Genomic DNA, 115,343 nt, shown 5'->3' with positions numbered 1-115,343 from the left:
GCCCCACGGAACGGCGGTTGCATGCCCCTGGGGTACCGGCGAACCGGTCGGGAGCCGATCCGAGTGATTGAACACGTTGTCCTCCATAGTGGGTTTCGCAGTGATGTTCGGGCGAACCCGCCCGGGTCGCGCTCGACCTGTACATCAACCGGGCGCGCCCGGAGCGGGGTGGAACCCCGCCTCCGTGGCAACCAGCCTTTGCCGTGGGGTTGGTGGCGGCCTACGTGCCAGGGAGGTGGGAGATCAGAGGCGGTCCTTCGCTTCCACATAGGCCCAGACCATGTGGTCCAGTTCGGCGATGCACTCACGGCATCCGTAGAACGGCGCCTGTATCCCGGAAGAGGTCACAGGCCCGAGCCAGATCACGGGAATGTGCGAGCGCCGGCAGTACAACCAGCACATGCCTGTAGTCCATACGCGCCTTTCGTCCGCCTGCGCTGGGCACGGACGGCCGCTCGGAGGGTGCGGCGCCGCTCCCGGCAGAGGGCTGAAGGCACTCACTACGCGGTGGGCGGGACGGGGCACAGGCTTCCCCTTCGGCACCGGAGGCACTGGCACGGGGGCCAGCGGTCCGTCTTCGGAGGTTGGTCGACCGGCTTTACCGTGTGCGTACGCTTGACCGTCCGTCGCCTGCCGTCAGCGGACACCCGGTATACCGAGATCGCCATCATGTAGGCCCCCCAGCTTGCCGTTCGTCGCCTGTTGTCGCTTTCCGTAATCAGTCAACGACAGATGCGTGTTGTGAAGGTGCACAAGAAGTGCACAACCCAAGGCACGGGTAGAAGCCCCGGAGAGCATGGAGACCGGAACAACCGACCAGGAAGACATGGCGCATGAGTGCGGAGATCACCACGCCCGGGCCCGGCGCGAACGTCAAGGTTCTGCGTCTGCGGCGGGGTTGGCTGCAAGACCAGCTCGCCGCCAGGGCCGGTATGTCGAAGTCGATGCTCGGGAAGATCGAGCGAGGCGACCGGCCGCTCACCCAGAGCATGGGAGCGGCGCTCGCGAACGCCTTCGGGATCACGCTGGACGAGCTGCTGGGGCAGGCTCCGGTACGGGCCGGCGACGAGGACCGGCTGAAAGAGCTGCGGAGCGTGATGCGGCGCTTCGACCTCCCGACCGGTGAGCCGGTCCAGGGTGACCGGATCGAGCGGGATCTCGCCGAGCTGTTCCGTCTGCGCGGTGACGCCGACCTCTCCGCCGTGACCCGGGCCCTGCCCGGCCTGCTGCGGCGAGTGCAGGACCACGCCCACGGCACAGGACTGCCCGAGGACTGGGCGAAGGTCGCCGACGTGTACAGCGCGGTCTACTGGCTGGCGGCCCGGCACCGCTGGATGACACTCGCGGAGCTGGCGGTCACCAGGCAGGGGCAGGCGGCGGAGCGGGCGAACGCCCTGACCCGCGCCGTGGCGGCCCGTGACGAGGCCGGAACCTTCCTCAACGGCGGCGACTTCGCCGGAGGGTTGGCCCTGGTGGACCAGGCTGTCGTGCTCGCCGAATCCACCATGCGGGGCAGGCCGCGCCACCTGGCTCTGGGGTTGCTGCACCTCAGGGGGATGACGCTGGCGGGCCGGCTGCGGGACGACCGGACCGCCGAGCGGCACATCAAGGCCGCGCTAAAGGCCGCGGAGGCCGTCGGCACCGATGTCGACGTGCAGGGCGTGCACTTCGGTCCGGAGAACACGGTCACCCATGTGGTGGCGACCCGGGTGGACCTGAAGAGGAACGCCGAGGCGCTGGAGGACGCAGAGAGGTACCTCCGCAACGGGTACTCGCTGCCCGCGACCCGCATCGGCCCGCTCCACATGAACATCGCCAGGGCGAAACTGGCCCTGAAGGACCGGGACGGGGCGGTGGACTCCCTCATGGCGGCCTGGAGCGTCGTGCCGCAGATGGCGAAGGTCCACCCCACCAGTCAGGAACTGAGCAGGGTGCTCGTATCCCTGCACCGGCGGAGCAATCCGAGGATCAACACTCTGGCGAAGAGGGCCGGCATCCGCCTCTGACAGCGGATGACGGGCCGCAACGGCGGGAAGGCCCGGCCAGGGGTACCCGCTGGCCGGGGGCGGGGCGCGCTGACACACTGGCCGCATGCCCGAGCTGATCCTCCCCGCCCCGCGCGTCCACGCCTCCTTCCTGGAGGCCATGAAGGAGTTCGAGGCCGAGGGCCGCGGCGGGCCGCAGGACAACTCGATGGTCGGCCGCGACATCCTCCGGTACGGCGGGCGCTGGCACGATCCGGAGGTCTTCGCCGAGTACGCCGCCGCCGTCCGTGCCGACGCGGACGAGGACAGCCCGCGCCCCGAGGGCCACGTCCCGTGCACCACCCTGTGGTGGGTCGAGGGCGACACCTACCTCGGCCGTATCGCCGTCCGCCACCGGCTCAACGGCTTCCTGCTCGACTACGGCGGCCACATCGGCTATGACGTCCGGGCCTCCGCCCGCCGCCGGGGCCACGCCACCGCGATGCTGCGCGCCGCCCTGCCCGTCGTCCACTCCCTCGGCATCGACCCGGTGCTGGTCACCTGCGACGACACCAACACCGCCTCCCGCCGCGTCATCGAGAAGTGCGGGGGTGTCTTCGAGGACCGGCGGGGGAAGAAACTGCGGTACTGGATCGCCACGGGACCGGCCGCGCCGCAGGTGCGCGGGGCCGGTCCGGGAGAGGGCGGAGCCACCGGCGAGTAGGCTGGTGGGTAGGTACGGGCCTACCGGCCCCGCACCGGCGGGGACGGCCCGGCCGCCAGTGTTCGACCGAGGGGCGCTCGTCGCGCCACCCCGCAGCAAGGAGAAGGATCCTGGGCAAGCGACAGCCCGAAGGCCCGCCGCCCGCACCCGCGGTGCAGCGCATCCGCCTGCGTTACACCAAACGCGGCCGCCTCCGGTTCACCAGTCACCGCGACTTCCAGCGCGCTTTCGAGCGGGCACTGCGCCGGGCCGAGGTGCCCATGGCGTACTCCGCGGGCTTCACCCCGCACCCCAAGGTCTCGTACGCGAACGCGGCGCCGACCGGCACGGGCAGCGAGGCCGAGTACCTGGAGATCGCCCTCACCGAGCGGCGCGACCCGGAGATGCTGCGGCGGCTGCTCGACGAGTCGCTGCCCGACGGACTCGACGTCGTCGACGCGGTGGAGGCGCACACCAGCGGCTTCGCCGACCGTCTGACGGCCTCCCGCTGGGAGCTGCGGCTCGACGGGATGGAGCCGGAGGAGGTCCGCAAGGCGGTGGAGGTCTTCCTCGCGGCGGACTCGGTCGAGGTCAGCAGGCAGACCAAGAAGGGCATGCGCACCTTCGACACCCGCGCCGCCGTGGCCTCGCTGGAGGCCGCCCCGGCCGGGTCCGATAGGCCCGGCGAGGGTCCCTGTGCGATACTGCGCCTGGTGGTACGGCACCTGACACCTGCCGTACGACCCGACGACGTCCTGTCCGGCCTCCGAGCTACGGCCGACCTGGCGCCGCCGGTCCCCGCAGCGGTGACCAGGCTGGCGCAGGGGCCGCTCGATGAGGAGACCGGCACGGTGACCGATCCGCTTGCGCCCGACCGCGACGCAACCCCCGCCGCGACGGTGCCGGACGGCACCGCGTAAGGCCGACGCCGCCGCGCCGCCGATGTGCGAGGCACCAGGGAGCCACCCGGGTCCGGCCGTCAGGCAGGCGCATCCACCAGCAGACTTTCGCCGTGTCCGGGCCCGAAGGCACGGAACCGGCGAGCGAGACGACAGCTCCCGTGCGGCGCCCGCGCCCCGGACAGCGGCCCGCGCACATCACGCGGAGCCCGGCCGGATCGAGGCACGGCGCCCGGGAGCGTGAACGGGAGAACCGCCCGCATGCGCGAGCCCATGGAATCCGCGGAGTCCACACCCGCGGAGAACACCGACACCACGCCCGCAGCACCCGCCGTGACCGGAACGGAGGCGGAGGCCGGACAGGCCGGACAGGCCGGACAGGGCAGTCCCAGCGACACGCTGCCGCCGCGCCGGCGCCGCCGCGCCGTGTCCCGTCCGGCGGGACCGCCCGCGGCGGCCTCGGCCGAGCCGGAGGTCGTCACCGCGGTGGCCGCCGCCGCACCGGCCGGGGACGCGCCGGCGCAGGCCGACGAGCCCGAGCCCGCCGCCGAGCCCGCCGCCGAGCCCGCCGCCGAGACGCAGACCGCGCCCGCGCGGCCCCGGCGCCGCGCCGTCCGCCGGGCCTCCGCCCCGGCGGGCCCGCCGCAGGCGGCCGAGACGGTGGTGCCCGCCGAGCCGGCCGGCGCAGAGTCCGAGCCCGCCGCTGAGACGCCCGAGACGCCCGAGACGGCCGGTGCCCCCGAGTCCGCGGCGGCCGAGGAGCAGCCGGCCCCGGCGCGTACGCGCCGCCGTGCCACTCGCCGGGCCTCCGCTCCGGCGGGCCCGCCGCAGGCGGCCGCGCAGAGCGCGGAGCCCGAGCCCGCCGCCGAAGCGGCGGAACCGGCCGGTTCCGCCGCTCCCGCCGAATCCGCCGTACCGGCCGCCGAGGAGCAGCAGGCACCCGCCCGTACCCGGCGGCGCACCCGCAGGACCGCCGAGAAGACCGACCGGCAGGAGACCGCGCAGGAGAAGCCCGCCGCCGAGGAGCCGGCCCGGGCGTCGGCCGAGGTCTCGGCCGGGTCCCCGGCCGAGGCGGAGAAGCCCGCGCGGACCCGGAAGTCCGCGAAGGTGCGGGCAGCCGAGGCCGCCGAGTCCGCCGAGTCCGCCGAGGCGGAGAAGCCCGTACAGGCCGCCGAGGCCGGGCCCGCCACTTCCCGGCGTTCCCGCAGGAAGCCGCCGATGGCACCGGTGGCGGTGTTCCAGGCGCCCGTGTTCGCCGAGCCGGTCTTCCAGACCCCGGAGACCGCGGCGGCCGCCGCCACGGAGTCCGCCGAGGAGGAGCCGGAGACCTCCGAGGAGACCTCCGAGGAGTACGGGGCCGAGACCGGCGGCACCGCGGAGGCCGAGCGCGAGGAGCGCGCCGCGGCCCGTCGCCGTCGCCGCCGCCGCAGGAACGGCGAGCCCGCCGAGCAGGAGGACCGGGACGAGCAGCCCGCCGCCGGGGGCGCCGGGAGCGGCACCGGGGCCGGGGAGGCCGCGGAGACCCGGGCCGGGTCCGGAGCCGCCGGGGAGGGCGGCGAGGAGGACGAGGAGACCTACGGCCGGGGCGAGGCCGGTGAGGGCGAGGAGCGTCCCTCGCGCCGCCGCCGACGCGGCGGACGCCGCCGCCGTCGCGGCTCCGACGCCGAGACCTCCGAGGACACCGCTGAGGGCGAGGAAGGCGACGAGGCCCGGGAGAGCGCCGGGGAGACCGGGGAAGCGGCTGCAGAGAGCGGCCGGGAGGACGGGGAGCGGGGCGAGGACGCCGAGGAGCACCAGGGCGCCTCCAGCAGCACCTCGCGCCGTCGTCGCCGGCGCCGGCGCCGCGGCGGCGAGGCCGAGCCCCAGGCCGCCGAGGTGGCCCCGGACGACCCGGAACGCACGGTCGTCAAGGTGCGCGAGCCGCGGAAGAAGAAGGACGAGTCCTCCGAGAGTGCCGACGGCGTGCAGTCCATCAAGGGCTCCACCCGTCTGGAGGCCAAGAAGCAGCGCCGCCGCGAGGGCCGCGAGCAGGGCCGCCGCCGCGTCCCGATCATCACCGAGGCCGAGTTCCTGGCCCGCCGTGAGGCCGTCGAGCGCGTCATGGTCGTCCGCCAGAGCGGCGAGCGCACCCAGATCGGGGTGCTGGAGGACGGCGTCCTCGTCGAGCACTTCGTCAACAAGGAGCAGGCCACCAGCTACGTCGGCAACGTCTACCTGGGCAAGGTCCAGAACGTCCTGCCGTCGATGGAGGCCGCCTTCGTCGACATCGGCAAGGGGCGCAACGCCGTCCTGTACGCCGGTGAGGTGAACTTCGAGGCGCTGGGCATGTCCGGCGGTCCGCGCCGCATCGAGACCGCGCTCAAGTCCGGCCAGTCCGTCCTGGTCCAGGTGACCAAGGACCCGATCGGCCACAAGGGCGCCCGGCTGACCAGCCAGGTCTCCCTCCCCGGCCGCTACCTGGTCTACGTGCCCGAGGGCTCGATGACCGGCATCAGCCGCAAGCTGCCGGACACCGAGCGGGCCCGGCTCAAGCAGATCCTCAAGCGGGTCGTCCCCGAGGACGCGGGCGTCATCGTCCGCACCGCCGCCGAGGGCGCCAGCGAGGACGAGCTGCGCCGCGACGTCGAGCGGCTCCAGGCGCAGTGGGAGGACATCCAGAAGAAGGCCCGCAAGGGCGGCGCGCCGACGCTGCTCTACGGCGAGCCGGACATGACCGTCCGGGTCGTCCGCGACATCTTCAACGAGGACTTCTCCAAGGTCGTCATCAGCGGCGACCAGGCGTGGGAGACGATCCACGGATACGTCTCGCACGTCGCGCCGGACCTCGCCGACCGGCTCCAGCGCTGGACCTCCGAGGTGGACGTCTTCGCCACCTACCGGATCGACGAGCAGCTGATGAAGGCGCTGGACCGCAAGGTCTGGCTGCCCAGCGGCGGATCGCTGGTCATCGACCGCACCGAGGCGATGGTCGTGATCGACGTCAACACCGGCAAGTTCACCGGCCAGGGCGGCAACCTGGAGGAGACGGTCACCAGGAACAACCTGGAGGCGGCCGAGGAGATCGTGCGCCAGCTCAGGCTGCGCGACCTCGGCGGCATCATCGTGATCGACTTCATCGACATGGTGCTGGAGTCCAACCGCGACCTGGTGATGCGGCGTCTGCTGGAGTGCCTGGGGCGCGACCGCACCAAGCACCAGGTGGCCGAGGTCACCTCGCTGGGGCTGGTCCAGATGACGCGCAAGCGGGTCGGCCAGGGGCTGCTGGAGTCCTTCTCCGAGACCTGTGTGCACTGCAACGGCCGGGGCCTGATCGTCCACATGGACCAGGTGCAGACCCAGGGCGGCGGCGGTGGCGGCAAGCGCGGCAGGAAGAAGGGCAAGGCCGCGGCCCAGCAGCCCGAGGCCCCCGCTGAGCTCCCTGCCGCCGAGGCGCCGGCCGAGGTCTCCGAGCCCTCCGCGGAGGAGCCGGCGGCCGAGACGCCCGCCGAGGTGGCGGCGGAGGCCGCCGCGCCGGCTGCGCTGCCGGAGCCGGAGTTCGTCCCGGACGAGGAGCTGTACAGCAGCGCCGCCGAGGCCGAGGAGGCCGCCCGGCGCGGCCGCAGGCGGCGGCGCACCGGCGGCCGCAAGGTGTCGGCTCCGGCCGGTCCGCCGAGGGCGGCGGCCGAGGTGGAGGCCGCGGTGACGGTGGTTCCGGCGGCCGAGGAGGCGCCGCAGGCGCCCGCGCAGGAGCCGGCCGGGGCGGCGGAGCCCGTGGAGGCTCCGGCCGAGGCCGTCGTGCCCGAGGCCGTTGTGCCCGAGCCGGCCGAGCAGGAGGCGGCGCCGCGTGCCCGGCGCCGTGGCGCGCGCAAGGTGTCGGCTCCGGCCGGTCCGCCGAGGGCGACGGCCGAGGTGGAGGCCGCGGTGACGGTGGTTCCGGCGGCCGAGGAGGCGCCGCAGGCGCCCGCGCAGGAGCCGGCCGGGGCGGCGGAAACCGCCCCCGAGCCCGCTCCGCCGGCCCGTCCCCGCCGCCGTGTGGTGCGCCGTGCCGCGGCTCCGACCGGGTCTCCCGAGACGGCCGAGATCACCGAGCCCGCCGTTCCGTCCGCCGGGCCCGTGGCCGAACCGGAGCCCGCGGCCGAACCGGAGTCCGCCGCCGAGGCGCCGTCCGAGGTCTCCGGGGAGACCCCCGCGGAGCCCGCAGCGGAGGCTCCCGCGGGGGAAGCCGCTCCGGCGAAGAAGGCGGCCCGCAAGACGGCCAAGAAGGCGGCCGCCAAGAAGACCGCGTCCACGGCGAAGAAGGCCACCGCCAAGACGGCGGCCTCCAAGACCGCCGCCAAGAAGACGACGGCCAAGAAGGCGGCCGCCAAGAAGACCTCGGCGTCGGCGGCCAAGAAGACGACGGCCAAGAAGACGACGGCGAAGAAGGCCACCGGCAAGACGGCGGCCTCCAAGACCGCCGCCAAGAAGACGACCGCCCGTAAGACCGCGGCGGCCGAGCAGCAGAACCCGCCGTCCGTCTCGGCCCCGGCCGAGGACTGACGGAGGAAGGACCGGCCCCGGACGCCACCGGCGTCCGGGGCCGGTTTGACCCCCCGCGACAAAGCCCCGTAACCTTGACCGTCGCGGCGTGTCGATTGACACGCCAGGCTCCTGAGCAAATCCCTCCACGCACTCCGCGAGGTGTCGCGTGAGCGCGAGGAGAGGCCGCTCAATCCACTCGGATCCGCACGGGCCCAGCCCGTGGCGAGCGGCTGGCATCAGGGGCCCCACCCACGAGCGAGAGAGAGTTCCGCGTGTACGCGATCGTGCGCACCGGCGGCCGCCAGCAGAAGGTGTCCGTCGGCGACGTCATTGAGGTTGACCGTATCTCCACCAGCAAGGTCGGCGACAGCGTCGAGCTCTCGACCCTGCTCATCGTCGATGGCGACGCGGTCACCAGCGACCCGTGGGTCCTGGCCGGCGTGAAGGTCCACGCCGAGGTCGTGGACCACCACAAGGGTGCCAAGATCGACATCATGAAGTACAAGAACAAGACCGGCTACCGCAAGCGGATCGGTCACCGTCAGCTGCACACCGCGCTGAAGATCACCGGCATCGACGCTCCGGCGACGAAGTAAGGGACTGAGGAGAGATGGCACACAAGAAGGGCGCATCGTCCACTCGGAACGGTCGTGACTCCAACGCCCAGCGGCTCGGCGTGAAGCGCTTCGGCGGTCAGGTCGTCAACGCGGGCGAGATCCTGGTCCGCCAGCGCGGCACCCACTTCCACCCGGGCTCCGGCGTGGGCCGCGGCGGCGACGACACCCTGTTCGCGCTGGCCGCCGGTGCGGTGCAGTTCGGCACCGCTCGTGGCCGCAAGGTCGTGAACGTCGTCCCGGTCGCCGAGTAACCACCGGCTCCGGTACGACCCGCAGCACCCTCCGAGGGCGGACCGCCTCCCGTCCGTACGTGCCCCGCGCGTACGGACGGGGAAGCGGTTCCGCCCTCGGCGCGTTGTACGAAGGCGGCCCGCGCAGGCGCCGTGCCGCCGCACCGGCGCGCGGCGCCGCCCCCGCGGTCCGCCGACCCGCACCCCGCACACCGCACCCCCGCACACCCCTAGAACACCAGCCTGGAGGCACCCGTCATGACCACCTTCGTGGACCGCGTCGAGTTGCACGTCGCCGCGGGTAACGGAGGCCACGGCTGTGCCTCCGTCCACCGTGAGAAGTTCAAGCCGCTGGGCGGCCCGGACGGCGGCAACGGCGGCCGGGGCGGGGACGTGACCCTCGTCGTCGACCAGTCCGTGACCACGCTGCTGGAGTACCACCACACCCCGCACCGCCGGGCGACCAACGGCAAGCCCGGGGAGGGAGGCAACCGCTCGGGCGCGGACGGCAGGGACCTGGTGCTGCCCGTCCCGGACGGCACGGTCGTCCTGGACCGGCAGGGCAACGTGCTGGCCGATCTCGTCGGTCAGGGCACCACCTTCGTCGCCGGACGCGGCGGACGCGGCGGCCTGGGCAACGCCGCGCTGGCCTCGGCCCGCCGCAAGGCGCCCGGTTTCGCGCTGCTGGGCGAGCCGGGGGAGGCCCGCGACATCGTCCTGGAGCTGAAGACGGTGGCGGACGTGGCCCTGGTCGGCTACCCGTCGGCGGGCAAGTCCTCCCTGATCTCGGTCCTCTCCGCGGCCAAGCCGAAGATCGCCGACTACCCCTTCACCACCCTGGTGCCCAACCTGGGCGTGGTCACGGCCGGCGCGACCGTCTACACCATCGCCGACGTACCCGGCCTGATCCCCGGCGCCAGCCGGGGCAAGGGGCTGGGACTGGAGTTCCTGCGCCATGTCGAGCGCTGCGAGGTCCTGGTCCACGTGCTGGACTGCGCGACGCTGGAGTCCGAGCGCGACCCGGTGACCGACCTCGACGTCATCGAGGCCGAGCTGGCCGAGTACGGCGGTCTGGACGGCAGGCCGCGCGTGGTGGTGCTCAACAAGGTGGACATCCCCGACGGCCAGGACCTGGCCGACATCATCCGCCCCGACCTGGAGGCGCGCGGCTACCCGGTCTTCGAGGTCTCGGCCGTCAGCCGCAAGGGGCTCAAGGAGCTGTCCTTCGCCCTGGCGGGGATCGTGGAGGAGGCGCGCGCGGCCAGGCCCGAGGAGGAGGCGACCCGTATCGTCATCCGCCCCCAGGCCGTGGACGACGCCGGCTTCACGGTCACGCGGGAGGGCGACGGCTTCTTCCGGGTGCGCGGTGAGAAGCCGGAGCGCTGGGTGCGCCAGACCGACTTCAGCAACGACGAGGCCGTCGGCTACCTCGCCGACCGGCTCAACCGCCTCGGCGTGGAGGACGAGCTGATGAAGGCGGGCGCCCGTGAGGGCGACGGCGTGGCCATCGGCCCGGAGGAGAACGCGGTCGTCTTCGACTGGGAGCCCTCGGTGGCCGCGGGCGCGGAGATGCTCGGCCGCCGCGGTGAGGACCACCGTATGGACACCGTCCGCCCGGCCGCCCAGCGCCGCCGCGACCGCGATGCGGAGCGCGACGAGGCCGTGCGCGCGTACGAGGGCTTCGACCCCTTCGAGGGGTAGTCGCGGCGCGGCACGGACACCGGAAGCGGCGGTGGCCCGCACCCTCCCGAGACGGGAGGGTGCGGGCCACCGCCGCTTCCGGCTCGACGGCCGGGTGTTCGTCTCAGGTGGTGAGGGAGTTCTCCGAGTCGCTGGGGTCGCTCTCCTGACCGGCCTCGGCCGCTTCCGTCTCGGCCGCCTCCGCCGCCTCCGCCGCCTCCGTCGCCTCGGCGGCCACCTGCGGCGCCGGGGCGTCGTCCGTGCGCAGGGCCATCAGCTCACGGCGCCTGTCCGCCTTGGCGCACAGCGCCGCGACCGCCCGGTCGAAGCGGACGATCGACGGCGGGTCGGCCGGCCCCAGCAGGTGCGTCTTCAGTTCGGCACGGGCCCGCGCCATGGTGTCCCGGGACGGGTCCCGGACGGAGTCCAGCAGGGCGGGCACACCGGCGGCGTCGGGGGTGAGGATCGTGGCCGCCCGCACGGTCGGCAGGCCGGCCCTGAACTCCTCCTCCGTCAGACCGCTGGTGTTGGCGACCGCGTACGGCTTCTCACTGGCCAGCCAGTCCGAGACCACGCTGGAGACGTCGCTGATCAGCAGGTCGGACCGGTTGAAGCAGGCGTACAGGGCGGGCCGCGGCCCGGTGACGACCAGGTGCTCCCAGTCGGGGAAGGACGCCCAGTAGGCCTCCTCCCAGGCGGCCGTCGCGGCCGCCACCGCCGCCTCCCGGTCCCCCTCGGGGGTGGACTGGAGCAGCATCCGCTCCATCTCGTCCGCGCTCGGCCGGAACGCCGTGCTGGTCAGCTCGTCCAGCGCGGCGGTGCGGCGGGCCAGCTCGGCGGCGGCCTCCGGGCCGGGGCGCGGGCCGGAGCGCCGGGCGTTGGCCTCGGCGATCATCTGCTGGATGTGCTCGTCGGCGCGGGCCGCGCGCGGGTCCACCGAACCGGTCATCGGGTGGGGCTTGTACAGCAGCCGCACCTTCGGGTCCGCCAGCAGGGCGCGGACGATGTTCTCGCCGGCCAGGATGACCGAGGTGTTGCCCGGATCGTCGGTCCATCCCTCCCAGGTGGGCGCGTACAGCACGGTGACGGGGCCGTCCGCGGCCGGAGGCCCGGCGTGGGGGCGGATCGGCGCGAGCTGTGGGCGGCCGACCTCCACCACGTCGCGGTCGTCGACGCCGATGTCGGCGAGCCGGTAGCGGTCCCGGGCGGCCCGGCCCGCGACCCACACCTCGTCGTAGGCCTTGGCGTAGGGGTTGCAGCTGGAGAGCTTGTCACTCTCACCGTGGTTGATGAAGGCGTGCTTGATCGACGGGATGCGCAGCACCTGCGAGGTCTTACCGGAGTTCGCCGGGTGCAGCATCGTCTTGAGCGAGGAGTGCTCCAGCCGCATGAGGTGGGCGACCTTGGGGATGCACACGATGGGTACGTCGGTCGCGTCGATCTTCTGCACCATGAACCGCTCGCGCAGCACGATCAGCGGTCTGGCCTCCAGTCCGGAGAGCGTGCCCAGCCACATGTTCGCCTGGTAGGCGGAGGCGGCTCCGCCGGAGAAGTACATCGCCACCGTCGGCCGGTACTCGGCCAGCCATCGGTCCAGCCACTCCAGCGCCTGCTGCTCGTTCACGGGCTGCACGCCCGGCCGCAGCCAGGCGGCGAGCCGCAGGACACCGCCCAGGTGGAGCGCCAGGGTGACGCCGACCCCCAGCAGGCCCCACAGGGCCTCGGCGGTCAGGGCCGAGGCCATCAGACCGGCCGTGGCGGGCAGGGCGAAGTACAGCAGCCGGCGGCTGGGCTGGCGGGCCAGCAGCCGCGGCGGCGCGGAGGACAGGCGCAGGGCGGATGCGTCGATGTTGCGGGTGACGAAGGGGAGGGTGCGCCGGCGTCTGACCAGCAGTGCGGCCGCCTGGCAGCAGAAGTGCAGGAAGTAGCCGGCCAGCAGGGCCAGGGCCAGGGGCTGCTCCTCGAGCGGGTCGATGCCCGGCAGCCGGACCAGGCCGACGACGATCAGCGCGTCACGCAGCAGCTGGCGGGCGGTGACGTCGAAGCGCAGCCTGCCCAGCGCGGCGACCAGATACGGCCGGCGGCGCAGTATGTACAGCTCCAGCAGAAGACCGCCCGCGGAACCCGCGAGGAACAGGACGGGGGCGGGAAACAGAGCGCCCGCCAGTTGTGCGAGGAAGGCCGCACCCATCAGGACCAGCGGGACCAGACCGCGTTTCACCGGGAAGTTGCCGCTGGGGCGCCGGGCGGTGTTCTCCTCGAGCGGCTTCTTGTTGTGGAAGGACCTCACAGCTGTGAACGAGGCGGACATCAGGCAGGTCACGCTCCAGGAGGGGACGTTCAGGTTTGCCGTCTTGCTCTGCCGGCACCTCCGTCATCGGATGCTCTCCGGAACGGTTTTCAAACGGCGGAGCGGCATGCTGCTGAGCACTTGACGACCGTTACCGCATTATGTCCCACATGTCCTTGCTGTCCTTGCTGTCCTTGCTGTCCTCGCTGTCCCCGGTGAGCCCGGATGCCGAGCCCCGGCGAAGTCCGCGCACAACGCCGTGTGGGGCGGCCCCCGGAGAACTCTCCGGGGGCCGCCCCACACGGCGTCGCTGTGCCGGCCTGCGGCCTACTGGCGTCCGGCCGTCGCGCCGTCCTGCGAGGAGAGGCTCTCCTCCGCCGGGCTGCCGGGCTGCGCCGGGAGCCCGGCGGGGACCTCGGGGACCGGGTAGGAGGCCAGCGTGCGCTCGAAGTCCCTGGTGGACAGCAGAAGCTTGTAGATGATCGCGAGCTCGAACGCCATCAGCAGGGCGCCCGCCGCGATGGTCACGGGCATGACCGCGGCGAAGATCGGGCCGACGATGAAGACGGCCATCTGGAACTCGATACCGCTCACCAGGTGGGTGCGGATGCGGTGCCGGAGCAGGAAGGTGCGGAAACGGCCGTACCAGGGGAACCGGCTCTTGAACTCCACGTGGAGGTCGACGACCTTCTTCTCCTTGGGCCGGGCCTGCGCGCCGTCCTCGGCTCCGTTGTTCTGGTCGTCCTGTCCGGGGTCGTTGTCGAGGTCGGCCGTGGGGTTGTCGCGGAGGAGGTCCTCCATGAAGGCGACTCCCTGCTCCTCGTCGCTGTCGTTCTCCCGGTCCTGCTCCCGCCGCTCCCGCTCGCGGTCCCGCTCCAGCTCCTCGGCGGTCATCAGCGCCTGGGCGGCCCGCCGGCTGGCCTTGGCGCGGGCCTTGATCTTCTTGCGCATGCTGTGGCGCACCTTGAAGATCTGGAGTGCGTCCAGGTAGCGCAGGGCGTCCAGGAAGACCACCACGAGAGCCAGCCAGACGTACGCCACCTCCCCGGTGCGGGAGTACTGGCCGCCCATCAGCGCGACGGCGCAGATCAGCACCCGCACCCGGTCGAACACGTAGTCCAGCCAGCCGCCGAACTCCGAGCCCTTCCCAGTGAGCCGGGCGAGCTTGCCGTCCATGCAGTCCAGGATGAAGCTCAGGTGGTAGAGCCCGGCCCCGATCAGCAGCCACTTCCAGTCGCCGCGGGCGAAGCAGGCGGCGGCGGCGAGACCGAGGAAGAGTGCCCCCCAGGTGATCTGGTTCGGTGTCACCCGGGTCCACTTCGCCGTCCACCGGACCAGGGGTGTGGCCACGGGGTCGACGAGCAGCACCGTCCACCAGGCGTCACGCTTCTTCTCGGTGAGACGGCGCACTTCGGAGAGGGGTGGTATGTCCATCAGGTCAGCAATCTTCCGTGAGCTGGGCAGGGGCGGGCAGCGGCCTCGGGAAGCCCACCCGGTGTTCTGCGGGATCTCTGCGCGAGATGCACAGGAGGGATAAACCGAAGATCGGATGATATGAGAGTGCCCCTGGATTGTACAAAAGGTTACATGGCAGGGTAGTTGAGGGATCTCGGAGGGCCTCCGCCCTCTCTTTCAGGCTCTTTTCAGCCCTGGTTCACCGGGGACACGCGCCCGGCGTCGTCGGACCCGACCCTTCTGAACAGCCCTTCCTTCCTGATGTTCAGCACCAGTGCCTCGCCGGGGGCCGGCTCGGCACACCACGTCAGGGCACGCCGCCGCCACCGGGCGGGGCCGAGGCCGCCCGCAGGGGTGAGGGGCAGCCGCCAGGAGAGATCGGCCACATCCAGGTGGACGTCGACGGACCAGGCGCCGGCCGCTGTCAGGCCGGCCCCGTGTGCCGCCGCGAGATCCACCCGGGCCAGGAAGGCATGGCGGCCCGAACCGTGGTCGCGGACCGCGGGAAAGCGGTGAGCGGTGCCGTCGGAGCCGGTCAGGCAGACGCTGAGCGCGTCGGCGGGAAGCCCGGCGACCGTGCAGCGCACACCCACGCGCAACTCCGCGGCGGAGGAGGGGGACCAGGCGAGATCCGTGACGCTCAGATGCCTCAGTACACGGTGCTTGTTCTCTCCGACGTCCAGGGCCAGATGTCCCCGCCCCCTGGAGAAGTAGACGGTCAGCGCGGACGCTTTCGCCGGACCGGTGCGTATCACACGGGTCAGCGGCTTCTCCCGGACGGACGGGGCGCGGGTGCCGCCTATGCGCGTCGTCCTGGTCATGCCCTGGGCGCGCAGCCGCAGGGCGACGTCCCATATCCCGTTGCCCAGCGGCTCACCGTCGGCGGCCCCGGCCAGGTCGACCTCGGCCTCGAAGCCGGACAGGGGGTAGCCGAAGTCGTCCGCTTCCCCCAGCTCGGCCAGCTCGGGAGCGGGGACAGAGGTGACGGCCGTCCGGTACTCGGCCTCCTCCGAACGGCTGCGCAGCACGAGTTCGGTCTCCAGTTCCCGGCAGCTCAGTTTCCGCAGGTGGGCATGGCCGGTGATACGGAGAACGCCGTCCTTGACGGTGACGCTGTCGACGCGGTGGCGGGCTCGCACGTCGTCGGTGACGTCATAGACGTGGTCGGGTACGGCCGCCGCCGGATCGCGGAAGTAGGGGTACCGGGCGTAGACCCTGTCGCCTTCCACGAGAGTGGTGAGGGGTTCGGCCGCCTCGCCGGAAGCGGCCTTGAGCCCGTAGCTGACCGCGCCCCGGGCCCGCTCGTAGCGCAGCAGTTCCAGCAGCTCGTCGAGCATGCCGTGTTCTATGAGGTGGCAGCGCAACCGGGCGATGGCGGACAGCCGCCGGGCCACGCCGTCGCCGTACCAGGTGGCCAGCAGTTCACGGAGCCTGGCGAACGCCTTCTGCTGGTCCTCCCGGTGGGCCTCCCGGGCCAGGTGGTTGAGGGTCTCCCGGAGATCGGCGGAGAAGTGGCGGTGCAGGAGGTGGTCCCTGTCGGGGCCGGGGGCGACGTGCTCGCCGACCAGTTCGAGCATGGCGGACAGAAAGCGCAGCCGCATCTCGGTGCCGCGTACCACGGCGGTGTTGTTCCCGCCGTCCTCGCGGGCGACCCAGTAGACGCAGTCGTAGTCGGCGACCACGGAGATGGCGGCCGCGTTGAGGTAGGCGGTCGCGGTGAAGGGCTGGTCCTGGCCGACCTTCAGCTCCGTGCGGAAGCGCAGCCCCAGCCGTTCGACGAGGTCCCGGCGGAAGAGCTTCATCGGGTTGAGCGTCCAGTACACACGGGAGGAGAAGACGTCCGTGCGGTCCTCGCTGCGTTTGAACATCGCGGTGGGTGCTCTGCGCCCGCCGACCCCGACCATCCTGCCGAGCACGACATCGGAGGAGTTGGCGTCCGCGGCGGCGACCATCCGTTCCAGCGCCTCCGGACCGAGGTAGTCATCGGCGTCCAGGAAGAAGACGTAGCGGCCCCCGGCGTGGTCGAGACCGACGTTGCGGGGGCCGGCCGGCCCTCCGGAGTTCTCCTGGTGGATCACCTCCAGCACGGTGCCGTGCTCGGCGGCCAGCCGGTCGAGTTCCTCGCCGGAGCCGTCCGTGGACCCGTCGTCGACCGCGATGATCTCCATGCGGTGGTGGCCTATGGTCTGCTCCACCGCCGAGGTGACACAACGGGTGAGATAGGGCATCGCGTTGTAGGCGCCGATGATGACGGTGACGTCGGGAACTGACACGGCTGTTGGCTCCACTCGTGCGGTGGTGTGCGCTCCCTCCTCCCGCCGACGAGGATCGCGCTGGACCGGCCGTCGGGTCTTCACCCGGATGGCCGATCGGGGGTCGGAAGATTGTACGAACCCCCCTCCGGGTTGGCCAGGGAGGTTCACTGCCGCGGTGAGGGCGGGCGCGGGACAGGCCTGCGCCCGAAACAGGCGGAAAGTTCCGTTTTGTGGGGCCGGGTCAGGAGCCGGGAGCGGCGCCGCGCGGCGTGTTCCCCGTCTTCGTCTTCTGCGGGGACGCCGGGGTGAGGAACCAGTCCAGTCGCGGTTCCATGACCCAGCGGAAGGCCTTGACCACCGGCGGCGTGGTCAGCGCCACGGCCACCGTGGTCGCGACGGCGGTGATGAGGAGGATGCCCGCCGGGCTGTTCGCGAAGTCGCCCTCGTACCAGTCCCAGTAGTGCGCCCCCTTGGCCAGGAAGCCGTGCAGCAGGTACGCGTACAGCGTTCCGGTGCCGAGCGCCGTGAACCAGGTGCGGCGCGAAGGCGTCAGGCTCAGGAAGGCGGCGCTCAGCAACAGGGAGCAGCCGAGCATCCCCAGCGCCATCAGTACGCCGACCCAGCCGGGAGCGCCGAGCTCCTGGGCCGCGTAGCGGTGGTAGAACCAGTCCGGGTTCATCCGGGGCACGGCCCAGTAGGCCGCCAGGGCCCCCAGGGCGAGGACGGCGGGGGCGAGCGACCGCAGTCGCCGGTCCCGCAGCGTCTCGAAGTGGCGCTGCTCCAGACGCAGGCCCAGCACGAAGAACGGCAGGTACTGAAGCACCCGCTGGAGGGAGAGATCGCCGCCGATGCCCGGTGAGGCCGTGGCGGCCGCGGAGACGATCACCGAGACCGTGAACGGGTGCCGCATCTGACGCCACAGGGGAGTGGTCAGCCGCCAGATGAACAGCGCCATCAGGAACCATGTGAGGTACCAGGGGTAGAGCAGTGTGATCTTCAGTTCCTCGCCGGTGTTCCAGGCGCGGAACAGGTTGAGCGCGGTCTCGAAGACGATGTACGGCACGACCACCCCGCTGAACAGCCGCTGGATCTGGCGCGGCCGGAACGCGAAGCTCCTGGAGAAGTAGCCCGAGATGATGGTGAAGGCGGGCATGTGGAACGCGTACAGCAGCAGGTAGCCCGCCGCCATGACCCGGCTCTCGTCGCGCAGGGCCTCCCACGAGTGCCCGACGACGACCAGCACGATGGCCAGGAACTTCGCGTTGTCGAAGAAGGCGTCGCGTTCCCGGGGGCGGGCCCCTTCCGTTTCCGTCCGGGTCGTGGCGTCCGGGGCGACGGGGGCGACGGGAGAGACCTGGCTCACGCGAATCCTTTCTCCCAAGTGCTGGATACAACCAAGGGGCGGTATGACGATAATGCCGATCAGTCTGTGACGACTCACCGCGAAGCGCAAACGTCCCGGAGTTCTTCACCACACGGTCGCAGGCCGCCCCGGCCTTCGGAGAGTGTTCGCCATGATCCCCGCCGGAACGGGCGGGCGGGGCGGGGTGGGGCTCGCGTAGATTGCACAGCGACCGGACGAGAGATCACACCCAGGGGACGGCGCAGGTGGCAGCGGCAGAGCAGGGCCTTCGGCGGGATGTGCAAGGCGCCCGCAGGATCGTGGTGAAGATCGGGTCGTCCTCGCTGACCACGGCCGCCGGCGGGCTGGACGCCGACCGGGTGGACGCGCTGGTGGACGTGGTGGCCAGACACCTCGGCGCCCCGGAGGACGAGGACAGCAAGGAGATCGTGCTGGTCTCCTCCGGCGCCATCGCCGCCGGACTGGCACCGCTGGGACTGGACAAACGGCCCCGCGACCTCGCCCGCCAGCAGGCCGCCGCCAGCGTCGGCCAGGGCCTGCTGGTGGCCCGCTACACCGCCTCCTTCGCCCGCTACGGCCGGCGCGTGGGCCAGGTGCTGCTGACCTCGGACGACACCAGCCGCCGCGCGCACTACCGCAACGCCTACCGCACCCTCGACCAGCTCCTGGCCATGGGCACGGTGCCGATCGTCAACGAGAACGACACCGTCGCCACCGACGAGATCCGCTTCGGCGACAACGACCGGCTGGCCGCGCTGGTCGCCCACCTCGTCCGCGCCGAGCTGCTGGTCCTGCTCTCCGACGTCGACGGCCTCTACGACGGCAACCCGGCCACCCCCGGCACCTCCCTCATCGAGGAGGTGCGAGGCCCGCACGACCTGGACGGGGTGGAGATCGGCAGCGCCGGGAAGGCCGGGGTCGGCACCGGGGGCATGGTCACCAAGGTCGAGGCGGCCCGGATCGCCGCCGGGGCCGGCGTCCCCGTGGTGCTCACCTCCGCCACCCGCGCCGCCGACGCCCTCGCCGGGCGGCCCGTGGGCACCTACTTCCACCGCACCGGCCGCCGCTCCGCCGGCCGACTGCTGTGGCTGGCCCACGCCTCCGCCCCGCGCGGCGCGCTGGTGCTGGACGACGGCGCGGTACAGGCCGTGGTGGAGCGGCGCACCTCGCTGCTGCCCGCCGGGCTGGCCGGGGTGGAGGGCGAGTTCTCCGCGGGCGACCCGGTCGAGCTGCGGGACGCCGCCGGGCGGGCCGTCGCCCGTGGGCTGGTCAACTTCGACGCGCGCGAGATCCCCCGGCTGATCGGCCGCTCCACCCGTGACCTGGCCCGCGAGCTCGGACCCGCGTACGAGAGGGAGGTCGTCCACCGCGACGATCTGGTCCTGCTGCGCCACTGACGGCACCTTCGACGGCACTTTTGACGGAGCCTTCGGGTCAGCCTTTCAACGGACAGCTTCCCGAAAACCGCCACACGGCGGCTCGAGTACTGGTCCACTTCTGTGGGAGGCCGTGCCGGGACGGTGTTCCGGGGCACGGCCGCACCAGCACAGTCGCACAAGCGCAGTCATATGAGTTCGGCACCACACGGGAGGCCGCCGGTGAGACGACTGACCAGCGTCGACTTGGGGTTCCCCCAGCGAGGCGACGGGGCGGGGAGCCCCCTGCGGGGCCCGGCGCAGCCGGGTGCCCGCCGCGGCGGGGAGGAGGGCCGCTGCGAGGGCGCCTCGCGCCTGTGGCACGTCACCCTCAGCGTCTCCGGGGCCGAGGCGCCGTTGCGGGACGTCAGACGGGCACTGGAACGGCTCGCCCACGACCACCCCTTCCTGCTGGCCGGCCGGTACGCCAACGACCACGCCGAGATCCGCTACTGGGAGGAGGCCCGCGACCTCCACGACGCCGCGGCCGTGGCGCTGCGGCTGTGGGGTGAGCACCGGGCGTCGGCGAAGCTGCCGCCGTGGGAGATCGTCGGGCTGGAGGTCATCGGCCGGGAGACGTACCACCAGCGGGTGGCGGAGGGCTACGGTCCGCACCCCGCCGTACCGGCGGGCGTCCACCCGTTCTGACCCCGGGCACACCACCCGTCTCGCACTGCGGACCTCCGGATGGACGCCGTCCGCCCTGGCTACGCTGGGAGCATGAGCAGCGCATCGCAGACCTCGCCCGTGACCGACACCGCCCGCCGCGCCAAGGAGGCGGCCGCCGCGCTCGCCCCGCTGCCGCGCACCGCGCGTGACGGCGCGCTGCTCGCGATCGCCGACGCCCTGGTGGCCCGCACCGGGGAGATCGTCGAGGCCAACGCCGCCGACGTGGACAGGGCCCGCGCCGCCGGTACGGCCGACTCCATCGTCGACCGGCTCACCCTCACCCCCGAGCGGATCGCCGCCATCGCCTCCGACGTGCGCGATGTGGTGGCCCTGCCCGATCCGGTGGGCGAGGTGGTGCGCGGTTCCACGCTCCCGGGCGGCCTGGAGCTGCGCCAGGTGCGGGTGCCGCTCGGCGTGGTCGGCATCATCTACGAGGCCCGGCCCAACGTCACCGTGGACGCGGCCGTGCTCTGCCTGAAGGCCGGCAACGCGGTGCTGCTGCGCGGCTCGTCCTCCGCGTACTCCTCCAACACCGCCCTGGTCACCGTGTTGCGCGACGCCGTGGCCTCCGCCGGGCTCCCGGCCGACGCCGTCCAGCTCGTGCCCGGCGAGAGCCGCGACAGCGTCAAGGAGCTGATGCGCGCCCGCGGCCTGGTGGACGTGCTGATCCCGCGCGGCGGCGCCTCCCTGATCAAGACGGTCGTGGAGGAGTCCACCGTCCCGGTCATCGAGACCGGTACCGGCAACTGCCACGTCTACGTCGACGAGCACGCCGACCTCGACATGGCCGTGGAGATCCTGGTCAACTCCAAGGCGCAGCGCCCCAGCGTCTGCAACGCCGCCGAGACCGTGCTGGTGCACTCCGGCATCGCCGACGCCTTCCTGCCGCGCGCCCTGGCCGCGCTGGAGAAGGCCGGGGTGACCGTCCACGGCGACGGGGCCTGGGCGAAGGCGGGCGAGGCAGGCGGCGTGGACGTGGTGCCCGCCACGGAGGAGGACTGGGCCACCGAGTACCTCTCCTACGACATCGCCGCCGCCGTGGTGCCCTCCCTGGACGCCGCGGTGGAGCACATCCGCCGCTGGTCCTCCGGCCACACCGAGGCGATCGTCACCTCCGACACCTCGGCGGCCCGCCGCTTCGTGTCGCTGGTGGACTCCACCGCGGTCATGGTCAACGCCTCCACCCGCTTCACCGACGGCGGCCAGTTCGGCTTCGGCGCCGAGATCGGCATCTCCACGCAGAAGCTGCACGCCCGCGGCCCCATGGGCCTGCCGGAGCTGACCTCGACGAAGTACGTGGTCACGGGCGAGGGGCACGTGCGCGACTGAGCCCGCCGCCTCCCCGGCACGTTTCCACGGGGAGCGCGGGGAGCGCGCGAAGCAGACGAATCACCGTTCTCCCTGCCCAAAGTCCTCCGGCCGGTCTACGCTGGTTCCGTGCCGGAGGATGTGGGGGGCCAGCCGCACCAGAGCGGCGAGGAGCCCGACGACCGCGACCGCGCGGCGGCGGACGACGTGTTCGCCTCCGTGGTGTTCGACGAGTCCTTCGTCCGTGCCGCCCTGATCCACGAGCCCACCGCCGCCGAGCGCACGCTGGCCGCCGCCCAGTCCCCCTCCGAGACCGAGGCGGCCCTCGCGCACGACGACCAGTACGGCTACGGACCGTGGCGGGACGATCCCGAGGGCGCCGACCACGACCGTGACGCGGGGGCGGAGGACGCCGGCGGCCGCGACGGAGGGGCGGACGACGGCGACGACCACCACGGCCGGTACCGCTACGGCCGGCTGGAGTTCGCCGACCGCCTCGACCATCTGGAGTACGTGGAGGACACCGAGTACCCGGAGGACGCCGGGTACGCCGCCTACACCGATGAGGCCGAGGGCCGGGGCGGTCTCCACGGACACCCCCCGCGCCCCTACCGCGGCCACGTCCGCTGGCAGCGGCCGGTCGCCTGGGTGCTCGCCGTGGTGATGGGCGTCGGCATCGTCGCGATGGCCTTCGCCGCCGTCCAACGGGGGGCCTCCGGCCAGCGGCAGCAGACCCCGCCGGAACCCCCGCCGGCGACCAGCGGGGTCGACGCCCCGCCGCCGGCCGGCCGGTCCGGCGCGCTGCCCTCCCTGTCCGGCCACTACAGCACGTCCTCGCTCGACGGCCGGGCGTAGCGCGCGCCCGCCGGTCCGGCCGCCCGGCGGGTAGGCCGCCCGGCGGACTCTGTCCGACTTTTCCCGCCATCAGGGGCATCGGACCGGTTTGGCGGCCTTCGCCGGATCTACTCTGGGGATATGGCCGGGCCTGGAGATCCACCGCCCCGGGGCTTCTCCGGAGGCGGCGACGACGAGTACCGCTCCACCGTCTTCGACGAGTCGTTCGTCCGTGCTGCCCGCCTCCAGGAGTTCTCCGCGCGGGAGCGGCTGGCCGACTGCGAGCACCCCGTCCGGCCCCTCCCGCCCCGGCCGCTGCGCGGGAAGCCGTGGCGGGGCCTGGTCCTGGCGGTGCTGATCGTGTTCGCCTTCGGTGCCGTGGTCTACGCGGGGGTCCGCGTCCAGCAGCAGCCCGTGGACCGGCCGGGGCCGCGGGTGATGAGCAGCACGGTCGTCCCGCTCTCGCCGGACGGGGAGAGCAGGGTGCCCGGCGGGCGGCCGGCACGACTGCTCGAACGCAGCCCGGCGGCGGAGTTCTACACCGGGGCCGCCGGAGTGACGCTGCCCCCGGTCCGCTCCACCGCCCACTTCGCCGACACCCAGGTGCTCGCCGCGCTGGCCGTCGCCAAGGAGTACGTGGTCGAGAGCTCCCTCAACCCCGAGGTGCTGAGCGGTGAGACCACGCGGCCGGTGCGGATACTGATCGACCCGGACCAGCACGCGCAGTTCGACCGCAGCATCGAGCGGCCCGCGGCCGACGGTCACCACGCGGCGACCGGCTGGCTGGTGCGCTTCGCCCCCGGGCACACGCAGTTCGCCGGTGAGGGGGTGCGCGTGCGCGGCACGATGGAGATCCGTGAGACGGAGGCCGACGCGCTGGAGATCGTCACCGACCATGTCTTCGTCTACGCCGTCCGCCCCGCCGGGGCGAGCGGCGCCCGGCCGGACGGGGAGGCCGCCTCGCTGTTCACGGTCCGGCGCGAACTGCGGCTGCGCTTCGACCGCGAGGACCTGCGCGACCAGCATCTGACGGTGGAGCGCAGCGAGGTGCGGGCCGGGCCGATGTCCTGCGCGGCCCGGGCCCACGACGCCCTGCGCCCGCTGACGGCCGGGCAGAGCGCCGGCGGCGACCACCCGGCCGGCACCGACCCGTACGTGCGCGGCGGCGGCGACAGCCCGGTGTGCGGGACGCTGGACCCTAGCTCCCTGCCGCGCCCGTAGCGCCCTGGTCGCCCCTGCGGTCCGCGCCGCCGCCCGCTCCGCCGGCTCCGCCCGCGCCGCGCCCGGCGAAGCGGTCGCGCAGCTTCCCGCCCAGGTCCCCGGCGCCGTCGCCCAGGTCCCGCAGCAGGCCCATGAGCGGATCCTTGCTGGTGCGCACGGTGTCGGAGTAGTGGCTCGCGGACTGCCGGAACGACTCGTAGACCGAGGTGTCCTTGTCGTCCTCGCGCCGGTCGTAGTGGCCTTCCATGATCCGCTGGTGGTCGCGGCTCGCGGCCCACTTGCGCAGCTCCGCGGCGCGCACGGTGGTGAAGGGGTGGCTGCGCGGCAGCACGTTGAGGATCTTCAGCACCGAGTCGCGCAGATCGCCGGAGGACTCGTACTCGTCGGCCTGCTTCAGGAAGGCGTCGACGTTCATCTCATGCAGATGGTTGCCGCCGGCGATCTTCATCAGACCGCGCATCGACGCCTGGAGGTCCTGGCCGACCAGCAGTCCGGCCCGGTCCGCCGACAGCTCCGACTTGCGGAACCACTCGCGCAGCGCCGTCACGAGCGCCATGATCGCCACATTGCCCAGCGGGATCCACGCCACCTTGACGGCCAGGCCGGTCAGGAACAGCAGGATCGTCCGGTACACCGCGTGCCCGGACAGGGCGTGGCCGACCTCGTGGCCGATCACCGCCCGCATCTCCTCCTCGTCCAGCAGTTCGACCAGCCCGGTGGTCACCACGATGACCGGCTCGTCCAGGCCGATGCACATGGCGTTGGGCTTCGGGTCCTGCGTGACGTACATCGCCGGGACCTTCTCCAGGTCCAGGATGTAGCAGGCGTCGCGCAGCATGGCGTACAGGTGGGTGAACTGCGCGTCGTCCACCCGGACCGAGTCCGACAGGAACAGCAGACGCAGGCTGCGCTCGGGCAGCAGCCCGCTCAGCGTCTTGAAGACCGTGTCGAACCCGCTCAGCTTGCGCAGGGCCACCAGCGCGGAGCGGTCCGCGGGATGCTCGTACGCCCGCGAGGAGATCCCCGGGAAACGCCGTCTGTCGCGGCCGGGAAGGTGCTCGGTGGTGCCGTTGCCGTCTGTCATGGTCCGCCCCCTGCGGGTCTGGTGTGGGCCCGTCCCCCGTGTCGGACCCCACCCTAGGCGGTGGGTGCCCCACGCCACAGCACCCCGCCCCGCTTACGATGTGGCTCAAGTTTCCGCCCCTACCCGATAGGTCTGCCGACGATGACCCTCCCCGACACCGTGCACACCCTGACCCTCCTGGCCTCCGGTGCCGAGAACGGCGAGCACGGCGGCGCGTCCGCCAACCCGTTCGCCACCGGTCTGGGCGCTCTGGCGGTGCTGCTCCTGCTGCTGTGGATCACCACCCGCTTCAACCGGGACCGCTGAGGCACCGGGCCCGGACGGCGGCGCGATCGGCGCCGGACGGCTAAGGTCGGCACGCATGGGAGAGCACATAGTGTCCGGCGCCGGCAAACGGCGGCTGGGCGTGATGGGCGGCACGTTCGACCCCATCCACCACGGGCACCTGGTCGCGGCGAGCGAGGTGGCGGCCAGGTTCCGCCTGGACGAGGTGGTCTTCGTGCCGACGGGGCAGCCGTGGCAGAAGAGCCACAGGGCTGTGTCGCCGGCCGAGGACCGCTATCTGATGACGGTCATCGCCACGGCCTCCAATCCGCAGTTCTCGGTCAGCCGCATCGACATCGACCGCGGCGGCCGGACGTACACCATCGACACCCTGCGGGACCTCAGGGCGCTGCACGCCGACGCCGACCTGTTCTTCATCACCGGCGCCGACGCGCTCGCCCAGATCCTGACCTGGCGCGACGTCGACGAACTGTTCTCACTCGCCCACTTCATCGGGGTCACCCGCCCGGGACACGCCCTGGCCGACCCGGGCCTGCCGGCCGGCGGGGTGTCCCTGATCGAGGTCCCGGCGCTGGCCATCTCCTCGACGGACTGCCGCGCACGTGTGGCGCAGGGGGACCCCGTCTGGTATCTGGTGCCGGACGGTGTGGTGCGCTACATCAACAAACGCAGGCTGTACCGGGACGGCCGGGCGCCGAAGGGCTAGAGGGGCGGCAGTCGTGAACGACCGACAGGACCCGTACGGGCCGGGGGACCCGTCGCAGGCGAGCGGCCACGTCTACGGTTACGACGAGTACGGGCGGCCGGTCTACGACGAGCAGGGCCCCGGGGCGCCGCACGGGGACGCCTCGTACGACCCCTCGTACGGCTCCGCGTACGGACAGACCCATCAGACGGGGCAGCGGCCCGCGTACGACCAGTACGGCACCGGCGCGTACGGCACGGGGTCCTACGACCCGGGCACGTACGCCCCCGGCTCCTACCCCGCCGATCCCCACGCCGGGGGAGCCCGGACCGAATACGCGCCGGACGCGTACGCCCAGGACCCCTACGCCCAGGACCCCTACGCCCAGGACCCCTACGCCCAGAGCCCCTACACCCAGGGCTCCTACACCCGGGACCCCTACGCTCCCGGCCCCCAAGGCGGCGGGTACGACGGGCAGGACGGCCGGTACGGCGACCGGGACACCTCCGCCACCGGGCGCCAGGAGCCGGTGACGCGGACGTGGATCCCGCAGCAGGCCCAGGAGCCCTGGTACGAGGAGCGGTCCGCCGGGCACGCCGAGCCGGCCGGGGCCGGCGACGCGCCGGAGCCCGGGCCCGGCGCGGGTCGCGGCACCACCGCCCCCACCGGCGCCGATGCCGACGAGTACCGCACCGAGGAGTTCTCCTTCGTCGAGGAGCAGGACGAGGAGTCCGAGGACGTCATCGACTGGCTGAAGTTCTCCGAGAGCCGCACCGAGCGGCGAGAGGAGGCCAAACGCCGGGGCCGCAACCGCACGGTGGCCCTGGTCGTCGCGCTCGCCGTGGTGCTGACCGGCGGCGTCGGCTGGCTGTGGTGGGCGGGCATGCTGCCCGGCACCTCCGGGGACGGCGGGGCCGGCGAGGCTGCCTCGGGCGCCCAGAAGCGCAAGGTGATCGTCGTCCACCTGCGCGACATCGACGACGGGGAGATGTCCACCGCGCTGCTGGTCAACAACGAGACCGCGGGCAGGGGCACCACCGTCCTGCTGCCCAACTCCCTGGTCGTCGCCTCCGGCGGCGCGGGGGAGGGGACGACGCTGGGCAAGTCCTTCGAGGCCGAGGGCGCGGCGGCCACCCGCGACGCGCTGGGCCTGCTGCTGGGCACCGACATCAAGGGAACCTGGCGACTGGACACCCCCTACCTGGAGAACTGGGTCGACCTGGTCGGCGGCATCTCCCTGGACGCCGACGCCACCGTGCCCGGCGCGAAGAAGGGGGACGATCCGCCGGTGCGGCGGGGCAAGGGGCGCGACCTGGACGGAAGGGCCGCCGTCGCCTACGCCACGCACCGGGCCGAGGGCGAACCGCAGACGAAGCAGCTCGCCCGGTTCGGGCAGGTCCTGCGGGCCACGCTGGAGAAGATGTCCGACGATCCGAAGACCGCCACCGGCACGGTCCGGGCACTGACCCAGATCCTCGACCCCTCACTGACCGACGGACAGCTCGGAGCCAGCCTCGCCTCGCTGGCCGGATACGCCAGGAAGGACGCCTACGGCACCGAACTGCTGCCGGTGGAGGCGGACGGCACGCTCAGCGACGCCACCAGCGAGGGCCTGGTGAAGGACGTGCTCGGCGGCACGGTGAAGAACACCGACCCCGACGCCACGCCGCGGGTGAGCCTGAAGGACGCCACCGGTGACGAGAAGGCGGCGAACAACGCCCGGGTGGCGCTGGTCAACGGCGGCTACACGGTGGTCGGCGGAGGCAGCGCGGACTCCGCGCGGGCCACCACCCGCGTGACCTACTCCGATGCCGGGGACAGAGCCAGGGCCGAGGAGGTCGCCAGAACGCTCGGTCTGTCCGGGAAGGCCGTGACCGAGGGCAAGGGCGCGGCGAACGCCGACATCACGGTGGTGCTCGGCCGGGACTACGAGCCCGGGGGGTCGTGAGACCGCGGGCGGGCGCGGCGGGCCGGCGGGGGAGCCCGGTGGTCCGGCGGGGGAGCCTCCGCCGGGCCCGACGGAGCCGGTCCGCGGCGGGTCGTGAGACCCTGGAGGGGTTGTAGACCACCGACCGAAAGCGTTGCCTGTGACCGCCACGGACCGCTCCATCGAGCTGATCAACGCAGCAGCCCAGGCTGCCGCCGACAAGCTCGCCCACGACGTCGTCGCGTACGACGTCAGTGATGTGCTCTCCATCACCGACGCCTTCCTGCTGGCCTCCGCGCCCAACGACCGCCAGGTCAAGTCGATCGTCGACGAGATCGAGGAACGGCTGCAGAAGGAGAAGGGCGTCAAGCCGGTGCGCCGCGAGGGCGAGCGCGACGGCCGCTGGGTCCTGCTGGACTTCGTCGACATCGTCGTGCACGTCCAGCACAGCGAGGAGCGGGTCTTCTACGCGCTGGAGCGCCTGTGGAAGGACTGCCCGGAGATCGACCTGCCCGAGGAGGCCAAGGCCACCCGGGGCAAGGGCGAGGGCGAGGGCGAGGCCGCCGCGGGCGAGGGCGGTGAGCTGAGCTGAACGGACGCGTGGCGGGACGCGGCCGCCGCATCGTGCTGTGGCGGCACGGGCAGACCGCGTGGAACCTCGAACGACGCTTCCAGGGCACCACGGACATCGAGCTGACCGAGGCGGGCCTGGAGCAGGCCCGCCGTGCCGCGAGGCTGCTCGCGGCGCTCAGGCCGGACGCGATCATCGCCTCCGACCTGAAGAGGGCCGTGGACACCGCCGCCGAGCTGGCCTCGGTCACCGGCCTGGAGGTCACCCGCTACGAGAGCCTGCGCGAGACGTACGCGGGCGTGTGGCAGGGGCTGACGCACGAGGAGATCGTCGAGCGCCACGGCGAGGAGTACGCCGCCTGGAAGCGCGGCGAGCCCGTGCGGCGCGGCGGCGGCGAGCTGGAGACCGAGGTGGCCGACCGCGCGGCGCCGGTGGTCGAGCGCAACGCCGACAAGCTGCCCGACGGCGGGGTTCTGGTCGTGGTCAGCCACGGCGGCACGATCCGCACCACCATCGGCCGTCTGCTGGGCCTGGAACCGGGCTCGTGGGAGTCGCTGGGCGGGCTGACCAACTGCTGCTGGTCGGTCCTGGGCGAGGGGGCGCGCGGCTGGCGGCTGCTGGAGCACAACGCCGGAACGCTTCCCCAGCCGGTCCTCGGCGACGACGTCTGACACGCTCCGGAGGCCGGCCCGGGATGGGCCGGCGGCGGACCGGCGGCGGACCGGCGGCGGATTTCGCATTCGGGCAGGCCACCGGTTAAGCTTCTTCCCGTTCACGGCACCGCGGTGAAAGCGGCGGAGCCGGAGCGTTGGGGCTATAGCTCAGTTGGTAGAGCGCTTGCATGGCATGCAAGAGGTCAGGAGTTCGATTCTCCTTAGCTCCACACGAGCGAGAGATCCCGTCCCCCACCGGGGGGCGGGATCTTCGCCTTTCCGGCGGGGGCGTCCCGGAGCGGTGCGGTGAGGGGGAAGCGGAACCTCGTCGCACGCGTTCGCGCCCTCCTGCCCGCGGACGGAACATGGCAGAATCGGAGCGCCGGACGGGCCGCTGCGCGCAGCGGGAGCCCGCCGGGGCGTTCGGAGACATCGAGGACGGCAGAGACAGCGGAGGGGTTCCCCACGTGCGCACGCCTGCGGTCACGGCTGGAGTTGACTGACGGAGATGGGTGCACACAGCAGGAAGTGCGACTGGTGCGGCAGCGGGACCCCGATCGTCCGCGACATGGAACCGGTCAACACGGCGTACCAGTACTGGTGCGCCGAGTGCGCGCGGGCGCTGATCATCAAGGGCGACCCGATCGAGACCTACCGCGAGCTGGAGGGCGAGCCGATCTACGGCCGGCTCCTGGAGGAGCACTGCACCCTCAAGCGCTTCTACTCCTTCGTGGCGGCCTGACCGTCGCCCGCCCGCGCACGGGCTCGTGAGGCCGTACGGGCCCTGGGCGCGGGGAGGGCGCCGGAGAATCCCGGCGGCCCCGGGTACGGCGCGGGCCGCCGCAGCGCGCGTGCCGCCAGGACGGCGGCGAGGGCGAGCAGCACCGCGCCGGCCGCCGGATAGACCGCGGACAGCACCGTCTGCGCACCACTCTGCCGCAGTTCGAACCGCTCCACGGGGGAGCCGTGCGGCACCCACCACAGCGCGTAGGAGCAGAACAGCAGCGTCACCAGCGTCGTACCCGTCCACCACGGCGCACTGCCGCGGCGCAGCGCCTCCGAGCCCAGCAGCAGCACGGCGGGCACGCACCACACCCAGTGGTGCGACCAGGAGACGGGGCTGACCAGCAGCGCGGTGCAGGCGACGCAGACGGCGGCCCAGGCGTGCGCGGAGGGCAGCCGGCGCGGGCCGGCGAGCACGGCGGCCACCGCGACGGCGAGCCCCGCCACGGCCGCCGCGACGGCGAGCACCGTCCAGCCGGCGCCGGGTTCGGCCGTGTGCAGCAGCCGCGCCAGGACGCCGCGCAGCGACTGGTTGGCGGTGTCCTCGACCCGGCCGACGCGCTCGGGGGAGAAGACCGCCCCGGTCCAGAAGTTCCGGGAGTCCCGCGGCAGCACCAGCGCCGCCAGCACGACCGTCCCGGCGAACGCGCCCGAGGCCACGGCGGCCCGGCGCAGCCAGTCGTTCCACAGCCGCACCGGGCCGCCGGAGAGCCGCCTTCGCCGCCGGGCCAGGGTCAGCCCGCACAGGGCCAGGAACACCGCGAACAGCGCGGGGGTCAGTTTGATCCCGGCGGCCACCCCGATGCCGACGCCGGCCCAGCGGTGGCCGGAGCGCCGGGACAGATCCCACAGCACCAGCACCGCCAGCAGCAGGTTGATCTGGCCGTACCGCAGCGTCGTCCACACCGGCTCGCACCAGACGGCGATCGCCGACAGCGCCAGGGCGGCGGCCGGGCGGGGAAGGTTCAGCGGACGTCCGGTCAGCCGCAGCGACAGATGGACCAGGGAGACCAGCAGGGCGAGGTTCGCCCCGGTCGCCAGCAGCCGCATCGCCGGCACATCGACCAGGGTCAGGGGTATGAACAGCAGCGCGGCGAACGGCGGGTAGGTCATGGGCAGTTCGGCGTGCGTGGCGCGCATCGCGTACAGGTCGCCGCCGGTGCGGGCCGTCCAGCCCTCGGCCCGGTAGACCATCAGGTCGATCATGGAGACGTTCGCCGCGCTCTGGGCCGCCAGGAAGGCGGTGAAGGAGAGCAGGCAGAACACGGCGGCGAGCCGTGTGGACCGCTTCAGCAGATACGCCCGTGCCGCGGGGAACCGGCGGTCGGCGGTCAACTGCAGCGTACTCACGGGCGGCTCCGGGTCCTGGGTGTGACGGTCCTGGCGGCGGCGGTCGTCGGGTCGGGCGGGGCGGTCGGGACCTTCCACGGCCGGCCGTGTACATGGACGTGCGCGCGGGCGCGGCCGGTTGCCCGGGCGCGGCGGGCGGGTGCGTACGGGCGTGGGAGTACGACAGTACCCGGACGGCCGTGACCTACCCGTTATGGGATTTGGCGAAGGACGCTCACGGGCGTGTACAGTAGGCATCGCCGCCGCGGGGGACCGCAGCGGAGGCAACAAGGGGCTATAGCTCAGTTGGTAGAGCGCTTGCATGGCATGCAAGAGGTCAGGAGTTCAATTCTCCTTAGCTCCACACTGGGAGAGCGGGTCGTCCGGAAGGGCGGCCCGCTCTCGTCCGTCCGGGCCCCGGACGGTCGCCGGAGCGGGGAAGGCCTTGCGGTACCCTGACGGCATGCGTGCCGTACGCCTTCTGCTTAGCGGGCCGCGCTGAACCAGCGCCGACCCTCCGGTCCCGGTTCCGGTGAGGTCGGAACCAGCGCGGCGTCCCCTCCTGTGCGAGGGGCCTTTTCGTTTACGGGCCGTGAGCCCTCCCGCGGGCAGACGACGACCGATGGAGCTTAGAGGACGATGAGCGAGACCACCGCCGCCGCGGAGACCGCGGCCCCCCATCGCTACACGGCCGCGCTGGCCGCGGAGATCGAGGCGCGCTGGCAGGACTTCTGGGACGAGCGCGGCGTGTACGAGGCCCCCAACCCCACCGGGGATCTGGCCGGTGACCAGGAGACCGCCGCCCTCCCCAAGCGCTTCGTCATGGACATGTTCCCCTACCCCTCGGGCGCGGGCCTGCACGTCGGGCATCCGCTGGGCTACATCGCCACGGACGTCACCGCGCGCTATCTGCGCATGACCGGCCACAACGTGCTGCACACCCTGGGCTTCGACGCCTTCGGCCTGCCCGCCGAGCAGTACGCCGTGCAGACCGGCACCCACCCGCGGGTGTCCACCGAGGCCAACATCAAGAACATGAAGGCCCAGCTGCGGCGACTGGGCCTGGGCCACGACCAGCGCCGGTCCTTCGCCACGATCGACCCGGACTACTACAAGTGGACCCAGTGGATCTTCCTGCAGATCTTCAACTCCTGGTACGACGAGGAGGCCGACCGGGCCCGGCCGATCTCCGAACTGGTCGGGCAGTTCGAGGCCGGTACCCGTCCCACGCCGGACGGCCGGGCCTGGAGTGAGCTGAGCGAGGCCGAGCGGGCCGACGTACTGGGCGGGTACCGCCTGGCGTACGCCTCCGACGCGCCGGTCAACTGGTGCCCCGGCCTGGGCACCGTCCTGGCCAACGAGGAGGTCACCGCCGAAGGCCGCTCCGAGCGCGGCAACTACCCCGTCTTCAAGGCCAAGCTGCGCCAGTGGAACATGCGCATCACCGCCTACGCCGAGCGGCTGCTGCGCGACCTGGACGCGCTGGACTGGCCCGAGGCGATCAAGCTGCAGCAGCGCAACTGGATCGGCCGCAGCGAGGGCGCCCGCATCGAGTTCCCGGTCGAGGGCGCCGGCGAGCGCATCACCGTCTTCACCACCCGTCAGGACACGCTGTTCGGGGCCACGTACATGGTGCTGGCGCCCGAGCACGAACTGGTGGACCGGATCGTCCCCGACGCCTGGCCCGAGGGCACCCACGAGGTGTGGACGGGCGGCCACTCCACGCCGTCCGAGGCGGTCTCGGAGTACCGCAAGCGGGCGGCCGCCAAGTCGGACGTCGAGCGGCAGGCCGAGGCGAAGGAGAAGACCGGTGTCTTCACCGGCGCCTACGCCGTCAACCCGGCCGGCGGCGAGCGGATCCCCGTCTTCATCGCCGACTACGTGCTGATGGGCTACGGCACCGGCGCGATCATGGCCGTCCCCGCGCACGACAGCCGCGACTTCGCCTTCGCCCGCGCCTTCGAACTGCCCATGCGCTGCGTGGTCGAGCCGACCGACGGCCGCGGCACCGACCCGGCCACCTGGGACGACGCCTTCTCCTCCTACGACGCGGCGATCGTCAACTCCACCGGTGTGGAGGTGTCGCTGGACGGTCTGGGCGTGACCGAGGCCAAGGCCCGCACGACCGAGTGGCTGACCGAGCGCGGCATCGGCGAGGGCACCGTCAACTACCGCCTGCGCGACTGGCTGTTCAGCCGCCAGCGCTACTGGGGCGAGCCGTTCCCGATCGTCTACGACGAGGACGGCGTGGCACACGCGCTGCCCGAGTCGATGCTGCCGCTGCAACTGCCCGAGGTCGAGGACTACTCCCCGCGCACCTTCGACCCCGACGACGCCGACACCGAGCCCGAGACCCCGCTGTCGCGGAACGAGGACTGGGTGAACGTCACGCTGGACCTGGGCGACGGGCGCGGCCCGCGCAGGTTCCGCCGCGAGACCAACACCATGCCCAACTGGGCCGGCTCCTGCTGGTACGAGCTGCGCTACCTGGACCCGCACAACAGCGAGAAGCTGGTCGACCCGGAGATCGAGCGCTACTGGATGGGTCCGCGCGAGGGGATGCCCACCGGCGGCGTGGACCTGTACGTCGGCGGCGCCGAACACGCCGTGCTGCACCTGCTGTACGCCCGCTTCTGGTCCAAGGTGCTGCACGACCTGGGGCACGTCTCCTCGGCCGAGCCGTTCCACAAGCTGTTCAACCAGGGCATGATCCAGGCCTACGTCTACCGCGACTCCCGCGGCATCGCGGTGCCCGCCGCCGAGGTCACCGAGCGCGACGGCGCCTACTGGTACAACGGCGAGAAGGTCGGCCGGACGCTGGGCAAGATGGGCAAGTCCCTGAAGAACGCCGTCACTCCGGACGAGATCTGCGCCGAGTACGGCGCGGACACCCTGCGGCTGTACGAGATGGCCATGGGTCCGCTGGACGTCTCCCGCCCGTGGGACACCCGCGCGGTCGTCGGCCAGTACCGGCTGCTGCAGCGGCTGTGGCGCAACGTCGTCGACGAGGCGACGGGCGAGGTCTCGGTCGTCGACGCCGGGCCGGACGAGGGGACCCTGCGCGCGCTGCACAAGGCGGTCGACGGGGTGCGGCAGGACATGGAGGGGCTGCGCTTCAACACCGCCATCGCGAAGATCACCGAGCTGAACAACCACGTCACCCGGCTGCGCGAGGTGCCGCGCGAGGTGGCCGAGAGCCTGGTGCTGCTGATCGCGCCGCTGGCCCCGCACATCGCCGAGGAGCTGTGGCGCAGGCTGGGCCACGACACCAGCGTCGTCCACGAGGACTTCCCCGTGGCAGACCCCCGGTACGTGGTGGACGAGACCGTGACCTGCGTCGTGCAGGTACGGGGCAAGGTCAAGGCCCGTCTGGAGGTCGCCCCGGACATCTCCGAGGCCGACCTGGAGGCACGGGCACTGGCCGAGCCGGCGATCGTCGGCGCGCTGGGCGGGGCGGGCGTCCGCAAGGTGATCGTGCGGGCGCCGAAGCTGGTGAACGTCGTCCCAGCCTGACCCGGGGTACCTGCGTCAGGCGGCGGCGGGCACCGCGGCTCACCGGCCGCGGTGCCCGCCGCCGTGTGCGTTCAGCCCGCCGCCGGCCCGGCGTCCGTTCCCGGGGCGGGCTCGGTTCCCGGCCCGGTTCCCGGCCCGGTTCCCGGCCCGGTTCCCGGCCCGGTTCCCGGCTCCGCCCCCGGCACCGAACGCGCCGCCATGGCGAGCAGTTCGGCCAGGTGCACGGCCTTCGTACGGGAGCGCGTACGGCGCAGTCCCTGCCGCAGTTGGCGCAGACACCCGGGGTTGACCGCCACGACGTAGTCCACGTCCAGCTTCCGCAGCGCCTCCAGCTTCGGGTCCAGCACGGCCCGGCTGTCGTCCGGCCGCAGCATCGCGTACGTGCCGGCGGCGCCGCAGCAGTCGCCCGCGCCGGGCAGCTCGACGTACTCGGCCACCGCGGCGACGAGTTCGCGGGGCGGGCGGGTCACGCCCAGGCCGTTGCGCAGGTGGCAGGAGTCCTGGAGGGCCACCCGCGCCCGGCGCCCGCCGACCGTGACCCGGCCCGAGGGCCGGTGGCCGGTGGCCTCCAGGTACTCGCTCAGCTCCCTGACGCGGTCGCGGCCCAGGTGGTGGGCGAGATGGGCGGCGCAGCCGCCGGAGGTGGTCACGACGGTGCCGGGCAGCCGCTCGCCGAGTGCGCGGGCCATCCCGGCGCCGGCGGCGGAGTCGCCGTTGTGGGCGTGCAGCGCGCCGCAGCAGCCCTGCCCGGAGGGGACGGCGACCTCCGGCCGCAGCTCGCGCACGGCACGCGAGACGGACGGGTACAGCCCGCGCTCGGCGCAGCCCAGCATCAGCGACACCGGCCGCTCCCGCTCCCCGCTCGCCGGACGGCGCTCCCGGGCGTGGCGCCGCACCAGCCCCTGGAGGCGCAGCAGCCACGACCGGGACACCGCGGCCATCAGCAGCCGGGCGATCAGGGGCCGGCCGCGCCCCTGCCACTGGTGGTCGCGCCACTGCTCCAGCAGCTGCCCGTACTCCACGCCCGCCGGACAGACCGGCTCACAGGCCCGGCAGCCCAGGCAGAACGACGACTCCTCGGCCAGGGTGGGGTCGTCCGGGGCGAGGTCGCCGGACTCCAGCGCCCGCATCAGGGTGATACGGCCGCGCGGGGAGGAGGGCTCCTGGCGGGTGAGGGCGTAGGTGGGGCAGGCGGGCAGGCAGAACCCGCAGGAGATGCAGCGGTCGAGCAGCGCCTTGTCGAAGACGCCGAGCCCTTCGTCCTGCCTGGCGAGGGGCTCGGGGGAGGAGGCGGGCTCAGGGAGCTCGGAGGAGGAGGCGGGATCGGAACGGGGTGCGGAGTCGGTCATCGGGGGTCCTCCGTGGACGCCCCCGCCGTCGGGCGGGGAGGAAGTCAGGATCCGAGCTTTCCCGGGTTGAGGATGCCCGCCGGGTCGAAGGCCCGCTTGACGCGGCGCAGCAGGGCGATCTGGTCGTCCCCGATCCGGTCGGCCAGGTAGGGCAGTTTTGCGGCGCCCACACCGTGCTCGCCGGTGATGGTGCCGTCCAGGGCGATGGCGGCCGCGAAGATCTCGGCGAACGCCCGGTGGGCGCGGTCGGCCCCCTCGCCGTCGTCGGGATCGAGTACGCAGGTGGGGTGGAGGTTGCCGTCCCCGGCGTGCCCGAAGGTGGCGATCCGCAGGTCGTGGCGGTCGGCGATCTCGTCGATGCGGTCCACCATCTCGGCGAGCCGGTGGCGGGGCACGGTGGCGTCCTCCAGGATCGTGAGCGAACCCAGCCGGGAGAGCGCCGGAAGCGAGCAGCGGCGGGCGGCGAGCAGGGCGTCGGAGCGGGCGACGTCCTCGGCGAGGGTGACCTCCAGGGCCCCGGAGCCCTCGCACACCTCCCCGATACGGGCGAGGGTGCCCGCCACGGTGCGCCTGGAGCCGTCGTCGCCGAAGATCAGCAGCGCCCCGGCGTCCCGCCGCAGTCCGAGCCCGGCGAACTCCTCGACGGCCGAGACGCACTTGCGGTCGAGGAACTCCAGTGTGGCCGGGACGATTCCGTCGGCGATGACGGCCGCGACGGCCCGGGAGGCGTCGGCGAGCGAGTCGAAGTAGGCGACTCCGGTGCCGGTCTCCTCGGGAGCCGGCAGCAGGGCCACGGTGGCCTCGGTGATCACCGCGAGGGTGCCCTCGGAGCCGGTCAGCAGCCGGGTGAGGTCGTAGCCGGCCACGTCCTTCCACAGCCGGCCGCCGGTGCGGATGACCTCCCCGGTGGGCAGGACGGCCTCCAGGCCGAGCACATGGTTGCGGGTGACGCCGTACTTCAGGCCGCGCAGGCCGCCGGCGCAGGTCGCCACGTTGCCGCCGACGGTGGAGACGGTGCGGCTGCCGGGGTCGGGGGCGTACAGCAGGCCCTCGCGCGCCGCCGCGTCCGCCAGCGCGGCGGTGGTCACCCCGGGCTGGACGCGGGCCAGCAGCTCGGCGGGGCTGACCTCCAGGATCCGGTCGAGCCGGGTGAGCACCATGACGATGCCGCCGCGCAGGGGCACGGTGGCGGCGCACAGGTTGGAGCCCGCGCCGCGCGGTACGACCGGCACGCCCCGCTCGGTGGCGTACCGCAGAACCGCGGCGACCTCGTCGGTGCTGCCGGGCAGCACCACGGCCCGCGGCCGGGCGTGGAAGAGGGGGGTGGCGTCGCGGGCGTAGGCGGTCAGCGCACCGTCATCGGTCCTGACGTGGTCGCGCCCCACGATGGCGGCCAGGTCACCGGCCAGATCCCCGGGCGGCTCCCCGGCCCGGCCCCCGGCCGGGCCCGTCTGCGCGTGTGTGTGCATCGGCGCACCACCATCCAGTCCGACTACGGGCGTGGACCGACGGTAGACCAGCGGGCGGACGGCGGCGAGAAGGCGGGCGGAGAAGGGGAGGCCGGGCCGCGCTCCGGGAGGCGGCCGGGAGACCGCCGGGCCCCTGCGGGACGGAAGAGGGGAGCACTCCGGGCCCGCCGGAACCCGGGACCGGCTCCGCGCGTTTACCCTGGGAGGACGACCGCCCCCTCCGGGCTCCGGAGGGCGGCGGCACACCGGCCGACGAAGGAGCGGAGCTGTGGAGTTCGTCATCGGTCTGCTGGCCTTCCTCTTCGTGCTCTTCGTCGTCCTCGGCGCGGTCGCCACGGTGAAGACCGTGCGGGCGGTCAGGCGCGGCGTGGAGCGGACGGGGCAGCAGGTGCGCCGTACCGTCGAGGAGACCACGCTCAAGGCCCGCAGCGCCCAGCCCGGTCCGGTGGGCGAACTGGCCCGGGTGCGGCTGGAACTGCGCGGTTCCCTGGACAGCACGCGCCGCGCACTGGAGAGCGGGACCCGGCACGACCCCTCGCTGAGCGAGGCGGCCGGCCTGCTCGACCGGCTCGACGAGCACGCCCGTCAGCTGGACGGCGAGCTGCGACTGCTGATGGAGCGCGAGCCGGACCGCTCCAGGATCGCCGCCCGGCTCCCGGACGCGCGAGAGCGCGCCGACCGCATCCGTGCCTCCGCGGACTCGCTGCGCTTCGCCGCACAGGACCGGGCCCGGCGGCACGACGAGGACGGACTGGCCGCGCTGAGCGATCAGATCGAGATCGAGGCGGGTGCGCTGCGGCACTGGACGGCTTCCGCCTCCGAGGCCGCCCCCGGGACCGCCGCGTCCGGGACCGCCGCCCCCGGCGCGCAGAGCCCGGAGGAGCGGCAGGACCCGGGCGCCGCGGACGCCCCCGGCGTGCGGACCCCGCAGGCGCCGGGCATCGAGGGCCCGAAGGGTGATCCGCAGGGCCGCACGGCGGACTTCGGCACCGACTTCACCAAGGAGTTCGGGCCGGACTTCGGCAAGGGCCGTCCCCAGAGCGCGTCGTGAACCCCGCGCGGTGCGCCGCCACCCGAACCGCACCACCGCGAAAGGCCGTTGAGTGAACCACCGGGCAGCGGGCCGCCGTACCGCGGACCGCGGCGCACCGCTCGCTTCACCGCGGCGAGGAAAGGCCCGGTAATCTCCGCCCCATGTCCCGCCATGTCGCGATCGTCACCGATTCCACGGCCTACCTGCCGCAGGCGGCACTGGAACACCACCGCATCGCCTCGGTGCCGCTGACCGTGGTGCTGGGCGACCGGGCGCTGGAGGAGGGCACCGAGCTCTCCGCCCGCTCGCTGGCCGAGGCCCTGCGCAAACGGCGGTCCGTCACCACATCCCGCCCCGGCCCGCAGGTGTTCGCCGAGGTGTACCGCTCCATCGCGCGGGAGCCGGGAGTGGAGGGCATCGTCTCCCTCCATCTGTCGGCCGAACTCTCCGGCACCTACGACGCGGCCGTGACCGCCGCGCGGGAGGCGCCCGTACCGGTGCGGGTGGTGGACACCGGCATGGTGGCGATGGCGCTGGGCTTCTGCGCCCTGGCCGCCGCCGAGACCGCCGAGGCGGGCGGCACGCTGGACGAGACGGTCGCCGCGGCCCGGAGGCGGGCCGAGGGGACTTCCGCGTTCTTCTACGTGGACACCCTGGAGTACCTGCGGCGCGGCGGCCGTATCGGCGCGGCCCAGGCCCTGCTGGGCTCGGCCCTGGCGGTCAAACCGCTGCTGGAGCTGGAGGACGGCCGTATCGGCATGCTGGAGAAGGTCCGCACCGCCTCCCGGGCCATCGCCCGACTGGAGGAGATCGTGGCGGAGCGGGCGGGCGGCGCCGGCGTGGACGTCGCCGTCCACCACCTGTCGGCCGCGGAACGTGCCGAGCAGCTCGCACAGCGGCTGCGCACCCGGCTGCCCGGGCTCGGGGAACTGCACGTCAGCGAGGTGGGGGCGGTCATCGGCGCACACACGGGGCCGGGGCTGCTGGGCGTCGTGGTGTCACTCCGACAGGTGACGGATTTGTCCACAACCGGCCGGTAGTCCACGGAGGAAAGCCGCGACCGGACGGGACGGGCACTCCCGCCTACCGTCGAGCGGCATGAGCACCCCACCACGCCTCCGACCGCGCACCTCCGCATCCCGCACCTCCGCATCCCGCGCCTCCCGCCCCTCGGGACGTCCGCCGCTGCGTCCTCTGGCGGCAGGTCCCGGGCGCCACCGGGGCCCCGGCGGAGCCGTCCCGTACGCGGGGCGGCGCGGACGCCGGCGGGAGATCCGGCGGGCCGCCGAGGCGGCACCCCTGCGGGCCCGCGCGGACGCGCTGCTCGGGAACGCCCCACCGGAGCCGGGGCCGGGGCCGGAGCCGGAGCCGGAAACAGAGCCGGGTGGGCCGGACACCGGCGGGGCGCCCGCCCCGCTGTCGCGGACGGAGGCCATCACGGCCGCGCGCGACGCGGTCCGGCAGGCACGGGCCGGCCGCCTGACGGCGGAGCTCCCGCGGGAGCGGGCGGCGGAGCGTGTGCCGGCGCCGCGCCCGGCCGGTCCCGTCTCCGGTTCCTGTCCCAACGGCGCGCCCGCGCCCGCGTCCACGTCTGCTTCCGCCCCCGCGACCGAGCCGGACGCAGGCCCAGGCCCCGGCCCCGTTGACGCGACCCGGCGCGCACGGCTGGTGGAGGCCGTACGGGACAGGCTGCCGCTGTGGGTGCGCACGCGGTGCGGAGTGGAACCGCGCACGCTGGCCGCACTCGCCCTGGCCCTGGCCCTGGCCCTCGGCTTCGCCGTACACCACTTCTGGGGCGGGCGCCCGCAGGTGGTGCAGGCGCCGCCGGTGGAGTCGGCCTCCCGCTCGAGTCCCGTGCCCTCCCCGCCCTCTTTCCCGGCACCCTCCTCCGCCCCGGCGCCCGCGGCGGCTTCGGGTACGGCTTCCGGCGCGGCCCTTGGAGGAGGACCGCTGCTGGTGGACGTGGCGGGCGAGGTCCGCAGACCCGGTGTCCACCGGCTGCCGGCCGGAGCCCGGGTGGCCGACGCCCTGCGGGCCGCGGGCGGTGTCCGGCCGGGCACCGACCTCCACGGCCTCAACCGCGCCCGGCCGCTGGCCGACGGCGAGCAGATCGTCGTCGGGGAGCCTCCCACCGCGGCAGCCGTACCCGGCCCGCCCGCCGCCGGGTCCGCCGCCGGGGGCGGACCGGCGGCGGGCGGACCGGTCAGCCTCAACTCCGCCACGGCCGAACAGCTCGACACGCTCCCCGGCATCGGGCCCGTGATGGCCCAGCGCATCATCGACCACCGCACCGAGCGCGGCGGCTTCTCCTCCGTCGGGGAACTCCGCGAGGTCAGTGGGATCGGGGAGCGCCGCTTCGCCGAGCTGAAGCCGCTGGTCGGACCGTGACCGCGAACACGCGGACCGGTGCGGAGCCCCGTACGGAGGCTCCTACCGAGCCCCGGTCGGCGGTCCACTCCGCCGCGGGCCGCCGGCTGGGAGCGGCGGAACCGCGCCAGGAGGGCCCGGCCGACCTGCGGCTGGTGCCGCCGGCGCTGGCCGCCTGGGGTGCGGCGGCCCTGGCCCTGGGCGCTCCGGGCGGCGCGGCCGTCGCGGGCGTGGCGCTGTGTCTCCTCGGTGCGGCGGTGTGCCTGGTTCCGGCCCGGGGCCGGGCCGGGGTCCGGGGAGGCGGGCGTACGGCCGTCGCCATGACGCTGGTGTGCGCCGCCGCCGGCGGCGGGGTGGCCGCGGCGCACGCGGCCGATCTGCACCGAGGACCCCTGCCGGCGGCGGCCCGGCAGTACGCGCACGTCACCGCCGAGGTGGCCGTCACCGGCGACCCGCGCGTGGTCCGGCCCCGAGTACGCGGCTCGGAGCAGACGGCGGGCGCGGTGATACTGCGGGCAGAGGCCCTGCGCGTCACCACCGCCGACGGCACGGTGACCGCCACCCGGTCGCCGGTGCTCGTCCTGGTCCGGGGTACGGAATCGGCGGCCGGGCCGCCCGCGGGATGGCTCGAGCTGCTGCCCACCACCCGGCTGCGGCTCCAGGCCCGGCTCCTGCCACCTCAAGACGGTGCCGGGGGCCGTGACATCGCCGCCGTCCTGAGGGTGAGCGCCGGCGGACCGCCCACGGTGACCGCCGGCCCGACGGCCCCCCAGCGCATCGCGGGAGAGCTGCGCGCCGGGCTGCGGGAGGCCAGTGACGGGCTGCCGGGCGACGCGCGGGCGCTGCTGCCCGGACTGGTCGTCGGCGACACCTCGCGCATCCCGGCCGACCTCGACGCCGCCTTCCGGGCCGCCGACATGCTCCATCTGCTGGCGGTCAGCGGTGCGAACCTCGCGATCCTGCTGGTGCTGCTCATCGGGCCGCCGGGCAGGGCCGTACGAGCCGAACGCCGGGGCATGGCACCCCGGCTGGGGATGTCGCTGCGCACCACCGCGGTCGCCGGGGCGCTGCTCACCCTCGCCTTCGTGGTGGTCTGCCGCCCCGAGCCCAGTGTGCTGCGGGCGGCGGCCTGTGGGCTGATCACCATCGTGGCGATCGGCACCGGGCGGCGGCGGTCCCTGCTGCCGGCCCTGGCCGCCGCCGTACTGCTGCTCGTGCTCCACGACCCTTGGCTGGCACGGGACTTCGGCTTCATCCTCTCGGTCCTGGCCACCGGCTCGCTGCTCACCGTCGCACCCCGCTGGAGCGAGGCCCTGCGCCGCCGGGGGATGCCGGGGAGGCTCGCCGAGGCGCTGGCGGCGGCCGCGGCGGCCCAGGCGGTGTGCGCGCCCGTGGTCGCGGTCCTCGCGGCCCACGTCAGCCTGGTGGCGATCCCGTGCAACATGCTGGCCGAGTTCCTGGTCGCGCCCGCCACCGTGCTGGGCTTCGCCGCCCTGGTCACCGCGCCCCTCGCGCCGACGCCGGCCGAGGCGCTGGCCCGGCTGGCGGGCTGGCCCACCGGGGCCGTCGCCGCCATCGCGCGGACGGGAGCCTCCCTGCCCGGCGCCGAGATCGACTGGCCCGGCAGCTGGACCGGCGCACTGCTGCTGGCCGCGCTCACCGCGGCGGCGGTCCTGGCGGCCCGCCGACTGGTGCGGCACCGGTGGCTGTGCGTGGCCTGCGCCGTACTGCTGGCCCTGGCGGTCCTGCGCCCCGCCCCGCTGATCCGCCCGCTCACCGGCTGGCCGCCGCCGGGCTGGCGGCTGGCGGTCTGCGACGTGGGCCAGGGCGACGCGCTGGCACTGGCGGCGGGAGAGGGCGCGGCCGTGGTCGTCGACGCCGGCCCCGAGCCGGAGACGGTGGACCGCTGCCTGCGCGCCCTCGGCGTCACGGTCGTCCCCCTGCTGGTGCTCACCCACTTCCACGCCGACCACGTCGCCGGACTGGCCGGGGTGCTGCGGGGCCGTGCGGTCGGGGCGATCCAGACCACCGCCCGGGGCGAGCCGGCCGGGCAGGCGGCGGCGGTACGCCGTGAGGCGGCCCGCGCGGGGGTGCCGGTGATCGGGGCTGGGCCGGGGGAGCGGCGCCGGATCGGCGACCTGTCCTGGGAGGTGCTCTGGCCCCGCCGGCCGCCGCCGCCCGGACCGCCCTCCGCCTCGGGCGAGGACGCCAACGACGCCAGCGTCACCCTCCTGGTCCGCGCGGCCGGCCTGACCGTCCTCCTCCCCGGCGACCTCGAACCTCCGGCGCAGCGCGGCCTGCTGGCGGCACACCCCGACCTGCCCGCGGTGGACGTCCTCAAGGTGGCCCACCACGGCTCGGCCCACCAGCACCCGGCTCTGCTGGAGCGGCTGCGTCCCCGCGTCGCCCTCGTCTCCTGCGGGGAGGACAACCCCTACGGCCACCCGTCCCCGAAGGTCCTCGCCGGACTGCACGCCCTGGGCTCCGCCGTTGTGCGCACCGACACCCACGGCTCCCTGGCCGTCACCGCGGACGGCACGGTGATCGCGTCGGGCTGAGGGGCCGTCATACGCCGGATGCCGCCCGCCGGTCTCAGTCCCTCTCCAGCCAGCCGTCGTACTCGGCGGCGAGGGCGTCCAGTTCGGCCGGGTCGTACGCGCCGCCCGGGTCGTCGAGCACGACCAGCCACTGGGCGTCCTCGGCGTCGTCCTCGCCGGCCAGCGCCTCGCGGACCGGCCGCGGCTCCTCGGCCAGGCCGAGCCGTTCGGCGACCTCCTCCGCCACCTCCTGCGCGGCGTCGCGGTCGGGGAGCACCAGGATGTGTCGTACGTCGTCCACCGCGCCATTGTGCGACAGCCGCCGGAGCGGTCCGCGGACAGGTCCCGGGCGGTCCCGGGAGCCCCGGAGCCGCCGGGCTGTCGGCGGCTCGTGGGATGCTGGTGCGCGATGGCCGGTAAAACCAGGAAGTCCTCGACCGACGATCCCCTCGCCCCCGTCACGCTCGCGGTGGGCCAGGAGGATCTGCTGCTCGACCGCGCGGTGCGCCAGGTGATCGACGCGGCCAGGGCCGCCGACGCCGACACCGACGTGCGCGAACTCGCCCCCGCCGACCTGCGGCCCGGCACGCTGGCGGAGCTGACCAGCCCTTCCCTGTTCGCCGAGCGCAAGGTCGTGGTCGTCCGGGACGCGCAGGACCTGGCCGCCGACACGGTCAAGGACGTCAAGGCGTATCTGGGCTCCCCGGCCGAGGAGATCACCCTGGTGCTGGTGCACGCGGGCGGCGCCAAGGGCAAGGGGCTGCTGGACGCCGCCCGCAAGGCGGGTGCGCGCGAGGTCGCCTGTCCGAAGATGACCAAGCCCGCCGACCGGCAGGCGTTCGTGCGCGGCGAGTTCCGTGCCGCCGGGCGCTCGGCGACACCGGAGGCATGCCAGGCCCTGGTGGAGATCCTCGGCAGCGATCTGCGTGAACTGGCCAGTGCCTGCTCCCAGCTCACGGCCGATGTCGAGGGCACCGTCGACGAGGCGGTCGTGGCCCGCTACTACAGCGGGCGCGCCGAGGCGTCCAGCTTCACCATCGCCGACCGGGCGGTGGAGGGCAGGCTGCCCGAGGCGCTGGAGGCGCTGCGCTGGTCGCTGTCGACGGGTGTGGCCCCGGTGCTGGTCACCAGCGCCCTGGCCCAGGGGGTGCGGGGCATCGGCAGGCTGATGTCGGCCCCGCGCGGGATGCGCCCCGGGGATCTGGCCCGTGAACTGGGGATGCCGCCGTGGAAGATCGACCGGGTCCGTCAGCAGATGCGCGGCTGGTCGGCGGCCGGGGTGTCGGCGGCGCTGCGCGCGGTGGCCGAGGCCGACGCGGCGGTCAAGGGCGGCGGGGACGACCCGGGGTACGCCCTGGAGAAGGCCGTCGTCATCATCGCCCGCGCGGCCCGCTCCCGCTGAGGCGGAGTGGTGCGGAGTGGTAGCGGTGCGGGGGAGACGGAACGCGCACTGCCCGCCGCGGGGGATCACGGCGGGCAGTGCGCGTCAGACTCTCGGCCTGTGACTTCTCGGTGCGCCGCACCCGCGTGGCGAACGCAGGCCGCGTGCGGCGCGGTGGGCCGGCACGGAGCGGTGAGAGGGTCCGCTGGATTCCGCTTCGGCACCGGGGCGGGCCGCCGGCCGGCGGCCCGGGGGTTCAGCCCTTGAGAGCGGAGACCTTCTGGGCCAGCGCCGCCTTCTTGTTGGCGGCCTGGTTCTTGTGGATCACGCCCTTGCCGGCGGCCTTGTCGAGCTTCTTGCCGGCCACGCGCGCGGCCTCGGCGGCCTTCTCGGCGTCACCGGCGGCGATCGCCTCACGGGTGCGGCGGATGGCGGTCTTCAGCTCGGACTTGACCGCCTTGTTGCGCTGGCGGGCCTTCTCGTTGGTCTTGATCCGCTTGATCTGGGACTTGATGTTCGCCACGAAAGAGCCTTCTCGGGTTTGATGAGGTGTGATTCCGTGCCCGGTCTCCCCGAGCGGTCCCGTCGCACCGTCCGCGCGCCGGGCCCCGCGCGAGGGCATTGAGACACAGTCGGTCAGGGTACCAGCAGGCCTGATCGGCTCCCAAACCGGACCGTAAGCGCCACTCATGGGACGATGGGGGAGACGTACCGATCCGAGCCATGACCCGACAGGACCCTGCGTGCCCGCGACCCCATCGAACGTGCCGGAGCCGAGCCGTACCGACCCGGCGCTGATCCGCAACTTCTGCATCATCGCGCACATCGACCACGGCAAGTCGACGCTCGCCGACCGGATGCTCCAGCTCACCGGTGTCGTCGAGCAGCGCCAGATGCGCGCCCAGTACCTCGACCGCATGGACATCGAGCGCGAGCGCGGCATCACGATCAAGTCCCAGGCGGTCCGCCTGCCGTGGGCCCCCACCGAGGGTGAGGAGAAGGGGACGCCCCACATCCTCAACATGATCGACACCCCCGGGCACGTCGACTTCACCTACGAGGTGTCCCGCTCGCTGGCCGCGTGCGAGGGGTGCATCCTCCTGGTCGACGCCGCCCAGGGCATCGAGGCCCAGACGCTCGCCAACCTCTACCTGGCGATGGAGAACGACCTCACGATCATCCCCGTCCTCAACAAGATCGACCTCCCGGCCGCCCAGCCGGAGAAGTTCGCCGCCGAACTGGCGCACCTCATCGGCTGCGACCCGTCGGAGGTGCTGAAGGTCTCCGCCAAGACCGGCGAGGGCGTCGAGGCGCTGCTGGACGAGGTCGTGCGGCAGGTCCCGGCCCCGGTCGGCGTCGCGGACGCCCCCGCCCGCGCGATGATCTTCGACTCGGTCTACGACGCCTACCGGGGCGTCGTGACGTATGTGAAGGTCGTCGACGGCAAGCTCTCCAGGCGCGAGCGCATCCAGATGATGTCCACCGGCGCCGCCCACGAGCTGCTGGAGATCGGCACCAACAGTCCGGAGATGCTGCCCGCCGACGGCCTGTCCGTCGGCGAGGTGGGTTATCTGATCACCGGTGTGAAGGATGTGCGCCAGTCCAAGGTCGGCGACACCATCACCCAGTTCTCCAAGGGGGCCGCCGAACCGCTGGGCGGCTACAAGGACCCCAAGCCGATGGTGTTCTCCGGCCTGTATCCGCTGGACGGCTCGGACTACCCCGAGCTGCGCGACGCCCTGGACAAGCTCCAGCTCAACGACGCCGCGCTGGTCTACGAGCCGGAGACGTCCGCGGCCCTCGGCTTCGGCTTCCGCGTGGGCTTCCTCGGTCTGCTGCACCTGGAGGTCATCCGCGAGCGCCTGGAGCGCGAGTTCGGGCTCGACCTGATCGCCACCGCGCCCAACGTGGTCTACCGCGTGGACATGGAGGACGGCACCGAGCACATCGTCACCAACCCCAGCGAGTACCCGACGGGCAAGGTCGCCCAGGTGCACGAGCCGGTCGTCCGCGCGACGGTGCTGACCCCGAACGACTTCGTCGGCGCCGTGATGGAGCTGTGCCAGTCGCGGCGCGGCAACCTGCTGGGCATGGACTACCTGTCCGAGGACCGTGTCGAGCTGCGCTACACCCTCCCGCTGGCGGAGATCGTCTTCGACTTCTTCGACGCGCTCAAGTCCAAGACCCGCGGTTACGCCTCGCTCGACTACGAGCCGACCGGCGAGCAGACCGCCGACCTGGTCAAGGTCGACATCCTGCTGCACGGCGACAAGGTGGACGCCTTCTCCGCGATCGTCCACAAGGACAAGGCGTACAGCTACGGGGTCAGGATGGCCTCCAAGTTGCGCGAGCTCATCCCCCGGCAGCAGTTCGAGGTGCCCATCCAGGCCGCCATCGGCTCGCGCGTCATCGCCCGCGAGACCGTCCGCGCCATCCGCAAGGACGTGCTCGCCAAGTGCTACGGCGGTGACATCTCCCGCAAGCGGAAGCTGCTGGAGAAGCAGAAGGAGGGCAAGAAGCGCATGAAGGTGGTGGGCCGGGTGGAGGTCCCGCAGGAGGCCTTCATCGCCGCGCTCTCCTCGGACTCCGACGGCGGCGGCGACGCCAAGGGCAAGAAGTAGGGCCCGCCCGGGACCGGCCGCACGGCCCGCCCGGGCGGAAGCCGCAGGACGGAGCGTCGGTGAGGGCGCGCCCGCCGGCCCGCGCGGGCCGGCGGGCGCGCCCTCACACGTACGGGCCCGTGTGCGGGCGCACGGCCGGCCGGCCGGGGTATGTGGTGTATGTATCGCACAGGTCACGGCTTCACGTAGGCGATGTGCAAGCCCTTTCAAGGCGGGGCCTTCCGTCTTAGGCTGATCGCCCGCTCGGTTGTTACTCGCGAGTCACTCAATACGCACAGAGCAGTACGCACAGCACGGAACCGTTCCACCCCTTCCCACCCCAGCACTCGCGGTGGGCCGAGCCTTGGAGCCACCCCCCTGCACCGTCGCGGGCCCCGGAGGATGTTGTGAGCGACAGCCAGTCCCTGATCCAGAACCGTCCGCCCTCGGTGGCGAACCTCTTCCTGGAGCGCATCGAGGCGACTCCGGACGGTGAGGCGTACCGCTATCCCGTTCCCCCGGCCTCGGGCGAGGGGCCGGACGAGTGGCGTTCCTACACCTGGGGCGAGGCCGCGCGGCGCGTCTTCTCGATCGCCGCGGGCCTGATGGACCTGGGGGTCAGGCCCGAGGAGCGGGTCGCCATCGCTTCCAACACCAGGGCCGACTGGATCCTGTGCGACCTGGGCGTGCTGTGCGCCGGAGCGGCCACCACGACCGTCTACCCCAGCACCAACGCCGAGGAGACCGCCTACATCCTCGCCGACTCCGAGAGCCGTGTGCTGATCGCCGAGGACGCCGGGCAGCTCGCCAAGGCCCGCGAGTGCCGCGCGGAGCTGCCGGACCTCGCCCATGTGGTCGTCATCGAGGCGGAGGGCGCCGTGGCCGCCGAGGGCGACCCGGAGGGCTGGGTGCTGTCGCTGGACGAGCTGCGCAAGCGCGGTGAGGCGTACCTGGAGGAGCACCCCGAGGCGGTCAAGGAGACCGTCGGAGCCTTGCGCTCCGACCAGCTCGCCACCCTGATCTACACCTCCGGCACCACCGGCCGCCCCAAGGGCGTACGGCTGCCGCACGACGCCTGGTCCTACATGGCCAAGGCCATCGCCGCGACGGAGCTGGTCCGCGCCGACGACGTGCAGTACCTGTGGCTGCCGCTGGCTCACGTGTTCGGCAAGGTGCTCACCGCGGCCCAGATCGAGGTAGGCCACGTCACCGCCGTGGACGGCCGGGTCGACAAGATCATCGAGAACCTCCCGGTCGTGCGGCCCACCTACATGGCGGCCGTCCCCCGGATCTTCGAGAAGGTCTACAACGGGGTCGCCGCCAAGGCGCGGGCGGGCGGCGGCGCCAAGTACAAGATCTTCAAGTGGGCCTCCGGGGTCGCGCGCGAGTACGCCAAGGTCACCCAGGACAACTTCCGCCGCACCGGCACGGCCTCCGCGCCCGCCGGCCTGAGGATGAAGCACGCGGTGGCCGACAAGCTCGTCTACGCCAAGCTCCGCGAGGCCTTCGGCGGAAGGCTGCGCGCCTGCGTCTCCGGCTCCGCCGCCCTGGCCCCGGAGATCGGCTACTTCTTCGCCGGCGCCGGCGTCCACATCCTGGAGGGCTACGGGCTCACCGAGTCCAGCGCCGCCAGCTTCGTCAACCCCGGCGAGGCGTACCGCACCGGCACGGTCGGCAAGCCGCTGCCCGGCACCGAGGTGCGCATCGCCGAGGACGGCGAGATCCTGCTGCGCGGCCCCGGCATCATGCAGGGCTACCACAGGCTGCCGGAGAAGACCGCCGAGGTCCTGGAGGAGGACGGCTGGTTCCACACCGGCGACATCGGCGAGCTGTCGGAGGACGGCTACCTGCGGATCACCGACCGCAAGAAGGACCTGATCAAGACCTCCGGCGGCAAGTACATCGCCCCGGCCGAGGTCGAGGGGCAGTTCAAGGCGGTCTGCCCCTACGTCTCCAACATCCTGGTGCACGGCGCCGACCGCAACTACTGCACCGCGCTCATCGCGCTCGACGAGCCCACCATCATGGGCTGGGCCGAGGAGCACGGGATGGGCGGGAAGAGCTACGCGGAGGTCGTCGGCTCCGACGAGGTGCACAAGCTCGTCGACGGCTATGTCCAGCGCCTCAACGAAGGCCTCCAGCGCTGGCAGACGATCAAGAAGTTCCGGATCCTGCCGCGCGACCTGGACATCGAGCACGGTGAGCTCACTCCGAGCCTGAAGCTGAAGCGGCCCGCGGTGGAGAAGGAGTTCGGCCACCTGATCGAGGAGATGTACGCGGGCACCCGCGAGGCGTGAGGCCCGGGGCCCGGAAGGAGCCGGAAGGGGCCGGAGACGCCGCGCCGCGTGCGTCCCCGGCCCTTCCCCTCCGGGCCCCGGGCGGACCGTTCAGGGCTTGCGCCCCACACCGCAGAAGGCGTCGACCTCCTCCTCACCCTCCCCAGGCCCGCCTTCCCGCGCGGGGTCGGGTCGCCAGCGATTGCACGACACCACCCCGGGCTCCACCAGTTCCAGGCCGTCGAAGAAGGCGGCGATCCGCTCGGGACCGCGCAGGACGAGCGGTGCGTTGCCGGAGGAGTTCCACACCTCCACGATCCTGTCCGACCGCTCGCCGTGGATGACGTTGGTGCCGTCGTACAGCACCAGGTGGCTGCCCGGCGGCAGGGCGTCCATCAGCCGGCGCACGATGCCGTACGCCTCGTCGTCGTCGGTGACGAACTCCATGATGCCCATCAGCAGCAGGGCGACGGGCCGGGTGAGGTCCAGCGTCGCCGCGGCGCCCCGAAGGATCGCCTCGGGGTCGCGCAGATCGGCGTGGACGTACTCGGTCGCGCCCTCGGGCGAGCTGGTGAGCAGGGCGCGGGCGTGGGCCAGCACCAGGGGGTCGTTGTCGACGTAGACGACGCGCGACTCGGGGGCCAGCCGCTGCGCGATCTCGTGGGTGTTGTCCACGGTGGGCAGCCCGGTGCCGACGTCCAGGAACTGGCGGACGCCGGCCTCGGCGACCAGGTACCGCACGGTCCGGCCGAGGAGGGCGCGGGAGGCGCGGGCCAGTCGGGGCACGTCGGGCAGGATCGCCGTGATCTGGTCGCCGACCGCGCGGTCGACCTCGTAGTTGTCCTTCCCTCCCAGCCAGTAGTTCCAGATCCGCGCCACGTGCGACACCGTGGTGTCGATCACGGGCGGTGCCTGCGGTTCGGGTGCGGGCGGGGGGTCGCTCACGGGAGGGGGCCTCCTGTCACGGATCACGGCGGTGGTCGTCGCACAACGTAACCCAACTACCGCCGGGAGGAGGCTGGTTGGCGCCGGATCGGCACGTCGGCAGGAGCCCCCCGCGGAGGATCCGGCGCGGTCCGTGCGACCCGGCTCCGCGCGATGGAGCGGGGATCGAGCGGGGATGGAGCGGGGATGCCCGCCCGGGAACCGTCCGGCGGGAGGAAGCCGCGGCCACGAACCGTTGCTTCGGACGCACTGGCCTCGTACGGCGCACACGTGCGGACGGGATTGCGCCCCATCGCCCGATGGAGCCGGGTGCGCGCCACCGGCCGTCGTTCAGGCCCGGGTGTAGCCGCCGTCGGCGAAGAGTTCGGCGCCGGTGACGAACGACGAGGCGTCCGAAGCCAGGAAGAGGGCGGCCCCGGCGATCTCCTCGGCGTCGGCCAGCCGCCCCAGTGGCACGGCGGCCTCGGCGAACCGGTCGGCGTCCGGCCCCGCGACACCGAGCAGGCCAGGGGTCCGCGTGGGTCCCGGGCTGAGCACGTTGACCCGGAACCGGCGCTCCTGTGACTGCCGGGCCCAGTTGTGCACGAGGTTGCTCACCGCCGCCTTCGAGGCGCTGTAGACCTCGAGCTGCTCATTGGGCCGCAGACTGTTGCTCGAGCCGACGACCAGGACGGAGGCGTTCTCCGCCAGCAGCGGAAGCGCCTTCTGAACGGTGAACAGCGGGCCCTTGACGTTGACGGCGAGTGTCAGGTCGACGTTCGCCTCGGTATGGGCGCCGAGCGCAGCGTCCGCGACGATTCCCGCGTTGGCCACCAGCACGTCGATGCGCCCGGCCTCCTCACGGACCCGCGCGTAGAGCGCGTCCAGATCGGCCAGGACCGAGACGTCGGACCGTACGCCGGTGGCCGCGGGGCCCATCTCCTCGACCGCCGCTTCGAGGCGGTCGATGTCCCGGCCGGTCACGAAGACCCGTGCGCCTTCCCGGATGAAGCGGTGGGCGATGGCCAGCCCGATCCCGCTGGTCCCTCCGGTGATCACGGCCACCTTCTCCTGCAGCACACCCGGCATGTCGAACCCCTCATGTTGTGGAATGGATCGTCCATAACGTAGGCGGTAATGGACGATCGAGTCAAGAATTAGTAGGGTGGGACCATGCCGAGACCACGCGCATTCGACGAACGCCAAGTCCTGGAGCGGGCCCGGGAACAGTTCTGGGCGACCGGCTATGCGGGAACCCGGATGGACGACATCGCCCGGGCGACCGGCCTTGGCAAGGGCAGCCTGTACGGTGCGTTCGGCGACAAGGGAAAGCTGTTTCACCGTGTGTTCGGCGACTGGTGCACCGCGGTCGTCGAGGTGGCGGAAGGGCGGCTGTCAGGCGGCCCGGACGCAGAGGCCCTGGCCCGGCTGTCGGGCTATGTGCACCTGATGGCGGAGAACGCCGCCTCCGACACCGAGCGCCGCGGGTGCTTGTTGGCCAAGGGCGCGGCGGAACTGGCCCAGCACGATCCGACGGTCGCCGGACGGTCGGCCGAGACCATGAAGGCGTTGTCGGCCCTGCTGCGGACGGAGATCAGCGCCGCCCAGCGTCACGGCGACATCGACAGCGCCGCGGATCCGGAGCGCTTGGCGGCACTGCTGCTGACGGTGGTCCGAGGCGTCGAAGCGGTGGGCAAGGCCGGCCTGGACCCGGAGACGCTGCGGAACATCGCAGACACCGCACTGGCGGTGCTGCCCGTGCCCGAGGGACGGAAACGCCTCGCAGCCGGGCGCAGTCCGGCCCGTGAGAACTGACTCGACGCCGTCACGGCCATACGGTCCGCCGGCCAGTGCCCAGCGCCGCGTCAGCCAGGGTTCACTCCGCTCGCCGCACTGGCACGCACACCCCCGCCTCCGGCCGGGGGAGCCTCGCTACCGGGCAGACATCGGCTGACGCGGCACCGGCACCCCGGCAGAAGAACCCATGCAAGATCTAACGACGAACTACCGGCGCAGGACACTAGTCCACCAGGTCGCGGACCACCGCGTCGGCCAGCAGCCGGCCGCGCAGGGTCAGCGCCGCGCGCCCGCGCTCGTACGCCTCCGGGCGCAGCAGCCCGTCCGCCAGCGCCCGCACGGCGGCGCGCGCCCCGGCCGGGGCCAGGACGTCCAGCGGTACGCCGTCCACCAGCCGCAGCTCCAGCAGGATCCGCTCCACCCGCCGGTCCTCGTCGTCCAGCACCTCGCGGCCCACGCCCGGTGAACGGCCCTCGGCGAGTGCCTGGGCGTACGCGCCGGGGTGCTTGGCGTTCCACCAGCGCACCCCGCCGACGTGGCTGTGCGCCCCCGGACCGGCGCCCCACCAGTCGGCGCCCGTCCAGTACAGCTCGTTGTGACGGCAGCGGGCGGCCTCCGACACCGCCCAGTTCGACACCTCGTACCAGTGGAGACCGGCCGCCGACAGCATCTCCTCGGCGATCAGGTAGCGGTCGGCGTGCACGTCGTCGTCCGTCATCGGCACCTCGCCGCGCCGGATGCGGGAGGCCAGCCGCGTGCCGTCCTCCACGATCAGCGCGTACGCCGAGACATGGTCGGGCCCGGCGCCGAGGGCGGCCTCCAGCGAGGCCCGCCAGTCGTCGTCGCCCTCGCCCGGGGTGCCGTAGATCAGGTCCAGGTTGACGTGCTCGAAGCCCGCCGCGCGGGCCTCGGCCACGCACGCCTCGGGACGGCCGGGGGTGTGGGCGCGGTCCAGCACGGCCAGCACATGGCGCCGGGCGCTCTGCATGCCGAAGGAGATCCGGTTGAAGCCCGCCTCGCGCAGTCCGGCCAGGTACGCCGGATCGACGGACTCCGGATTGGCCTCCGTGGTGACCTCGGCGCCCTCCGCCAGTCCGAACTCCTCGCGGACCACGGCCAGCATCCGCCCCAGGTCGGCGGCGGGCAGCAGGGTGGGGGTGCCGCCGCCGACGAAGACCGTCTCCACGGGCCGGGGATCGTCGCCGAGCACCTTGCGGGCCAGCCGTACCTCCTCGGCCAGCGTCTCCGAGTAGTTCTCCCGGGAGGCGAGCGCGCCGCCGGAGCCGCGCAGCTCGCTCGCGGTGTAGGTGTTGAAGTCGCAGTAGCCGCAGCGCGTCGCGCAGTACGGCACGTGCAGGTAGAAGCCGAGGGGGCGCCGCGCCGCGCCCGCCAGGGCGTGCGCGGGCAGGGATCCGTCGGCGGGGACGGGCTCGCCGTCGGGCAGTGCGGAAGGCATGGGGTCCATTGTCCCGCACCCGCACCCGCCCCGGACGGGCGGAGCGCTCACCGGCCCCCGGGGCTCACCGGCCGTCCGGCCCGCCCGCCGGCCCGCCCACCGTGACATGGTCGATCAGCCGCTCGACCGGGCCGAGGAGCCCCGGCTCCAGATCCCTGTAGTCGCGCACGCTGCCCAGGATCCGCTTCCACGCCGCGCCGGTGTTCTCCTGCCAGCCCAGCGCCCGGCACACCCCCGTCTTCCAGTCCTGACCGCGCGGCACCCGGGGCCAGGCGCCGATGCCCAGGGCGGACGGCTTCACCGCCTCCCAGACGTCGATGTACGGATGACCGACGACCAGCACGTTCTCACCGGTGACCCCGGCGGCGATCCGGGACTCCTTGGAGCCGGGCACCAGATGGTCCACCAGCACGCCCAGCCGGGCCTCGGGGGTGGGGCCGAAGGCCTCCACGACCGCCGGGAGGTCGTCCACGCCCTCCAGGTACTCCACGACCACGCCCTCGATCCGCAGGTCGTCGCCCCAGACCTTCTCCACCAGCTCCGCGTCGTGGCGCCCCTCGACGTAGATGCGCCCCGCCCGCGCCACCCGTGCGCGGGCGCCCGGCACCGCCACCGACCCCGAGGCCGTGCGCCGGGGCGCCTTGGGGGCGGGCGGTGCCGCCGCCCGCGGCCGGACGAGGGTGACGGTCTTCCCTTCCAGCAGGAAACCGCGCGGCTCCATCGGGAAGACCCGGTGCTTGCCGAAGCGGTCCTCCAGCGTGACGGTGAACCCCTGCGCCGTCCTCTCGCAGCGCACCACGGCCCCGCAGAAACCGGTCGTGACCTCCTCCACCACCAGATCCGGCTCGGCGGGCACCTCGGGCGCGGGCCTGTGGTTCCCCGAGGTCCGCTTCCACGGAGGGGTCAGGTCGGGGCCGTACTGTCTGCTGCGCATGCGGTCATTGTGTTACGGGATCGCCACCGCGAAACCTGCCGTGAGACCTGGGGCGGAGCCCTGCCGCGAAACCCGCCGGGGCATCCGTCACCCGAGGCCGAAGCGCTCCGCCAGCGCGTCGCGCTGGGCGCGGACGAAGGCGGCGTCCACCACCGCCCCGTGGCCCGGCACGTACCGCGCGTCCTCGCCGCCCAGGGCGAGCAGCCGGTCCAGCGCGGCAGGCCAGTGGACGGGGTGGGAGTCCGGGCCCGCCTGCGGCTCGCCGGACTCCTCCACCAGATCGCCGCAGAAGACCACGTCCGGCCCGCCCAGGACGCCGGGGACCACGACGGCCAGGTCGTGGGCGGTGTGCGCCGGGCCGACGTTGGCCAGGAGCGCCTCCCGGCCGCCCAGCCGGACGGTCAGCTCGCCGGCCACCCGGTGGTGCGGGTGGACGAGCACGTCGACCGCCTCGGCCGCTTCCCGCGGGTCCACGCCGTGCCGCACGGCGTCCTGGCGCAACTCGTCCCCCGAGTGGACCAGCAGATCCTCGATCCCCACCGCCCCGTAGACCTCCACCCCGGCGAAGGCCGAGGCGCCCAGGACGTGGTCGAAGTGCGGATGGGTCAGCGCCACATGGGTCACCGGCAGCCCGAAGCGCTCGTGCAGGTACCGCCGGACGCGCGCGCCGTCACCCAGCGTCGCGCCGGTGTCGACCACCAGCACTCCCGTCTCGCCCGCCACGGCCCCGACCGTCTCGTCCCAGCCGGGCATGCGGCGGCGTACGACTCCAGGCGACAGCTCTTCCCAATCCGTCTCCATACCGCGACGCTAGCGCCATCACGCGGGCGGTGCCCGCCGGGATGTGGCGGGGATCGCCCTTCCCGGTCGGCGCCCGCCCTTGCCCCGGCCACGGTCACCGGCCGTACACTGGCACGGGATGACTGGCACTCACCGGCTGAGAGTGCCAGAGAACGCCAGGGAAGAGGACCGGAAAGAGACGGCCGGACGGGAGGTGCGCCCAGATGCTCAGCGAACGCAGACTCGAAGTCCTGCGCGCCATCGTCCAGGACTACGTGGGCACGCAGGAGCCGGTGGGGTCCAAGGCGCTGACCGAGCGGCACAACCTCCAGGTCTCCCCGGCCACCGTGCGCAACGACATGGCGGCCCTGGAGGACGAGGGGTACATCGCCCAGCCGCACACCAGTGCGGGCCGCGTCCCCACCGACAAGGGGTACCGCCTGTTCGTCGACAGGCTGGCCGGCGTCAAGCCGCTGTCCAAGCCGGAGCGCCGGGCGATCCAGAACTTCCTGGAGGACGCCGTCGACCTCGACGACGTCGTCAGCCGCACCGTGCGGCTGCTGGCCCAGCTCACCCGCCAGGTCGCCGTCGTCCAGTACCCCTCGCTGACCCGCTCGACCGTCCGCCACGTCGAGCTGCTGCTCCTGGCCCCCGCGCGTCTGATGCTCGTGCTGATCACGGACACCGGGCGGGTGGAGCAGCGCATGGTGGACTGCCCGGCCCCCATCTCGGAGTCGTCCCTGGCCGATCTGCGCGCCCGGCTCAACAGCCGGGTGGTCGGCGAGCGCTTCTCGGAGGTGCCCAGGCTGGTGCAGGACCTGCCGGAGTCCTTCGACGCCGAGGACCGCGGCACGGTCTCGACGGTGCTCGCCACTTTGCTGGAGACTCTGGTGGAGGAGACCGAGGAGCGGCTGATGATCGGCGGAACCGCCAATCTCACCCGCTTCGTGCACGACTTCCCGCTGACCATCCGGCCGGTGCTGGAAGCTCTGGAGGAGCAGGTCGTCCTGCTCAAGCTGCTGGGGGAGGCGAAGGATCCGGGCATGACGGTGCGAATCGGTCATGAGAATGTTCACGAGGGGCTGACGTCCACGTCGGTCGTCTCGGTCGGTTACGGTTCGGGAGACGAGGCGGTCGCCAAGCTCGGTGTGGTCGGGCCGACCCGCATGGACTACCCCGGAACGATGGGAGCGGTACGCGCAGTGGCACGTTACGTCGGACAGATCCTCGCGGAGTCGTAAGTGGCAACCGACTACTACGCGGTCCTGGGCGTACAGCGCGATGCCTCGCAGGACGAGATCAAGAAGGCCTTCCGCAGGCTCGCGCGCGAACTGCACCCCGACGTCAACCCGGATCCGAAGACGCAGGAGCGGTTCAAGGAGATCAACACCGCCTACGAGGTGCTCTCCGACCCGCAGAAGAAGCAGATGTACGACCTCGGCGGCGACCCCGCGGGCGGCGCGGGCCGAGGCGGCGGCTTCGGCGGGGGCTTCGGGAACTTCTCCGACATCATGGACGCCTTCTTCGGCGCCGCCTCCCAGCGCGGGCCGAGGTCGCGCACCCGGCGCGGCCAGGACGCCATGATCCGGCTCGACATCGAGCTGGACGAGGCGGCCTTCGGCACCACCAAGGACATCCAGGTGGACACGGCGGTCGTCTGCACCACGTGCAGCGGCGAGGGGGCGGCCCCCGGCACCTCCGCGCAGACGTGCGACATGTGCCGCGGCCGCGGAGAGGTCTCGCAGGTCACCCGGTCCTTCCTGGGCCAGGTCATGACCTCGCGCCCCTGCCCGCAGTGCCAGGGCTTCGGCACGGTCGTGCCCACCCCGTGCCCGGAGTGCGCCGGCGACGGCCGGGTGCGCTCGCGGCGCAACCTGACGGTGAAGATCCCGGCCGGCGTCGACAACGGCACCCGCATCCAGCTCGCCGGCGAGGGCGAGGTCGGCCCGGGCGGCGGCCCGGCGGGCGACCTGTACGTCGAGATCCACGAGGTGCCGCACCCGGTCTTCCAGCGGCGCGGCGACGACCTGCACTGCACGGTCACCATCCCCATGACGGCGGCGGCACTGGGCACCAAGGTCCCGCTGGAGACGCTGGACGGCCTGGAGGAGGTCGACATCCGGCCCGGCACCCAGTCCGGCCAGTCGATCCCGCTCCACCAGCGCGGTGTGACGCATCTGCGCGGCGGCGGCCGCGGCGACCTGATCGTCCATGTGGAGGTCCAGACGCCGAACAAGCTGGACCCGGAGCAGGAGGAGCTGCTGCGCCGCCTGGCCAAGCTGCGGGGCGAGGAACGGCCGACGGGCCAGTTCCAGCCGGGGCAGCAGGGGTTGTTCTCGCGGTTGAAGGACGCGTTCAACGGGCGCTGAGGTGCTGGGGCGGGTCGCTCCCGGCGGGCGTGGCAGGATGCCGTCATGCCCACCGAGCTGATCACCCCGGCCGCCAGGCCGGGACACCCCGCCGGGCGGCCGGTGTGACCGCCCCCGTCTTCCTGGCCGAGACCGCCGCCCTGGCCGGTGCCGCTCCCGGCGCCGTGCTGGCGCTGGAGGGGCCCGAGGGCCGGCACGCCGTCGCGGTACGGCGGCTGCGCGCGGGCGAGGAGATCGTCCTCACCGACGGGGCGGGCACCGGGGCCTTCGGCACCGTCGCGGCCGTCGCGGGGAAGGACCGGCTGGAGGTCGCTGTCACCGAGGTGCGCGCCGAACCGGAGCCGCGCCCGCGGATCACCGTCGTCCAGGCCCTGCCCAAGGGCGACCGCGGCGAGCTCGCCGTGGAGACGATGACGGAGACGGGCGTGGACGCGATCGTCCCCTGGTCCGCGTCGCGCTGCGTCACGCAGTGGCGGGGCGAGCGCGGGCAGAAGGCGCTGCGCAAGTGGCGTTCCACCGCGCGCGAGGCCGGCAAGCAGTCGCGCAGGCTGCGCTTCCCGGTGGTCGCCGAGCCGGCGACCACCCGGCAGCTGCTCCCGCTGCTGTCGTCCGCCGCCTTCGCGGCCGTCCTCCACGAGGAGGGGGCGCTCCCGCTGGCGACCGCCGGGCTGCCGGCCGAGGGCGAGCTGGTGCTCGTCGTCGGCCCGGAGGGCGGGGTCGCCCCGGAGGAGCTGGAGGCGTTCGAGCGGGTGGGCGCGCGCCCGTACCGGCTGGGCCCGAGCGTGCTGCGCACCTCCACGGCGGGCACGGCGGCGTCGGCGCTGCTGCTGGGACGCACCGGCCGCTGGTCCTGATCACCGGCGCCGGGGCCGGGGTACGATCGGCGCTGCGTGACCACCGATCGACCCACCTCACAGCGGGAGGCGCCACCGTGGCGGAGGAACCGCAGGCGGACTGCCTGTTCTGCAAGATCGTCGCGGGGGACGTCCCGGCGACGATCGTCCACGAGACCGACACCACGCTCGCCTTCCGGGACATCAACCCGCAGGCGCCCACCCATGTGCTGGTGATCCCCAAGGAGCACCACCCCGACGCCGCCGCGCTGGCCGCCGCCGCCCCGCAACTGGCCGCCGACGTGCTGCGCGCGGCGGGCGAGGTCGCCGCGCAGGAGGACATCGCCCCGCCCGGGGGCGCCACCGTCGGCTACCGGATCGTGTTCAACACCGGCGCGGGCGCCGGGCAGACCGTCTGGCACGCGCACGCCCACGTCCTGGGCGGACGCGGCCTGAACTGGCCTCCCGGGTAAGCCCGTTGTCCGTACGCGAACTGGTCGTGCTGGGCACCGCCAGCCAGGTGCCCACCCGCCGGCGCAACCACAACGGCTACGTGCTGCGCTGGGACGGCGAGGCGCTGCTGTTCGATCCCGGCGAGGGCACCCAGCGCCAGATGCTCCGCGCGGGCGTGGCCGCCCACGACCTCACCCGGCTGTGCGTCACCCACTTCCACGGCGACCACAGCCTGGGGCTGGCCGGGGTCATCCAGCGCATCAACCTCGACCGGGTGCCGCACCCGGTCACGGCGCACTACCCGGCGAGCGGGCGGCGCTTCTTCGACCGCCTGCGGTACGCCACCGCCTACCGTGAGACGGCCGAGCTGCGCGAGGAGCCGGTCGGCGCCGACGGCACGCTGGCCACCACCGCCGCGTACACGCTCCAGGCGCGGCGTCTGTCCCATCCGGTGGAGTCCTACGGCTACCGCCTGGTCGAGCCCGACGGGCGGCGGATGCTGCCCGAGCGGCTCGCCGCCCACGGCATCTCGGGCCCGGACGTCGGCCGTATCCAGCGCGAGGGCGAGCTGCGCGGGGTCACCCTCGACGAGGTGAGCGAGACCCGCCCCGGGCAGCGCTTCGCCTTCGTGATGGACACCCGGCTGTGCGAGGGCGTGCACGCGCTCGCCGAGGGCTGCGACATGCTGGTCATCGAGGCCACCTTCCTCGACGAGGAGGAGGCCCTGGCGCAGGAGTACGGCCATCTCACCGCGGGCCAGGCGGCCTCCGCCGCGGCGCGGGCGGGGGTGCGGCACCTGGTGCTCACGCACTTCTCTCAGCGCTACGACGACCCGGCCCGGTTCGCCGCCCAGGCCCGGCAGGCGGGGTTCGCCGGGGAGCTGACCGTGGCCGAGGACCTGATGCGGGTGCCGTTGCCCCGGCGGCGCTGACCGCCGCCCGCGCCCCCCTTCCGCAGCCGCAGCCGCACCCGCCCCGGCCCGCTTCCGGCCGCGCCGCCGCGCACCCCTTTCCGGAAACGTACGGGCGCCCTTGACGCCCCCCTCCGCCGTATCTAGTCTCCGTCTCCGCACATGGACAGGGTTCACATAGGAGAACAGGCCGGTGGTGGGGCGGCCCCGACCCGGGCGCCCGCCGCAGTCGGCCCCGACCCGACAGGAGTCGCCGATGAAGGACCTGACCGTCGCCGAGGTGCGCCTGACCCCGATCCTCGTCGCCGACCCGCCCCTGCTCAACACCCAGGGCGTCCACCAGCCGTACACCCCCCGACTGATCGTCGAGGTGGTCACGGCCGGCGGTGTCACCGGGGTCGGGGAGACCTACGGCGACACCAAGTACCTGGACCTGGCGCGCTCCCTCGCCCGGCGGCTGCCCGGACATCCGGTCAGCGACCTGAACGGGCTGCTCGCCCTCGCCGGCGAACTCCCCCTGGACGGCCACCGCACGGACGGCTCGGTGGACGTCGGCGGACTGCGCGGCGTCCAGACGGCCGGCAAGCTGCGGCTGTCCGCCGTCTCCGGCTTCGAGGTGGCCTGTCTGGACGCCCTGGGCAAGGCGCTGGGGATGCCCGTGCACGCCCTGCTCGGCGGGAAGGTGCGCGACCGGGTCGAGTACAGCGCCTACCTGTTCTACCGCTGGGCCGAGCACCCCGGCGGCGCGGCGTGCGGGAGCGACGAGCGGGGCGCCGCCGGCGACGACTGGGGCGCCGCACTCGACCCGGCCGGGATCGTCGCCCAGGCCCGCCGCTTCGCGGCCGGCCACGGCTTCGGCTCCTTCAAGCTCAAGGGCGGGGTCTTCCCGCCCGAGGAGGAGACCGCCGCCGTCCGGGCACTCGCCGAGGCCTTCCCCGGCAGCCCCCTGCGCCTGGACCCCAACGGCGCCTGGTCGGTGGAGACCTCGCTGAAGGTCGCGGAAGAACTGCGCGGCGTACTGGAGTACCTGGAGGACCCGGTCACCGGCACGCCCGCGATGGCCGAGGTCGCCGCGCGGGCCGAAGGGCTGCCGCTGGCCACCAACATGTGCGTGACCACCTTCCCGGAGATCGCCGGGGCGTTCACCACCGGCGCCGTCCAGGTGCTGCTCGGCGACCACCACTACTGGGGAGGGCTGCGCAGCACCCAGCAACTGGCCGCGGTCTGCCGCGCCTTCGGCGTCGGGGTGTCCATGCACTCCAACACCCACCTGGGCGTCAGCCTCGCCGCCATGACCCATGTCGCCGCCACCGTCCCCGGCCTGGAGCACGCCTGCGACACCCACTACCCCTGGCAGACCGAGGACGTGCTCACCGAGCGCATCGCCTTCCGCGAGGGCGCCGTCGCCGTCCCCGACGCGCCCGGCCTGGGTGTCGCCCTCGACCGCGACCGCCTCGACGCCCTCCACCGCCGCTGGCTGGCCGACGACGGCTCGATGCGCGACCGGGACGACGCCGCCGCCATGCGCCGGGCCGATCCGGACTGGAAGGCGCCTTCCGTACCGCGCTGGTGACGCCTTACGCAACTCCCGGCCGGCCCACCGCGCCGATCGTGCACACTGGCCGCATGCTCGACCCGCTCGCCCCGCTCCGCACCCCCGACGACCCGCCCCGCGACGTCTATCTGACCGGGACGGTCTTCCTGGACATCATCTTCACCGGCCTGGACTCGGCACCGGTGCGAGGCACCGAGTCCTGGGCCCGGGGCATGGGGTCGAGCCCCGGCGGCGTCGCCAACATGGCCACCGCCCTGGCCCGGCTGGGCCTGCGCACCTCGCTCGCCGCCGCCTTCGGCGACGACATGTACGGCGAGTACTGCTGGGAGGCGCTGGAGAAGGGCGAGGGCATCGACCTGTCGCTGTCGCGCACCGCGCCCGGCTGGCACTCGCCGGTCACCGTCTCGATGGCCTACGAGGGCGAGCGGACGATGGTCTCCCACGGGCACGAGGCCCCCCGGCCCGAGGAGCCCGCCCCCGGCGACCCGCCCGCCGCCCGCGCCTGTGTCGCCTCCCTCCAGCCCGGCAGACGCCAGGAGTGGATCGCGCGGGCGGCCCGGGCCGGCAGCCGGGTCTTCGCCGACGTCGGCTGGGACGAGACCGGCCGCTGGGACCCGGACGACCTCGCCGACCTGGAGCACTGCGAGGCGTTCCTGCCCAACGCCGGGGAGGCGATGCGCTACACCCGCACCGACTGCCCCCGCGCCGCCGCCCGCCGCCTCGCCGAGAGGGTGCCGCTGGCCGTGGTGACCATGGGAGCCGAGGGCGCCGTCGCGGTGGACGGGGCCACGGGCGAGACCGCCGAGGTGCCCGCCATCTCGGTGGAGGCGCTGGACCCCACCGGCGCCGGGGACGTGTTCGTGGCCGGTTTCGTCACCGGCACCCTGGCCGGCTGGCCGCTGGCCGACCGGCTGGCCTTCGCCGGACTGACCGCCGCCCTGTCGGTGCAGGAGTTCGGCGGCTCGCTGTCCGCGCCGGGCTGGGTCGAGGTCGCCGCCTGGTGGCAGCGCGTGCGCGACTTCGACGAGCAGGATCCGGCCGCCCTGAGCCGCTACGGCTTCCTGGACGCCCTGCTGCCCGGCTGCGCCCGGCCGTGGCCGCTGCGCCGCGCGGTGCCGACCATCGGCTTCCGCCGGCCCTGACCCGCTCCGCGGCACCCGCCCGCGGAGCCGGGCATACAAATCGCTACTGACCTGTCAGCGCCACGTCGTACCCTGGAAGCCCAGGCGAGCGGCGGCCACAGACCGGCGACACAGCAGCGACAGAGAGGGACGCGCAGGCCACAGAGCCGGCCCATGACTCAGACACAGACGGACCAGGCACGGTCCACCCAAGCGAGTGCCCGTTTCACCGTCCCGGCCAAGCACCCGATGGTGACGGTGCTGGGTTCCGGCGACTCCCTCCTCCGCGTGATCGAGAAGTCCTTCCCGTCGACGGACATCCACGTGCGCGGTAACGAGATCACCGCGACCGGCGAGGCCGCGGAGGTCGAACTCGTCCAGCGGCTGTTCGACGAGATGATGCTGGTGCTGCGCACCGGCCAGCCGCTGACGGAGGACGCGGTGGAGCGATCGATCGCCATGCTCCGCGACGCGGAGAGCGGCGCCGAGGAGACACCCGCCGAGGTGCTCACGCAGAACATCCTGTCCAACCGCGGCCGCACGATCCGTCCCAAGACGCTCAACCAGAAGCGCTACGTGGACGCGATCGACAAGCACACCGTCGTCTTCGGCATCGGCCCGGCGGGCACCGGCAAGACCTACCTCGCCATGGCCAAGGCGGTGCAGGCCCTGCAGTCCAAGCAGGTCACCCGCATCATCCTGACCCGGCCCGCCGTCGAGGCGGGGGAGCGGCTGGGCTTCCTGCCCGGCACGCTCTACGAGAAGATCGACCCGTATCTGCGGCCGCTGTACGACGCGCTGCACGACATGCTCGACCCCGACTCGATCCCGCGACTGATGGCCGCCGGGACGATCGAGGTCGCGCCGCTGGCGTACATGCGCGGCCGGACGCTCAACGACGCCTTCATCATCCTGGACGAGGCGCAGAACACCAATCCCGAGCAGATGAAGATGTTCCTCACCCGGCTCGGTTTCGACTCCAAGATCGTGATCACCGGCGACGTCACCCAGGTCGACCTGCCCGGCGGCACCAGGAGCGGTCTGCGCCAGGTGCAGGAGATCCTCGAGGGCGTGGAGGACGTCCACTTCTCGCGGCTCACCAGCACCGACGTCGTGCGGCACAAGCTGGTCGGCCGTATCGTCGACGCCTACCAGCGCTACGACGACAGCCACGGCACCACCGACGGCAGTGACCGAAAGTAACGGAAAGCAACAGCCACCCACATGTCGATCGACGTCAACAACGAGTCCGGCCGCGAGATCGACGAGCGGGCGATCCTCGACATCGCCCGCTACGCCCTCGCCCGGATGCGCATCCACCCGCTGTCGGAGCTGTCGGTGATCGCCGTCGACACCGACGCCATGGAGCAGCTCCACAAGCAGTGGATGGACCTCCCCGGCCCGACCGACGTGATGTCCTTCCCCATGGACGAGCTGCGCCCGCCCTCCAAGGACGGCGACGAGCCCCCGCAGGGCCTCCTGGGCGACATCGTGCTCTGCCCCGACGTCGCCGAGAAGCAGGGCGCCGACGCCCCGACGAAGCACTCCATGGACGAGGAGCTGCAGATGCTCACCGTCCACGGGGTGCTCCACCTGCTCGGCTACGACCACGAGACGCCCGGCGAGCGGACCGAGATGTTCGGCCTCCAGGCGGCGATCGTCGACGGCTGGCGCGCCGAGCGCGGCCTGGAGGGGCCCTCACCGGCCCCGACGACGACATGAGCACCCCGCTGATCGCCGCGGCGGTCCTGCTGGTCGGTCTCGCCTGGCTGGCCGCCTGCGCCGAGGCCGGCCTGGCCAGCACCACCAGCTACCGCGCCGAGGAGGCCGTACGCTCCGGGCGGCGCGGCGGCGCCAAGCTCGCCGCCGTCGCCGCCGACCCCACCCGGTACCTCAACCTCGCCCTGCTGCTGCGGGTGACCGCCGAGATGTCGGCCGGAGTCCTGGTCACCTACGGCTTCCTGCACACCTTCGCCAGCACCTGGCAGGCGCTGGCGGCGGCCGGCGGCGCGATGGTGCTCGTCTCCTACGTCGCCGTCGGCGTCTCGCCGCGCACCATCGGCCGCCAGCACCCGCTGAACACCGCCACGGCCGCCGCGTACGTGCTGCTGCCGCTCGCCCGTGTGCTCGGCCCGCTGCCGCAGCTGCTGATCCTCCTGGGCAACGCCCTGACCCCGGGCAAGGGCTTCCGCAAGGGCCCGTTCGCCACCGAGGCCGAACTGCGGGCCATGGTGGACCTGGCCGGGCGGGAGGCGCTGATCGAGGACGAGGAGCGCCGCATGGTGCACTCGGTCTTCGAACTGGGCGACACCCTGGTGCGCGAGGTGATGGTGCCGCGCACCGAGCTGGTCTCCATCGAGCGGTTCAAGACCATCCGCCAGGCGCTCACCCTGGCCCTGCGCTCGGGCTTCTCCCGCATCCCGGTGACCGGCGAGAACGAGGACGACATCGTCGGCATCGTCTACCTCAAGGACCTCTCCCGGAAGGTCCACATCAACCGCGAGACCGAGAGCGACCTGGTCTCCACGGCGATGCGGCCGGCCGTCTTCGTCCCCGACACCAAGAACGCCGGCGACCTGCTGCGCGAGATGCAGAAGGACCGCAACCACGTCGCCGTCGTGATCGACGAGTACGGCGGCACCGCCGGGATCGTCACCATCGAGGACATCCTGGAGGAGATCGTCGGCGAGATCACCGACGAGTACGACCGGGAGCTGCCGCCCGTCGAGGACCTGGGAGAGGGCCGCCACCGGGTCACCGCACGCCTGGACCTGGGCGACCTGGGCGAGCTGTACGGCCTGGACCTGGAGGACGAGGACGTGGAGACGGTCGGCGGGCTGCTGGCCAAGCTCCTGGGCCGCGTCCCCATCGCGGGCGCCACCGCGACGGTGGAGGTGCCCGAGGGGCGCGGCGAGCGCCGCGGCGGCCACCACGCCGACCACCGGGGCGAACCGGCGCCGCGCGGTCTGCGGCTGACCGCCGAGTCCCCGGCCGGCCGCCGCAACCGCATCGTCACCGTCCTGGTCGAGCCGGTCCGCGCCCCCGCGCCGGAGCCGGAGGACGAGGCGGCGGCCGGGACCGGCGGCTGACGGCCGGGGCCAACGGGGCCGAGCCGGGGCCGAAGGGCGTGATGCGCCCTTTCCCGGTCCGGGCCGCCCCTTCGCGCGGGCGAGCGCATATGCTCACCCGCATGAGCGAAGCCGCCGACCTGGACCCCGAAGACCGCAAGATCGTCACCCTCGCGCGCAGCGCGCGGGCCCGCAACGCCGTGCCCGAGGGCGCGGCCGTACGCGACGAGACCGGGCGCACGTACGTGGCCGGAACCGTCGCCCTGAAGTCGCTCCGGCTGAGCGCGCTGCAGACGGCCGTCGCGATGGCGGTGGCCTCCGGGGCCAAGTCCCTGGAGGCCGCGGCCGTGGTCTCCGAGGCGCCCGCCGTGCCCTCCGCCGACCTCGCCGCCGTCCACGAGCTGGGTGGCCCGGCCACCCCGGTGCTGCTCGCAGGCCCCGACGGCGCGGTCCGCTCCACCGTCACCGCGGGCTGAACCACCGGGCGGGGGAGGGGCGGGACGGCCGGTACGGGGGCACCCCGCGGATCGGGGAGAATGGCCACCATGAGCGACCGTTCCCCCTCCCCCCGGCCCGAGCGGCAGGCCGAGTCCGCGCCGCACCGCGCGGGCTTCGCCTGCTTCGTCGGCCGCCCCAACGCGGGCAAGTCGACCCTCACCAACGCCCTGGTGGGAACGAAGGTCGCGATCACCTCCAACCGCCCGCAGACCACCCGCCACACCGTGCGCGGCATCGTCCACCGCCCCGACGCGCAGCTCGTCCTGGTGGACACCCCCGGCCTGCACAAGCCGCGCACCCTGCTGGGCGAGCGACTCAACGACGTGGTGCGCACCACCTGGGCCGAGGTCGACGTGATCGGCTTCTGCCTGCCGGCCGACCAGAGGATCGGCCCCGGCGACCGCTTCATCGCGGGCGAGCTGGCGGCCATGAAGCGCACCCCGAAGGTCGCGATCGTCACCAAGACCGACCTGGTGGACTCCAGGGCGCTGGCCGAGCAGCTCGTCGCCGTCGACCGGCTCGGCAAGGAACTGGGCATCGAGTGGGCCGAGATCGTCCCCGTCTCCGCCACCGCCGGCGACCAGGTGGGCCTGCTGGCCGATCTGCTCGTCCCCCTGCTGCCCGAGGGCCCGCAGCTGTACCCGGACGGCGACCTCACCGACGAGCCCGAGCAGGTCATGGTCGCCGAGCTGATCCGCGAGGCGGCGCTGGAAGGGGTGCGCGACGAGCTGCCGCACTCCATCGCCGTGGTGGTCGAGGAGATGACGCCGCGCGAGGGACGCCCGGCGGACCGGCCGCTGCTGGACGTCCACGCCAACGTCTTCATCGAGCGCCCCAGCCAGAAGGGCATCGTCATCGGGCCCAAGGGCAGCCGGCTCAAGGAGGTCGGCACCAAGTCCCGCAAGCAGATCGAGGCGCTGCTGGGCACCCCCGTCTACCTCGACCTGCACGTCAAGGTCGCCAAGGACTGGCAGCGCGACCCCAAGCAGCTGCGCAGGCTCGGCTTCTAGGACACGGCTTCTCCCGGCTTCCGGGACAAGGCTTCCACGAGCCGCGCCCCTGCCCCCTGCCCCTTGCCCCTTGCCCCTTGCCCCCTGCCCCCTGCCTCCCCGCCCCGGCGGGGAGGCGGGGCCGGTCCGGGGAAGCCGTGCTCACCCATGTGAGTTCTCGCATACTGATACGCGCCGCCACGCACCGTCCGCCTCGGTTACGCTGAATCGCATCATGCGTTTTGGGCTGCTTCTCCTTAGCTGCCGCGGCGAGGGCCTGTAGACATACGGCCGACCCCCTCCCCGCGGAGTTCGGTGATGCCGTCGTCGGCCCCTTCGGAAAGCGTTCGGAGAACGCTTCGAAGCCCATCGCCCTCCACAGGAGCCCAGTCCACATGAGCAGTGATTCCTCCCGCGTAGGCCGCCCCACGCCCGTCACCGCCGCCACGGTGGCCCAGAAGCCGTCGGGCATGCCGATCCACCGCTACCGCGGCTACGAGGCCGTCGAGCTGCCCGACCGCACCTGGCCCGGCAAGCGGATCACCAAGGCCCCCCGCTGGCTGTCCACCGACCTGCGCGACGGCAACCAGGCGCTGATCGACCCGATGTCGCCCGCCCGCAAGCGCGAGATGTTCGACCTGCTGGTCCGCATGGGCTACAAGGAGATCGAGGTCGGCTTCCCCTCCTCCGGCCAGACCGACTTCGACTTCGTGCGCTCCATCATCGAAGAGGGCGCCATCCCCGAGGACGTGACGATCTCGGTGCTGACCCAGGCCCGCGAGGACCTGATCGAGCGCACCGTGCAGTCCCTGGCCGGCGCCCACCGCGCCACGGTCCACCTGTACAACGCCACCGCCCCGGTCTTCCGCCGCGTGGTCTTCCGCGGCTCCAGGGACGACATCCGCCAGATCGCCGTGGACGGCACCCGCCTGGTGGTCGAGTACGCCGAGAAGATCCTGGGCGACGAGACGGTCTTCGGCTACCAGTACAGCCCGGAGATCTTCACCGACACCGAGCTGGACTTCGCCCTGGAGGTCTGCGAGTCGGTCATGGACGTCTGGCAGCCCGAGGAGGGCCGCGAGATCATCCTGAACCTGCCCGCCACCGTCGAGCGCTCCACACCCTCCACCCACGCCGACCGCTTCGAGTGGATGTCGCGGAACCTGTCGCGGCGCGAGTTCGTCTGTCTGTCCACCCACCCGCACAACGACCGCGGCACCGCCGTGGCCGCCGCCGAGCTGGCCGTGATGGCCGGCGCGGACCGGGTGGAGGGCTGTCTGTTCGGGCAGGGCGAGCGCACCGGCAACGTGGACCTGGTCACGCTGGGGATGAACCTGTTCAGCCAGGGCATCGACCCGCAGATCGACTTCAGCCGGATCGACGAGATCCGCCGCACCGCCGAGTACTGCAACCAGATGGAGATCCACCCGCGCCACCCGTACGCGGGAGACCTGGTCTACACCGCCTTCTCCGGCTCCCACCAGGACGCCATCAAGAAGGGCTTCGAGGCCATGGAGGCCGACGCGGCCGCGGCCGGCAAGCCGGTGGAGGAGATCGAGTGGGCGGTTCCGTACCTGCCCATCGACCCCAAGGACGTCGGACGCTCCTACGAGGCGGTCATCCGAGTCAACTCCCAGTCCGGCAAGGGCGGCGTCTCCTACGTCCTGAAGAACGACCACAAGCTGGACCTGCCGCGCCGGATGCAGATCGAGTTCTCGAGGATCATCCAGGCCAGGACCGACGCCGACGGCGGCGAGATCACCCCGGCGCAGATCTGGGAGACCTTCCGCGACGAGTACCTGCCCAACCCCGGCAACCCCTGGGGCCGCATCCAGGTGCGCAACGGCCAGACCACCACCGACACCGACGGAGTGGACACCCTCACCGTCGAGGCGGCCGTCGACGGCACCGACACCGTGCTGACCGGCAGCGGCAACGGCCCGATCTCCGCGTTCTTCGACGCGCTGGAGGGCATCGGCATCGACGCCAGGCTGCTGGACTACACCGAGCACACCATGAGCGAGGGAGCCTCCGCGCAGGCCGCCTCGTACATCGAGTGCGCCATCGACGGCAAGGTGCTGTGGGGCATCGGCATCGACCCCAACACCACCCGCGCCTCGCTGAAGGCGATCGTCTCCGCCGTCAACCGCGCCTTCCGCTGACGCGGCACCCTCCGCTGTGAGCACGGCCCGCCCCGCCGGACGCCCGTCCGGCGGGGCGGGCCGTCTTCACACGAGTTCACAGCGGGGGACGGGCGCGCTCCGGCAGGGTGCGCAGGATCTCCCCGCCTCCCCATGCTTTCGCAAAGGTTTCCACCCGGCGCGGGGGCGCCGCGCGACCCTTCCCGACCTGCGCGTACGCCCTCCGGCCCGGCCCACAAGGGCCACAAGGGGAAGGGATGGGTGCCTCCCGGGGTACTGACGGCACCTCATCGATGTGGTTAACATCACGCCCACGCGGCAATGGCGCAGGAGCGTGACGGAGGTACGGCAGTGGTGCACCCCCGGGGCCGGGACGGCCGGAGACTGCGGCTGGCGGGCGTCCGCACGGCCTGGCACACGGTCGACGACGGCGAGTTCTTCTGTCCCTCCTGCGGCGGCGACCGCAACTACAGACGCCGCACCGGGCGCCGCCGCCTGGTGGTGCTCGGAATCCCCGTGCTGCCGCGCGGCGAGGCCGGGCCCGTGCTGGAGTGCGCGGCCTGCGAGGGGCACTTCGGCACCGACACCCTCGACCACCCCACCACCACCCGGCTGAGCGCCATGCTCCGTGACGCCGTGCACGCCGTCGCGCTGGCGGTGCTGGCGGTGGGCGGCTGCGAGGCGCGGTCGGTCCGCGAGGCGGCCGTGGAGGGGATGCGGGCCGCCGGCTTCACGGGCTGCTCCGAGGAGCAGCTGGTCGCCCTGCTCGCGGCGGTGGGATCCGACGGGGTCACCATGGAGATAGAGCTGCACGAGGCCCTGGCCCCGCTCGCCCCGCACCTGGCCGGGCCCGGCCGCGAGAGCCTGCTGCTGCTGGGCGCCCGTATCGCGCTCGCCGACGGCCCGTACACCCCCGGTGAGCGCAGGACGCTGGGCCTGGTGGGCCGGACGCTGCGGCTGTGCGGGGAGGAGACCGACCGGCTGCTGGACGCCGCCCGCACCACCCCTTCCTGACGCTTCCCGGCCCCCGCACGCCTCCCGGCCCGTGTCCCCCGGCCGGGGGAGGGGTGGGGGACAATGGGGGAATGAGTCTGTTCCGCGACGACGGCGTGGTCCTGCGCACCCAGCCGTGCCGACCCGGGGGGCACCCCCCGGACCCCCGGCCGGGCGGCTCCACGGAGGCGCCGTGAGTCTGTTCCGCGACGACGGCGTGGTCCTGCGCACCCAGAAGCTGGGCGAGGCCGACCGCATCATCACGCTGCTCACGCGCGGACACGGACGGGTACGGGCCGTGGCCCGGGGCGTGCGGCGCACCAAGTCGAAGTTCGGGGCGCGGCTGGAGCCGTTCTCCCACGTCGACATCCAGTTCTTCGCGCGCGGCAGCGATCTGATCGGCCGCGGCCTGCCGCTGTGCACCCAGACCGAGACCATCGCGCCGTACGGGCGGAACATCGTCACCGACTACGCCCGCTACACCGCCGGGACGGCCATGCTGGAGACGGCCGAGCGGTTCACCGACCACGAGGGCGAGCCCAACGTCCAGCAGTACCTGCTGCTGATCGGCGGCCTGCGCACCCTCGCCGCCGGTGAGCACGCCCCGGCGCTGGTGCTGGACGCCTTCCTGCTGCGCTCGCTGGCGGTGGGCGGCTACGCGCCCAGCTTCGAGGCGTGCGCCCAGTGCGGGCTGCCCGGACCCAACCGGTTCTTCTCCGTCGCCGCCGGCGGGGTGGTGTGCGCCGACTGCCGCAGGCCGGGCAGCGTCGTGCCGTCCCCCGAGGCGCTGCGGCTGCTGGGCGCGCTGCTGACGGGCGACTGGGCGACGGCCGACGCGGCCGAGGCCCGGCACGTGCGCGAGGGCAGCGGGCTGGTGTCGGCGTATCTGCACTGGCACCTGGAGCGGGGTCTGCGCTCCCTGCGCTACGTCGAGAAGACCTGAGGGAGCCGACCGGCTACGCTCCCGGTATCCCTTCCCCGTCCTGACCCAGGCGCGGCCTTCCCGGGCCCCGCCCGACTGGAGATGAACCGCATGGCACGGCGCGGAATGCTGTCCCGGCAGCGTCGCGAGTACCTCACGCCCGAACCGCACCCTTCCGGCGCGCGCCCGCCGAGCATCCCCGCCGACCTGGTGCCCAGGCACGTGGCGGTGGTGATGGACGGCAACGGGCGCTGGGCCAAGCAGCGCGGGCTGCCGCGCACCGAGGGGCACAAGGTCGGCGAGGGCGTCGTGATGGACGTACTCAAGGGCTGCCTGGAGATGGGCGTGAAGAACCTCTCCCTGTACGCCTTCTCCACCGAGAACTGGAAGCGGTCCCCCGAGGAGGTCCGCTTCCTGATGAACTTCAACCGCGACGTCATCCGCCGCCGCCGCGACGAGATGGACGCGCTCGGCATCCGCATCCGCTGGGTCGGCCGGATGCCCAAGCTGTGGAAGTCGGTCGTCCAGGAGCTCCAGGTGGCGCAGGAGCAGACGAAGGACAACGACGCCATGACGCTGTACTTCTGCGTCAACTACGGCGGCCGGGCCGAGATCGCCGACGCGGCGGCGGCCATCGCGGCGGACGTGCGGGCCGGGCGGCTGGACCCGTCGAAGGTGAACGAGAAGACGGTCGCGAAGTACCTGTACTACCCGGACATGCCGGACGTGGACCTCTTCGTGCGGCCCTCGGGCGAGCAGCGCACCTCCAACTACCTGATATGGCAGAGCGCGTACGCCGAGATGGTCTTCCAGGACGTGCTGTGGCCGGACTTCGACCGCCGCAACCTGTGGGACGCGTGCCTGGAGTACGCCCGCCGCGACCGCCGCTTCGGCGGCGCCGAGCCCGTCGCGCCCGCCCCGCCGCAGGCCGCGCCCGCGCGGTCGGAGGGGACCGTACCGCCGCAGGCCTGACGCCGCCGGTCCGGACGTGCGGAGCCGGACGCGCGGCGCGGCCCTGACGCTCCCGGCGGGAGCGTCAGGGCCGCGCCGCGCGCCCTCAGGCCTTGGAACTCCGGGCGGCGGCGCACTCGCCGCAGGTGCCGAAGATCTCGATGGTGTGGGCCACGTCCACGAAACCGTGCTCCGCGGCGATGGAGTCCGCCCACTTCTCCACCGCGGGTCCCTCCACCTCCACGGCCTTGCCGCAGCTGCGGCAGACCAGATGGTGGTGGTGGTCGTCGGTGCTGCACCGGCGGTAGACGGCCTCGCCCTCGTCGGTGCGCAGCACGTCCACCTCGCCGGCGTCGGCGAGCGACTGGAGCGTGCGGTAGACGGTGGTCAGACCGACGGAGTCGCCTCGGTGCTTGAGCATGTCGTGCAGCTCCTGGGCGCTGCGGAACTCGTCGACCTCGCTGAGCGCCGCCGCCACAGCGGCGCGCTGCCGGGTCGACCGGCCGCGTACGGGGGGACCTGCGGTCGCCACCATTGCCTCCTAGAGTCGGCGCTACCTCGCGTAGCTGATCGGCCATTGTGCCAGGTGCGTCGTGCGCCGCCGGGCCGCACTCCGCGCCGGTGGTGCCATCGGCCGCGCCGTCCGCCGACGACCATCGGTCACCGCACGACCGTAACGCCTTCGGCCGCCTGCCGGCCTTCCCCCTCCCGCTCTCCTGCCCGCTCGTCCGGTCCGGTCCCCTCCTCGTCCCGCGCCCGCGCCCTCAGCCGCGCGCGGTTCAGCAGCGGGGCCGCCGCGGACAGGAGGGCGAACAGCGCGATGGCCAGCAGCACGATGGTGGCGCCGGGCGGCACGTCGGCGTAGTACGAGGTGGCGGTGCCGGACACGGACACCAGCACGCCCATGCCCACCGCCAGCCCCATGGTGGTCGCGAAGCCGCGCGTGACCTGCTGGGCCGCGGCCACCGGGATCACCATCAGGGCGCTCACCAGCAGCAGGCCCACCACCCGCATGGCCACGGTCACGGTGACGGCGGCGGTGACGGCCAGCAGCAGGTTGAGCAGCCGCACCGGGAGCCCGCTGACCCGGGCGAACTCCTCGTCCTGGCAGACGGCGAAGAGCTGCCGCCGCAGTCCGAAGGAGACCGCCAGGGCGAGGACCGACAGCACCACGATGGCGGTGACGTCCTCGGGCGAGACGGTCATGACCGACCCGAAGAGCGGGGAGAGGAGATCGGCCGTGGTGCCGCCCGGCGCCAGGTTGATGATCAGGACGCCGCCCGCCATGCCGCCGTAGAACAGCATGGCCAGGGCCACGTCGCCGCGCGTTCTGCCGTACCAGCGGATCAGCTCCATCGCGACCGAGCCGAGCGAGGCGACCACCACGGCCGTCCACACCGGGCTGGTGCTCAGCAGGAAGCCCAGCGCCACACCGGTGAGGGCCACGTGCCCGATCCCGTCGCCCATGATCGCCTGGCGGCGCTGGACGAGGTAGATGCCGATGGCGGGGGCCGCGACGCCGACCAGCAGCGCGGCGAGCAGCGCGCGCTGCATGAAGGCGGGCTGGAGGATCTCGATCATGTCAGCAGTCCGGTCCGGGTCGGTTCGGCCAGGGAGTCGGCGTGCGGGTGGCACGCCTGGTCGTGGAGGTGCGCGGTGCCCTCCACGCGCTCCACGCGGCCGTCGTGCAGGACGACCGTGCGGTCGATCAGCGGGGCCAGCGGGCCGAGCTCGTGCAGCACCAGCAGGACGGAGACGCCCTCGCCGGTCCGCTCGCGCAGCGCCTCGGCCAGGACGCCCTGGCTGAGCAGGTCCACGCCGGCCAGCGGCTCGTCCATGACCAGCAGTTCGGGCTCGCCGGCCAGCGCGCGGGCTATCAGCACGCGCTGGTGCTGGCCGCCGGAGAGCGCGTTCACCGAGTCCCGCGCCCGGTCGGCCAGTCCGACCAGTTCCAGGGCCCGCCGTACCGCCGCCCGGTCGCCGCGCCCCAGCGGCCCCAGCCGCCTGCGGGCCAGCCGCCCGGAGGCGACGACCTCGCGCACGGTCGCGGGCACGCCGGCGGCCGCGGTCGAGCGCTGCGGTACGTAGCCCACGCGGTGCCATTCGCGGAAGCGGCGCAGCGGGGCGCCGAACAGCTCCAGCTCGCCGCCCGAGGTCTGCACCTGGCCCACGGCGGCCCGCACCGTCGTGGACTTGCCCGAGCCGTTCGCGCCGAGCAGGGCGACGACCTCGCCCCGTCCCACGGCCAGATCGATGCCGCGCAGCACCGGCCGCGCCCCGAGCGAGGCGGTCACGCCCCGCAGGGACAGCACCGGGGGCGCCGCCGGCCCCGTGCTCCGTTCCGCCGTCCGTTCCGCCGTCCGTGCGGCGGCGGTGTGCTCGTCCGTCATGATCGGCCTCCTCACCGGGCGCCGAGCGCCTTGCGCAGGGCCTGGAGATTGGCCCGCATGATCTCGAAGTAGTCGTCGCCGGGGGAGGCGTCGGTGATCCCCTCGACGGGGTCGAGGACGTCGGTGCGCAGCCCGAGGTCGTCGGCGAGGGTCTTCGCGGTGCGCTCGCCGGCCGCCGCCTCGAAGAAGACCGTGTCGACGTCGTCCTCCTCGGCGACCCGGTGCAGCTGCCTCATCCTCGCGCCGCTGGGCTCGGACTCGGGGTCGAGACCGGCGACGGACTCCTCGTGGAGGCCGTAGCGGTCGGCGAGGTGGCCGAAGGCCGCGTGGGCGGTGATGAAGGTGTCGGTCCTGCGGTTCTCCAGGCCCTCGCGGAAGTCCGTGTCCAGGTCCCTGAGCTTCCCGGCCAGGGCGTCGGCGTTCTTCCGGTAGTCGTCGGCGTGGTCCGGGTCCGCCTTCGCCAGGGCGTCGCCGACGCCCTCGGCCACTTCGGCGTACTTCACCGGGTCGAGCCAGACGTGCGGGTCGGTGGCCCCCTCGCCGCCGTGGTCGTGGCCCTCGTGGCCCTCCTCGGCGGGCTCCTCCCCGTGGCCCTCGTCCCCGTGGCCCTCGTCCGCGTGGCTCTCCTCCCCGTGGCCCTCCCCGTGCTCGGAGGCGTGCTCGTCCTCGTGTTCCTCCTGGTGGCCGGAGCCGTGCTCCAGAGGCTCGGTGCAGGAGGTCGCCTCGGCGACGTTCTCCACCCCGGACTGCTCGATCGCCTTGTCCACGGCCGGCTGGAACCCCCTGAGGTAGACCACGAGGTCCGCCTCGCCCAGCTCGGCGGTCTGCCGCGGGCTCAGCTCCAGATCGTGCGGCTCGACGCCGGGCTCGACCAGGGAGCTGACCGAGACGTGCTCCCCGCCTATCTCCTCGGCGAGGAACCGCATCGGGTAGAACGAGGCGACGACGTTCACCCCGTCGCCCGCTTCTCCTCCCGTCCCTCCCGAGCCGCAGGCGGTCAGGCCGAGCATGCCCAGGGCGGCGGCTCCGGCCAGTGCGGTACGGGAGGCGGCGCGGCGGCGGGGGCGGGGTATGAGAGGGCGGCGTCGAGCGTTCATGACACTCATTTTCACCCTAGTTGGAAATGATTGTCAAATGAGATGGAGATCCCGGCGATCGACGGCGACCGGGTTTCCGGCATCCCGGGTCCGAACCCCGAACCGATTTGATCCCGCCCCCGTCATCGCCGGTAACCTGAGGCATTCCGTCGTCTGTACCGAAGAGAGCACCGTGGCCGCCGACAAGATCGACACCATCGTCAGCCTCAGCAAGCGCCGTGGCTTCGTCTATCCCTGCAGCGAGATCTACGGGGGGCAGAGGGCCGCCTGGGACTACGGTCCGCTGGGCGTGGAGCTGAAGGAGAACATCAAGCGCCAGTGGTGGCGCCACATGGTCACCTCGCGCGACGACGTCGTCGGAATCGACTCGTCGGTCATCCTCGCCTCCGAGGTCTGGGTCGCCTCCGGCCACGTGGCCACCTTCACCGACCCGCTGACCGAGTGCACCTCGTGCCACAAGCGGTTCCGCGCCGACCACCTCGAGGAGGCGTACGAGGCCAAGCACGGCCGCCTCCCCGCCGCCGGCCTGTCGGACGTCAACTGCCCCCACTGCGGCGTCAAGGGCCAGTTCACCGAGCCCAAGCAGTTCTCCGGCCTGCTGTCCACGCACCTCGGCCCGACCCAGGACTCCGGCTCGGTCGCCTATCTGCGTCCCGAGACCGCGCAGGGCATCTTCACCAACTTCGCCCAGGTGCAGCAGACCTCGCGCCGCAAGCCGCCGTTCGGCATCGCGCAGATGGGCAAGTCCTTCCGGAACGAGATCACTCCGGGCAACTTCATCTTCCGCACCCGCGAGTTCGAGCAGATGGAGATGGAGTTCTTCGTCAAGCCGGGCGAGGACGAGAAGTGGCACGAGTACTGGATGGAGCAGCGCTGGAACTGGTACACCGGGCTGGGCCTGCGCGAGGAGAACATGCGCTGGTACGAGCACCCGGCGGAGAAGCTCTCCCACTACTCCAAGCGCACCGCCGACATCGAGTACCGCTTCCAGTTCGGCGGCGGCGAGTGGGGTGAGCTGGAGGGCGTGGCCAACCGCACCGACTACGACCTGACCTCGCACTCCAAGGCCTCCGGCCAGGACCTGTCGTACTTCGACCAGGAGGCCGGCGAGCGCTGGACGCCGTACGTCATCGAGCCCGCGGCCGGTGTCGGCCGCACGATGCTGGCCTTCATGCTGGACGCCTACACCGAGGACGAGGCGCCCAACGCCAAGGGCAAGATGGAGAAGCGCGTCGTGATGCGCCTCGACCCGCGCCTGTCGCCGGTCAAGGTCGCCGTCCTGCCGCTGTCGCGCAACCCGCAGCTCTCCCCGAAGGCCAAGGGCCTGGCGGACACGCTGCGCAAGCACTGGAACATCGAGTTCGACGACGCCGGCGCCATCGGCCGCCGCTACCGCCGCCAGGACGAGATCGGCACGCCTTTCTGCGTCACCGTCGACTTCGACACCCTCGACGACAACGCCGTGACGGTGCGCGAGCGCGACACCATGAAGCAGGAGCGCGTCTCGCTCGACCAGATCGAGTCCTACCTCGCGGCGCGGCTGATCGGCTGCTGAACGCGCGGCACGTGCGGCTTGTGCACGGAGGCCTCCGGACCCGGTACGGGTGCGGAGGCCTCCGGCCGTTTCCGGGGCCCGCACCGGGTCCGGAAAGCGGGGCGGCCCCGCCGCCGCCCCGGCCGCCTCCCGCTTGCCGGGATCCGGAAACCGGCCGCCGCCGAACACTGCCCCACTCGGCTCTGGCACCGCCGCGCGCCGCCTTCCAGAATCGGCCGGGCACACACGGACGGGATCCGGAGGGCGAGAAAAGGGGGGACGAATGCTGACGACGGGCACGGTGACCACGGGCACGGTCAGCGGTTACGGACAGGACGGGCGCATCCACGAGGTGAGGATCACCCGTGAGCTGTGCCTGCGCCGCGGTACGGGGGAGGGACGCCATCTGGTCTGCGGTACCTGCGACCGCCGCTTCACGGCCCGCGGCCTCGCACGCGCCGAGGCCGCGCACCATCTTGCCGAGCACGGCGCGCGGTCCGGCGGCGGGCAACGGCTGAGCCCCGCGCCCTGGATCCTCGGGCTGATCGGGCTGGCCGGCTTCCTCGCGGTCTTCACCCCCGCCTTCCTGGGGCACTGACCCCGCCGGGGACGGGGGACGGGGGGCACGCGGGGAAGCGGTCCGGATGGGGGACAATGGAGGATCGCCCCCACCACCGAGCGACGACGAGGATGCCCGCCCCCATGTCACAGCAGCTCTCCATCGGCCCGCACACGGTCCGGCCGCCCGTGGTCCTCGCGCCGATGGCCGGGATCACCAACGCGCCGTTCCGGACGCTGTGCCGGGAGTACAGCGGTGGCCGCGGGCTGTTCGTCAGCGAGATGATCACCACCCGGGCACTGGTCGAGCGGGACGCCAAGACCATGCGGCTCGTCCACTTCGCCGAGACCGAGAAGCCGCGCTCCATCCAGCTCTACGGCGTGGACCCGGCGACCGTCGGCAAGGCCGTCCGCATGATCGCCGACGAGGACATGGCCGACCACATCGACCTCAACTTCGGCTGTCCGGTGCCCAAGGTGACCCGCAAGGGCGGCGGCTCGGCGCTGCCGTACAAGCGGAACCTGCTGCGGGCCATCCTGCGCGAGGCCGTCACCGGCGCCGGCGGGCTGCCGGTGACCATGAAGATGCGCAAGGGCATCGACGACGACCACCTCACCTATCCGGACGCCGGGCGCATCGCCGTGGAGGAGGGCGTCACCGCCGTCGCCCTGCACGGCCGCACCGCCGCCCAGCACTACGGCGGCACCGCCGACTGGGACGCCATCGCCGCGCTGAAGGAGGCCGTGCCCGAGATCCCGGTACTGGGCAACGGCGACATCTGGTCGGCCGACGACGCGGTGCGGATGATGCGCGAGACCGGCTGCGACGGCGTCGTGGTCGGACGCGGCTGCCTGGGCCGGCCGTGGCTCTTCGGCGATCTGGTGGCCGCCTGCGAGGGCAGGCCGGAGCGGGCCGAGCCCACCCTGGGCGAGGTCGCCGCGGTGATGCTGCGGCACGCCCGGCTGCTGGGGGAGTGGCTGGAGGACGAGTCGCGCGGGGTGATCGACTTCCGCAAGCACGTCGCCTGGTACACCAAGGGCTTCCCGGTCGGCTCCGAGCTGCGCCGGAAGCTGGCCGTCGCGTCCTCGCTCGCCGAACTGGAGGACCTGCTGGGCGAGCTCGACCCGGACCAGCCGTGGCCCAAGGGCGCGGACGGCCCGCGCGGGCGCACCTCCGGACGCAACCGGGTGGCACTGCCCGACGGCTGGCTGGACGACCCGTACGACTGCGCGGGCGCCGCGGCCGAGGCCGAGCTGGACACCTCCGGCGGCTGAGCCGCCCCGGGGACGCCCGGGCTCCCGGTGGTCCCGGTGGTCCAGGGGGTCCCGGGGGAGCCCGCTCAGCCCGTCGTGCCGCTGCGCACCAGCGCCCCGACGCGCATCCCGGTGCGCACCGCCGCGCGGTCCGCGGACCGGTCGGCGCTGCGGGACAGCAGGTCCAGGGCGAGGGCCGCCGTCCAGCTGAACTCCCGGGCGCCCCGGCCCGCCCCGGTGTGCGGGTCGACGTACTCGGCGAAGCCGGAGGCGGCGGCCGAGGCCAGCACCGCGGCGCGCAGGGAGTCGGCCCGGTTGGTGTGCCCGTACTGCCTCAGGCCCCGCTCCACCAGCCAGTTGACGTTGAACCAGGCCGGTCCCCGCCAGTAGCGGCACGAGTCGAAGGCGTGGCCCTTCAGGTCGTAGCTGGGCACCAGGCGGACGGTGTCGCCCAGCCCGAAGTGCTCGCCGCCGACGGTGCGCAGCAGTGTGCGGACGATGCGCCGCGGCAGGCCGGGGACGATCAGCGGCACCAGCCCGGCGGCGCTGCGCTCCCGGATCGGCTCGCCGCGGTGCCCGGCGCGTACGTCGCGGCACAGGAACATGCCGCTGTGCTCGTCCCACAGGCGTTCCACCAGGGCGCCGGTCAGCCGCGCGGCCCGTGCGCGGTGCCCGCCGGGGTCGTCCTCCGGGCCCTCGGCCCCGACCTCGGCGGCGATCTGCGCCAGGGCGTGTTCGGAGGCGATCAGCAGGGCGTTGACGCCGGGGTCCTCCACCGCGAACGGGTGCGGGGCGTCGGCGTCCCGGTAGCCGTGGTCGCGGTAGTCGGCCGCCAGCCGCACGTACCGGCCGTAGTCCAGGTCGGTGGGGCGGTCGGCGGCCGAGCCGTGGTCGAGGTCGCAGCGGCGGAAGGAGCAGGGGTCGGCCGGCTCCACGCGGGACAGGGGCGCGTCCCAGGCCGGGCTGTTGTCCATGCCCGGCTCCCACGGGTGGACGGCCGACACCAGTCCGTGCCCGCCCAGGTCGCGGTGGGCGGTCAGATAGCGGTGCCAGGCGACCAGCCGGGGGTAGAGGCGTCTGAGGAAGCCGCGCCGCCGCGAGGTCGCCGGGTCGGCGCGGTGCACCAGCCAGGCGGCGAGCGCGTGGACGGGCGGCTGCACGATTCCCGAGGTCTCCACGTGCCCGGGCGCCCCGGCCCCGGTTCCGGCGGTCGAGGAGCGCCAGAAGTCCGGGCTGGGGAAGTACGCGCCGAGCGGGACGGACGGATTGAAGACGATGTGCGGGACGCGGCCGTCGCCCCACTGGGCGGCCATCAGCGTCTCCAGCTCGCGCTGGGCGCGCGGCGCCGACAGATGGCGCAGGCCGATCGCGACGAACGCCGAGTCCCAGCTCCACTGGTGCGGGTACAGGCTGCGGGAGGGAACGGTCGAGGCACCCGTCCAGTTGCGCAGCAGCACCTGGCGCGCGGCCTGGCGCAGCTCGGCCGCGGTGACGCCGACAGGCGGCCGCTGGGCGGGGATGAACGGCCGGGCTGTGGTGAGGGGGAGCGGGACGGGCTTCATCGGACCGCCGCACCCGTGCCGGAGCGGGAGGTGAAGCGTGCCGCGCACGGCCGTGGCCCCCCGGCCCAGGGGGCGGGCGGGCATATGGGGGTGTCGGTGGACTGGGCGACGCGCTCCACGAGAACTCCGGTGTCTGTACGACTCCTAGGTTACGCCTCCATAAGCCTAGGGTTCTGTCTTGCGAAAAGGCAGAAGTGATGCTGTGAGACCCGACACAGAAGGGCGCGGAGGAGTCGCGGGGCGCGTACGGCCGGCGGGTGGACGGGGGCCGAGCAGGATGTTCGGCAGGGGCGGGACGGCGGCGCCCGTAAGGGGCGGAGAAGATGGCCGTATGACCGGGAACCAATCCAGCGCGGGACATCTGCTGCGACTGGTCCGCAGCGGGCAGGCGACCACCCGCGGCGAACTCCAGCGCGCCACCGGACTGTCCCGATCCACCGTCGGCCACCGCCTCGACCAGCTCTTCGGGGCGGGCTGGATCCGCGACGGCGCCACCGTGCCCGTGGGCGGCCCGGCGGGCGGGCGCCCGTCCAGCCGCCTGGAGTTCGACGGCTCGCACGCCGTGGTCCTCGCCGTGGACGTGGAGACCCGCCACGGGCTGGCCGCCGCGCTGGACCTCAACGGCCGGGTGCTGGCCGAGCACACCGGGCCGCTGAACATCGAGGACGGACCGGAGAACGTGATCGACCGGGTGGCGCGGTGGTTCCCGTCGCTGCTGGAGCGGGCCGGGGCGGCGCCGGGGGACGTCTGCGGCATCGGGGTGTCGGTGCCGGGGCCGGTGGACTGGGAGTCGGGACAGGTGGTCCAGCCGCCGATCATGCCGGGCTGGGACCGCTACCCGGTCCCGGAGCGGATGCGGCGGGCGTATCTGCGGCACACCGGCGCGGAGGGCGAGGGCCCCGTGGTGCTGGTGGAGAACGACGCCAACCTCATGGCGTACGCCGAGCAGCGCACCGGCTGGCGCGGCTGCGGCGCCTTCCTGCTGGTCAAGGTCTCCACCGGCATCGGCGCGGGGCTGGTGGTGGACGGCGAGATGTACCGCGGCATCGACGGCGGCGCGGGGGACATCGGCCACATCAGACTGCACGACCGGCCCGACGCGCTGTGCATGTGCGGTTCGTACGGCTGCCTGGCGGCGGTCGCCAGCGGCCGGGCGCTGGCGGCGCGGCTGACCGGCTCCGGCGTTCCGGCCGCCTCCGGCACCGGGGTGCGCGAACTGCTGGCGGCCGGGCAGCCCGACGCGGTGCGGCTGGCCCGGGAGGCGGGGCGCCGGGTGGGGGAGGTGCTGGTCACCGTCGTCACCGTGCTCAACCCCGGAGTGCTGATGATCGCGGGCGATCTGGCCGGCGCCCCTTTCGTCACCGGGGTGCGCGAGCTGCTCTACCAGCGGGCGATGCCCCGCAGCACCGCCCATCTGACCGTGGTCACCTCCCGGCTGGGGGAGCGGGCGGGGCTGGTGGGGGCGGGGGCGATGGTCGTGGAGCATCTGTACGCACCAGAGCGGGCCGACGCCCGGCTGGCCGCCATGGGGCTGTGAGGCGGGGCGCCGGAGGGGCCGGGCGGGGGCGCGTCCACCGGGCGCTCATTCGAGCGGCGTAGCTCCCTTATGTGTCCAATGGCTGAGATGCCGGGCCCGTCAAAAGGGTGATGCTCGCCACTCTGATAAGGGCGCTGCTCATATGAGCACTCAAAACGGCCCTGCACTTCTCCAAGGGGTGGCACTCGGTGCCACCCCCCTTTCGTTCACCCACCCGCCGCCGTGCTCGCCCAGGGTGGCGAAATCGGGGATCACTCATCACCCGGTGTATCGATGAGTTCGAGTGGTGAACGAACCAACTCGAACCACTTGAATCAGTCTTTACTTTCGATCCATCGGCGGATGAGCGGTTACGCCCCCATGGACTACTGGTGGCCGTACTCGAAATCCTTCGATCTGGGTACGCTCCCCGCCGTCAGGGCAGCCTTCCCCCGGCCTCCGCCGAGGGGATCCAGCGAGGAGCGCGATTCTCTTGCCGGAAAACCAAGAGCCTCACGTAACCCAGAAGTTCGTCTACGACTTCACCGAGGGCAACAAGGACCTCAAGGACCTCCTCGGCGGCAAGGGAGCCAACCTCGCCGAGATGACCAACCTCGGTCTCCCGGTCCCTCCCGGGTTCACCATCACCACCGAGGCCTGCAAGGTCTACCTCGACTCCGGCTCCGAGCCGCCGGCCCTCCGCGAGGAGGTGAGCGCCCACCTCGACGCCCTCGAGGAGAAGATGGGCAAGAAGCTGGGCCAGGCGGACGACCCCCTGCTGGTGTCCGTCCGCTCCGGCGCCAAGTTCTCCATGCCGGGGATGATGGACACCGTCCTGAACATCGGCCTGTCCGACGCCTCCGTGGCCGGACTCGCCGTCCAGGCGGGGGATGAACGTTTCGCCTGGGACTCCTACCGGCGCCTGATCCAGATGTTCGGCAAGACCGTCCTCGGCGTCGACGGCGACCTGTTCGAGGAGGCGCTGGAGGAGGCCAAGCGGGCCCGGAACGCCTCCACCGACGTCGACCTGGACGCAGGCGACCTCAAGAGCCTGGTCGAGCAGTTCAAGGGCATCGTCTCGGAGCAGACCGGCCGCGACTTCCCGCAGGACCCGCGCGAGCAGATGGACCTCGCCATCCGCGCGGTCTTCGACTCCTGGAACGGCGAGCGCGCCAAGCTCTACCGCCGCCAGGAGCGCATACCCCACGACCTGGGCACGGCCGTCAACGTCTGCTCGATGGTCTTCGGCAACCTCGGCCCCGACTCCGGCACCGGCGTCGCCTTCACCCGCGACCCCGCCAGTGGCCAGCAGGGCGTCTACGGCGACTACCTCGCCAACGCCCAGGGCGAGGACGTCGTCGCCGGCATCCGCAACACCGTGCCGCTGGCCGAGCTGGAGACGATCGACAAGAAGTCCTACGACCAGCTCATGCAGATCATGGAGACCCTGGAGAACCACTACAGGGATCTGTGCGACATCGAGTTCACCATCGAACGCGGCAAGCTGTGGATGCTCCAGACCCGGGTGGGCAAGCGCACCGCCGCCGCCGCGTTCCGCATCGCCACCCAGCTCGCCGACCAGGGCCTGATCGACGAGACCGAGGCGCTGCGCCGCGTCAACGGCGCCCAGCTCGCCCAGCTGATGTTCCCGCGCTTCGACGAGAGCCGGACCGGCGACGGCGCGGTCGAGCGGATCGGCCGAGGCATCGCCGCCTCGCCCGGCGCCGCCGTCGGCGCGGCCGTCTTCGACTCCGCCACCGCCGTGGCCCGCGCCCGCGCCGGCGAGAAGGTCATCCTGGTGCGCCGCGAGACCAACCCCGACGACCTCGACGGCATGATCGCCGCCGAGGGCATCCTCACCTCCCGCGGCGGCAAGACCTCGCACGCCGCCGTCGTCGCCCGCGGCATGGGCAAGACCTGCGTGTGCGGCGCCGAGGAACTCCAGGTCGACCTCAAGCGGCGCCGTATGACAGCCCCCGGCGGCCTGGTCGTCGAGGAGGGCGACGTCGTCTCCATCGACGGCTCCACCGGCAGCGTCTACCGCGGCGAGGTGCCCGTCGTGCCCTCCCCGGTCGTGGAGTACTTCGAGGGCCGCACCCGGCCCGACGAGCAGGCCGGCGAACTGGTCCGCGCCGTGCACCGGATCATGACCCTGGCCGACGGCGAGCGCCGCCTGCGGGTGCGGGCCAACGCCGACAACGCCGAGGACGCGGCCCGCGCCCGCCGCTTCGGCGCCCAGGGCATCGGCCTGTGCCGCACCGAGCACATGTTCCTCGGCGAGCGCCGCGAACTGGTCGAGCGCCTGGTCCTGGCCGAGACCGACGAGGAGTGCGAGGCCGCGCTGGCCGCGCTGCTGCCGCTGCAGAGGGGCGACTTCACCGAGCTGTTCGAAGCCATGGACGGCCTGCCGGTGACGGTACGGCTGCTGGACCCGCCGCTCCACGAGTTCCTTCCCGACCTCACCGAGCTGTCGGTGCGGGTCGCGCTCGCCGAGGCCCGCGGCGAGGTGGACGAGGACGACCAGCGGCTGCTGCGGGCCGTCCGCCGGCTGCACGAGCAGAATCCGATGCTGGGCCTGCGCGGCGTACGCCTGGGCCTGGTCATCCCCGGCCTGTTCACCATGCAGGTGCGGGCCATCGCCGAGGCCGCCGCCGACCGGGCCGCCGCCGGCGGCGAGCCCCGCGCGGAGATCATGATCCCGCTGGTGGGCACCGTCCAGGAGCTGGAGTGCGTCCGCGAGGAGGCCGAGAAGGTCATCGCCGAGGTCCAGCAGGCCCGCGGCGTGGACCTGAAGCTGCTGATCGGCACCATGATCGAGCTGCCGCGCGCGGCGGTGACGGCCGGCCAGATCGCCGAGTACGCCGACTTCTTCTCCTTCGGCACCAACGACCTCACCCAGACCACCTGGGGCTTCAGCCGGGACGACGTGGAGGCGAGCTTCTTCACCGCCTACCTGGAGAAGGGCATCTTCGGGGTCTCGCCGTTCGAGACCATCGACAGGGACGGCGTCGGCGCGCTGGTGCGAGGCGCGGTCGAGGCCGGCCGGGCCGCCCGCCCCGACCTCAAGCTGGGGGTGTGCGGAGAGCACGGCGGCGACCCGGAGTCGGTCCACTTCTTCCACGGGATCGGCCTGGACTACGTCTCCTGCTCCCCGTTCCGCATCCCCGTCGCCCGCCTGGAGGCGGGCCGCGCGGCGGCCATGGAGGGCGGGGAGGGCAGCGACAGCCGCTGACCCGCTGATGAGGACCACCTGACACCGGGACCGTCCCGCCGGCCGACCCTCACCGGCGGGAACGGCGGTCCCGGCGCACAAAGGGAAGGGCGGCGCCTGTGCGGAGGCGCCGCCCTTCCGCGTCCGTGCCCCGGCCGGCCGCCGGGTCCGGGCGGACCCGGCGGACGTACCGGGGGCAAAGTCGTCAACTCCTGAACGCTTACCGGCTGTTCAAGATTGTTTCCGTCGAACATCTTGACGCCCGGTCAGGGGAAACCTACGTTGCCGGGATCTGAGAGCGCTCTCAGAAACCTCCACGCACACCCCCCACAGGAGCCGTTCATGAGATTCCGCAGACGTCCCGCCGCGCTGCTGGCGGCGGTGGCGGCCACGGCGGCCGTCGCCACCGGCCTCGGCGCCGTCGGGGCGGACACCGCCCAGGCAGCCACCGTCCCCGTCGGCCGGGGCGGCTACAGCGACACCCGGCCCGCCGGGGCCGCCGGGCCGGAGAACAACGCCGGGGCGCCGGTGAAGCCCAAGGTCACCGCGGCCGTGGCGGACAAGCCGGTGCCCACCAACGACTGGTGGTCCTCCCTGGCCTTCCAGCGCTACCCCGACAACCCGTACTCCGAGAACATGTACGGCCACCCCCTCACCTACCGGGCCGTCTCCGGCGGTCTGGAGGTCGGCCACCCCGCCTCGCACGCCGTCGTGGGCGAGGGCCGCCAGTACGAGTTCACGCACAAGCGCGACCTGACCCTCGGCATCGCGGGCCTGAACTCCCCGGACGCCAAGGCGGACGGCTGGAGCGACTGGACCGTCACCCCCTACTGGTCCGACGGTTCCCGCACCCTGCGCACCACCATCGGCCACGGCCTGCCGTACGTGTACGCGCAGGGCAGCGGCGGCGCGGCGCGGATCTCCGCCGCGAGCACCCCGGAGGTCTTCGCCGACGACGGCAACGTCCTGGGCATCACCATCGGCGGCCGGCACTACGCGCTGTTCGCCCCCACCGGCAGCGACTGGAGCGTCTCGGGCACCGACGTCCGCGCGGACCTGGGCGGCAGGGACTACTTCTCGCTGGCCGTCCTGCCCGGCCGGGACGCGCTGGCCACCTTCCGCAAGTACGCCTTCAGCTTCGTCACCGGCTCCAAGGTGGCCTGGGACTACGACGAGGCCGCCGGCCGGATCAAGGCCACCTACACCCTGACCACGACGGCGAAGGAGGGCGGCGAGCGCGGCACCCTCCAGGCGCTCTACCGCCACCAGTGGCTGCACACCCCCGACGCCCTGACCGACTGGACCTACGCCTCGCCGCGCGGTGAGATGAAGGTCCGCGAGGGCGCCTCCTTCACCACCTCCCAGAAGGTCACCGGAGTCCTGCCCGGCCTGCCCGTGCCGGACGCCGTGGACGAGGCCAGGCTGAAGGGGTACATCGAACAGGTCGCGAACGCCGCCGACCCGTTCGACGGCGCCACCGACACCTACTGGACGGGCAAGCAGCTGGGCAAGCTCGCCCAACTGGTGCCGCTCGCCGACCAGATCGGCGAGACGGGCCTGCGCGACAAGCTGCTCGGCCTGATCAAGAGCCGGCTCCAGGAGTGGTTCACCGTCGGCGGGGCCTCGGAGTTCTCCTACGACCGCGACTGGCGCACCCTGATCGGCTATCCCGCCTCCTACGGCAGCGACAAGGAGCTCAACGACCACCACTTCCACTACTCGTACTACGTGATGGCCGCGGCGATCGTGGCCCAGTACGACCGGGCCTGGGCGGCGGACTCCGCCTGGGGCGGGATGGTGAAGACCCTGGTGAGGGACGCCGCCAACCCCAGCCGCACCGACGAGCTGTTCCCCTTCCTGCGCGGCTTCGACGTCTACGCCGGCCACAGCTGGGCCGCCGGGCACGCCGGCTTCGCCGCCGGCAACAACCAGGAGTCCTCCTCGGAGTCGGTCAACCTCAGCGCCGCCCTGGTCCTGTGGGGCTCGGCCACCGGCGACGACTCCCTGCGGGACCTGGGCGTCTACCTGCTGACCACCGAGTCCGAGGCCATCGCCCAGTACTGGTTCGACGCCGACCAGGAGGTCTACCCCGAGGACTTCGGCCACGACGTGGTCGGCATGGTCTGGGGCAGCGGCGGCGCCTACTCCACCTGGTGGACGGCCAACCCCGAGGAGATCCACGGGATCAACGTCCTGCCCGTGACCGGTGGTTCGCTGCACCTGGCCCGGAACAAGGACGCCATCCGGCGCAGCATCGCCGAGATGGAGAAGGCCAACGGCGGTCCGGCCGTGGAGTGGCGCGACATCTTCTGGGAGTTCCAGGCACTGGCCGACCCCGCCGAGGGCAAGGCCGCCTGGGACGCGCAGCACGGCGGCTACGAGCCGGAGGCGGGCGAGAGCAGGGCCCACACCTACCACTGGGTCACCACCCTGGACGCGATCGGCGCCCCCGACACCTCCGTCACCGCCGACAGTCCGACCGCCGCGGTCTTCACCAAGGACGGCACCCGCACCTACGTCGCCCACAACCACTCCGGCTCGGCGGTGACCGTGACGTTCTCCGACGGCGGGAAGCTGACCGTCCCGGCCCGCTCCACGGCCACCGGCACCGGCACGGCGGACCCCACGGACCCGGGCGACCCCGGCGACCCGCAGGATCCGCCCGCCACCGGTGACACCTTCCACCTGCGCTCCGGCGGGGCGCTGAGCACCACCGAGGCCGCCACCGCGTCGGCCGACACCATCGCCTCGGCGGGCGGCGCCAACCACGACGGCACCCCCCACCGGCCGCTGGTCTACGAGATCGGGAACGTCGACGGCTCCCACGAGCCCGGCGGCGCCACCGGCTTCCGTCTGAAGGTGGACGCGGGCACGGCCGTCGGACTCGGCCAGCAGGCGCGGGTGTCGTACGACCTGACCGGCGACGGCACCTTCGACCGGGTGGAGACCTACCACTACTTCGCCACCGACCCGGTGGACGGCTGGGAGGAGTACGACGCCTCCCGTGCCGGTCTGAAGTCGGCCTCGGGCAGCCTGGGCGACCTGCGGGGCGGAACGATCCGCGTCGAGGTCTGGGGCGCGATCGGCGACGGTGAGGCGGAGCTCCGGGTCGGCTCCGGCTCGGTGCTGACCGTCCCCTTCGGCTGACCGGCCCCGCCGGGGGAACGGACCCCGCCGTGCGCGCACCCCGCCACCCCCGGTGCGCGCACGGCGGCCCGGGCGGCGTGGCGTACGGTCGGAAGGTGACCCCGGCCGGTGAACTCCTGAGGTCGGCAAGACGGTTGACCGCTGACCTTCCGTTAGGAGACCACACCGTGCGTACCCGCCGTGTCCGAGCCGCCGCGCTCGCCGTCCCCGTCGCGTTGGCGCTGTCCGCCTGCTCCGGGAGCGCGGACCGGGAGGCGGGCGGCGGCCACCAGGCGGTGCTCGACGGTGCGGCGGGCAGTTCGCGGGTGAACATCAGGTTCGCGCCCTTGGAGCGGGCGCAGGCCGTCCACGGGTCGTACCTGGCGCCGCTCGCCGGGTCGTGCGGATCGATGTCCGGCAGCAGGTGCATCAGTCCGGAGACGTTGACATCCTCCTCGTCCCGCAGGGCGGGGAGGATGTCACAGCTCCTCGCCTCGGCGCCCGTCCGCTCCCACGGTGACGGCGCGATCGTCTCCTTCGCGCGGCACAGCGCAGGCCGGACGGGACGCCGGGGCGGGGAAGGCGGCGCCCGCCGGGGGGCGGGGCGGGCGCCGGCTCGAAGGGCCCCGGAGCGAGTGCCCCGGAGCGACTGCCCCGGCTCGGGGCCGGATCAGGGCTGCAGGAGGCGGGCCTCCGCCCCGCAGGTCATCCGGCGGTCGAAGCCGACGGTGCGCTCCGGCCCGGTCAGGGTCAGCGGCACGGTGTGGCGCACATCGGCGCTGGAGGCGGCCAGCCGCAGCTCCACCGCCCCGGGCTCGACGACCCGCTGACCGGGCCGCACGGTGTACGAGGCCAGGTCGGCGTGGAAGTCGAAGACGACCTCGGCCGCCTGCCCCGGCTCCAGCGTCACCCGGGTGTAGCCGACCAGCTGGACGACCGGCCGGGCCACCCGGGCCACGGGGTCGTGCAGATAGAGCTGGACGACCTCGGAGCCGGCCCGCTCGCCGGTGTTGCGCACGGTGACGCGGACCTCGGCGGAGCCGTCGGTCGGCAGCGCGTCGGCGTCCGCGCCCGCGGCCTCCCACTCGAAGGAGGTGTACGACAGGCCGTGCCCGAAGGGGTACAGCGGCGTCGGGTCGATGTTGCTGGCGTCGCCCTTGAGACCCAGCGGCGGCACGAGGTAGGTCCACGGCTGGCCGCCGGTGCCGCGCGGCACGCTGACCGGGAGCCGGCCGGAGGGGTTGACCCGCCCGGTGAGGACTCCGGCGACCGCCGGCCCGCCCTCCTCGCCGGGGAAGAACGCCTGCACCACGGCGGCCAGGCGGCCCTCCCACCGGCCGAGCGCGTACGGGCGGCCGGTGAGCAGCACCAGCACCACGGGCTTGTCGGTGCTCTCCAGCAGGGCGTCCAGGAACGCCGCCTGGCCGTCGGGGAGGGTGAGGTCGGCGGCGTCGCAGCCCTCGCCGGAGGTGCCGCGGCCGAAGAGGCCCGAGCGGTCGCCGAGCGCCGCGATAACGATGTCGGCGTCGGCGGGGGAGTCGGTCAGGACCGCTCCGGGCAGTTCGGCGCCCAGGGAGTCCAGCAGTGTGGGGATCTCCACGCCCAGGGGCAGCTCGGGGTGCTCGACGCCCACGTGCCGGGGGAAGGTGTAGCAGCCCAGCATGGCGGCCTGCTCCTGCGCGTACGGGCCGACCACGGCGATGCGGGCGGTGGGGTGCAGGGGGAGGACGCCGCCGGAGTTGTCCAGCAGGACGACGGACTCCTCGGCCACGCGCCGGGCCAGCGCCCGCATCGCGGGCGGGTCCAGGTCCACGGTGTCCGCCGAGGCGGCGGGCGGGGCGGCCGACCAGTCGGGGTCGAGCAGGCCCAGCTCGCACTTCTGCCGCAGCACCCGCAGCGCCGCGCGGTCCACCAGTTCCTCGGGCACCTCGCCGGAGCGTATCGCCTTCAGCAGCGGCTCGCCGTAGCAGCGCAGGCCCGGCAGCTCCACGTCCACGCCCGCGGCCAGCGCCAGGGCGGCGGCGCGGGCGGGGGAGTCGGCGACGCGGTGGGCCATCTCCAGGAAGGAGACGCCGAAGTAGTCGGAGACCACCGTGCCGGTAAAGCCCCACTCCTCGCGGAGCAGATCGGTGAGGAGTTCGGTGTGGGCGGCGGCCGGGACGCCGTCGAGGTCGTTGTAGGCGTGCATGACCGAGCGGGACCCGCCCTCGCGCAGGGCCATCTCGAACGGCGGCAGGATCACGTCGGCCAGCTCGCGCGGGCCGATCGAGACGGGGCCGTGGTTGCGGGCGCCGCGGGAGGCGGAGTAGCCCGCGAAGTGCTTGAGGGTGGAGACGATGCCGGTGGACTCCAGCCCCGCCACATAGGCGGTGGCCACCGTCGCCACCAGGTAGGGGTCCTCGCCGATGGACTCCTCGGTGCGGCCCCAGCGCGGGTCGCGCACCACGTCCAGGACCGGCGAGAGCCCCTGGTGGATGCCGACCGAGCGCATGGAGTCGCCGATGGCCGCGGCCATCTCGCGCACCAGCGCCGGGTCGAAGGTGGCCCCCCAGGCCAGCGGGGTGGGGAAGACGGTGGCCTGCCAGGCGGTGAAGCCGGTCAGGCACTCCTCGTGGGCGAGGGCGGGGATGTTGAAGCGGTTGGCCGCGGCGACCTTGGTCTGGAAGGCGGCCAGGGCCCGCGCGCCCTCGGCCGGCTCCACGGGGGCGGTGCCGAAGGGGCGGGTGAGCTGGCCCAGGCCGTGGGGCAGCAGGGCGTCCAGGTCGACGGTTTCGGAGACCTCGTGCTGGAGCGGGGCGACGTCCTCGCCGTCGGACTCGGAACCCGGCCAGACGCTGGAGAGCTGTGCGAGCTTCTCCTCCAGGGTCATCCGGGACAGCAGGTCGGCGGCGCGCTCCTCGACGGGTCGGGAGGTGTCCTGCCAGGGGTGATGATGCATGAGGCTCCTTGTCAGGCGTCAGCGTGTCTCGCGCGTCCCCGTGGGACTCAGCGCCCGCCGGCGCCCATGAGGCCGTTGATGAGCTGACGGCGCGCGAAGAGGTAAACGACGAAGATCGGCACGATCGACAGCACGACCGCGGCGAGCAGCGCGGGGATGTCCACCCGGAACTGGCCGACGTAGTCGTAGAGGCCGAGGGTGAGGACCCGGCTCTCGCGCGACTGGGTGAGGATCAGCGGGAAGAGGAAGTTGTTCCAGGCCTGCAGCGCCGCGTAGACGCCGACGGTGGAGATCCCGCCCCGGGACAGGGGCACGACGAGCTGGAACAGGACGCGGGTCTGGCTCGCTCCCTCCAGGGCCATCGACTCGTACATCTCCTCCTCGATGTCGCGCATCGTGGAGGACAGGATCAGCACGCACACCGGCAGGCAGAACGCCGAGACGGGCAGGATGATCGCCAGCAGGCTGTCGTACAGCCGCATCTCGGTGATCAGCAGGTAGATGGGGATGATCACCGCCTGGGCGGGGATCGCCAGGCCCAGCAGGAAGAACTGGAAGATCCGCTGCGAGGTCCGGCTGAGGGTGCGCACCACGGTGTAGCCGATGCCCACCGAGAGCACGATGACGATCGCGGCGGTGGCGACCGTGACGACCGCGGTGTTGAGCAGGTAGGTGAGGAAATCGCTCTCCAGCACCGTGCGGTAGTTGTCGAGCGTGAGGTCGCCGGGCAGGCTGAGCGCGCCCTCGTCGAAGTAGGAGTCGCGGTCCCGCAGCGTGGTGAGGACCAGGACGTACAGCGGCAGGCCGACGACGACCAGCCAGACGAGGGAGGCGACGCCCGCGGGCATGTTCCACTTGCGGACGCGGCGCAGCCTGCCGAGCAGGCCCCGGTCGTTGCGCTTCTGGGGCGTCTGGGCCCGTTCGGCGGCGGGGGAGGGCCGGTGCTCCGGCCGGACGGCGGTCTTCACATCCCCTCCCGGGTGCTGCGCATCTTGCTGAAGCCGGTCACCCGGACCATCAGCAGGGAGATGGCGGTGGCGACGATCACCAAGGTGGTGGCGATGGCGCTGGCGTAGCCCATGTCGTACGCCTGGAAGCCGGTCTCGTACATCAGGTAGGGCACGATCGTGGTGTCCGTTCCCGGCCCGCCCTCGGTCAGGATGAGGACGGTGTCGAAGAAGGTCAGCGCGCCGACGACCATCAGCACCGAGGAGGTGATGACGGTGTTGCGCAGCTGCGGCAGGGTGATGGAGAAGAACTGCCGTACGGTGCTCGCCCCGTCGATGGAGGCGGCCTCGTAGAAGGACTTGGGGATCTGCCGGGCGCCGCCCTGGTAGAGCAGGGTGTGGAACGGGATGAACTGCCAGGCGGCGACGAAGGCGACGGCGGCGAAGGCGCCGTCACCGGTGCCGAGCAGATTGCCGTCCTCGATCCCCAGCCACGGGCCGATGTCGGAGATCAGGCCGAAGTTGGGGTCCAGCAGCGACTTCCACAGCAGCGCCAGCGCCACCGAGGAGGCCAGCAGCGGAAGGAAGAAGATCGCGCTGAGGACGGCCCGGTTCTTCTGCCGGCCGGCCGACCACACGCCCAGCAGCAGGGCGACGGGCGTCTGGATCAGCCAGCTCACGCCGGTGAGCAGGACGCTCAGCCAGATGGCCTGCCGCATGGTGGGGTCGTTGAACAGCCGTTCCCAGTTGCCCGTGCCGCTGATCGAGGGGAAGTCGCCGAGGCCGTCCCAGTCGGTGAAGGACAGGTAGCCGACCAGCACCATCGGGCCGACGGCGAACAGGACGAAGAACAGCACGCCGGGGACCGCCCAGGCAATGCCCGGGCGGCCCACGCGCGGCGACGCGGTTGGTGCTTGCTTCACTTCAGGGCCTTCATGGCGTCGACGAACTCTTCGGGGCTGAGCTGCTTGTTGAAGAGCTTCTGGATGTTGGTGAGCATCGGCGAGGCCTGCTGCGCCGGCAGCGCCTGGTCCCAGGAGAGGGTGAAGTTCGGGGCGTCGCGCACCAGGTCGTACTGGAAGAGGGCGTAGTCGGGGGCGGGGTGCCCGGTGAGCATGTCCTCGGAACCGGAGTTGGTGGGCACGTCGCCGTTGTCCACCAGGGCCTCGGCGTACCAGTCCTCGGCGGCGGTCTTGACGAACTCCAGGGCCGCCTCGCGCTGGTCACCCTTCAGCTTGGAGTTGACCGACCAGAAGTTGGTGGGGTTGCCCACGACGTTCTTGGGGTCGCCCTTGCCGTCGGAGAGGGCGGGGAAGGTGGTCCAGCCCAGGCCCTTGTCGGCGAACTCCTTCTGGTTGGCCTGCTGGTTGGAGTACTCCCAGCTGCCCATCAGGTGCATGGCGGCCTTGCCCTTGGCGAAGAGCGTGGAGGCGCCGTCGGCGGTGTAGTTGACCGAGGCGTAGTTCTTGCCGAACGCCCCGCGGTCCACCAGGTCGCGGATGGTCTCGGCGGTCTTCAGCACGGCCGGGTCGCCCCAGGCGGAGGAGTCGCCGTCCTGGATGCGCTGGAAGACCTCGGCGCCGCCGATGCGGTCCAGCAGGTACTCGACCCACATCAGCTCGGTCCAGGCGTCGGTGCCGGCGAGCGCGAAGGGGGTGACGCCCTCCTTCTTGAAGGTGTCGACCAGCTCCAGCAGGTCGTCCCAGGACTCGGGCGGCTGGGCGCCGGCCTTCTCGAAGACGTCCTTGTTGTAGAAGAGGACCACCGGCTGCATGCCCCGCATCGGGACGCCGTAGATCTTGTCGTTCACCTTGCCCGCGTTGAGGATCGAGGGCAGGAACGCGTCCTTGAGCTCTTCGTCCTTCTGGATCTCGGGCGTGAGGTCGACCAGCATGTCCTTCTCGACGAAGCTGCTGATGCTGCCGCCGCCCCAGTTGAAGAAGACGTCCGGCGCGTTGGGCGTGCCCATCGCACTGCGCATCTTGTCCTGGTAGCCCTCGCCGGGCACCTCGACGAGCTCGGCCTTGACGTCGGAGGTCTTGTTGAACCGCTCGACCGCCTCGCGCTGCACCTTGGTCGAGGCGTCCTGGTAGACCCACACCTTCAGGGTCCCGCCGGCCTTCTCCTCGCCCGGCCCGCCGCTGCCGCAGGCGGTGAGCACGGAGGCCGCCAGCACCGCCGCCGTCAGCTTGGCGGCGTGGCGCCGCCCGAATCCCCTGCGGCCTCTCATGGCCGAACCCTGTATTGCTGTTCGCATCGCGTACCTTCCGGAAGGAATCCGAAAATTATCGGTAGTGGTGGTGGGAAAGTACGTACGCGCTCCAGCGGTGTCAACAGGTCTGACAAAAAAGAGGACCTGAGGCCCGGCAGCGTGATGCGCCCGTTATATGGAGTTGTCCGGTCCGCTGCCCGCGTCAGCCGGGCAGCGGCGCCGTGCTGGCGCGAACGACCAGCTCGGTGGCGAGTTCCACACGCGGGGAGTCGATCTCCTCGCCCCTGGCCTGGCGCAGTACGGTGCGGGCCGCGACCTTGCCCATCTCCACCAGCGGCTGACGCACCGTCGTCAGCGGCGGAGCCGACCAGCGCACTTCCGGAAGGTCGTCGAACCCGACGATGCTGACGTCCTCCGGCACCCGCATCCCCCGCCGCCGCAGCGCCTCGATCGCGCCCAGCGCCATCTGGTCGCTGGCGGCGAACAGGGCGGTGGGCGGCTCGTCCAGGTCCATCAGCCGGTTGCAGCCGGTGAAGCCGGCCTCGTGGTAGAAGTCGCCCGGCACCATCAGCCGGTCGTCCACGCCGACGCCGGCGGCCTCCAGCGCGGCGCGGTAGCCGTCCAGCCGGGCGCGGCTGCACAGCAGTCTGGGCGGCCCGGCGATGAAGCCGATGCGGCGGTGGCCCAGCTCCAGCAGGTGCTCGGTGGCGGACATGCCGCCTGCCCAGTTGGTGGCGCCCACCGTCGGCGCGTCCAGGGCCGGGGAGCCGGAGGGGTCCACCACCACCAGCGGCACGCCCAGGCGGTGCAGCTCCTCGTGGAGGACCGGTTCCAGGACCGAGGTCACCAGGATCACGCCACCGGAGGCGCGGGCCCGCAGATTGCGCATCCACTGCCGGGCCGAGCCCGCGCGGTCGTGGATCGCCGAGACCACCGTGCCGAAGCCGACCTCGTGCGTGGTCTCCTCCACGCCGCGGATGATCTCCACCGCCCAGGGGCTGTCGAGGTCGTTGAAGACCAGGTCGATCAGGGCCGGCCGGTCGCCGGAGGAGGCCGTGCGGCGCCGGTAGCCGTACTGCCGCAGCAGCTCCTCGACCCTGGCCCGGGTCGCGGGCGCGACGTCCGAGCGGCCGTTGACCACCCGCGAGACCGTGGGGACCGAGACCCCCGCCTCCTGGGCGATCGCCGTGATCGTGACCTTCTGCTCCACCTTGGGCGCCATCCTCTGCTCCGCGACTTTGCCGGCCGCGGCGACCGCGCCGTCCGTCATGCCGTCTCCCAATGCTCTCTCCTCCACACGCGCACACCGTTGACGGGCGTTCCCATCGGCTCTACCGTTCCCGGCGCACCCTCGAAACCTTCCAACAGTCTTCCGGAAAGAGTTCCGGGGAGTCGAGAGAGGGACACCCCAGCATGAGGCAACACCGTGTAAGCACCGTACGCCGCTTAGCGCGGGCGACCGTAGCCGCCTCCGCCGCGGCCGCGGCCCTGACCTTCGGGTTCAGCGCCCCGAGCCAGGCCGCCGACCCCTCCCTGCGCGAGGTCGCCGAGTCCACCGGCCGCTTCATCGGCACGGCCGTCAACGACGGCCTGCTGGGCAACGGGACCTACAGCGACATCGTCAGCACCGAGTTCGACAGCGTCACCGCCGAGAACGCCATGAAGTGGGATGCGGTCGAACCCCAGCGCGGCCAGTTCAACTGGGCCGGGGGCGACCGCCTGGTCCAGTTCGCCCAGGCCAACGACCAGCTCGTCTACGGCCACACCCTGGTCTGGCACAGCCAGATGCCGGGCTGGCTGCAGAACGGGTCGTTCTCGAACAACGAGCTGCGCCAGATCATGACCGACCACGTCACCACCCAGGTCAGCCGCTACAAGGGCCAGGTCCAGCGCTGGGACGTGGTCAACGAGGCGTTCAACGAGGACGGCTCGTTCCGGCAGAGCAAGTTCTACCAGCAGCTCGGCGCGTCCTACATCGCCGATTCCTTCCGGGCCGCCCGCGCCGCGGACCCGGACGCCAAGCTGTTCATCAACGACTACAACACCGAGCTCGACAACGCCAAGAGCGACGGCCTGTACCGGCTGGTCAGCGACCTGCTGGCGCAGGGCGTGCCGATCGACGGCGTCGGCTTCCAGAACCACCTCATCGTCGGCAACGTCAACGGCCCGGCCATCCGGCAGAACCTCCAGCGCTTCGCCGACCTGGGCCTGGAGGTCGTGATCACCGAGCTGGACATCCGGATGCAGATGCCGTCCGACAGCTCCAAGCTCCAGCAGCAGGCCCGCGACTACCGCGCGGTGGCCGACGCCTGCCTGGCGGTCTCCCGCTGCTCCGGCATCACCGTCTGGGGCGTCAGCGACCGGGACTCCTGGGTGCCGGACGTCTTCCCGGGAGAGGGCGCCGCCTGCCCCTGGGACGAGAACTACCAGCCCAAGCCGGCCTACGACGCGCTGCGCGACGCCTTCGTCGCGGCGGGCGGCGACCCCGGCGACCCGGACGACCCGGACGACCCCGATGACCCGGGCGACCCCGAGCCGGGCGACTGCTCCGCCGTCTTCACCGTCTCCAACCGCTGGGACACCGGCTCGGTCGTCTCCGTGACCGTCCGCACCGGACAGGCCCTGAACGGCTGGCGCGCGCAGTTCGACCTGCCGGCCGGTGTGAGCCTGGCCAACGGCTGGAACGGATCCTTCTCGCAGAGCGGCAGCACCGTCACCGTCACCAACGCCGCCTACAACGGCACGGTCCCGGCCGGTGGAACGATCTCCTTCGGCTTCCAGACCGGCGGGGGCGCCGCCCAGGACGGCACCCGCGTCAGCCTCGGCGGACAGGAGTGCGCCGCGGGCTGACACCGGCTCCCGTCCGGTACGCCGAACCGCCGGGGCAGGGCGGCCGGCGTGCCGGACGGGGCAGAGCCGGGCCCCGGTCGCGGCCCGCCCCACACGGGCCGCGGCCGGGGTCCTTTCCGCTGTTCCACGGCGTTCCCCGGTGCTCCCGGCGTTCCCCGGTGCTCTTCGCCGTTCCCCCGCGCTCCTCAGCGGGTGCGGACGGTGTACACCGGCACCGACACCGCGTCGTCGTCCAGGCACCGGCCCGTGACCAGGTCGAAGCGCTGCTTGAGCAGCGGGGAGGCCACGAACGCCCGGCCGCCGGCCGAGCCCAGCAGTCCGCGCGAGAGCACACAGGCGCCGGTGAACGGGTCGCGGTTGGCGACGGCGTACGTCCGGCCCGCCCGGTCCCGGAACACGGCGATCTGCCGGCCGTCGGGCAGCAGCGCCGCCACTCCCCGCCCCGGCACCAGATCGGACAGGCCGCACACCGCGGCCCAGCCGCCCCCGGCGCGCACCTCCACCCGCGCCCCGGCCGGCACCGCGGTCGCCGTACCGGTCGTCACCTCGGTCGTCACTCCGGTCGTCGCCGTGGCCGTAGCCGCAGTCGTCGCTGTGGTCATCGGGTCGCGCTCCCTTCAAGGGCTTCTTCGAGCCTGCGGACGGGGATGTCGGGGCCGGACAGGAGCGTCAGATCGGGCCGGACCTGCTCGCGCTCGGCGACGAACCGCACCGAGGGGTCCGGCGCGTCCGGGGCGTTGACGAAGGACACGAAGCGCCGCAGCCGCTCGGGGTCCTCCAGCGTCGCGGCCCACTCGTCGCGGTAGTTCGCCACATGGCCGGCCATCAGGGCCTCCAGTTCGGCGCACAGTCCCAGCGAGTCGTGCACGACCACGTCGCGCACATGGTCCAGGCCGCCCTCGATCCGCTCCAGCCAGGCGGCGGTGCGCTCCAGCCGGTCGGCGGTGCGGATGTAGAACATCAGGAAGCGGTCGATCAGCCGGACCAGCTCGGCGTCCGACAGGTCCTTGGCCAGCAGGTCGGCGTGGCGCGGGGTCGCACCGCCGTTGCCGCCCACGTACAGGTTCCAGCCGTTCGCCGTGGCGATCACGCCGAAGTCCTTGCTCCGAGCCTCGGCGCACTCGCGCTGGCAGCCGGAGACCGCCCCCTTCAGCTTGTGCGGCGCGCGCAGGCCCCGGTAGCGCAGCTCCAGGTCGATGGCCATGCGCACCGAGTCCTGCACCCCGTAGCGGCACCAGGTCTGCCCCACGCACGACTTCACCGTGCGCAGCGCCTTGCCGTAGGCGTGGCCGGACTCGAAACCGGCCTCCACCAGCCGCGCCCAGATCGCCGGGAGCTGGTCGACGCGGGCCCCGAACAGGTCGATCCGCTGACCGCCGGTGATCTTGGTGTAGAGGCCGAAGTCGCGGGCCACCTCGCCGATCACGATCAGCTTCTCGGGGGTGATCTCACCGCCGGGGACACGCGGCACGACCGAGTAGGAGCCGTTGCGCTGGAGGTTGGCCAGATGGTGGTCGTTGGTGTCCTGCAGGGCCGCCTGTTCGCCGTCCAGGACGTAGCCGCTGGCCCCCAGCACCGGGGCGAGCGAGGCGATGATCGAGGCGACGGCCGGCTTGCAGACCTCGCAGCCCTCCCCGCCCCGGGCCTCCTCGCGGCCGTGGCCGTCCAGCAGCTCGGCGAAGGTGGACAGCCGCCGGGTGCGGACGATCTCGTACAGCTCGCCGCGGGTGTGGGCGAAGCAGCCGCACAGGCCCTTGTCGACGGCGACGCCGCTCGCCTCCAGCTCGTCGTCGACGAGAGCGGTGAGCACCTTCACACAGCTTCCGCAGCCGGTGCCCGCCTTGGTGCACTTCTTCACCTCGGGCACGGTGGTGCACGCGTGGTCGGTGACGGCCGCGCGGACGGCGCCCTTGGTGACGTTGTGGCAGCTGCACACCACCGCGTCGTCCGGCAGTGCGGACGGCCCCAGCGCCGTCGGCGCCCCGGCCCCGGCCGGCAGGACGAGCCGCTCGGGCGCCACCGGCGGGACGCTGCCGGTCAGCGGGCGCAGCGTGCCGTACGCCTCGGCGTCGCCGACCAGCACACCGCCCAGCAGGGTGCCGTCGGAGGCGACCACCAGCTTCCTGTAGACCCCGGCCCGGGAGTCGGAGTAGACGACGTCCAGACAGCCCTCGGTCCTTCCCAGCGCGTCGCCGAAGGAGGCCACGTCCACGCCCAGCAGCTTGAGCTTGGTGGAGGTGTCGGCGCCGGTGAAGGACGCCCCCGCGTCCCCCGCGTCCCCCGTGACGCCCATCTCGCCGGCGATCGCGGCGGCCGCCACCCGCGCCATCTCGTAGCCCGGCGCCACCAGGCCGTACACCATGCCGTCCGCGGTCCTGGCGCACTCGCCGACGGCGTACACCGCGGCGTCCGCGGTGCGGCAGCGCTCGTCCACGACGATCCCGCCGCGCTCGCCCACCTCCAGGCCGCAGCCGCGGGCCAGCTCGTCGCGGGGGCGCACCCCCGCCGAGAAGACCACCAGATCGGTGGCGATCGCCGAGCCGTCCGACAGCGTCATCCCCGTGACGGCCCCGTCCGGGCCGACGGTGATCTCCCTGCCGCCCACGCCGGTGTGGACGGTCAGACCCATCCCCTCGACGGTGCGGCGCAGGGCGGCGCCGCCGCCCTCGTCGACCTGGAGGGCCATCAGACGCGGGTTGAACTCCACGATGTGGGTCTCAAGGCCCAGCCCGCCGAGCGCGCCGGCCGCCTCCAGGCCCAGCAGGCCGCCGCCGACGACCGTGCCCACCCGGCTTCGGCCCGCGTACTCCTCGATGGCGAGCAGATCCTCCACCGTGCGGTAGACGAAGCAGCCGGCGCTGTCGCTTCCCGGCACGGGCGGCACGAAGGGGTAGGAGCCGGTGGCCAGCACCAGCGTGTCGTAGCCGATCTCCAGCCCGGCGCGCGAGGTCACGGTGCGCGCCTCGCGGTCGATCGCGACCGCCGGGTCGCCCAGGCGCAGCTCGATGCCGTGCCGCTCCATGAAGCCCTCGTCCACCAGGGACAGATCCTCGGGCGTGCGGCCGGAGAAGTACGAGGTGAGCTGCACGCGGTCGTAGGCGGGCCGCGGCTCCTCGCACAGCACGACCACCCGGGCCCGCCCGGTCACCTCCCGGTTCGCGAGCTCCTCCAGGAACCGCTGGCCGACCATCCCGTGCCCGACGAGCACGATCGTGGGGCGTGGCGTCCGTGGCATGTCTACAGGCCTCCATCGTCGGTGATCAGGTGGAGCAGCGGGGCGGAGGGCAGCGGCTCGCCGCCCTCCCAGGCGCGGGCGAGGGCGCCGACGGTGCCGAGATCGCCCAGGAGGATGCCGCCCACCAGCCGGTCGCCGCGGACGACGACCTTGCGGTAGACGCTGCGGGTGGCGTCGGCGAGGCGGACGACGTCGTCGCCCGCGCGGGGCACGGTCTCGCCGAAGGCGGCGAGGTCCAGCGCGCTCCCGGGCCCGGAGGGGGGCGGGGCCAGCGTCAGCCGGGTCAGCGCCCGGGTGCCGGTGTACGCGGGGGACCGCGCACCGGCCGCCGTGCCCTCCGCGGCGCTGTTCGGGGCGCCGCCCAGGGCGCTGTTCACGGCGCGGCCCGCCAGCAGGACACGGGCCAGCGCGTCGGCCTGCTCCTGGGCGGCGCCGGCCAGCCCGTAGACCCTTCCGCCGTGCTCGGCGCAGTCGCCGACGGCGTGGATCCGGGGATCGCCGGTGCGCAGCTCGTCGTCCACGACGATCCCCTCGCGGACCTCCAGCCCGGCCGCCCGGGCCAGCCCGGTCCGCGGGCGCACCCCGCAGGCGAGGACGACCAGCTCGGCCTCCAGCCGGTAGCCGTCGGCCAGTTCCACGCCGCGGGCCACGGCCCCTCCGCCGCTCCCCGCGGTCAGCAGGCCGCGGACGCGGCACTCGGTGTGGACCTCGACGCCCAGCCCCTCCAGATGCCCGCGCAGCAGTGCCGAGGCGCGGGCGTCCAGATGACGCTCCATGAGGTGCTCGCCCTGGTGGGCCAGGACGGTGCGCACCCCGCGCCCGGCCAGTGCGCGGGCGGCCGAGACCCCGAGCAGGCCGCCGCCGACGACGACGGCCCGCACCCCGGGCCGTACCGCCGCCTCCAGCGCCCGGCAGTCGGCCAGGGTGCGGAAGGGGTGCACGCCGCGGGGCGGCTCGTGCCCGCCGCCGGGGAAGAGCCCGCGCAGCGGCGGCAGCACCGGGTTGGAGCCGGTGGCCAGCACCAGGGTGTCGTACGGCAGCGAGGAGCCGTCGTCGCACCGCACCAGCCGCTCGGCCCGGTCCAGCCGCACCGCCCGCACACCGCGCAGCCAGCGGGCGGCGGGCGGGGCGGGCAGACCGATCACCTCCGGTGCGTACCGCCCGGCCAGCACCCCGGCCAGCAGCACCCGGTTGTACGGCGTGTGGGGCTCCTCGCCGACGACCGTCAGATCCACGGCCGCACCACCGGCACCACCGGCTTTGCCGGTACCGAGGGCGCCGGCGGCGGAGAGCTGCCCGGCGAGCCGGGCGGCGGCCATCCCGCCGCCGATCACCACCACACGCTTCTTCGAGGTCATGCGGAAAGCGTGCGGCGCGGCTGTTTCCCGTCCGCGTCTGCGCTGTTTCCCGGCGGCAACACCGCCCTCAACGCCCCCGGCCCCCGGCTGTGAGCCCTGTCCGGAAGGGGCGCGCAAGGGCCCCGGTGGACCCCGGTGGACCCCGGAGGGCTCCCCCGCGGACGGGCCCTCAGTGCGCCAGGCGGACGGGCAGCGCCGCAAGACCCCTGGTCCACGGCGACGACGCCCAGGCCAGGCGCTCCTCGGGCACCGCCAGCCGCAGGCCCGGCAGCCGCCGCAGCAGCACCTCCACGGCCGTCCGCGCGATCAGCCGGGCCTGCGGCTGGGCCGGACAGGCGTGCGGTCCCGCGCCGAACGCCACATGTGCGCGGTTGCCCGTCACCGGGTGCCCGCACGCGGGCAGCACCCGCGGGTCGCGGCCCGCGGCGGCCAGCCCCAGCACGAGCATGTCCCCGGCCCGCACCTCCTGCCCGCCCAGCCGGACGTCGCGCAGGGCGTAGCGGCCGGGGAGGTTCTGGGTGGGCGGGAACCGCCACAGCACCAGATCCAGCGCATCGTCCAGGGTCAGGTGCCCGCCGTCCAGCGAGGAGCGCAGGGCCGGATCGGTCAGCAGCAGGCGCAGCGTGGTGGCGATCCAGTTCTTCGTCGTCTGGTGGGCCGCCACCACCGTCACCACCAGGTTGTGCAGCACCTCCTCCTCGCGCAGTGAGGCGGGGTGCGTCAGCAGCCAGGAGGTGACGTCGGGGCCCGGCGCGCGCCGCTTCTCCCGTACCAGGGCCAGCAGGACGCGCTCCAGCCTGCGGCCGGCGTGGACGGAGTCGGCGTTGGCGGCGGCCGTACCGGCGACGGCCTCCGCCAGCTTGCGACTGACCAGCTCGTCCGCTCCCAGCAGCCGGGTGACGACCCGCGCCGGCAGGCGGTGCGCGTAGTGCGGTACGAGATCGGCCTCGCGCCGCCCGGCGAAGGCGTCGATCAGCCGGTCGGCGGTGTCCCGTACCAGGCGGCCCAGCTCACCGCCGTCGACCCGGCCCAGCGCGTCGGCGACGGCCGACCGCATCCGCCGGTGCCGCCGCCCGTCGGCGAACATCAGGGCCGGACGCCAGCCGACGAACGCCAGCAGCGGGGAGTCGGCCGGCACCCGTCCGTCGCGCAGCAGGCGCCAGTGCCGGGGGTCGTGGCTGAAGTCCTGTTCGCGGCGCGCCACCCGCAGCAGCTCCTCGTAGCCCATGACCAGCCAGGCGCGCACCCCCGGCGCCAGGGCGACGGGCGCGACCGGCCCGTGCTCCGCGCGCAGCCGCTCGTACAGGGCGGGCAGACCGTCGCCGTCGAGGCCCGGACCGTACAGCGGGACATGGCGCGAGCGGCCGGGGCGCCCCGGGAGGTCATGACGCCCCGGGAGGTCGGGGCGGCCGGGGGTGTCCGGTGGCGTCTCGGCCCGGGGGCGGCGGGGAGCAGCGGTCATGTGGGGCTCCGGGAGAGGGGGGAGGACGGGAGGGGGAGCCGCCCCGGGAGTGCCCCCGGGCGGCCCGTACCACCGGCAGACAACGCGCCGACGGCCGACGCGGTCAACCGCCTTGTCCGAAAAGAGTCCTGGAATACCACTCAGGAGTGAGCCGCCGGGCGGCGGGCGGCGTGGATCAGCCCGCCAGAGCCTGCTCAAGGCCCCGCTCGCGGGGGCCGAGGAAGTGCGGGTCGGGGGTGAACGTCGCCTCCAGCCCGGCCTTCGCCGCGCCCGCCACCTCGCGCAGTGCGCCGTAGTACCAGGTGGCGTCGTGCGGCTCGGCGACACCGACGCCGTGCGCGTCGATCCCGGCGGCCCGGCACAGGGCCAGCGCGCGGCGTATGTGGAAGCCCTGGCTCACCAGCAGCGCGCGCTCCACGCCGAAGATCCGCCGGGCGCGGGCGCAGGAGTCCCAGGTGTCGAAGCCCGCGTGGTCGCCGACGACGTCCTCGGCGGGGACGCCGCGGCGCACCAGGTAGTCCCGCATGGCGCCCGTCTCGTCGTAGTCGCGGCGGCTGTTGTCGCCGGTGACCAGCACCGCGCGCACCCGGCCCCGGCCGTACAGCTCGGCGGCGGCGTCCAGCCGGTGCGCCAGGTACGGGGACGGCTCCCCGTCCCACAGCCCGGCGCCGAACACGACCACGACCGGGGCGGCGGGCGCGTCGCCGACGGTGCGGACGCGGTCGCCGGCGGAGACCGCGACCCAGGCCGCGGGCAGCAACCCCAGCACGCACAGCAGCACCGCGGTCTGGAGGACCTGTCTTCTGCCGGGCTTCGCGATCTTTCCCATCCCCTTGACCTTCGCTTCGGCCTTTGTCGAGCTGATCATCACACCGACGGAGACGGTCCGAGCCGCACCGCGGTTGCCGCGGCTACCGTTGGCGGGCGGGACCGCGAAGACGGCGAGGAAGAAGGGGAGCGGCGACCATGGTGGAGACGGGCGTCCTGACGGTGCTGACCACCACCGACAGCAAGGAGAAGGCCGAGGCGCTGGCGCGCGGCGCGGTGGAGGCCCGCGTCGCCGCCTGCGCCCAGATCTCCGGCCCGGTGACCTCGGTCTACCGGTGGGAGGGCGAGGTGCGCGCCGAGCCCGAGTGGCAGGTGCTGCTGAAGACGGCGGCGGCCCGCTACGACGCCCTGGAGGCGCATCTGCGCGCGGCGCACGACTACGACACCCCCGAGATCATCGCCACCCCGGTCGTCCGCGGTGGCGCCGACTACCTGGCCTGGGTCGCCGAGGAGACGGAGGGCTCCTGAACAGGCGCGGGCCCGGCAGGAGGAACAGGACCGGGCCGGGCGGACCGGGCCGACCGGACGGACCGGACGGACGTCACCGTGCTGTGCCACTGGTCCCGTCCGCGGCGGCCGCGTCCCACAGAACGGCGCTCCCGTCCTCGTCCCACTCCCGCCAGGCGGCCGCGTAGTCCTGTTCGAGTTCCGGGGCGCGTGACGGCCCGTCCGCGGCGGGGGAGCCCGCATCCGTCCACATGCCGACGACGCTACCGCCTGCCCTCCCGCGCCTCGTCCTCCGCCGGACCGGTCGCTGCCGGCCGGTCCCCCGCACGCTCCACGCGGACCGCGCAGACCTTGAACTCCGGCATGCGCGAGACCGGGTCCAGGGCCGGATTGGTCAGGGTGTTGGCCCGGCCCTCGCCCGGCCAGTGGAACGGCATGAACACCGTGTCCGGGCGGATGCCCGGGGTGATCCGGGCCGGCGCCACCGCCCGCCCCCGCCGCGAGACCACCGCCACCGGCTCCCCCTCGGCCACCCCGATCCGCTCGGCCAGCCGCGGGTGGAGCTCGACGAACGGCCCCGGGGCGGCGTCGTTCAACTCCGCCACCCGCCGCGTCTGGGCGCCCGACTGGTACTGGGCCGGCACCCGGCCCGTGGTCAGCAGCAGCGGGTGGCCGGCGTCCGGTTCCTCCGCCGGGGGGCGGTGGACGACGGGCGCGAAGCGGGCCCGGCCGTCGCCGGTGGCGAAACGGTCCAGGAACAGGCGCGGGGTGCCGGGGTGGGGGGCGGGGGAGCGGTCCACCGCCGGGTCGTCGGCCTCGTCCGTACCCGGGGCCTCCGGGCACGGCCAGAAGACCCCGTCCTCCTCGGCGATACGGCGGTAGGTGATCCCCGAGTAGTCCGCCGGGCCCCCGGCCGAGGCCCGCCGCAGCTCCTCGAACACCTCCTCCGGGTCGGCGGGGAAGCCCTTCGCCCAGCCCAGCCGCCCCGCCAGCGCGCCGATCACCTCCAGATCGGTGCGCACCCCGGGCGGGGCGTCCAGGGCCCTGCGGCGCAGCAGCACCCGGCCCTCCAGGCTGGTCGTGGTCCCCGTCTCCTCCGCCCACTGCGCCACCGGCAGCACCACGTCCGCCAGCGCGGCCGTCTCCGACAGCACCACGTCGCACACCGCCAGGAAGTCCAGCGACCGAAGCCGCTCCTCCACATGGGCGGCGCGCGGCGCGGAGACCACCGGGTTGGAGCCGGTCAGCAGCAGGGCGCGCACATCGCGGCCGAGCGCGTCCAGCAGTTCGTACGCGCTGCGCCCCGGCCCCGGCAGCGAATTCGGGTCCACACCCCACACCCGCGCCACGTGCTCGCGCGCCGCCGGGTCGTCCAGCCTGCGGTAGCCGGGCAGCTGGTCGGCCTTCTGTCCGTGCTCGCGCCCGCCCTGGCCGTTGCCCTGCCCGGTCAGGCAGCCGTAGCCGGACAGCGGGCGTCCCGCCCGGCCGGTGGCCAGGCACAGGTTGATCCAGGCGCCGACGGTGTCGGTGCCCTTGGACTGCTGCTCGGGCCCGCGCGCGGTCAGCACCATCGACGACCGCGCGTCGCAGAACAGCGCCACCGCCTCGCGCAGCGCGGGCACCGGCACCCCGGTGATCCGCTCCACCAGCTCCGGCCAGTGCGCCATCGCCGCCGCGCGCGCCTCCTCCCAGCCGCTGGTGCGCGCCGCCACGAAGCCGGTGTCCACCCGCCCCTCGGCCACCACCAGATGCAGCATGCCCAGCGCGAGAGCCAGGTCCGTGCCGGGGCGCGGGGCCAGGTGCAGGTCGGCGTGCTCGGCGGTACGGGTGCGGCGGGGGTCGATCACGATCAGCTTCCCGCCCCGCTCGCGCAGCTCGGTGAAGTAGCGCAGGGCGGGCGGCATGGTGTCGGCGGGGTTGGCGCCCACCAGGATCACGCAGCCGGTGCGCGCGACGTCCGCCAGCGGGAAGGGCAGTCCCCGGTCCAGCCCGAACGCCCTGTTCAGGGCGGCGGCCGCCGAGGACATGCAGAACCGGCCGTTGTAGTCGATCTGGGAGGTGCCCAGCACCAGCCGGGCGAACTTGCCCAGCGCGTACGCCTTCTCGTTCGTCAGCCCGCCCCCGCCGAAGACCCCCACCGCGTCCGGCCCGTGCGCGGCCCGCGCCGCCGACAGCCCCGCCGCGACGCGGTCCAGCGCCTCGTCCCAGCCGGCCGGTTCCAGCGGGCCGCCGGCGCGGCGCCGCACCAGCGGCCCGGTCAGCCGCACCCGGGAGGAGAGTACGGCCGGGGCGGTGCGGCCCTTGCCGCACAGCGCGCCCCGGTTGACGTCGAACGCGGTGCGCTCGACCACCTCGACCCCCTCCTCGCCTCCGGCGGGGCGCAGCCCCATGCCGCACTGCAGGGCGCAGTACGGGCAGTGGGTGTCCACGGTCGCCGCGGGTGCCTGGGGTGCCTGTCCGGCGGGCTGGGCAGTCGTCGCGCTCATGCCGCCCAGCGTGAGTCGCGCGTGTTACGCCGCGCGCCCCCGCGGGTTACGGACCCGGTACACCGGCCTCAGCCCGCCCGGGCCGGCGCCGTGAGCCGTGCGCAACCGGACGTCACGACACCGCAACGGCGGGGCAACCGGGGCCCGCCACACTCGCCCCATGACCTCCCCCTTCCGTGCCCGCCCCCGCCCCCGCCCCGCGCCTGCGCTGGTCGCGGTCGCCCACGGCTCCCGCGACCCCCGGGCGCTGCGCGCCGTCACCGCACTGCTCGGCCTCGTGCGGTCCCTGCGGCCCGGTCTGCGGGTGGAACTCGGGCACGTCGAGCTGAACGAGCCGCTGCTGCCGGACACCCTCGACGCGCTCCCGCCCGGCCGGGCGGTCCTCGTCCCGCTGCTTCTGGGCCGCGGCCACCACGTCAAGCACGACCTGCCCGAGGCCGTCGCCGCCGCCGGGCACCTGTCCGTGCGGACCGCCGCACCGCTGGGCCCGCACCCGCTGCTGGCCGAGGCGCTGGCCGGACGGCTGGCCGAGACGGGCTGGAGCGCCGCCGGCGCGTCCCGCACCGGCGGCGTGGTGCTGGCGGCGGCCGGCTCGCGCGATGCGGACTCGGCCCGGGACGCCGAACGGACGGCCGCCCTGCTCTCCGCACGCCTCGGCGGCGTCCCGGTGCTGCCCGCCTACGCCTCGGCCGCCGGGCCGACCGTGCCCGGGGCCGTGGCCGCCCTGCGCGCCGCCGGACGCCACGATGCCGCACTGGCCTCGTACTTCACCGCGCCGGGCCTCTTCGCCGCCCGGTGCGTGCGGGACGCCCCCGGCCTGCCGGCCGCCTCCCCGCTGGGCGCGCACCCGGCGCTGGCCCGCCTCGTCCTGCACCGCTACGACGAGGCGCTCGCCCGGGCGCGTACGGCGGCCCGCGCGTCCGCCCTCCGTCCGGTGCGGAGCGCCCCGGCCCGCGCCCGCCGACCGCCCGCGGCGGGCCCGTACCCGCCCGTACCGGCCCCGGTCGTCGCCCGGGGCGGCTAGCGTCGGTGTATGCGCGGCAGGTATGGCGATGCGTACGCCATGGACGACAGTACGGACGGCACGGTGGACGGCGGCACGGACGGCACGGTGGACAGAGCGGCGGAGCACGTCGCCGGCTACGACGGCGCGGCGCTGGAACGCTGGGTGCCCGAGCCCGACAAACGGCCCGGACGCACCGCCTTCCAGCGCGACCGGGCGCGGGTGCTGCACTCCGCCGCGCTGCGGCGGCTCGCGGGCAAGACCCAGGTCGTCACCCCCGACGCGGCCGCCGGCGCGTGGGACGCCACCCCCCGCACCCGCCTGACGCACTCCCTGGAGTGCGCCCAGGTCGGCCGGGAGCTGGGCGCCGCGCTCGGCTGCGACCCGGATCTGGTGGAGACCGCCTGCCTCGCCCACGACCTGGGCCACCCGCCCTTCGGGCACAACGGCGAGCGCGTACTGGACGAGATCGCCGAGCCCTGCGGCGGGTTCGAGGGCAACGCGCAGTCGCTGCGGCTGCTGTCGCGGCTGGAGCCCAAGCGGTTCGCCGGACCGGCCGGCGGAGGCGACGGCCCGCCGGCCTGCGTCGGCCTCAACCTCACCCGCGCCGCGCTGGACGCCGCCACCAAGTACCCCTGGCCGCGCGGCGGCAACCCCGCCGGCCCCGCGTCGCGGAAGTTCGGCGTCTACGAGGACGACCTGCCGGTCTTCGAGTGGTTCCGGCGCGGCGCCCCCGAGCACGGACAGTGCTTCGAGGCGCAGGTCATGGACTGGTCCGACGACGTGGCCTACTCCGTCCACGACGTCGAGGACGGCCTCCACGCCGGCCACCTCGACCCCAACCTGCTGCTGGCCGAACCCGAGCGCCGGGAGGTCTTCGCCGTCGCCGCCGCCCGCTACGCGCCGCCCGGCACCGAGGAGGCCGAACTCGCCGAGGCCCTGGACCGGTTGCTGGGCCAGGAGTGGTGGCCGCACGGCTACGACGGCACGGCCGTCGCCCAGGCCCGGTTGAAGGACGCCACCAGCCAGCTCATCGGCCGGTTCTGCCTGGCCGCCGAGGGCGCGACCCGGGCGGCGTACGGTTCGGGCCGCCTGACCCGCTACGGCGCCCGCCTGGTGGTCCCGCGCGCCGCCCGCCTGGAGTGCGACGTGCTCAAGGCCGTCGCCGACCGGTACGTCATGCAGCGCCCCGACCAGGAGCGGCTGCGCGGCGAACAGCGCGACATCCTGGCCGGGCTGGCCCAGGCGCTGATCGCCCGCGCCCCGGACGGCCTGGACCCGCAGTTCCGCGCGCTGTTCTCGCAGGCCGGTGACGACCGGGCCCGGCTGCGCGTGATCGTCGACCAGATCGCCTCCCTCACCGACGCCTCCGCCCGCCGCCTCCACGCCCGCCTCACGGGCCCGGCGGCGTGAGAGCACGGGGCGGCGGCGTGACGGAACGGGCCGGCCGCCGCCCGGCGTCAAGGGCGCGAGCACCGATCACGCACACGTATGGACAGGCCGTCTTCGCGTTCCGGCGACCCGGCCCTCTCTGTATGGTCGGCGGTATGGCGACGAAGAAGTACACCGTGACCCTGCCGGAGGAGCTGGCCGAGGCCATCCGGGCCGAGGTCGGACCCGGCGGCTTCAGCCGCTACGTCACGCACGCCATAGAGCGTCAGCGCGAGCAGGACCGGCTGGGGGAGGCCGTCAGCTGGTGGGAGGAGGAGTACGGGGAGGTCACCGAGGCGGAGATGGCCGAGGCCGAGGCCGAGCGCCGTGAGATCGAGCGCATGCACGCCGAGCTCGCCCGTGCCCGGCGGGCAGAGGTGGAAAGGCCCGCGCCCGAGCAGCACCGGGAGGCCGCGTGACCGGCGGCAGAGTGGTCTATCTGCTCGACAGTGAGGGGTTGTCCCAGTGGGTCAGGGGGAGCGCCGGATGGGTTTCCGTCTGAAGGAGGCCCATCGGCTCGGCATCCGCGTCATAACCACCTCGATGACCCTCATCGAGGCATACGACCCGACGCGCTATCTCCCCGCCTGGCAGTGGGCGCTGTCCCGCCTCCATGTGGAGCCGGTGACCGAGGAGGTCGCCCGGAACGCGACCGGCCTCCTGAGGGAGACCGGGCTGCACGGTCACAAGTACGCCATCGACGCGGCCCTGGCGGCCGCCGCCCTGCGGCAGCCCGGCGCCGTCACCGTCTTCACCTCCGACGAGGACGACATGCGCAAGCTGTGCGGCGACCGCGTGGTGGTCGCAAGGCTCTGAACGCCCTCCCCGGAGCGTGGTAGGAAGACCGGATGAGCCGACTGCCCGTCCACGGCCCCGAGGGCCCCATCCGCGCCGTGACGACCCCGCAGGGGCCGCCCGCCGCCGTACGGGCCGTGCTCTTCGACTTCTCCGGCACGCTGTTCCAGATCGGGACGTACGCCGACCGCATACGGGCGGCGCTGGCGCGCCCGGTGGGCGAGGCGGAGATGGAGGCCCTGCTGGGCGGGCTCGAAGCCGGTCTGTCGGACCCGGAGGTGGCCGGGGCCCAGCGTGCCCGGGATGTGTCCGCCGAGGCTCACCGGCGCGCCTTCACCACCTGGTACGCCTCCGTCCCAAAGCTGGCGCCGGTGGCCGGGGAGCTCTACGAGCAGCTGCGGACCCCTGAGCACTGGGTGCCGTACGCGGACAGCGCGGCCGTGCTGGCCCGGCTGGCCGGCGCGGGCGTGGCCCTGGGCGTGGTCAGCGATGTCGGGTGGGATCTGCGTCCCACCTTCGCCCATCACCGGCTGGACGGCTGGTTCTCCTCCTGGACGCACTCCTTCGAGCACGGCACGGAGAAGCCCGATCCCCGGCTGTTCCGGCACGCCTGCCGGGAGTTGGGCGCCGGTCCGGCCGAGACCCTGATGGTGGGGGACCACCCGGCCAAGGACGGCGGGGCGGCCGGCGCGGGACTGCGCTCCTACGTGCTGCCGGCCGGAGCCGCCCCGGGGCGGGTCCGGGGTCTGGACGCCGTTCTCCGGCTGGCCGGAATCGGCGACGGGTAGGCCCCGACGGCCGCGGTCACCGTGCCGTTGTCACCGTGCCGTTGTCACCGTGCCGGGGGCCCGCCCCGCTCCTGCCCGCCCCGCTCCTGCCGTGCGAACGGCCCGAGCCAGCGGTGCCGGGCGCCGAGCCATTCGTCCCCCGCCGGTCCCGTGTCCATCTCCTCCCGCAGCGGCGCCCCGGCCCCGGCGGAGGCCTCCCCGTACCACCGGCCCAGGCGTTCCGAGAGCGCCGCCGCCGAGACGCCGTGCAGGACGATGCTGAGGAACACGGTGACCGCCATCACGCTGCCCAGCCGCTCCAGTCCGGGGCCGCCGTCCCGTACGGCCAGGAGCCCCAGGATGACGGAGGCCAGGCCGCGCGGCCCGAACCAGCCGACGAAGGCGACCGTGGGCGCGCGCAGGCCGCTGCCGAGCAGTGAGAGGGCCACCGGGACCATGCGGACCACGGTGAGGCTGAGCAGGGCATAGCAGACGGTCCGCCACTCCAGCCGTTCCAGGGTGGGGCCGAGCAGTACCGCGCCGAACACCAGGAAGCTCAGCGCGGCCAGCAGCCCGCCGAGGTCCTCCGCCAGTGCGGCGGCGTCCCCGGAGCCCTCCGGGCCGGTCGCGGACCGCAGCGCGGCGCCGAAGGCGAAGCCCGCCATCCACACGGCGATGAACCCGCTCCCCCCGGTCGAGTCCGCGAGGAAGTAGGAGCCGGCGGCGAGGGCCAGGGGGAGCGCCTGGCCCCACTCCGGGGTGACCCAGCCCCTGGCGCCCGACCACTTCAGCAGCCGTCCGCCGGTCCATCCGATCACCATGCCCAGGGCGCTGCTCAGCACCAGGGCGCGCCAGAACACCTGGGCCACTCCGGCCTCCGCCCCGGCCGTCGCGGGGGCGGCCGCGAGGAAGAGGACGAAGAAGGGCAGGACCATGCCGTCGTTCAGGCCGCTCTCGACGGTGAGCCCCTGGCGCACCAGCGCGGGGACCCGGGGGGAGGAGACCGTGGTCCTGCCCAGCGCCGCGTCGGTGGGGGCGAGGACGACGCCGACCAGCGCCAGCTCCCAGACGCCGAGTTCCGGGAACAGCGGCCAGGCCAGCAGCCATCCCGCGCCGATGGTCAGCGGCAGTCCGATCCCCAGGAGGCGGCCGGGCAGGAAGCGGCCCCGGCGCAGCGTCCGTCTGCGGATCGCCATCGAGTCGGTGAACAGCACCAGGGCCAGGGCGGTCTCCAGCAGCGGCAGCAGGAGGCCGGAGTCGGGGCCGGGCAGCGGCAGCCCCAGCCCGGCCGGGCCGATCAGGAGTCCGAAGGCGGCGAAGACCATGGCGGTGGAGACGGGGGTGCCGGCGAGTCTGCGCGACCCCAGGGCGTAGGCGGCGACGGCGGCCGCCACAGCCGCCCCGGTCCACTCCCCGCCGGTCACCGGTGCCCGGTCCCCGTCCCGGCGCGTGGCCGCCCGTCCGCTTCGCGGGGAGCGGTGCCCCTCACGCCTGCCCGCATCCCGCTGCCCCTTCTTCCCTGGCGCCTTCCCGGAGATTCCCCGGCGCTTCGGTGGACGACGCGGGCCATTGTGCTGCTCCGGCCGCTCTCCGCGTGCCCGCGACATGTCGGCAGGGCCTTGTGCGGCACCGATGGCGGGAGGATCCGGCGCGGCACGCACACGATCGGGCGAGAGCCGGCGCCCCCGCGTCGCGGGGGCGCCGGCACCGGGGGTGCGGTCTCAGCAGGGGCCCAGGTCCCGCCAGACGCCGGAGACTCCCGGCTCCTCGCCGCGCGTCCACCAGGCGGCCCGCCAGGCGTGGTCGCGGTGGGTGACGGTCCGGCCGCCGGTGTAGGCGGTGGAGCGGTCCCAGGCGGGGGAGGAGGCGCACTCGGCCGGCGGGGTGGGCGTCCCGCCGTCATCGCCGCCGCCGTCTCCGCCGCCGCTGCCGACCTGGACGTCCACGCAGTTGTAGAACGCGTTGGCGGTGTCCGCGACGTTCCACACGGCGAGGATCTTGTGCTTGCCGGAGGGCAGGCCGCTCAGGGTGTGCGAGATGTTCGACGGCGGGCGGGTGCCGCCCTGGTCGAACCGCTTGAACAGGACGCCGTCGACGTAGTAGTCCCAGGTACTGGTGCTGTGCGCGGCGGTCAGCCGCCACTGGAAGGTGACGGTGCTGGAGACCTGGGTCACCGGCCAGTTCCGGCTGTCGTCGTCCAGGAAGGTCCACCGGGTGCCGCCGCTGCACAGGCGCGAGCCCTTGGGGGCCTCGACGCTCTGCGGCTCGTACTGCAGGCCGTCGCAGCCGGTGACCCGGCCGGTGGCGCAGTGGTCCTGGCGGCTGGGCGGGGAGGTGATCCAGCCGTGGGCGCCCGCCGAACTTGCCGAGGTCATGACAATCGCGAGGGGCAGTGCCAGGGCGAAGGCGAAGAGCGAGGCCAGCAGCCTCGCGGGGCTCCTCCGCGCCGTCCGTGTCCTCTGTGTCGTCCGTGGGATGTGTCCGGTCTGTCGCATGTGGGGGCTCCTCCTCCCTCCGCGCGCGGCCTCCTCGGCCGGCGCGCGGAGCGGTGCGGGGGGTGGCGACCTGCCGTGCGCAGGGCCTCGCCGGTGACGATAGATTGGTTCAGACCAATCGTTAAGGGTGACTTCCGGTCCGTTCCCGGGCGGTGCGGCCCGGTGCACGCGGCGCAACAGGGGTCGTCCGTCCGGGTGGAGGAGTCCGGGGGGTGGGTGAAGAGAACGGAAAAGGGTCGTTCTGTCCGTTGACCGAATCTGGTCTGCACCAATGATCCCCGTCCCTTCCCCGCCGCGCCGCGCCACACCGCGGCGGGGAAGGGACGGGAAGCCCTCAGGCCAGGGCGTGGCCGGTGGTGCTGTCCACGTGGCCGGGGATCTCCCCCTCGTGGCGGTCCCCGGTCGAGGCCGTCCCGGTGGGCTCGAACATCAGGATCGACCCTCCGGCCGAGGACGGCTTGTGCTCGGTGCCGCGCGGCACCACGAACACATCGCCCTTGTGCAACTCGACGGTCCTCTCGCCGCCGTCGGCGTCGCGCAGGGCGATGTCGAAGCGGCCGTCGAGGACGAGGAAGAACTCGTCGGTGTCCTCGTGCACGTGCCAGACGTGCTCGCCCTCGGCGTGGGCGATCCGCACGTCGTAGTCGTTCACCCGGGCCACGATCCGCGGGCTGTAGACGTCGGTGAAGGAGGCCAGGGCCTCGGTCAGGTTCACGGGGTGAGGTACGGGCGTCTCGGTCATGGACGCGATTCTCGGTGATCTGCGCGCGCCGCTCCCGGTGTTTCGCGGGAGTGTACGGAGAACACGGGGACCGGCTCGGAGGTTTCCCGGAGTTCCGCCGAACCGGCCCGCGGACCGGGGTCCGTCACTAGCCTGCCTGGATGTTCACGGATATGACGGACAGTCTGTGGGACGGGGAGCCCCAGCCGCTGCGCGACTGGCTGGCGGGCAGAGAGGTGGACGTCGACGGGCTCAAGAGCCTGCCGAACTGGAACGCCGAATCACCCGACGGTGAGCCCGCCGAGGAACCGGAGGACGGACCGGAGGACGGACCGGAGGGAGAACCGGAGGGTGAACCGGGCGGCGAGGGGGCCGCCCGCCGCCCGCCGGATGACCCGCGGTCCACCCTCAGGCGGCCCGGGGACCGCTGGCGGAAGGCGTACGAGAGGACGTCGGCGGCTCTGGGGAAACTCGGGGACGAGCCGTACGGTGTCCCGCTGCTGCTGAGCTATCTGCTCCACGAGGTCGCGGAGGCATGGGAGAGCTCCTACCACTTCGGTCTGCTGTGGGACGTCCTCGACGCCGTCCGCGACTGCTTCCCCGATCACCCGACGGCTCTCGCCCCCCGCGCCAGGAGACCGGGCCTCCCGGCGGACTGGAGGCCCACGCTGCCCGCCGGCTGGGCGCCCGGCCTCCCCGCCGACCGGACGGCCGCCGGCGCGGTGCTCCATCTGATGGACTCCCTGGACGCCATGATCCGGGCCGAGAACGCGATGGTCAGCGGACTGCCACAGGTGCAGGCGCCGGCGGCGGAGGCGGCCGCGCGCCATGCCGGGCGGGCCGCCGAACTGGCGGACGGGCTCCCGGCGGAGTACGGGTGGCTGCGGGGATACGTACTGCGGGTGGCGGGCCGGAACGACGTCTACTGCACCGCCGCGGCCCGCGCGGTGCGCGCGGCGGAGGCGTTCCTGGGGACCGGCGCCGGGCTGGACGGGGCGATCCGGGAACTGGCCGAGGCGGAGGGCGATCCGCGTATCGACCTGCGGTACCGCAGCGAGGTGCGGGCGCACCGGTTCAGTCTCACCGCGCTCCGGGAGAGCGCCCGGCGCGAGTGGCTCAGGCTCGACCAGGGATCGGTGGTCTTCCTGTACCCCTTCGCCCTGCGCGGGATCAGGCCCGGA

General features: G+C 73.3%; 93 protein-coding genes and 2 tRNA genes (2 of these 95 only partly in view). 59 read left to right on the top strand and 36 right to left on the bottom strand.

Features of this window, described 5'->3' with window-relative positions; genetic code table 11:
• Positions 1-75: the 5' portion of a putative ATP-grasp-modified RiPP gene (gene tgmA / locus CUT83_RS02990; RefSeq protein ID WP_101254322.1), read on the bottom strand. The gene continues 237 nt to the left of window position 1, outside the view; only the first 75 of its 312 coding nucleotides appear in the window; the start codon lies at positions 73-75; its stop codon lies off the left edge, out of view.
• A 758-nt stretch (positions 76-833) separates the two neighbouring features.
• On the opposite strand from tgmA, the gene CUT83_RS02985 reads away from it, so the two are divergent.
• From CUT83_RS02985 to obgE, 7 genes are all read left to right on the top strand, one after another.
• Complete coding sequence (locus CUT83_RS02985) at positions 834-2,006, top strand: helix-turn-helix domain-containing protein (RefSeq protein WP_101254282.1); 1,173 nt, start codon at positions 834-836, stop codon at positions 2,004-2,006.
• A gap of 85 nt (positions 2,007-2,091) precedes the next feature.
• Positions 2,092-2,688 (top strand): GNAT family N-acetyltransferase, encoded by a 597-nt coding sequence (locus tag CUT83_RS02980; protein ID WP_173915010.1) that lies wholly within the window; start codon positions 2,092-2,094, stop codon positions 2,686-2,688.
• A 152-nt stretch (positions 2,689-2,840) separates the two neighbouring features.
• On the top strand, positions 2,841-3,587 hold the full coding sequence (locus tag CUT83_RS02975) for a TIGR03936 family radical SAM-associated protein (protein WP_101254281.1): 747 nt from the start codon (positions 2,841-2,843) through the stop codon (positions 3,585-3,587).
• A 240-nt stretch (positions 3,588-3,827) separates the two neighbouring features.
• A complete protein-coding gene (locus CUT83_RS02970; RefSeq protein WP_101254280.1) occupies positions 3,828-8,084 on the top strand; it encodes an Rne/Rng family ribonuclease in 4,257 nt (1,418 codons plus the stop codon).
• A 254-nt stretch (positions 8,085-8,338) separates the two neighbouring features.
• Positions 8,339-8,662 (top strand): 50S ribosomal protein L21, encoded by a 324-nt coding sequence (gene rplU / locus CUT83_RS02965; RefSeq protein WP_093654483.1) that lies wholly within the window; start codon positions 8,339-8,341, stop codon positions 8,660-8,662.
• A 14-nt stretch (positions 8,663-8,676) separates the two neighbouring features.
• Positions 8,677-8,934: a 50S ribosomal protein L27 gene (gene rpmA / locus CUT83_RS02960; protein ID WP_093849107.1), complete on the top strand. Its 258-nt coding sequence runs from the start codon at positions 8,677-8,679 to the stop codon at positions 8,932-8,934.
• A gap of 237 nt (positions 8,935-9,171) precedes the next feature.
• On the top strand, positions 9,172-10,614 hold the full coding sequence (obgE, locus tag CUT83_RS02955; protein ID WP_101254279.1) for a GTPase ObgE: 1,443 nt from the start codon (positions 9,172-9,174) through the stop codon (positions 10,612-10,614).
• Positions 10,615-10,717: 103 nt separating this feature from the next.
• Here the strand turns inward: obgE and CUT83_RS02950 are convergent, their stop codons facing one another.
• From CUT83_RS02950 to CUT83_RS02935, 4 genes are all read right to left on the bottom strand, one after another.
• Positions 10,718-12,784, bottom strand: a complete 2,067-nt coding sequence (locus CUT83_RS02950; protein ID WP_240958178.1) for a CDP-glycerol glycerophosphotransferase family protein — start codon at positions 12,782-12,784, stop codon at positions 10,718-10,720.
• A 426-nt stretch (positions 12,785-13,210) separates the two neighbouring features.
• Positions 13,211-14,317, bottom strand: a complete 1,107-nt coding sequence (locus tag CUT83_RS02945) for a CDP-alcohol phosphatidyltransferase family protein (protein WP_101254278.1) — start codon at positions 14,315-14,317, stop codon at positions 13,211-13,213.
• Between the two features lie 209 nt (positions 14,318-14,526).
• The gene (locus CUT83_RS02940; protein ID WP_101254277.1) at positions 14,527-16,611 is read right to left on the bottom strand and encodes a glycosyltransferase family 2 protein; all 2,085 of its coding nucleotides are present in this window, start codon (positions 16,609-16,611) and stop codon (positions 14,527-14,529) included.
• A gap of 223 nt (positions 16,612-16,834) precedes the next feature.
• The gene (locus CUT83_RS02935) at positions 16,835-17,956 is read right to left on the bottom strand and encodes an acyltransferase family protein (RefSeq protein ID WP_240958158.1); all 1,122 of its coding nucleotides are present in this window, start codon (positions 17,954-17,956) and stop codon (positions 16,835-16,837) included.
• A 278-nt stretch (positions 17,957-18,234) separates the two neighbouring features.
• Here CUT83_RS02935 and proB point away from each other — a divergent pair, with 278 nt between their 5' ends.
• The 5 genes from proB (at position 18,235) to CUT83_RS02910 (ending at position 23,403) form a co-directional block, all read left to right on the top strand.
• Complete coding sequence (gene proB, locus CUT83_RS02930) at positions 18,235-19,353, top strand: glutamate 5-kinase (RefSeq protein WP_101254276.1); 1,119 nt, start codon at positions 18,235-18,237, stop codon at positions 19,351-19,353.
• 171 nt (positions 19,354-19,524) lie between these two features.
• Entirely contained in the window at positions 19,525-20,019 is a 495-nt protein-coding gene (locus CUT83_RS02925) for a DUF8830 family protein (protein ID WP_420882457.1), read from the top strand.
• A 72-nt stretch (positions 20,020-20,091) separates the two neighbouring features.
• Positions 20,092-21,369 carry a glutamate-5-semialdehyde dehydrogenase gene (locus CUT83_RS02920; protein WP_101254275.1) on the top strand — a complete coding sequence of 426 codons (1,278 nt, stop codon included), beginning with the start codon at positions 20,092-20,094 and terminating at the stop codon, positions 21,367-21,369.
• Positions 21,370-21,477: 108 nt separating this feature from the next.
• Positions 21,478-22,203, top strand: coding sequence for an SCO2584 family spore wall biosynthesis protein (locus tag CUT83_RS02915; protein WP_101254274.1), 726 nt, complete (start codon positions 21,478-21,480; stop codon positions 22,201-22,203).
• Between the two features lie 120 nt (positions 22,204-22,323).
• Positions 22,324-23,403 (top strand): SCO2583 family membrane protein, encoded by a 1,080-nt coding sequence (locus tag CUT83_RS02910; RefSeq protein ID WP_101254273.1) that lies wholly within the window; start codon positions 22,324-22,326, stop codon positions 23,401-23,403.
• On the opposite strand, the gene CUT83_RS02905 is transcribed toward CUT83_RS02910, so the two are convergent.
• Positions 23,381-24,487: a M48 family metallopeptidase gene (locus CUT83_RS02905; protein WP_101254272.1), complete on the bottom strand. Its 1,107-nt coding sequence runs from the start codon at positions 24,485-24,487 to the stop codon at positions 23,381-23,383. The genes CUT83_RS02910 and CUT83_RS02905 overlap by 23 nt on opposite strands.
• Before the next feature lie 141 nt (positions 24,488-24,628).
• Between CUT83_RS02905 and CUT83_RS30240 the strand changes: the two genes are divergently transcribed.
• The 7 genes from CUT83_RS30240 (at position 24,629) to CUT83_RS02875 (ending at position 29,350) form a co-directional block, all read left to right on the top strand.
• Positions 24,629-24,793, top strand: coding sequence for a hypothetical protein (locus CUT83_RS30240; protein WP_165869561.1), 165 nt, complete (start codon positions 24,629-24,631; stop codon positions 24,791-24,793).
• Between the two features lie 55 nt (positions 24,794-24,848).
• Positions 24,849-25,478, top strand: a complete 630-nt coding sequence (gene nadD, locus CUT83_RS02900) for a nicotinate-nucleotide adenylyltransferase (RefSeq protein ID WP_093849093.1) — start codon at positions 24,849-24,851, stop codon at positions 25,476-25,478.
• 13 nt (positions 25,479-25,491) lie between these two features.
• Complete coding sequence (locus CUT83_RS02895; protein WP_240958157.1) at positions 25,492-27,405, top strand: LCP family protein; 1,914 nt, start codon at positions 25,492-25,494, stop codon at positions 27,403-27,405.
• Between the two features lie 139 nt (positions 27,406-27,544).
• Positions 27,545-27,976, top strand: coding sequence for a ribosome silencing factor (gene rsfS / locus CUT83_RS02890; RefSeq protein WP_101254270.1), 432 nt, complete (start codon positions 27,545-27,547; stop codon positions 27,974-27,976).
• Between the two features lie 8 nt (positions 27,977-27,984).
• The gene (locus CUT83_RS02885) at positions 27,985-28,626 is read left to right on the top strand and encodes a histidine phosphatase family protein (RefSeq protein ID WP_240958156.1); all 642 of its coding nucleotides are present in this window, start codon (positions 27,985-27,987) and stop codon (positions 28,624-28,626) included.
• Positions 28,627-28,765: 139 nt separating this feature from the next.
• A tRNA-Ala gene (locus CUT83_RS02880) sits at positions 28,766-28,838 on the top strand.
• Between the two features lie 278 nt (positions 28,839-29,116).
• The gene (locus CUT83_RS02875; RefSeq protein ID WP_101254268.1) at positions 29,117-29,350 is read left to right on the top strand and encodes a hypothetical protein; all 234 of its coding nucleotides are present in this window, start codon (positions 29,117-29,119) and stop codon (positions 29,348-29,350) included.
• Here the strand turns inward: CUT83_RS02875 and CUT83_RS02870 are convergent.
• Positions 29,329-30,732, bottom strand: coding sequence for a glycosyltransferase 87 family protein (locus tag CUT83_RS02870; RefSeq protein WP_240958176.1), 1,404 nt, complete (start codon positions 30,730-30,732; stop codon positions 29,329-29,331). The genes CUT83_RS02875 and CUT83_RS02870 overlap by 22 nt on opposite strands.
• Before the next feature lie 279 nt (positions 30,733-31,011).
• On the opposite strand from CUT83_RS02870, the gene CUT83_RS02865 reads away from it, so the two are divergent.
• Positions 31,012-31,084, top strand: a tRNA-Ala gene (locus CUT83_RS02865).
• 275 nt (positions 31,085-31,359) lie between these two features.
• Positions 31,360-34,233, top strand: a complete 2,874-nt coding sequence (gene leuS / locus CUT83_RS02860; protein ID WP_101254266.1) for a leucine--tRNA ligase — start codon at positions 31,360-31,362, stop codon at positions 34,231-34,233.
• Positions 34,234-34,304: 71 nt separating this feature from the next.
• On the opposite strand, the gene CUT83_RS02855 is transcribed toward leuS, so the two are convergent.
• Both CUT83_RS02855 and CUT83_RS02850 read right to left on the bottom strand, forming a co-directional pair.
• Positions 34,305-35,582, bottom strand: a complete 1,278-nt coding sequence (locus tag CUT83_RS02855; protein WP_101254265.1) for a (Fe-S)-binding protein — start codon at positions 35,580-35,582, stop codon at positions 34,305-34,307.
• A 44-nt stretch (positions 35,583-35,626) separates the two neighbouring features.
• The gene (locus CUT83_RS02850) at positions 35,627-37,051 is read right to left on the bottom strand and encodes an FAD-binding oxidoreductase (RefSeq protein ID WP_101254264.1); all 1,425 of its coding nucleotides are present in this window, start codon (positions 37,049-37,051) and stop codon (positions 35,627-35,629) included.
• A gap of 268 nt (positions 37,052-37,319) precedes the next feature.
• Between CUT83_RS02850 and CUT83_RS02845 the strand changes: the two genes are divergently transcribed.
• The 4 genes from CUT83_RS02845 (at position 37,320) to CUT83_RS02830 (ending at position 43,009) form a co-directional block, all read left to right on the top strand.
• Positions 37,320-38,102 carry a hypothetical protein gene (locus CUT83_RS02845; protein WP_240958155.1) on the top strand — a complete coding sequence of 261 codons (783 nt, stop codon included), beginning with the start codon at positions 37,320-37,322 and terminating at the stop codon, positions 38,100-38,102.
• Positions 38,103-38,245: 143 nt separating this feature from the next.
• Positions 38,246-39,124, top strand: a complete 879-nt coding sequence (locus CUT83_RS02840) for a DegV family protein (protein WP_101254263.1) — start codon at positions 38,246-38,248, stop codon at positions 39,122-39,124.
• Positions 39,125-39,803: 679 nt separating this feature from the next.
• Positions 39,804-40,472, top strand: a complete 669-nt coding sequence (locus tag CUT83_RS30675; protein WP_240958154.1) for a ComEA family DNA-binding protein — start codon at positions 39,804-39,806, stop codon at positions 40,470-40,472.
• The gene (locus CUT83_RS02830) at positions 40,469-43,009 is read left to right on the top strand and encodes a ComEC/Rec2 family competence protein (protein WP_101254262.1); all 2,541 of its coding nucleotides are present in this window, start codon (positions 40,469-40,471) and stop codon (positions 43,007-43,009) included. Before CUT83_RS30675 ends, CUT83_RS02830 begins: the two co-directional genes overlap by 4 nt.
• A gap of 34 nt (positions 43,010-43,043) precedes the next feature.
• Here the strand turns inward: CUT83_RS02830 and CUT83_RS02825 are convergent, their stop codons facing one another.
• Positions 43,044-43,289 carry a hypothetical protein gene (locus tag CUT83_RS02825; RefSeq protein WP_101254261.1) on the bottom strand — a complete coding sequence of 82 codons (246 nt, stop codon included), beginning with the start codon at positions 43,287-43,289 and terminating at the stop codon, positions 43,044-43,046.
• Positions 43,290-43,397: 108 nt separating this feature from the next.
• Here CUT83_RS02825 and holA point away from each other — a divergent pair, with 108 nt between their 5' ends.
• The gene (gene holA / locus CUT83_RS02820) at positions 43,398-44,390 is read left to right on the top strand and encodes a DNA polymerase III subunit delta (RefSeq protein WP_101254260.1); all 993 of its coding nucleotides are present in this window, start codon (positions 43,398-43,400) and stop codon (positions 44,388-44,390) included.
• 235 nt (positions 44,391-44,625) lie between these two features.
• Here the strand turns inward: holA and rpsT are convergent, their stop codons facing one another.
• Positions 44,626-44,892: a 30S ribosomal protein S20 gene (rpsT, locus tag CUT83_RS02815; protein ID WP_093849076.1), complete on the bottom strand. Its 267-nt coding sequence runs from the start codon at positions 44,890-44,892 to the stop codon at positions 44,626-44,628.
• Between the two features lie 220 nt (positions 44,893-45,112).
• On the opposite strand from rpsT, the gene lepA reads away from it, so the two are divergent.
• Together lepA and CUT83_RS02805 are read left to right on the top strand one after the other, a co-directional pair.
• Complete coding sequence (gene lepA / locus CUT83_RS02810) at positions 45,113-46,990, top strand: translation elongation factor 4 (RefSeq protein ID WP_101254259.1); 1,878 nt, start codon at positions 45,113-45,115, stop codon at positions 46,988-46,990.
• A 386-nt stretch (positions 46,991-47,376) separates the two neighbouring features.
• Positions 47,377-49,266 (top strand): AMP-dependent synthetase/ligase, encoded by a 1,890-nt coding sequence (locus CUT83_RS02805; protein WP_101254258.1) that lies wholly within the window; start codon positions 47,377-47,379, stop codon positions 49,264-49,266.
• Between the two features lie 90 nt (positions 49,267-49,356).
• On the opposite strand, the gene CUT83_RS02800 is transcribed toward CUT83_RS02805, so the two are convergent.
• Both CUT83_RS02800 and CUT83_RS02795 read right to left on the bottom strand, forming a co-directional pair.
• Complete coding sequence (locus tag CUT83_RS02800; RefSeq protein ID WP_101254257.1) at positions 49,357-50,190, bottom strand: SAM-dependent methyltransferase; 834 nt, start codon at positions 50,188-50,190, stop codon at positions 49,357-49,359.
• Between the two features lie 330 nt (positions 50,191-50,520).
• Positions 50,521-51,258, bottom strand: a complete 738-nt coding sequence (locus CUT83_RS02795; RefSeq protein WP_101254256.1) for an SDR family NAD(P)-dependent oxidoreductase — start codon at positions 51,256-51,258, stop codon at positions 50,521-50,523.
• An 84-nt stretch (positions 51,259-51,342) separates the two neighbouring features.
• Between CUT83_RS02795 and CUT83_RS02790 the strand changes: the two genes are divergently transcribed.
• The gene (locus tag CUT83_RS02790; protein ID WP_101254255.1) at positions 51,343-51,984 is read left to right on the top strand and encodes a TetR/AcrR family transcriptional regulator; all 642 of its coding nucleotides are present in this window, start codon (positions 51,343-51,345) and stop codon (positions 51,982-51,984) included.
• Between the two features lie 205 nt (positions 51,985-52,189).
• Here CUT83_RS02790 and hemW read toward each other — a convergent pair whose 3' ends face one another.
• The 3 genes from hemW to CUT83_RS02775 form a co-directional block, all read right to left on the bottom strand.
• Positions 52,190-53,422 (bottom strand): radical SAM family heme chaperone HemW, encoded by a 1,233-nt coding sequence (hemW, locus tag CUT83_RS02785; RefSeq protein WP_101254254.1) that lies wholly within the window; start codon positions 53,420-53,422, stop codon positions 52,190-52,192.
• Positions 53,423-53,486: 64 nt separating this feature from the next.
• The gene (locus tag CUT83_RS02780) at positions 53,487-54,356 is read right to left on the bottom strand and encodes a DUF3097 domain-containing protein (RefSeq protein WP_101254253.1); all 870 of its coding nucleotides are present in this window, start codon (positions 54,354-54,356) and stop codon (positions 53,487-53,489) included.
• An 87-nt stretch (positions 54,357-54,443) separates the two neighbouring features.
• The gene (locus tag CUT83_RS02775; protein WP_101254252.1) at positions 54,444-55,157 is read right to left on the bottom strand and encodes an MBL fold metallo-hydrolase; all 714 of its coding nucleotides are present in this window, start codon (positions 55,155-55,157) and stop codon (positions 54,444-54,446) included.
• 203 nt (positions 55,158-55,360) lie between these two features.
• Here CUT83_RS02775 and hrcA point away from each other — a divergent pair, with 203 nt between their 5' ends.
• From hrcA to CUT83_RS02690, 16 genes are all read left to right on the top strand, one after another.
• Positions 55,361-56,377, top strand: coding sequence for a heat-inducible transcriptional repressor HrcA (hrcA, locus tag CUT83_RS02770; RefSeq protein ID WP_101254251.1), 1,017 nt, complete (start codon positions 55,361-55,363; stop codon positions 56,375-56,377).
• On the top strand, positions 56,378-57,505 hold the full coding sequence (gene dnaJ / locus CUT83_RS02765; RefSeq protein WP_101254250.1) for a molecular chaperone DnaJ: 1,128 nt from the start codon (positions 56,378-56,380) through the stop codon (positions 57,503-57,505).
• Between the two features lie 104 nt (positions 57,506-57,609).
• A complete protein-coding gene (locus tag CUT83_RS02760; RefSeq protein ID WP_101254249.1) occupies positions 57,610-58,359 on the top strand; it encodes a 16S rRNA (uracil(1498)-N(3))-methyltransferase in 750 nt (249 codons plus the stop codon).
• 77 nt (positions 58,360-58,436) lie between these two features.
• Positions 58,437-58,811 (top strand): histidine triad nucleotide-binding protein, encoded by a 375-nt coding sequence (locus tag CUT83_RS02755; protein ID WP_101254248.1) that lies wholly within the window; start codon positions 58,437-58,439, stop codon positions 58,809-58,811.
• Positions 58,812-58,816: 5 nt separating this feature from the next.
• On the top strand, positions 58,817-59,722 hold the full coding sequence (locus CUT83_RS02750) for a ribonuclease Z (protein ID WP_101254247.1): 906 nt from the start codon (positions 58,817-58,819) through the stop codon (positions 59,720-59,722).
• 235 nt (positions 59,723-59,957) lie between these two features.
• Positions 59,958-61,274 carry a glucarate dehydratase family protein gene (locus tag CUT83_RS02745; protein WP_101254246.1) on the top strand — a complete coding sequence of 439 codons (1,317 nt, stop codon included), beginning with the start codon at positions 59,958-59,960 and terminating at the stop codon, positions 61,272-61,274.
• 53 nt (positions 61,275-61,327) lie between these two features.
• Positions 61,328-62,398, top strand: coding sequence for a PfkB family carbohydrate kinase (locus CUT83_RS02740; RefSeq protein WP_101254245.1), 1,071 nt, complete (start codon positions 61,328-61,330; stop codon positions 62,396-62,398).
• Positions 62,399-62,551: 153 nt separating this feature from the next.
• Complete coding sequence (locus tag CUT83_RS02735) at positions 62,552-63,580, top strand: PhoH family protein (RefSeq protein WP_101254244.1); 1,029 nt, start codon at positions 62,552-62,554, stop codon at positions 63,578-63,580.
• A gap of 21 nt (positions 63,581-63,601) precedes the next feature.
• Positions 63,602-64,099 carry an rRNA maturation RNase YbeY gene (ybeY, locus tag CUT83_RS02730; RefSeq protein ID WP_101254243.1) on the top strand — a complete coding sequence of 166 codons (498 nt, stop codon included), beginning with the start codon at positions 63,602-63,604 and terminating at the stop codon, positions 64,097-64,099.
• Positions 64,096-65,466 (top strand): hemolysin family protein, encoded by a 1,371-nt coding sequence (locus CUT83_RS02725; RefSeq protein ID WP_101254242.1) that lies wholly within the window; start codon positions 64,096-64,098, stop codon positions 65,464-65,466. The genes ybeY and CUT83_RS02725 overlap by 4 nt, the downstream gene beginning before the upstream one ends.
• Positions 65,467-65,555: 89 nt before the next feature.
• A complete protein-coding gene (locus CUT83_RS02720; protein WP_093654565.1) occupies positions 65,556-65,921 on the top strand; it encodes a cytidine deaminase-like protein in 366 nt (121 codons plus the stop codon).
• Between the two features lie 60 nt (positions 65,922-65,981).
• Positions 65,982-66,953 carry a GTPase Era gene (era, locus tag CUT83_RS02715; protein ID WP_194074693.1) on the top strand — a complete coding sequence of 324 codons (972 nt, stop codon included), beginning with the start codon at positions 65,982-65,984 and terminating at the stop codon, positions 66,951-66,953.
• A 374-nt stretch (positions 66,954-67,327) separates the two neighbouring features.
• The gene (gene leuA, locus CUT83_RS02705; RefSeq protein WP_101254241.1) at positions 67,328-69,094 is read left to right on the top strand and encodes a 2-isopropylmalate synthase; all 1,767 of its coding nucleotides are present in this window, start codon (positions 67,328-67,330) and stop codon (positions 69,092-69,094) included.
• A gap of 300 nt (positions 69,095-69,394) precedes the next feature.
• On the top strand, positions 69,395-70,087 hold the full coding sequence (locus CUT83_RS02700) for a tellurite resistance TerB family protein (RefSeq protein ID WP_107490848.1): 693 nt from the start codon (positions 69,395-69,397) through the stop codon (positions 70,085-70,087).
• 172 nt (positions 70,088-70,259) lie between these two features.
• Positions 70,260-71,009, top strand: a complete 750-nt coding sequence (recO, locus tag CUT83_RS02695; RefSeq protein WP_093849056.1) for a DNA repair protein RecO — start codon at positions 70,260-70,262, stop codon at positions 71,007-71,009.
• Positions 71,010-71,099: 90 nt separating this feature from the next.
• A complete protein-coding gene (locus tag CUT83_RS02690) occupies positions 71,100-71,960 on the top strand; it encodes an isoprenyl transferase (RefSeq protein WP_101254239.1) in 861 nt (286 codons plus the stop codon).
• Between the two features lie 85 nt (positions 71,961-72,045).
• Here the strand turns inward: CUT83_RS02690 and CUT83_RS02685 are convergent, their stop codons facing one another.
• From CUT83_RS02685 to CUT83_RS02670, 4 genes are all read right to left on the bottom strand, one after another.
• Positions 72,046-72,471, bottom strand: a complete 426-nt coding sequence (locus tag CUT83_RS02685) for a Fur family transcriptional regulator (protein ID WP_101254316.1) — start codon at positions 72,469-72,471, stop codon at positions 72,046-72,048.
• 128 nt (positions 72,472-72,599) lie between these two features.
• On the bottom strand, positions 72,600-73,520 hold the full coding sequence (locus CUT83_RS02680) for a metal ABC transporter permease (RefSeq protein WP_101254238.1): 921 nt from the start codon (positions 73,518-73,520) through the stop codon (positions 72,600-72,602).
• Positions 73,517-74,329 (bottom strand): metal ABC transporter ATP-binding protein, encoded by an 813-nt coding sequence (locus CUT83_RS02675; protein WP_101254237.1) that lies wholly within the window; start codon positions 74,327-74,329, stop codon positions 73,517-73,519. Before CUT83_RS02675 ends, CUT83_RS02680 begins: the two co-directional genes overlap by 4 nt.
• A gap of 11 nt (positions 74,330-74,340) precedes the next feature.
• A complete protein-coding gene (locus CUT83_RS02670) occupies positions 74,341-75,435 on the bottom strand; it encodes a metal ABC transporter substrate-binding protein (protein WP_101254236.1) in 1,095 nt (364 codons plus the stop codon).
• 163 nt (positions 75,436-75,598) lie between these two features.
• On the opposite strand from CUT83_RS02670, the gene CUT83_RS02665 reads away from it, so the two are divergent.
• From CUT83_RS02665 to dusB, 3 genes are all read left to right on the top strand, one after another.
• Positions 75,599-76,981 (top strand): glycine--tRNA ligase, encoded by a 1,383-nt coding sequence (locus tag CUT83_RS02665; protein ID WP_101254235.1) that lies wholly within the window; start codon positions 75,599-75,601, stop codon positions 76,979-76,981.
• 262 nt (positions 76,982-77,243) lie between these two features.
• Positions 77,244-77,558 carry a hypothetical protein gene (locus CUT83_RS02660; protein WP_101254234.1) on the top strand — a complete coding sequence of 105 codons (315 nt, stop codon included), beginning with the start codon at positions 77,244-77,246 and terminating at the stop codon, positions 77,556-77,558.
• A 92-nt stretch (positions 77,559-77,650) separates the two neighbouring features.
• Positions 77,651-78,793: a tRNA dihydrouridine synthase DusB gene (gene dusB / locus CUT83_RS02655; protein ID WP_165869559.1), complete on the top strand. Its 1,143-nt coding sequence runs from the start codon at positions 77,651-77,653 to the stop codon at positions 78,791-78,793.
• A gap of 65 nt (positions 78,794-78,858) precedes the next feature.
• On the opposite strand, the gene CUT83_RS02650 is transcribed toward dusB, so the two are convergent.
• Positions 78,859-80,334, bottom strand: a complete 1,476-nt coding sequence (locus tag CUT83_RS02650; protein ID WP_107490849.1) for an MGH1-like glycoside hydrolase domain-containing protein — start codon at positions 80,332-80,334, stop codon at positions 78,859-78,861.
• A gap of 331 nt (positions 80,335-80,665) precedes the next feature.
• Here CUT83_RS02650 and CUT83_RS02645 point away from each other — a divergent pair, with 331 nt between their 5' ends.
• The 3 genes from CUT83_RS02645 to CUT83_RS02635 all read left to right on the top strand — a co-directional run bounded on the left by CUT83_RS02645 (position 80,666) and on the right by CUT83_RS02635 (position 88,208).
• Complete coding sequence (locus CUT83_RS02645; protein WP_101254232.1) at positions 80,666-81,871, top strand: ROK family transcriptional regulator; 1,206 nt, start codon at positions 80,666-80,668, stop codon at positions 81,869-81,871.
• Between the two features lie 472 nt (positions 81,872-82,343).
• Positions 82,344-85,082 (top strand): pyruvate, phosphate dikinase, encoded by a 2,739-nt coding sequence (gene ppdK, locus CUT83_RS02640; protein WP_101254231.1) that lies wholly within the window; start codon positions 82,344-82,346, stop codon positions 85,080-85,082.
• 321 nt (positions 85,083-85,403) lie between these two features.
• Positions 85,404-88,208 (top strand): glycosyl hydrolase, encoded by a 2,805-nt coding sequence (locus CUT83_RS02635; RefSeq protein ID WP_101254230.1) that lies wholly within the window; start codon positions 85,404-85,406, stop codon positions 88,206-88,208.
• Between the two features lie 649 nt (positions 88,209-88,857).
• Here the strand turns inward: CUT83_RS02635 and CUT83_RS02630 are convergent.
• From CUT83_RS02630 to CUT83_RS02610, 5 genes are all read right to left on the bottom strand, one after another.
• On the bottom strand, positions 88,858-91,125 hold the full coding sequence (locus tag CUT83_RS02630; RefSeq protein ID WP_101254229.1) for a beta-xylosidase/alpha-l-arabinosidase: 2,268 nt from the start codon (positions 91,123-91,125) through the stop codon (positions 88,858-88,860).
• A 47-nt stretch (positions 91,126-91,172) separates the two neighbouring features.
• On the bottom strand, positions 91,173-92,093 hold the full coding sequence (locus tag CUT83_RS02625) for a carbohydrate ABC transporter permease (RefSeq protein ID WP_420882455.1): 921 nt from the start codon (positions 92,091-92,093) through the stop codon (positions 91,173-91,175).
• The gene (locus tag CUT83_RS02620) at positions 92,090-92,995 is read right to left on the bottom strand and encodes a carbohydrate ABC transporter permease (protein ID WP_240958153.1); all 906 of its coding nucleotides are present in this window, start codon (positions 92,993-92,995) and stop codon (positions 92,090-92,092) included. Before CUT83_RS02620 ends, CUT83_RS02625 begins: the two co-directional genes overlap by 4 nt.
• The gene (locus tag CUT83_RS02615; protein WP_101254228.1) at positions 92,992-94,302 is read right to left on the bottom strand and encodes an ABC transporter substrate-binding protein; all 1,311 of its coding nucleotides are present in this window, start codon (positions 94,300-94,302) and stop codon (positions 92,992-92,994) included. The genes CUT83_RS02620 and CUT83_RS02615 overlap by 4 nt, the downstream gene beginning before the upstream one ends.
• 184 nt (positions 94,303-94,486) lie before the next feature.
• Positions 94,487-95,506, bottom strand: a complete 1,020-nt coding sequence (locus CUT83_RS02610) for a LacI family DNA-binding transcriptional regulator (protein ID WP_101254313.1) — start codon at positions 95,504-95,506, stop codon at positions 94,487-94,489.
• Positions 95,507-95,697: 191 nt separating this feature from the next.
• Here CUT83_RS02610 and CUT83_RS02605 point away from each other — a divergent pair, with 191 nt between their 5' ends.
• On the top strand, positions 95,698-97,134 hold the full coding sequence (locus CUT83_RS02605; RefSeq protein WP_101254227.1) for an endo-1,4-beta-xylanase: 1,437 nt from the start codon (positions 95,698-95,700) through the stop codon (positions 97,132-97,134).
• 185 nt (positions 97,135-97,319) lie between these two features.
• On the opposite strand, the gene nirD is transcribed toward CUT83_RS02605, so the two are convergent.
• The 5 genes from nirD to CUT83_RS02580 form a co-directional block, all read right to left on the bottom strand.
• Positions 97,320-97,736: a nitrite reductase small subunit NirD gene (gene nirD, locus CUT83_RS02600; protein WP_101254226.1), complete on the bottom strand. Its 417-nt coding sequence runs from the start codon at positions 97,734-97,736 to the stop codon at positions 97,320-97,322.
• Positions 97,733-100,369 (bottom strand): nitrite reductase large subunit NirB, encoded by a 2,637-nt coding sequence (nirB, locus tag CUT83_RS02595; RefSeq protein WP_101254225.1) that lies wholly within the window; start codon positions 100,367-100,369, stop codon positions 97,733-97,735. The genes nirD and nirB overlap by 4 nt, the downstream gene beginning before the upstream one ends.
• Positions 100,370-100,371: 2 nt before the next feature.
• The gene (locus CUT83_RS02590) at positions 100,372-101,727 is read right to left on the bottom strand and encodes an NAD(P)/FAD-dependent oxidoreductase (protein ID WP_101254224.1); all 1,356 of its coding nucleotides are present in this window, start codon (positions 101,725-101,727) and stop codon (positions 100,372-100,374) included.
• A gap of 169 nt (positions 101,728-101,896) precedes the next feature.
• A complete protein-coding gene (locus CUT83_RS02585; protein WP_101254223.1) occupies positions 101,897-103,189 on the bottom strand; it encodes a cytochrome P450 family protein in 1,293 nt (430 codons plus the stop codon).
• A 175-nt stretch (positions 103,190-103,364) separates the two neighbouring features.
• Complete coding sequence (locus CUT83_RS02580) at positions 103,365-104,057, bottom strand: SanA/YdcF family protein (protein ID WP_101254222.1); 693 nt, start codon at positions 104,055-104,057, stop codon at positions 103,365-103,367.
• Between the two features lie 98 nt (positions 104,058-104,155).
• Between CUT83_RS02580 and cutA the strand changes: the two genes are divergently transcribed.
• A complete protein-coding gene (gene cutA / locus CUT83_RS02575; protein ID WP_101254221.1) occupies positions 104,156-104,485 on the top strand; it encodes a divalent-cation tolerance protein CutA in 330 nt (109 codons plus the stop codon).
• 73 nt (positions 104,486-104,558) lie between these two features.
• Here cutA and CUT83_RS29990 read toward each other — a convergent pair whose 3' ends face one another.
• Together CUT83_RS29990 and CUT83_RS02570 are read right to left on the bottom strand one after the other, a co-directional pair.
• A complete protein-coding gene (locus tag CUT83_RS29990) occupies positions 104,559-104,717 on the bottom strand; it encodes a hypothetical protein (protein WP_158238959.1) in 159 nt (52 codons plus the stop codon).
• Positions 104,718-104,727: 10 nt separating this feature from the next.
• Complete coding sequence (locus CUT83_RS02570; RefSeq protein ID WP_101254220.1) at positions 104,728-106,950, bottom strand: molybdopterin oxidoreductase family protein; 2,223 nt, start codon at positions 106,948-106,950, stop codon at positions 104,728-104,730.
• Positions 106,951-107,110: 160 nt separating this feature from the next.
• Between CUT83_RS02570 and CUT83_RS02565 the strand changes: the two genes are divergently transcribed.
• The 5 genes from CUT83_RS02565 to CUT83_RS02545 all read left to right on the top strand — a co-directional run bounded on the left by CUT83_RS02565 (position 107,111) and on the right by CUT83_RS02545 (position 110,967).
• On the top strand, positions 107,111-107,974 hold the full coding sequence (locus CUT83_RS02565) for a sirohydrochlorin chelatase (RefSeq protein WP_101254219.1): 864 nt from the start codon (positions 107,111-107,113) through the stop codon (positions 107,972-107,974).
• A 39-nt stretch (positions 107,975-108,013) separates the two neighbouring features.
• A complete protein-coding gene (locus CUT83_RS02560) occupies positions 108,014-109,366 on the top strand; it encodes a deoxyguanosinetriphosphate triphosphohydrolase (RefSeq protein ID WP_101254218.1) in 1,353 nt (450 codons plus the stop codon).
• A gap of 134 nt (positions 109,367-109,500) precedes the next feature.
• Positions 109,501-109,803, top strand: coding sequence for a hypothetical protein (locus CUT83_RS02555; RefSeq protein WP_101254312.1), 303 nt, complete (start codon positions 109,501-109,503; stop codon positions 109,801-109,803).
• A gap of 67 nt (positions 109,804-109,870) precedes the next feature.
• On the top strand, positions 109,871-110,200 hold the full coding sequence (locus CUT83_RS02550; RefSeq protein ID WP_338104201.1) for a hypothetical protein: 330 nt from the start codon (positions 109,871-109,873) through the stop codon (positions 110,198-110,200).
• Positions 110,201-110,232: 32 nt separating this feature from the next.
• Positions 110,233-110,967, top strand: coding sequence for an HAD family hydrolase (locus CUT83_RS02545; RefSeq protein ID WP_101254217.1), 735 nt, complete (start codon positions 110,233-110,235; stop codon positions 110,965-110,967).
• Positions 110,968-111,011: 44 nt separating this feature from the next.
• Here CUT83_RS02545 and CUT83_RS02540 read toward each other — a convergent pair whose 3' ends face one another.
• The 3 genes from CUT83_RS02540 to CUT83_RS02530 all read right to left on the bottom strand — a co-directional run bounded on the left by CUT83_RS02540 (position 111,012) and on the right by CUT83_RS02530 (position 114,183).
• Positions 111,012-112,370: a cation:proton antiporter gene (locus CUT83_RS02540; RefSeq protein WP_194074692.1), complete on the bottom strand. Its 1,359-nt coding sequence runs from the start codon at positions 112,368-112,370 to the stop codon at positions 111,012-111,014.
• A 297-nt stretch (positions 112,371-112,667) separates the two neighbouring features.
• The gene (locus CUT83_RS02535) at positions 112,668-113,441 is read right to left on the bottom strand and encodes a lytic polysaccharide monooxygenase (RefSeq protein ID WP_165869558.1); all 774 of its coding nucleotides are present in this window, start codon (positions 113,439-113,441) and stop codon (positions 112,668-112,670) included.
• 334 nt (positions 113,442-113,775) lie between these two features.
• Positions 113,776-114,183 carry a cupin domain-containing protein gene (locus CUT83_RS02530; protein ID WP_101254216.1) on the bottom strand — a complete coding sequence of 136 codons (408 nt, stop codon included), beginning with the start codon at positions 114,181-114,183 and terminating at the stop codon, positions 113,776-113,778.
• A gap of 152 nt (positions 114,184-114,335) precedes the next feature.
• On the opposite strand from CUT83_RS02530, the gene CUT83_RS02525 reads away from it, so the two are divergent.
• Positions 114,336-115,343, top strand: the 5' portion of a protein-coding gene (locus tag CUT83_RS02525) for a hypothetical protein (protein WP_101254215.1). It continues 1,419 nt past the right edge of the window; only the first 1,008 of its 2,427 coding nucleotides appear in the window; its start codon is at positions 114,336-114,338; its stop codon lies off the right edge, out of view.

Origin of the sequence: Streptomyces barkulensis (genome assembly GCF_002843305.1) — a bacterium.
Taxonomy (GTDB): Bacteria; Actinomycetota; Actinomycetes; order Streptomycetales; family Streptomycetaceae; genus Streptomyces; species Streptomyces barkulensis.
The sequence above is the reverse complement of the archived record's forward strand: the minus strand, read 5'-3'. Positions and strand labels throughout refer to the sequence as shown.

Excerpts from the sequence above, each read along its gene's own strand:
- CUT83_RS30240 (WP_165869561.1), top strand. The coding sequence starts at position 24,629 with ATGACCCTCCCCGACACCGTGCACACCCTGACCCTCCTGGCCTCCGGT.
- CUT83_RS02585 (WP_101254223.1), bottom strand. The coding sequence starts at position 103,189 with ATGACCGCTGCTCCCCGCCGCCCCCGGGCCGAGACGCCACCGGACACC.
- CUT83_RS02550 (WP_338104201.1), top strand. The coding sequence starts at position 109,871 with ATGGGTTTCCGTCTGAAGGAGGCCCATCGGCTCGGCATCCGCGTCATA.
- cutA (WP_101254221.1), top strand. The coding sequence starts at position 104,156 with ATGGTGGAGACGGGCGTCCTGACGGTGCTGACCACCACCGACAGCAAG.
- CUT83_RS02905 (WP_101254272.1), bottom strand. The coding sequence starts at position 24,487 with ATGACAGACGGCAACGGCACCACCGAGCACCTTCCCGGCCGCGACAGA.
- CUT83_RS02855 (WP_101254265.1), bottom strand. The coding sequence starts at position 35,582 with ATGACCGACTCCGCACCCCGTTCCGATCCCGCCTCCTCCTCCGAGCTC.
- CUT83_RS02530 (WP_101254216.1), bottom strand. The coding sequence starts at position 114,183 with ATGACCGAGACGCCCGTACCTCACCCCGTGAACCTGACCGAGGCCCTG.
- leuS (WP_101254266.1), top strand. The coding sequence starts at position 31,360 with ATGAGCGAGACCACCGCCGCCGCGGAGACCGCGGCCCCCCATCGCTAC.
- CUT83_RS02650 (WP_107490849.1), bottom strand. The coding sequence starts at position 80,334 with ATGAAGCCCGTCCCGCTCCCCCTCACCACAGCCCGGCCGTTCATCCCC.
- CUT83_RS02795 (WP_101254256.1), bottom strand. The coding sequence starts at position 51,258 with ATGCCGGGTGTGCTGCAGGAGAAGGTGGCCGTGATCACCGGAGGGACC.
- holA (WP_101254260.1), top strand. The coding sequence starts at position 43,398 with ATGGCCGGTAAAACCAGGAAGTCCTCGACCGACGATCCCCTCGCCCCC.
- CUT83_RS02700 (WP_107490848.1), top strand. The coding sequence starts at position 69,395 with ATGGCGCAGGAGCGTGACGGAGGTACGGCAGTGGTGCACCCCCGGGGC.
- CUT83_RS02580 (WP_101254222.1), bottom strand. The coding sequence starts at position 104,057 with ATGATCAGCTCGACAAAGGCCGAAGCGAAGGTCAAGGGGATGGGAAAG.
- CUT83_RS02615 (WP_101254228.1), bottom strand. The coding sequence starts at position 94,302 with ATGAGAGGCCGCAGGGGATTCGGGCGGCGCCACGCCGCCAAGCTGACG.
- CUT83_RS02875 (WP_101254268.1), top strand. The coding sequence starts at position 29,117 with ATGGGTGCACACAGCAGGAAGTGCGACTGGTGCGGCAGCGGGACCCCG.
- CUT83_RS02535 (WP_165869558.1), bottom strand. The coding sequence starts at position 113,441 with ATGCGACAGACCGGACACATCCCACGGACGACACAGAGGACACGGACG.
- CUT83_RS02590 (WP_101254224.1), bottom strand. The coding sequence starts at position 101,727 with ATGACCTCGAAGAAGCGTGTGGTGGTGATCGGCGGCGGGATGGCCGCC.
- rpmA (WP_093849107.1), top strand. The coding sequence starts at position 8,677 with ATGGCACACAAGAAGGGCGCATCGTCCACTCGGAACGGTCGTGACTCC.
- leuA (WP_101254241.1), top strand. The coding sequence starts at position 67,328 with ATGAGCAGTGATTCCTCCCGCGTAGGCCGCCCCACGCCCGTCACCGCC.
- nadD (WP_093849093.1), top strand. The coding sequence starts at position 24,849 with ATGGGAGAGCACATAGTGTCCGGCGCCGGCAAACGGCGGCTGGGCGTG.
- CUT83_RS02660 (WP_101254234.1), top strand. The coding sequence starts at position 77,244 with ATGCTGACGACGGGCACGGTGACCACGGGCACGGTCAGCGGTTACGGA.
- CUT83_RS02635 (WP_101254230.1), top strand. The coding sequence starts at position 85,404 with ATGAGATTCCGCAGACGTCCCGCCGCGCTGCTGGCGGCGGTGGCGGCC.
- CUT83_RS02630 (WP_101254229.1), bottom strand. The coding sequence starts at position 91,125 with ATGCATCATCACCCCTGGCAGGACACCTCCCGACCCGTCGAGGAGCGC.
- CUT83_RS02610 (WP_101254313.1), bottom strand. The coding sequence starts at position 95,506 with ATGGCGCCCAAGGTGGAGCAGAAGGTCACGATCACGGCGATCGCCCAG.
- CUT83_RS02850 (WP_101254264.1), bottom strand. The coding sequence starts at position 37,051 with ATGCACACACACGCGCAGACGGGCCCGGCCGGGGGCCGGGCCGGGGAG.
- hemW (WP_101254254.1), bottom strand. The coding sequence starts at position 53,422 with ATGCCTTCCGCACTGCCCGACGGCGAGCCCGTCCCCGCCGACGGATCC.
- CUT83_RS02775 (WP_101254252.1), bottom strand. The coding sequence starts at position 55,157 with ATGGAGACGGATTGGGAAGAGCTGTCGCCTGGAGTCGTACGCCGCCGC.
- CUT83_RS02675 (WP_101254237.1), bottom strand. The coding sequence starts at position 74,329 with ATGACGGACGAGCACACCGCCGCCGCACGGACGGCGGAACGGACGGCG.
- CUT83_RS02690 (WP_101254239.1), top strand. The coding sequence starts at position 71,100 with ATGGCACGGCGCGGAATGCTGTCCCGGCAGCGTCGCGAGTACCTCACG.
- dusB (WP_165869559.1), top strand. The coding sequence starts at position 77,651 with ATGCCCGCCCCCATGTCACAGCAGCTCTCCATCGGCCCGCACACGGTC.
- CUT83_RS02840 (WP_101254263.1), top strand. The coding sequence starts at position 38,246 with ATGTCCCGCCATGTCGCGATCGTCACCGATTCCACGGCCTACCTGCCG.
- era (WP_194074693.1), top strand. The coding sequence starts at position 65,982 with ATGGCCACCATGAGCGACCGTTCCCCCTCCCCCCGGCCCGAGCGGCAG.
- nirD (WP_101254226.1), bottom strand. The coding sequence starts at position 97,736 with ATGACCACAGCGACGACTGCGGCTACGGCCACGGCGACGACCGGAGTG.
- CUT83_RS02745 (WP_101254246.1), top strand. The coding sequence starts at position 59,958 with ATGAAGGACCTGACCGTCGCCGAGGTGCGCCTGACCCCGATCCTCGTC.
- ybeY (WP_101254243.1), top strand. The coding sequence starts at position 63,602 with ATGTCGATCGACGTCAACAACGAGTCCGGCCGCGAGATCGACGAGCGG.
- CUT83_RS02645 (WP_101254232.1), top strand. The coding sequence starts at position 80,666 with ATGACCGGGAACCAATCCAGCGCGGGACATCTGCTGCGACTGGTCCGC.
- CUT83_RS02555 (WP_101254312.1), top strand. The coding sequence starts at position 109,501 with ATGGCGACGAAGAAGTACACCGTGACCCTGCCGGAGGAGCTGGCCGAG.
- CUT83_RS02565 (WP_101254219.1), top strand. The coding sequence starts at position 107,111 with ATGACCTCCCCCTTCCGTGCCCGCCCCCGCCCCCGCCCCGCGCCTGCG.
- CUT83_RS02680 (WP_101254238.1), bottom strand. The coding sequence starts at position 73,520 with ATGATCGAGATCCTCCAGCCCGCCTTCATGCAGCGCGCGCTGCTCGCC.
- CUT83_RS02605 (WP_101254227.1), top strand. The coding sequence starts at position 95,698 with ATGAGGCAACACCGTGTAAGCACCGTACGCCGCTTAGCGCGGGCGACC.
- CUT83_RS02985 (WP_101254282.1), top strand. The coding sequence starts at position 834 with ATGAGTGCGGAGATCACCACGCCCGGGCCCGGCGCGAACGTCAAGGTT.
- CUT83_RS02560 (WP_101254218.1), top strand. The coding sequence starts at position 108,014 with ATGGACGACAGTACGGACGGCACGGTGGACGGCGGCACGGACGGCACG.
- CUT83_RS02790 (WP_101254255.1), top strand. The coding sequence starts at position 51,343 with ATGCCGAGACCACGCGCATTCGACGAACGCCAAGTCCTGGAGCGGGCC.
- CUT83_RS02670 (WP_101254236.1), bottom strand. The coding sequence starts at position 75,435 with ATGAGTGTCATGAACGCTCGACGCCGCCCTCTCATACCCCGCCCCCGC.
- CUT83_RS02980 (WP_173915010.1), top strand. The coding sequence starts at position 2,092 with ATGCCCGAGCTGATCCTCCCCGCCCCGCGCGTCCACGCCTCCTTCCTG.
- CUT83_RS02735 (WP_101254244.1), top strand. The coding sequence starts at position 62,552 with ATGACTCAGACACAGACGGACCAGGCACGGTCCACCCAAGCGAGTGCC.
- CUT83_RS02720 (WP_093654565.1), top strand. The coding sequence starts at position 65,556 with ATGCTCACCCGCATGAGCGAAGCCGCCGACCTGGACCCCGAAGACCGC.
- CUT83_RS02970 (WP_101254280.1), top strand. The coding sequence starts at position 3,828 with ATGCGCGAGCCCATGGAATCCGCGGAGTCCACACCCGCGGAGAACACC.
- CUT83_RS02725 (WP_101254242.1), top strand. The coding sequence starts at position 64,096 with ATGAGCACCCCGCTGATCGCCGCGGCGGTCCTGCTGGTCGGTCTCGCC.
- CUT83_RS29990 (WP_158238959.1), bottom strand. The coding sequence starts at position 104,717 with ATGTGGACGGATGCGGGCTCCCCCGCCGCGGACGGGCCGTCACGCGCC.
- CUT83_RS02910 (WP_101254273.1), top strand. The coding sequence starts at position 22,324 with ATGGCCGGGCCTGGAGATCCACCGCCCCGGGGCTTCTCCGGAGGCGGC.
- CUT83_RS02570 (WP_101254220.1), bottom strand. The coding sequence starts at position 106,950 with ATGAGCGCGACGACTGCCCAGCCCGCCGGACAGGCACCCCAGGCACCC.
- CUT83_RS02545 (WP_101254217.1), top strand. The coding sequence starts at position 110,233 with ATGAGCCGACTGCCCGTCCACGGCCCCGAGGGCCCCATCCGCGCCGTG.
- obgE (WP_101254279.1), top strand. The coding sequence starts at position 9,172 with ATGACCACCTTCGTGGACCGCGTCGAGTTGCACGTCGCCGCGGGTAAC.
- hrcA (WP_101254251.1), top strand. The coding sequence starts at position 55,361 with ATGCTCAGCGAACGCAGACTCGAAGTCCTGCGCGCCATCGTCCAGGAC.
- CUT83_RS02920 (WP_101254275.1), top strand. The coding sequence starts at position 20,092 with ATGAGCAGCGCATCGCAGACCTCGCCCGTGACCGACACCGCCCGCCGC.
- CUT83_RS02740 (WP_101254245.1), top strand. The coding sequence starts at position 61,328 with ATGCTCGACCCGCTCGCCCCGCTCCGCACCCCCGACGACCCGCCCCGC.
- nirB (WP_101254225.1), bottom strand. The coding sequence starts at position 100,369 with ATGCCACGGACGCCACGCCCCACGATCGTGCTCGTCGGGCACGGGATG.
- CUT83_RS02925 (WP_420882457.1), top strand. The coding sequence starts at position 19,525 with ATGAGTTCGGCACCACACGGGAGGCCGCCGGTGAGACGACTGACCAGC.
- CUT83_RS02780 (WP_101254253.1), bottom strand. The coding sequence starts at position 54,356 with ATGCGCAGCAGACAGTACGGCCCCGACCTGACCCCTCCGTGGAAGCGG.
- CUT83_RS02945 (WP_101254278.1), bottom strand. The coding sequence starts at position 14,317 with ATGGACATACCACCCCTCTCCGAAGTGCGCCGTCTCACCGAGAAGAAG.
- CUT83_RS02950 (WP_240958178.1), bottom strand. The coding sequence starts at position 12,784 with ATGGGTGCGGCCTTCCTCGCACAACTGGCGGGCGCTCTGTTTCCCGCC.